General features: G+C 59.3%; 106 protein-coding genes and 4 pseudogenes (2 of these 110 only partly in view). 74 read left to right on the top strand and 36 right to left on the bottom strand.

All coding sequences use genetic code 11. From position 1 onward, the window contains the following. Nucleotides 1–207, top strand: the 3' end of a protein-coding gene (locus tag QO002_RS08405) for a VOC family protein (protein ID WP_307228570.1). The gene continues 267 nt to the left of window position 1, outside the view; the window shows 207 of its 474 coding nt (coding positions 268–474); its start codon lies beyond the left edge, outside the window; its stop codon occupies nucleotides 205–207. A gap of 207 nt (nucleotides 208–414) precedes the next feature. Here QO002_RS08405 and QO002_RS08410 read toward each other — a convergent pair whose 3' ends face one another. Continuing rightward, a complete protein-coding gene (locus QO002_RS08410) occupies nucleotides 415–1380 on the bottom strand; it encodes a VOC family protein (RefSeq protein ID WP_307228572.1) in 966 nt (321 codons plus the stop codon). Between the two features lie 261 nt (nucleotides 1381–1641). Between QO002_RS08410 and QO002_RS08415 the strand changes: the two genes are divergently transcribed. Next, the gene (locus QO002_RS08415) at nucleotides 1642–2064 is read left to right on the top strand and encodes a universal stress protein (protein ID WP_307228573.1); all 423 of its coding nucleotides are present in this window, start codon (nucleotides 1642–1644) and stop codon (nucleotides 2062–2064) included. Nucleotides 2065–2315: 251 nt separating this feature from the next. On the opposite strand, the gene QO002_RS08420 is transcribed toward QO002_RS08415, so the two are convergent. Continuing rightward, nucleotides 2316–2567: a YMGG-like glycine zipper-containing protein gene (locus QO002_RS08420; protein WP_307228576.1), complete on the bottom strand. Its 252-nt coding sequence runs from the start codon at nucleotides 2565–2567 to the stop codon at nucleotides 2316–2318. A gap of 104 nt (nucleotides 2568–2671) precedes the next feature. Beyond that, nucleotides 2672–4054 (bottom strand): SEL1-like repeat protein, encoded by a 1383-nt coding sequence (locus QO002_RS08425; RefSeq protein WP_307228578.1) that lies wholly within the window; start codon nucleotides 4052–4054, stop codon nucleotides 2672–2674. A 239-nt stretch (nucleotides 4055–4293) separates the two neighbouring features. Between QO002_RS08425 and trhA the strand changes: the two genes are divergently transcribed. The 10 genes from trhA to QO002_RS08475 all read left to right on the top strand — a co-directional run bounded on the left by trhA (nucleotide 4294) and on the right by QO002_RS08475 (nucleotide 13008). Further along, nucleotides 4294–4953, top strand: coding sequence for a PAQR family membrane homeostasis protein TrhA (trhA, locus tag QO002_RS08430; protein WP_307233248.1), 660 nt, complete (start codon nucleotides 4294–4296; stop codon nucleotides 4951–4953). 170 nt (nucleotides 4954–5123) lie between these two features. Beyond that, on the top strand, nucleotides 5124–7493 hold the full coding sequence (locus tag QO002_RS08435; RefSeq protein ID WP_307228580.1) for a putative monovalent cation/H+ antiporter subunit A: 2370 nt from the start codon (nucleotides 5124–5126) through the stop codon (nucleotides 7491–7493). Next, the gene (locus tag QO002_RS08440; protein WP_307228582.1) at nucleotides 7490–7918 is read left to right on the top strand and encodes a Na+/H+ antiporter subunit B; all 429 of its coding nucleotides are present in this window, start codon (nucleotides 7490–7492) and stop codon (nucleotides 7916–7918) included. The genes QO002_RS08435 and QO002_RS08440 overlap by 4 nt, the downstream gene beginning before the upstream one ends. Then, nucleotides 7918–8295, top strand: coding sequence for a Na+/H+ antiporter subunit C (locus QO002_RS08445; RefSeq protein ID WP_307233250.1), 378 nt, complete (start codon nucleotides 7918–7920; stop codon nucleotides 8293–8295). The genes QO002_RS08440 and QO002_RS08445 overlap by 1 nt, the downstream gene beginning before the upstream one ends. A gap of 6 nt (nucleotides 8296–8301) precedes the next feature. Beyond that, nucleotides 8302–9861, top strand: coding sequence for a Na+/H+ antiporter subunit D (locus QO002_RS08450; protein WP_307228584.1), 1560 nt, complete (start codon nucleotides 8302–8304; stop codon nucleotides 9859–9861). Continuing rightward, entirely contained in the window at nucleotides 9858–10334 is a 477-nt protein-coding gene (locus QO002_RS08455; RefSeq protein ID WP_307228586.1) for a Na+/H+ antiporter subunit E, read from the top strand. The genes QO002_RS08450 and QO002_RS08455 overlap by 4 nt, the downstream gene beginning before the upstream one ends. Beyond that, nucleotides 10331–10717: a cation:proton antiporter gene (locus QO002_RS08460; RefSeq protein WP_307228588.1), complete on the top strand. Its 387-nt coding sequence runs from the start codon at nucleotides 10331–10333 to the stop codon at nucleotides 10715–10717. The genes QO002_RS08455 and QO002_RS08460 overlap by 4 nt, the downstream gene beginning before the upstream one ends. Then, nucleotides 10717–11094: a monovalent cation/H(+) antiporter subunit G gene (mnhG, locus tag QO002_RS08465; RefSeq protein ID WP_370878467.1), complete on the top strand. Its 378-nt coding sequence runs from the start codon at nucleotides 10717–10719 to the stop codon at nucleotides 11092–11094. The genes QO002_RS08460 and mnhG overlap by 1 nt, the downstream gene beginning before the upstream one ends. 506 nt (nucleotides 11095–11600) lie before the next feature. Then, nucleotides 11601–12032, top strand: a complete 432-nt coding sequence (locus tag QO002_RS08470; RefSeq protein ID WP_307228590.1) for a Ros/MucR family transcriptional regulator — start codon at nucleotides 11601–11603, stop codon at nucleotides 12030–12032. Between the two features lie 475 nt (nucleotides 12033–12507). Next, a complete protein-coding gene (locus QO002_RS08475; protein ID WP_307228592.1) occupies nucleotides 12508–13008 on the top strand; it encodes a helix-turn-helix domain-containing protein in 501 nt (166 codons plus the stop codon). Here QO002_RS08475 and QO002_RS08480 read toward each other — a convergent pair. The 3 genes from QO002_RS08480 to QO002_RS08490 form a co-directional block, all read right to left on the bottom strand. Then, nucleotides 12950–14158, bottom strand: a complete 1209-nt coding sequence (locus QO002_RS08480) for an IS701 family transposase (protein WP_307228595.1) — start codon at nucleotides 14156–14158, stop codon at nucleotides 12950–12952. The genes QO002_RS08475 and QO002_RS08480 overlap by 59 nt on opposite strands. 178 nt (nucleotides 14159–14336) lie before the next feature. Then, nucleotides 14337–14795 (bottom strand): SufE family protein, encoded by a 459-nt coding sequence (locus tag QO002_RS08485; protein WP_307228597.1) that lies wholly within the window; start codon nucleotides 14793–14795, stop codon nucleotides 14337–14339. Nucleotides 14796–14900: 105 nt separating this feature from the next. Next, nucleotides 14901–15389: a DUF5330 domain-containing protein gene (locus QO002_RS08490; RefSeq protein WP_307228600.1), complete on the bottom strand. Its 489-nt coding sequence runs from the start codon at nucleotides 15387–15389 to the stop codon at nucleotides 14901–14903. A gap of 551 nt (nucleotides 15390–15940) precedes the next feature. Here QO002_RS08490 and QO002_RS08495 point away from each other — a divergent pair. From QO002_RS08495 to QO002_RS08505, 3 genes are all read left to right on the top strand, one after another. After that, nucleotides 15941–17569, top strand: a complete 1629-nt coding sequence (locus QO002_RS08495) for a sensor histidine kinase (RefSeq protein ID WP_307228602.1) — start codon at nucleotides 15941–15943, stop codon at nucleotides 17567–17569. Then, nucleotides 17541–18557 (top strand): peptidoglycan-binding domain-containing protein, encoded by a 1017-nt coding sequence (locus QO002_RS08500; protein ID WP_307228604.1) that lies wholly within the window; start codon nucleotides 17541–17543, stop codon nucleotides 18555–18557. The genes QO002_RS08495 and QO002_RS08500 overlap by 29 nt, the downstream gene beginning before the upstream one ends. An 87-nt stretch (nucleotides 18558–18644) precedes the next feature. Further along, nucleotides 18645–18995, top strand: a complete 351-nt coding sequence (locus tag QO002_RS08505; protein WP_307228606.1) for a DUF1491 family protein — start codon at nucleotides 18645–18647, stop codon at nucleotides 18993–18995. 6 nt (nucleotides 18996–19001) lie between these two features. Here the strand turns inward: QO002_RS08505 and QO002_RS08510 are convergent, their stop codons facing one another. Next, complete coding sequence (locus QO002_RS08510; RefSeq protein ID WP_307228608.1) at nucleotides 19002–20009, bottom strand: DUF2336 domain-containing protein; 1008 nt, start codon at nucleotides 20007–20009, stop codon at nucleotides 19002–19004. Between the two features lie 385 nt (nucleotides 20010–20394). Further along, on the bottom strand, nucleotides 20395–21189 hold the full coding sequence (locus QO002_RS08515) for an SH3 domain-containing protein (protein ID WP_307233254.1): 795 nt from the start codon (nucleotides 21187–21189) through the stop codon (nucleotides 20395–20397). A gap of 319 nt (nucleotides 21190–21508) precedes the next feature. Between QO002_RS08515 and QO002_RS08520 the strand changes: the two genes are divergently transcribed. After that, on the top strand, nucleotides 21509–21799 hold the full coding sequence (locus QO002_RS08520) for a hypothetical protein (RefSeq protein WP_307228610.1): 291 nt from the start codon (nucleotides 21509–21511) through the stop codon (nucleotides 21797–21799). A gap of 522 nt (nucleotides 21800–22321) precedes the next feature. Beyond that, entirely contained in the window at nucleotides 22322–22498 is a 177-nt protein-coding gene (locus QO002_RS08525; protein ID WP_307228612.1) for a hypothetical protein, read from the top strand. A 123-nt stretch (nucleotides 22499–22621) separates the two neighbouring features. On the opposite strand, the gene QO002_RS08530 is transcribed toward QO002_RS08525, so the two are convergent. From QO002_RS08530 to QO002_RS08540, 3 genes are read right to left on the bottom strand one after another with little or no spacing between them, the layout of a single operon-like run. Continuing rightward, nucleotides 22622–23167: a DUF1254 domain-containing protein gene (locus QO002_RS08530; protein ID WP_307228614.1), complete on the bottom strand. Its 546-nt coding sequence runs from the start codon at nucleotides 23165–23167 to the stop codon at nucleotides 22622–22624. Next, nucleotides 23160–23747: a DUF1214 domain-containing protein gene (locus QO002_RS08535; protein WP_307228617.1), complete on the bottom strand. Its 588-nt coding sequence runs from the start codon at nucleotides 23745–23747 to the stop codon at nucleotides 23160–23162. Before QO002_RS08535 ends, QO002_RS08530 begins: the two co-directional genes overlap by 8 nt. Before the next feature lie 36 nt (nucleotides 23748–23783). Then, complete coding sequence (locus tag QO002_RS08540) at nucleotides 23784–25988, bottom strand: transglycosylase domain-containing protein (protein ID WP_307228620.1); 2205 nt, start codon at nucleotides 25986–25988, stop codon at nucleotides 23784–23786. A gap of 159 nt (nucleotides 25989–26147) precedes the next feature. Between QO002_RS08540 and QO002_RS08545 the strand changes: the two genes are divergently transcribed. Beyond that, nucleotides 26148–26636, top strand: a complete 489-nt coding sequence (locus QO002_RS08545; RefSeq protein ID WP_307233256.1) for a YcgN family cysteine cluster protein — start codon at nucleotides 26148–26150, stop codon at nucleotides 26634–26636. Nucleotides 26637–26649: 13 nt separating this feature from the next. On the opposite strand, the gene QO002_RS08550 is transcribed toward QO002_RS08545, so the two are convergent. After that, nucleotides 26650–26979, bottom strand: coding sequence for an MmcQ/YjbR family DNA-binding protein (locus QO002_RS08550; RefSeq protein WP_307228622.1), 330 nt, complete (start codon nucleotides 26977–26979; stop codon nucleotides 26650–26652). 210 nt (nucleotides 26980–27189) lie between these two features. On the opposite strand from QO002_RS08550, the gene QO002_RS08555 reads away from it, so the two are divergent. Together QO002_RS08555 and QO002_RS08560 are read left to right on the top strand one after the other, a co-directional pair. Next, nucleotides 27190–27834, top strand: a complete 645-nt coding sequence (locus QO002_RS08555) for a hypothetical protein (protein ID WP_307228624.1) — start codon at nucleotides 27190–27192, stop codon at nucleotides 27832–27834. Nucleotides 27835–28185: 351 nt separating this feature from the next. Next, complete coding sequence (locus tag QO002_RS08560) at nucleotides 28186–29394, top strand: DNA-packaging protein (RefSeq protein WP_307233258.1); 1209 nt, start codon at nucleotides 28186–28188, stop codon at nucleotides 29392–29394. A 193-nt stretch (nucleotides 29395–29587) separates the two neighbouring features. On the opposite strand, the gene QO002_RS08565 is transcribed toward QO002_RS08560, so the two are convergent. Continuing rightward, nucleotides 29588–29710, bottom strand: coding sequence for a hypothetical protein (locus QO002_RS08565; RefSeq protein WP_307228626.1), 123 nt, complete (start codon nucleotides 29708–29710; stop codon nucleotides 29588–29590). Nucleotides 29711–29817: 107 nt separating this feature from the next. Further along, nucleotides 29818–29967 (bottom strand): hypothetical protein, encoded by a 150-nt coding sequence (locus tag QO002_RS08570; protein WP_307228628.1) that lies wholly within the window; start codon nucleotides 29965–29967, stop codon nucleotides 29818–29820. 497 nt (nucleotides 29968–30464) lie between these two features. Between QO002_RS08570 and QO002_RS08575 the strand changes: the two genes are divergently transcribed. From QO002_RS08575 to QO002_RS08720, 28 genes and pseudogenes are all read left to right on the top strand, one after another. Next, a complete protein-coding gene (locus tag QO002_RS08575) occupies nucleotides 30465–31604 on the top strand; it encodes a phage portal protein (RefSeq protein WP_370878468.1) in 1140 nt (379 codons plus the stop codon). A gap of 461 nt (nucleotides 31605–32065) precedes the next feature. Beyond that, the gene (locus QO002_RS08580; RefSeq protein WP_307228630.1) at nucleotides 32066–32389 is read left to right on the top strand and encodes a DUF6107 family protein; all 324 of its coding nucleotides are present in this window, start codon (nucleotides 32066–32068) and stop codon (nucleotides 32387–32389) included. A gap of 95 nt (nucleotides 32390–32484) precedes the next feature. Next, entirely contained in the window at nucleotides 32485–33057 is a 573-nt protein-coding gene (locus QO002_RS08585; protein WP_307228632.1) for an HK97 family phage prohead protease, read from the top strand. Continuing rightward, the gene (locus QO002_RS08590; RefSeq protein ID WP_307228634.1) at nucleotides 33054–34316 is read left to right on the top strand and encodes a phage major capsid protein; all 1263 of its coding nucleotides are present in this window, start codon (nucleotides 33054–33056) and stop codon (nucleotides 34314–34316) included. The genes QO002_RS08585 and QO002_RS08590 overlap by 4 nt, the downstream gene beginning before the upstream one ends. A gap of 137 nt (nucleotides 34317–34453) precedes the next feature. Continuing rightward, nucleotides 34454–35023: a head-tail connector protein gene (locus tag QO002_RS08595; RefSeq protein ID WP_307228636.1), complete on the top strand. Its 570-nt coding sequence runs from the start codon at nucleotides 34454–34456 to the stop codon at nucleotides 35021–35023. A 32-nt stretch (nucleotides 35024–35055) separates the two neighbouring features. After that, complete coding sequence (locus tag QO002_RS08600; RefSeq protein WP_307228638.1) at nucleotides 35056–35361, top strand: phage head closure protein; 306 nt, start codon at nucleotides 35056–35058, stop codon at nucleotides 35359–35361. Beyond that, complete coding sequence (locus tag QO002_RS08605) at nucleotides 35358–35762, top strand: DUF3168 domain-containing protein (RefSeq protein WP_307228640.1); 405 nt, start codon at nucleotides 35358–35360, stop codon at nucleotides 35760–35762. The genes QO002_RS08600 and QO002_RS08605 overlap by 4 nt, the downstream gene beginning before the upstream one ends. A gap of 27 nt (nucleotides 35763–35789) precedes the next feature. Then, a pseudogene (locus QO002_RS08610) lies at nucleotides 35790–36196 on the top strand (phage major tail protein, TP901-1 family). After that, nucleotides 36196–36546 carry a gene transfer agent family protein gene (locus QO002_RS08615; protein WP_307228642.1) on the top strand — a complete coding sequence of 117 codons (351 nt, stop codon included), beginning with the start codon at nucleotides 36196–36198 and terminating at the stop codon, nucleotides 36544–36546. The pseudogene QO002_RS08610 and the gene QO002_RS08615 overlap by 1 nt, the downstream one beginning before the upstream one ends. Next, nucleotides 36543–36779, top strand: a complete 237-nt coding sequence (locus tag QO002_RS08620) for a rcc01693 family protein (protein WP_307228644.1) — start codon at nucleotides 36543–36545, stop codon at nucleotides 36777–36779. The genes QO002_RS08615 and QO002_RS08620 overlap by 4 nt, the downstream gene beginning before the upstream one ends. Beyond that, nucleotides 36769–37302 carry a phage tail tape measure protein gene (locus QO002_RS08625; protein WP_307228646.1) on the top strand — a complete coding sequence of 178 codons (534 nt, stop codon included), beginning with the start codon at nucleotides 36769–36771 and terminating at the stop codon, nucleotides 37300–37302. The genes QO002_RS08620 and QO002_RS08625 overlap by 11 nt, the downstream gene beginning before the upstream one ends. 121 nt (nucleotides 37303–37423) lie before the next feature. Further along, nucleotides 37424–38064 (top strand): annotated as a pseudogene (locus tag QO002_RS08630) (phage distal tail protein, Rcc01695 family). Further along, on the top strand, nucleotides 38061–38951 hold the full coding sequence (locus QO002_RS08635) for a phage/gene transfer agent baseplate hub protein (protein WP_307228649.1): 891 nt from the start codon (nucleotides 38061–38063) through the stop codon (nucleotides 38949–38951). Before QO002_RS08630 ends, QO002_RS08635 begins: the two are co-directional and overlap by 4 nt. Before the next feature lie 118 nt (nucleotides 38952–39069). Next, nucleotides 39070–39486, top strand: coding sequence for an NlpC/P60 family protein (locus tag QO002_RS08640; RefSeq protein WP_307228651.1), 417 nt, complete (start codon nucleotides 39070–39072; stop codon nucleotides 39484–39486). Between the two features lie 5 nt (nucleotides 39487–39491). Then, nucleotides 39492–43308, top strand: a pseudogene (locus QO002_RS31115) (baseplate multidomain protein megatron). A 24-nt stretch (nucleotides 43309–43332) separates the two neighbouring features. Further along, nucleotides 43333–43539 (top strand): hypothetical protein, encoded by a 207-nt coding sequence (locus QO002_RS08660; RefSeq protein WP_307228658.1) that lies wholly within the window; start codon nucleotides 43333–43335, stop codon nucleotides 43537–43539. Between the two features lie 140 nt (nucleotides 43540–43679). Next, a complete protein-coding gene (locus QO002_RS08665; RefSeq protein ID WP_307228660.1) occupies nucleotides 43680–43931 on the top strand; it encodes a hypothetical protein in 252 nt (83 codons plus the stop codon). A gap of 142 nt (nucleotides 43932–44073) precedes the next feature. After that, a complete protein-coding gene (locus QO002_RS08670; protein ID WP_307228662.1) occupies nucleotides 44074–44769 on the top strand; it encodes a response regulator transcription factor in 696 nt (231 codons plus the stop codon). Nucleotides 44770–45046: 277 nt separating this feature from the next. After that, entirely contained in the window at nucleotides 45047–46435 is a 1389-nt protein-coding gene (locus QO002_RS08675; protein WP_307233262.1) for a sensor histidine kinase, read from the top strand. Nucleotides 46436–46658: 223 nt separating this feature from the next. Continuing rightward, the gene (locus QO002_RS08680) at nucleotides 46659–47096 is read left to right on the top strand and encodes an RT0821/Lpp0805 family surface protein (RefSeq protein ID WP_370878469.1); all 438 of its coding nucleotides are present in this window, start codon (nucleotides 46659–46661) and stop codon (nucleotides 47094–47096) included. A gap of 93 nt (nucleotides 47097–47189) precedes the next feature. Continuing rightward, a complete protein-coding gene (gene ccmI / locus QO002_RS08685) occupies nucleotides 47190–48335 on the top strand; it encodes a c-type cytochrome biogenesis protein CcmI (protein WP_307228664.1) in 1146 nt (381 codons plus the stop codon). Further along, nucleotides 48332–48784: a cytochrome c maturation protein CcmE gene (ccmE, locus tag QO002_RS08690; protein WP_307228666.1), complete on the top strand. Its 453-nt coding sequence runs from the start codon at nucleotides 48332–48334 to the stop codon at nucleotides 48782–48784. The genes ccmI and ccmE overlap by 4 nt, the downstream gene beginning before the upstream one ends. Then, on the top strand, nucleotides 48781–50769 hold the full coding sequence (locus QO002_RS08695; RefSeq protein WP_307228668.1) for a heme lyase CcmF/NrfE family subunit: 1989 nt from the start codon (nucleotides 48781–48783) through the stop codon (nucleotides 50767–50769). Before ccmE ends, QO002_RS08695 begins: the two co-directional genes overlap by 4 nt. Beyond that, complete coding sequence (locus tag QO002_RS08700; RefSeq protein WP_307228670.1) at nucleotides 50766–51230, top strand: cytochrome c-type biogenesis protein; 465 nt, start codon at nucleotides 50766–50768, stop codon at nucleotides 51228–51230. Before QO002_RS08695 ends, QO002_RS08700 begins: the two co-directional genes overlap by 4 nt. Nucleotides 51231–51373: 143 nt before the next feature. Then, nucleotides 51374–52936 (top strand): Do family serine endopeptidase, encoded by a 1563-nt coding sequence (locus tag QO002_RS08705; protein WP_307228672.1) that lies wholly within the window; start codon nucleotides 51374–51376, stop codon nucleotides 52934–52936. A 126-nt stretch (nucleotides 52937–53062) separates the two neighbouring features. Next, entirely contained in the window at nucleotides 53063–53764 is a 702-nt protein-coding gene (locus tag QO002_RS08710; RefSeq protein ID WP_307228674.1) for a response regulator transcription factor, read from the top strand. After that, a complete protein-coding gene (locus tag QO002_RS08715; RefSeq protein WP_307228677.1) occupies nucleotides 53761–55167 on the top strand; it encodes an ATP-binding protein in 1407 nt (468 codons plus the stop codon). Before QO002_RS08710 ends, QO002_RS08715 begins: the two co-directional genes overlap by 4 nt. A gap of 112 nt (nucleotides 55168–55279) precedes the next feature. Then, the gene (locus tag QO002_RS08720; RefSeq protein ID WP_307228679.1) at nucleotides 55280–58237 is read left to right on the top strand and encodes a bifunctional [glutamine synthetase] adenylyltransferase/[glutamine synthetase]-adenylyl-L-tyrosine phosphorylase; all 2958 of its coding nucleotides are present in this window, start codon (nucleotides 55280–55282) and stop codon (nucleotides 58235–58237) included. A 3-nt stretch (nucleotides 58238–58240) separates the two neighbouring features. Here QO002_RS08720 and QO002_RS08725 read toward each other — a convergent pair whose 3' ends face one another. Continuing rightward, nucleotides 58241–60568: a PAS domain-containing sensor histidine kinase gene (locus QO002_RS08725; RefSeq protein WP_307228681.1), complete on the bottom strand. Its 2328-nt coding sequence runs from the start codon at nucleotides 60566–60568 to the stop codon at nucleotides 58241–58243. 281 nt (nucleotides 60569–60849) lie between these two features. Continuing rightward, complete coding sequence (pepN, locus tag QO002_RS08730; protein WP_307228683.1) at nucleotides 60850–63498, bottom strand: aminopeptidase N; 2649 nt, start codon at nucleotides 63496–63498, stop codon at nucleotides 60850–60852. Nucleotides 63499–63903: 405 nt separating this feature from the next. On the opposite strand from pepN, the gene QO002_RS08735 reads away from it, so the two are divergent. Beyond that, nucleotides 63904–64842, top strand: a complete 939-nt coding sequence (locus tag QO002_RS08735) for a DMT family transporter (RefSeq protein WP_307233266.1) — start codon at nucleotides 63904–63906, stop codon at nucleotides 64840–64842. Nucleotides 64843–64848: 6 nt separating this feature from the next. On the opposite strand, the gene QO002_RS08740 is transcribed toward QO002_RS08735, so the two are convergent. The 5 genes from QO002_RS08740 to QO002_RS08760 all read right to left on the bottom strand — a co-directional run bounded on the left by QO002_RS08740 (nucleotide 64849) and on the right by QO002_RS08760 (nucleotide 69161). After that, nucleotides 64849–66114 (bottom strand): MFS transporter, encoded by a 1266-nt coding sequence (locus QO002_RS08740; RefSeq protein WP_307228685.1) that lies wholly within the window; start codon nucleotides 66112–66114, stop codon nucleotides 64849–64851. A gap of 211 nt (nucleotides 66115–66325) precedes the next feature. Next, nucleotides 66326–66472 carry a hypothetical protein gene (locus tag QO002_RS08745; protein ID WP_307228687.1) on the bottom strand — a complete coding sequence of 49 codons (147 nt, stop codon included), beginning with the start codon at nucleotides 66470–66472 and terminating at the stop codon, nucleotides 66326–66328. A gap of 57 nt (nucleotides 66473–66529) precedes the next feature. Beyond that, on the bottom strand, nucleotides 66530–66706 hold the full coding sequence (locus QO002_RS08750) for a hypothetical protein (protein WP_307228689.1): 177 nt from the start codon (nucleotides 66704–66706) through the stop codon (nucleotides 66530–66532). Nucleotides 66707–66876: 170 nt separating this feature from the next. After that, entirely contained in the window at nucleotides 66877–67776 is a 900-nt protein-coding gene (locus tag QO002_RS08755) for a uracil-DNA glycosylase (RefSeq protein ID WP_307228691.1), read from the bottom strand. An 86-nt stretch (nucleotides 67777–67862) separates the two neighbouring features. Then, nucleotides 67863–69161 carry an Hsp70 family protein gene (locus QO002_RS08760; RefSeq protein WP_307228693.1) on the bottom strand — a complete coding sequence of 433 codons (1299 nt, stop codon included), beginning with the start codon at nucleotides 69159–69161 and terminating at the stop codon, nucleotides 67863–67865. Between the two features lie 388 nt (nucleotides 69162–69549). On the opposite strand from QO002_RS08760, the gene QO002_RS08765 reads away from it, so the two are divergent. Further along, entirely contained in the window at nucleotides 69550–71211 is a 1662-nt protein-coding gene (locus QO002_RS08765; protein WP_307228695.1) for an electron transfer flavoprotein-ubiquinone oxidoreductase, read from the top strand. A 52-nt stretch (nucleotides 71212–71263) separates the two neighbouring features. On the opposite strand, the gene QO002_RS08770 is transcribed toward QO002_RS08765, so the two are convergent. From QO002_RS08770 to QO002_RS08780, 3 genes are all read right to left on the bottom strand, one after another. Further along, nucleotides 71264–71629 carry a type II toxin-antitoxin system VapC family toxin gene (locus QO002_RS08770; protein ID WP_307228697.1) on the bottom strand — a complete coding sequence of 122 codons (366 nt, stop codon included), beginning with the start codon at nucleotides 71627–71629 and terminating at the stop codon, nucleotides 71264–71266. Further along, on the bottom strand, nucleotides 71626–71859 hold the full coding sequence (locus QO002_RS08775) for a type II toxin-antitoxin system VapB family antitoxin (protein ID WP_307228700.1): 234 nt from the start codon (nucleotides 71857–71859) through the stop codon (nucleotides 71626–71628). The genes QO002_RS08770 and QO002_RS08775 overlap by 4 nt, the downstream gene beginning before the upstream one ends. 226 nt (nucleotides 71860–72085) lie before the next feature. Continuing rightward, complete coding sequence (locus tag QO002_RS08780; protein WP_307228702.1) at nucleotides 72086–72526, bottom strand: DoxX family protein; 441 nt, start codon at nucleotides 72524–72526, stop codon at nucleotides 72086–72088. Nucleotides 72527–72868: 342 nt separating this feature from the next. Here QO002_RS08780 and QO002_RS08785 point away from each other — a divergent pair, with 342 nt between their 5' ends. Further along, entirely contained in the window at nucleotides 72869–73774 is a 906-nt protein-coding gene (locus QO002_RS08785) for a diacylglycerol/lipid kinase family protein (protein ID WP_307228704.1), read from the top strand. Nucleotides 73775–73779: 5 nt separating this feature from the next. Here QO002_RS08785 and QO002_RS08790 read toward each other — a convergent pair whose 3' ends face one another. Both QO002_RS08790 and QO002_RS08795 read right to left on the bottom strand, forming a co-directional pair. Continuing rightward, complete coding sequence (locus tag QO002_RS08790) at nucleotides 73780–75297, bottom strand: glycosyltransferase family 39 protein (RefSeq protein ID WP_307228707.1); 1518 nt, start codon at nucleotides 75295–75297, stop codon at nucleotides 73780–73782. Next, complete coding sequence (locus QO002_RS08795; RefSeq protein WP_307228709.1) at nucleotides 75294–76310, bottom strand: glycosyltransferase family 2 protein; 1017 nt, start codon at nucleotides 76308–76310, stop codon at nucleotides 75294–75296. Before QO002_RS08795 ends, QO002_RS08790 begins: the two co-directional genes overlap by 4 nt. A 157-nt stretch (nucleotides 76311–76467) precedes the next feature. Here QO002_RS08795 and QO002_RS08800 point away from each other — a divergent pair, with 157 nt between their 5' ends. Continuing rightward, a complete protein-coding gene (locus QO002_RS08800; RefSeq protein WP_307228711.1) occupies nucleotides 76468–77463 on the top strand; it encodes a lysylphosphatidylglycerol synthase domain-containing protein in 996 nt (331 codons plus the stop codon). 22 nt (nucleotides 77464–77485) lie between these two features. Here the strand turns inward: QO002_RS08800 and QO002_RS08805 are convergent, their stop codons facing one another. Continuing rightward, the gene (locus tag QO002_RS08805) at nucleotides 77486–78988 is read right to left on the bottom strand and encodes an AMP nucleosidase (protein WP_307228713.1); all 1503 of its coding nucleotides are present in this window, start codon (nucleotides 78986–78988) and stop codon (nucleotides 77486–77488) included. Between the two features lie 651 nt (nucleotides 78989–79639). On the opposite strand from QO002_RS08805, the gene QO002_RS08810 reads away from it, so the two are divergent. Both QO002_RS08810 and QO002_RS08815 read left to right on the top strand, forming a co-directional pair. Beyond that, on the top strand, nucleotides 79640–80677 hold the full coding sequence (locus QO002_RS08810; RefSeq protein WP_307228715.1) for a porin: 1038 nt from the start codon (nucleotides 79640–79642) through the stop codon (nucleotides 80675–80677). A gap of 181 nt (nucleotides 80678–80858) precedes the next feature. Next, nucleotides 80859–81800 (top strand): tyrosine-type recombinase/integrase, encoded by a 942-nt coding sequence (locus QO002_RS08815; RefSeq protein WP_307228717.1) that lies wholly within the window; start codon nucleotides 80859–80861, stop codon nucleotides 81798–81800. A 109-nt stretch (nucleotides 81801–81909) separates the two neighbouring features. Here the strand turns inward: QO002_RS08815 and QO002_RS08820 are convergent, their stop codons facing one another. Further along, entirely contained in the window at nucleotides 81910–82170 is a 261-nt protein-coding gene (locus tag QO002_RS08820; RefSeq protein ID WP_307228719.1) for a hypothetical protein, read from the bottom strand. A 345-nt stretch (nucleotides 82171–82515) separates the two neighbouring features. Between QO002_RS08820 and QO002_RS08825 the strand changes: the two genes are divergently transcribed. Together QO002_RS08825 and QO002_RS08830 are read left to right on the top strand one after the other, a co-directional pair. After that, nucleotides 82516–83079, top strand: a complete 564-nt coding sequence (locus QO002_RS08825; RefSeq protein ID WP_307228721.1) for a recombinase family protein — start codon at nucleotides 82516–82518, stop codon at nucleotides 83077–83079. A gap of 2038 nt (nucleotides 83080–85117) precedes the next feature. Continuing rightward, nucleotides 85118–87583: a hypothetical protein gene (locus QO002_RS08830; protein WP_307228723.1), complete on the top strand. Its 2466-nt coding sequence runs from the start codon at nucleotides 85118–85120 to the stop codon at nucleotides 87581–87583. A gap of 260 nt (nucleotides 87584–87843) precedes the next feature. On the opposite strand, the gene QO002_RS08835 is transcribed toward QO002_RS08830, so the two are convergent. Together QO002_RS08835 and QO002_RS08840 are read right to left on the bottom strand one after the other, a co-directional pair. Next, nucleotides 87844–88371, bottom strand: coding sequence for a hypothetical protein (locus QO002_RS08835; RefSeq protein ID WP_307228725.1), 528 nt, complete (start codon nucleotides 88369–88371; stop codon nucleotides 87844–87846). A 5-nt stretch (nucleotides 88372–88376) separates the two neighbouring features. Beyond that, nucleotides 88377–88703, bottom strand: coding sequence for a hypothetical protein (locus tag QO002_RS08840; RefSeq protein WP_307228727.1), 327 nt, complete (start codon nucleotides 88701–88703; stop codon nucleotides 88377–88379). A 96-nt stretch (nucleotides 88704–88799) separates the two neighbouring features. Between QO002_RS08840 and QO002_RS08845 the strand changes: the two genes are divergently transcribed. The 3 genes and pseudogenes from QO002_RS08845 to QO002_RS08855 all read left to right on the top strand — a co-directional run bounded on the left by QO002_RS08845 (nucleotide 88800) and on the right by QO002_RS08855 (nucleotide 91607). Further along, the gene (locus QO002_RS08845; RefSeq protein ID WP_307228729.1) at nucleotides 88800–89114 is read left to right on the top strand and encodes a sunset domain-containing protein; all 315 of its coding nucleotides are present in this window, start codon (nucleotides 88800–88802) and stop codon (nucleotides 89112–89114) included. A 335-nt stretch (nucleotides 89115–89449) separates the two neighbouring features. After that, the gene (locus QO002_RS08850) at nucleotides 89450–89782 is read left to right on the top strand and encodes a hypothetical protein (RefSeq protein WP_307228731.1); all 333 of its coding nucleotides are present in this window, start codon (nucleotides 89450–89452) and stop codon (nucleotides 89780–89782) included. Between the two features lie 791 nt (nucleotides 89783–90573). After that, nucleotides 90574–91607: pseudogene (locus tag QO002_RS08855) on the top strand (porin). Between the two features lie 127 nt (nucleotides 91608–91734). On the opposite strand, the gene QO002_RS08860 reads toward QO002_RS08855, so the two are convergent. Both QO002_RS08860 and QO002_RS08865 read right to left on the bottom strand, forming a co-directional pair. Next, nucleotides 91735–92628: an alpha/beta fold hydrolase gene (locus tag QO002_RS08860; RefSeq protein ID WP_307228733.1), complete on the bottom strand. Its 894-nt coding sequence runs from the start codon at nucleotides 92626–92628 to the stop codon at nucleotides 91735–91737. Between the two features lie 159 nt (nucleotides 92629–92787). Beyond that, on the bottom strand, nucleotides 92788–94866 hold the full coding sequence (locus tag QO002_RS08865) for a lytic transglycosylase domain-containing protein (protein WP_307233268.1): 2079 nt from the start codon (nucleotides 94864–94866) through the stop codon (nucleotides 92788–92790). A gap of 334 nt (nucleotides 94867–95200) precedes the next feature. Between QO002_RS08865 and dapA the strand changes: the two genes are divergently transcribed. Both dapA and smpB read left to right on the top strand, forming a co-directional pair. Then, nucleotides 95201–96085, top strand: a complete 885-nt coding sequence (gene dapA, locus QO002_RS08870) for a 4-hydroxy-tetrahydrodipicolinate synthase (RefSeq protein ID WP_307228735.1) — start codon at nucleotides 95201–95203, stop codon at nucleotides 96083–96085. Next, nucleotides 96085–96561 (top strand): SsrA-binding protein SmpB, encoded by a 477-nt coding sequence (gene smpB / locus QO002_RS08875; RefSeq protein ID WP_307228737.1) that lies wholly within the window; start codon nucleotides 96085–96087, stop codon nucleotides 96559–96561. Before dapA ends, smpB begins: the two co-directional genes overlap by 1 nt. 199 nt (nucleotides 96562–96760) lie before the next feature. Here smpB and QO002_RS08880 read toward each other — a convergent pair whose 3' ends face one another. Both QO002_RS08880 and QO002_RS08885 read right to left on the bottom strand, forming a co-directional pair. Next, nucleotides 96761–97345 (bottom strand): LabA-like NYN domain-containing protein, encoded by a 585-nt coding sequence (locus tag QO002_RS08880; RefSeq protein WP_307228739.1) that lies wholly within the window; start codon nucleotides 97343–97345, stop codon nucleotides 96761–96763. Between the two features lie 428 nt (nucleotides 97346–97773). Then, entirely contained in the window at nucleotides 97774–97941 is a 168-nt protein-coding gene (locus QO002_RS08885) for a hypothetical protein (RefSeq protein WP_307228741.1), read from the bottom strand. A gap of 137 nt (nucleotides 97942–98078) precedes the next feature. Between QO002_RS08885 and rpoZ the strand changes: the two genes are divergently transcribed. From rpoZ to QO002_RS08950, 13 genes are all read left to right on the top strand, one after another. Then, nucleotides 98079–98489, top strand: a complete 411-nt coding sequence (gene rpoZ, locus QO002_RS08890; RefSeq protein WP_307228743.1) for a DNA-directed RNA polymerase subunit omega — start codon at nucleotides 98079–98081, stop codon at nucleotides 98487–98489. Between the two features lie 162 nt (nucleotides 98490–98651). Continuing rightward, nucleotides 98652–100868: a RelA/SpoT family protein gene (locus QO002_RS08895; protein ID WP_307228745.1), complete on the top strand. Its 2217-nt coding sequence runs from the start codon at nucleotides 98652–98654 to the stop codon at nucleotides 100866–100868. 218 nt (nucleotides 100869–101086) lie between these two features. Continuing rightward, the gene (locus QO002_RS08900; RefSeq protein ID WP_307228747.1) at nucleotides 101087–101239 is read left to right on the top strand and encodes a DUF3563 domain-containing protein; all 153 of its coding nucleotides are present in this window, start codon (nucleotides 101087–101089) and stop codon (nucleotides 101237–101239) included. A gap of 234 nt (nucleotides 101240–101473) precedes the next feature. Then, entirely contained in the window at nucleotides 101474–102052 is a 579-nt protein-coding gene (locus QO002_RS08905) for a DUF2062 domain-containing protein (RefSeq protein WP_307228749.1), read from the top strand. Between the two features lie 62 nt (nucleotides 102053–102114). Continuing rightward, nucleotides 102115–102534: a holo-ACP synthase gene (acpS, locus tag QO002_RS08910; RefSeq protein WP_307228751.1), complete on the top strand. Its 420-nt coding sequence runs from the start codon at nucleotides 102115–102117 to the stop codon at nucleotides 102532–102534. 165 nt (nucleotides 102535–102699) lie between these two features. Further along, nucleotides 102700–103443, top strand: a complete 744-nt coding sequence (gene lepB, locus QO002_RS08915; protein ID WP_307228753.1) for a signal peptidase I — start codon at nucleotides 102700–102702, stop codon at nucleotides 103441–103443. Further along, on the top strand, nucleotides 103440–104153 hold the full coding sequence (gene rnc / locus QO002_RS08920; RefSeq protein WP_307228755.1) for a ribonuclease III: 714 nt from the start codon (nucleotides 103440–103442) through the stop codon (nucleotides 104151–104153). The genes lepB and rnc overlap by 4 nt, the downstream gene beginning before the upstream one ends. 137 nt (nucleotides 104154–104290) lie before the next feature. Next, entirely contained in the window at nucleotides 104291–105226 is a 936-nt protein-coding gene (era, locus tag QO002_RS08925; RefSeq protein WP_307233270.1) for a GTPase Era, read from the top strand. A 131-nt stretch (nucleotides 105227–105357) separates the two neighbouring features. Continuing rightward, a complete protein-coding gene (locus QO002_RS08930) occupies nucleotides 105358–106359 on the top strand; it encodes a glutathione S-transferase family protein (RefSeq protein WP_307228758.1) in 1002 nt (333 codons plus the stop codon). A gap of 130 nt (nucleotides 106360–106489) precedes the next feature. Then, nucleotides 106490–108829 (top strand): Tex family protein, encoded by a 2340-nt coding sequence (locus QO002_RS08935; RefSeq protein WP_307228760.1) that lies wholly within the window; start codon nucleotides 106490–106492, stop codon nucleotides 108827–108829. Nucleotides 108830–109015: 186 nt separating this feature from the next. Continuing rightward, complete coding sequence (locus QO002_RS08940) at nucleotides 109016–110473, top strand: lipopolysaccharide biosynthesis protein (RefSeq protein WP_307228762.1); 1458 nt, start codon at nucleotides 109016–109018, stop codon at nucleotides 110471–110473. Then, nucleotides 110470–111657 carry a glycosyltransferase family 4 protein gene (locus tag QO002_RS08945; RefSeq protein ID WP_307228764.1) on the top strand — a complete coding sequence of 396 codons (1188 nt, stop codon included), beginning with the start codon at nucleotides 110470–110472 and terminating at the stop codon, nucleotides 111655–111657. The genes QO002_RS08940 and QO002_RS08945 overlap by 4 nt, the downstream gene beginning before the upstream one ends. Next, nucleotides 111654–112880, top strand: a complete 1227-nt coding sequence (locus QO002_RS08950) for a glycosyltransferase (RefSeq protein WP_307228766.1) — start codon at nucleotides 111654–111656, stop codon at nucleotides 112878–112880. Before QO002_RS08945 ends, QO002_RS08950 begins: the two co-directional genes overlap by 4 nt. Before the next feature lie 63 nt (nucleotides 112881–112943). Here the strand turns inward: QO002_RS08950 and QO002_RS08955 are convergent, their stop codons facing one another. Both QO002_RS08955 and QO002_RS08960 read right to left on the bottom strand, forming a co-directional pair. Beyond that, on the bottom strand, nucleotides 112944–113600 hold the full coding sequence (locus tag QO002_RS08955; protein ID WP_307228769.1) for a hypothetical protein: 657 nt from the start codon (nucleotides 113598–113600) through the stop codon (nucleotides 112944–112946). Nucleotide 113601: 1 nt separating this feature from the next. After that, nucleotides 113602–114639, bottom strand: the 3' portion of a protein-coding gene (locus QO002_RS08960; protein ID WP_307228771.1) for an endo-1,4-beta-xylanase. It continues 153 nt past the right edge of the window; the window shows 1038 of its 1191 coding nt (coding positions 154–1191); its start codon lies off the right edge, out of view — the gene reads right to left on this strand; its stop codon occupies nucleotides 113602–113604.

The following is a 114639-nucleotide window of genomic DNA, read 5'->3' on the forward strand; positions in this document are numbered from 1 at the left end:
TGGGATGCGCTGCTTGATGGCGGCGAGGCGGTGCAGTGTGGCTGGATCAAGGATCGCTGGGGCGTCAACTGGCAGATCATACCGAAGGTGCTGAACGAAGCGATCGGCAGCAGCGATCGCGCCGCTGCCCAGCGGGCTTTCCAGGCGATGATGACCATGGTCAAGATCGATGCAGCGGCTATCGAAAAGGCGCTTCGTGGAGAATGACCGAGCTTCAGCGCGGCTATGCTCCGCGCCAACGACCCTGCAGCGATGAGACGGCATGAGTGATGAAGGCCCGGATATTGCGGGTCTCGGTCTGACGGTCGCTATAGCAGGCTTGGAAATCGAAGGGGCAGAGCCAGTTGTCACGCCGGGCTCGCCTCGATCCGTGTTACGAAAGAGCGGGGGATGCCACCCGCTTCAGCCAAACCCTCAAGCCTCCAGCTTCAACCCGATCCCCCAGGGATCGACCAGTGAATACCCTTCACCCGAGCGAGTCACCGGAATTTCCAGCTTCTCCAGCGCTGCCAATGCCGACTGCAGCTTCACCGGATCGTTGAACCGGATCGTGTAATCCGACAATCCCGTCATGTTGGCCTGACGCTTCGGGGCGCCGCGGGAGTTCCAGATGTTGGCGCCGATATGGTGATGATATTTGCCCGAGGAGAAGAAGCTTGCGCCGGGATAGGTCGCCATCAGGTCGAGGCCTAAGACGTCACGGAAGAAGCTGTTGGCTTCCGGTATGTTGGAGACCTGCAGGTGGATGTGGCCGATGGCTGTCCCGTCGGCCATGCCATCCCATTTGTCCTTCGGCGCCTCGTCGTAGATCGCCTGCAGGTCGAGCGGCAGCGTCGCCATCTTGACCATGCCGTCCTGCAGATACTCCCATTCCGCGCGCGGTCGGTCGCGGTAGACCTCGATGCCGTTGCCCTCGGGGTCGCCGAGATAGATGGCCTCACTCACCAGATGGTCGGAAGCGCCCTGCAACGGCACATTGTTGTGGGCGATATGGGCAAGCCAGCGGCCAAGCTCCGTGCGATCCGGCATCAGGAAGGCGGTGTGAAAGAGGCCGGGTGCATTGCGCGGGGCAATGGCGGCGTCGCCTTCGGTGGTCAACGTCAACAGCGGATGGCCGTCGACGCCCAGCACTTCACCGGATGCCGTCTTCTCGACCGGCTTCAGGCCCATGATCTGCTGATACCACGAAGAAATCATCGGCAGGTCGCGCACGATCAGATGCGAATGATCGACAAAGGCGGGCATTTGGATCGCATGGGTGGGTGCGGGGGTCGGCTCGGTCATGGCTGTGCTTTCTGCGCTTGCATTCGTCGTGATACCTGTTGCTGCGATGGCCGCGGCGGAGGCCTTCAGGAAATCGCGTCTGTCGAGATCTGTCATCGGCTTGTCCCTCTGTCGGTTCGAATATGGCCTTACGGCCAGATCGGCGAAAGCCGCGATATTGGAGATTGATTGTTCTCTCTTTGAAGACGATGGTTCACGATCATAACCGCTTGTTCCGGTTGCAAAGAGGGTCCTATAGTTGGGTTGACCTGCATCAATGCAGGCAGGCAACTTCCCGCCTAGAAGGGAAGGGCGAGGGCGTCGTCGTCCCCGCCTGTCGGGACTTGGTATAAACTGCGGCAAGCAAAGGAGAGTTTGATGTATTCCAAGATCGTCGTGCCGATTGCCATGGACCAGCTGGAACACGGAGAAGCCGTTATCGAGCGCGCAAAATCACTGCTCGATACGGGCGGCGAAATCATTCTTCTGAATGTGGTGGAAGATCTGAACGCATATGCGCAAGGCTATATGATTGTCGATTTTCCGCTGGAGGTAATCGACGCCTCGCGCGAGCACGCCCAGAAGACGCTGAACGAGCTGAAGGAAAAGCATGGCGTGACCGGCCGCACCGAAATCCGCATCGGCGGCGCTGCCGGGGTGATCAACGCTTTCGCAGAAGATGAGGAAGCCGATCTGGTGATCATCGCCTCGCACCGGCCGGGCATGATCGATTATTTCATCGGTTCGACGGCGAGCCGCGTGGCCAGCCATTGCAAATGCGCCGTGTTGATCGATCGGTAATAGCGTGGTGGAGTTGGTCGCGACCTCGCCACTTCCTCCGCCAGATCTGCCGACATCTGCCGTTCAGGGGATTCGGTCAGCTTCTGTGCCCGGGTAGGCTGTGACCTCGCAACCGTCTTGGCCTGAAACCAAGCACAAGAAAGGGCCAGGATCGGCCGTCAGCAGGCCGATCCTGGCCACCCGACAGCGTGCGAGGTCTCACTCCCGGCAGGGTGAGGCCTCGTCCTTTCCGAATGATGAGGTTGTGATCGCTAGCAGCGCGCCTCATAGCGGCGTCCATTGCGATCACGATAGACGCAATAGCCAGCGTGCTCCCTGGAGTGGCCGATCAGGCTGCCTACCACGCCGCCGGCCACAGCGCCGATAGCCGCCCCGCCCCAGCTATTGCTGGCAATGCCGCCAATGATCGCGCCCGAGCCTGCCCCGATCGCGGCGCCTCGCTCCGTCTGTGTGCAGGCTGTGAGGGTCGTAATCATTGCAATCAAAACAACAAGCTTTCTCATGATCTGATCCCTTTGCATTCACGTGATGACGGTGCAGCATCTACGCAATGCGCGCGATTGTCGAGAGTGCAGGGGGACGTGATGCGGCAATCGCCGCAGCCCCCTCAATCCAGCCGCACCCCATAAATCTTGTCGATCGCCTCCTGCGTTCGGGGACCGAAACCGCCATCGATCGGTCCGCTATAGATCAATTGATCGCGCAGGCGTCGCTGCAATGCCTTGCGGAAGCCGAGTGACCAGTTGCCGCTGTTGTCGCGCATCTGGTCGCGGCTGAAGCTGGTCCCGGCGCGCAGCGCCTTTTCCATCCACTCGGCCGCCTCGACGGCATCAGGGTCGATGCCAAGGCCCTTGTCGTAGAAATTGGCGATGTTGTTGAAGGCGATGGAATCGCCGCCAGCGGCTGCGCGGCGATAATAGGCGATTGCTTGGGCGTAATCCTGTTTTTCGCCTTCGCCGGTCTCATAGGCAAAGCCGATATTGGTGAGCGCCGTTGCGCTGCCGGCGTCCACCGCGCGGCGATAGAGCGCCATGCCTTTGGCGACATCCTTCTCCACGCCGAGGCCCGAATAATACATGTAGCCGAGACCGTTGATCGCATCGGCATTGTCGTTTTTCTCCGCTGTCTCGTACCATTTCAGCGCGCCGGGCAGGTCGGCGGGGCCGCCGATGCCGTTCAGCATGAAATTTGCGATATTGGCCATGCCGACGATGTTGCCGGCTTCGGCTGCCCGCAGATACCAGCGCCGCGCTTCGGGGATATCGCGCGGTACCTGATTGCTGGTTTCGAGCAGGAAGCCGGCATCGTTCATGGCGCGGGCATTGCCGCTATCTGCCGCCCGGCGATACCATTCCAGCGCCGCCGTATCGTCCTCGGCCAAACCACGGCCGGAATCGTAGAAATAGGCGACGTTGAACATGGCCCAGGCGTTGTTGCGGCTGGCGGCCTCCTGATACCAGTGGAAGGCTTGTTTCTCGTCCTGATCGACACCTTCGCCGGTATCATAGGCATAGGCGACGGCCGCAAAGGCGGCCGGGTAGCCGCGATCGGCAGCCTTGCGATAGAGGGCGAGCGCACCGGCATAATCTTTCATCTTCTCCTTGGCGCGGCCGTATTGATAGGTGAAGCGCAGGGTGTTGGACTTCAGCCTGTGGGACTGCTCGCAGGCGGCAAGGGCCGCGGGGCCATCGAGATTGACGAATTCGACCGGATCGATCGCAACCACGCGGTCGTGATCCAGCGGATCGGCCGCCAGCGCGTCACAGGGGTCGGCGCCGACCCGCACGATGCGCGGCGTCAGCGGCTTGATCTTGCTGATCGAGCTTTGATCGCGCCTGTTTGCCGGGGGCGGCGCCGAAACGGCCGGAGCGCTGTGGGCGCCGGGATCCGACTGGGCTGCGACCGGGCTAATCTGCAGCGCAATGCCCGCGACAAGTCCCATCAGCATGCTTCCCTGTTTCGTCGACTGCTTTCCCGCGTCAGCTTTCATGATGTTCCGTGCCCGGCCCGCCATACTCTTGTTGTACCATTGTGTTGAAAAGCAGCGACCGTGCAAGTCACCGGGGAAACAGCCGGCTGCGTGTCGGGCATCCGCAACCGTTTCGTCATGTTTCAATTCTTGATGCGCTGCGACATCGATGGTGCTGTTTCGGTAACCTTCTCTGTGGCAAATTGAGCAGTGAAACAGTCCCGGGATATATTCCCGGGGGAAGGATGATGGGGGCCGATGTGCAGATACCGGGCGTGAAATGGAACTACGACAAGTCGGAGCTGATTGCCGACGGCGTCGTCCATGGCGTCGGTCTGGTTTTTGCGCTGATCGGCGTTACCGCGTTGATCTTCTATGCGACCGTCTGGGCTTCGGCCGGACAGCTTGCCGCTGCCTGGATTTATGGGGCAGGGCTGGTGGCGACGCTGTCCATCTCCTTCATGTACAATCTCTGGCCGGTGACGAACACCAAGTTCTGGCTGCGTCGCTTCGATCATTCCTCGATCTTCATCCTGATCGCTGCGACCTATACGCCCTTCCTGCAACGCGGCTGGGCAGATCCCTTCCTGTTCGGCATGCTGATCTTCATCTGGTCGATCGCGGCGGCCGGTGTTTTCATCAAATGCGTCTATCCGGGACGGTTCGATCGGTTGGCGATCCTGCTCTATCTCGCCATGGGCTGGAGCGGGGTTTTTGCAGCGGAACCTCTGCTGACGCAACTGAGCGTCACCACCATGACGTTGATCCTTATCGGCGGCATCATCTATTCGCTCGGCGTGATCTTCCATGTCTGGGAAAAGCTGCGGTATCAAAATGCGATCTGGCACGGCTTCGTCGTCACCGCTGCTGCCGTTCACTACGGCGCGGTCGTTACCTGCATCAGCAGCGGTGCCATCTGAAATACGCTTTCTTGGGAAAGCCGCCGGTTTTCCTTGAACTCCCGGTCACCCTATCCTATCCCCTAGTGAACACATGTGGTCTTCTTCGCAGACCGCATTGATGAATACGTTGCGGACCGTATCCACGAGGAGGGTGCGTCCACAGCCGGGGAGAGGAAAACTTCGGACGCATGCACGCCGAGCGCCTGACCTTGTTTGTTCTGTTGTCGCCGTTCCTGGCGGCGGTCGCAGCACCTTTTGCCGCGCGGATTCTTGGGCATCGGGCGGCATGGCTGCTGGCATTGGTGCCGGCAGGTATTTTCGTCCACTTCTTCCGTTTTTCAGCGGCTATTGCTGACGGCAGCGCCGTCACCGGCGGCTATGACTGGATCCCGTCACTTTCCATTCGTTTTTCCTGGTTGATCGACGGGCTGTCGCTGAGCTTCGCCTTGCTGATCTCCGGCATCGGCACGCTGATCGTTCTTTATGCCGGCGGCTACCTGAAAGGCCATCCGCAACAGGGCCGCTTCTTCTCCTACATCTTCCTATTCATGGGCTCGATGCTGGGCGTCGTCGTTTCCGATGGGCTGTTCACGCTGTTCGTCTTCTGGGAGTTGACCTCGATCACCTCCTTCCTGCTCATCGGCTTCGACCATCAGCGCACGGCCGCGCGCCGCGCTGCCTTCCAGGCGCTGGTTGTCACCGGCGGCGGGGGATTGAGCCTGCTGGCCGGTCTTCTGCTTCTCTGGAACATCAGCGGCGTGTCCGATCTGTCCGGGCTTCTCGCCGCGGGCGACACGATCCGGGCGAGTGCGCTTTATCCGGTCGCGCTGATCCTTGTTCTCGGCGGTGCGTTTACGAAATCGGCGCAGTTTCCGTTCCATTTCTGGCTTCCCAACGCCATGGAGGCGCCGACGCCGGTGTCGGCCTACCTGCACTCTGCGACGATGGTGAAGGCCGGTGTCTATCTCCTGATGCGGCTTTCGCCGGTCATGGGCGGCACTGTCATGTGGGAGACGATCCTGCCGGTCTTCGGCGGCGTCACGCTGCTGTTCGGCGCGCTGCTTGCCATCCGCCATGTCGATCTGAAGATGATGCTCGCCTATACGACCATGGCCTCGCTCGGACTTCTCGTCATGCTGACGGGCTTTGGAACCGAGCGGGCGATCGATGCGGCGGTGCTCTATCTCGTCGCCCACGCGCTGTTCAAGGGCGCTCTCTTCATGGTGAGCGGCATCATCGACCATGAGACCGGCACGCGCGATCTGACCAAGCTCGGCGGCCTGCGCCGCGCCATGCCGCTGACGTTCCTGATCGCCATGACCGCCGCGCTGTCCATGGGCGGATTTACACCTTTCCTGGGCTTCATCGCGAAGGAAGAGATCTACGCGGCGTTGACGGGTGGCGATGTCGCTTTGCTTGCGGCGTGCATCGTCGCGATTGCCGGCAATGCCCTGATGTTCGCCGCCGGCTTCGCCGTTGCTCTGACGCCTTTCATTGGAGCGCCGGCCGAGACGCCGAAGCATCCACATGAAGCGCCTGTTCTGCTGTGGCTCGGGCCTGCTGTCATGGCGCTTGGCGGCCTGCTGGCGGCAGTTTTCGCAACGCCGTTCCATGCGGTGATCTCATCGCCAATGGCCTCCGTCGTTGCGGGCGAGGCGCATGTGATCGACCTGCTGCCGTTTCCCCATTGGAGCCTGCCGCTCCTTCTCTCCATCGTAACGGGCTTGCTGGGCATCGGCGTCTATCTCGGGCTTTCCCGAGGACGCGAGGCGGTGGCTGCTCTGTTGGGCGTCATTGGCTGGGGGCCTGATCGGGCTTTCGATCAGGCGATATCCGGCCTTGTGCGGCTTGCCGTTTCGGTCACCCGCCGCTTGCAGCCGGGCCGGCTCGATACCTACATGACCGTGACCTTCGTTCTGCTGGCGTTCGTGCTTCTCGCTCCCCCGGTTTTCTACGGCGAATTTGCCCGCGCGCCGGTCTTCCCGTCCGATATCCCGCTGCACGAGCTTACCATCCTGCTGCTGGCAGCGATCGGCCTGCCGGCGGTGGTGCTGGCGAAGAACCGGCTGACGGCGATCGTTTCGCTCGGCATCCAGGGTTTCTCCGTGGCGATGATCTTCCTGTTTTACGGGGCACCAGATCTCGCCTTCACCCAGTTCATGATTGAGACGCTCTCGGTCGTCATCCTGACGCTGGTGATGACGCGGCTGAGGCTCTCGCCCTCCGACAAGCGCCCGCTCGCCCAGGTGCTGCCCGATGCGGCGATCGCCCTTGCCTGCGGCCTCGGCATCACGCTGTTCCTGATGAAGGTAACGGAAACGCCGTTCGATTCGTCGCTGTCTGATTTCTTCGAGCGCTTCTCCAAGCCGCTCGCCCATGGCGGCAATATCGTCAACGTCATCATCGTCGATTTCCGCGGCACCGACACGCTGGGCGAAATTGCTGTCGTGATGATCGCTGCCCTTTCCATCCTGTCGCTGGTCCGCCTTCGGGCCGGTGCGCTGCGCCAGCCGGGTGATCCGGCCGAACTGGCGTCTGTCGAAGGAGGCCGCCGATGAACTCGGTCATCCTGCGCACCGTCGCGCCTGTGCTGGTGAGCCTCATGGTGCTGTTTTCCATCTTCGTTCTGTTGCGGGGGCATAATGCGCCGGGCGGCGGCTTCATCGGCGGGCTGATCGCGGTTGCGGCCCTTTCGATCTATGGCATCACCTTCGGCGTCGGAGCGGTGCGCAAGGCACTTCATGTCCACCCGATGGTGATTGCCGCAGCGGGATTGCTCATCGCCACGCTTTCGGGCCTCGTCTCCGCACTCTTCGGGGCTCCCTTCATGACTGGCCTCTGGGTGACCCCCGTCATTCTCGGCACGGAAATTCCCCTTGCCACCGTCATGAGCTTCGATGTCGGCGTCTATCTGGTGGTCGTCGGCGCGATCGGCGCTGTGGCGCTGTCGCTGGAAGAAGAAAATGAGGAGGACGAGGCATGATGGAACCTGTTCTCGCCATCCTGACCGGCCTGTTCTTCGCTTTTGCGGTCTATCTCCTGCTGTCGAAGTTCATCATCCGCATGCTGATCGGCGTCGCGATCCTCGGCAATGCCGTCAACCTCCTGATCTTCACCAATGGCCGGCTTCTGCGCGAGGTGCCGCCGGTGCTCCAGCCCGGGCTCGACGTGCCGGCGAGCACTGTCGCCAACCCGCTGCCGCAGGCGCTGATCCTGACGGCGATCGTCATTTCATTTTCCTTCTTTGCCTTCCTGCTGGTGCTGTCATGGCGCGCCTACAAGGGGCTCGGCACCGACAACACGGACCGCATGCGCATCACTGAACCGCAAGAACCCGTCTTGCCGCCGGAAGGGTATTGAGACGGCATGGCTTCACCTGCATCCCCAATCGACCTCTCTCTGGCTGTTGTGACGGAAGCCCCCGACGCGGCCGACTGGCTCGTCGTTCTGCCGGTGGCGCTCTGCATCGGGACCGGCGCTCTCTTGACGATGCTTCGCAGCCGGCCCGCCTTGCAAGGTATAATCGCGCTTGCAACGCTCGGCATTCTCGTTCTCGTCAACGCCGGTCTGATCGCCCATGTCTCGGCATCCGGACCGGTAACGATGATGATGGGCCGCTGGCTGCCGCCGTTCGGCATCGCCTTCACCGTCGATATGATGGGTGCGCTGTTCTCGCTGACCGCCTCTGTCGTTGCCTTTGCCTGCGCGCTTTATTCGCTCGGTGATATCAACGAGAAGGGACGCCGCCACGGGTTCTATCCGTTCCTGCTGCTGCTGATGGCCGGCGTTTCCGGCGCTTTCCTCGCGGGCGATATCTTCAACCTCTATGTCTGGTTCGAGGTGCTGCTGATCTCGTCCTTCGGCCTGCTGGTCATCGGTTCCGAGCACCGCCAGATCGACGGCGCGGTGAAATACGGCTTCCTCAACCTCGTCGCCACCACCTTGTTCCTGATCGCCACCGGCTATCTCTACGGCATCTTCGGCACGCTCAACATGGCTGATATCGTCCGCAAGGTGCCCACCTTGCCGGACAGCGCGCCGCTGATGACGCTTGTTGCGCTCTATCTCTTCGCCTTCGGGATGAAGGCAGCGGCCTTTCCGGTGAATTTCTGGCTGCCGGCCTCCTATCACACGCCGCGCATCGTCGTTTCGGCGCTGTTTGCAGGCTTGCTCACCAAGGTCGGGGTCTATGCGCTGCTGCGCACCGGCGTCATGCTGTTTCCGGCGGAGCGCGAGAGCTTGTCCACGGTGATTGCCGTCGTTGCCGCCTTCACCATGCTGACCGGCGCACTGGGCGCGCTGGCGCAGGCCGATATGCGCAGGCTGCTCGGTTATCTCGTCATCTCCGGCATCGGCGCCATGCTGGTCGGGCTCTCGCTGTCGGGAGCCGACGGCGTGGCCGGAACGATCGTCTACGGCGTGCATTCCATGCTTGTCATGAGTGCGCTCTATCTGGCGATCGGTCTTTCCGGGCGGCATGCCGGCAGCTTTGCAATCGCCGAGGCAGGCGGCCTCTGGCAGCGTCACCTGCCGCTCTCGGCGCTGACGCTCATCCTGTTCTTCTCCGTCTCCGGCCTGCCGCCATTCTCGGGTTTCTGGCCGAAGCTGATGCTGGTCAAGGCGGCGCTCGCCCAAGGTGCCGGCTGGCTTGCCGCCGCGCTGCTCGTCAGCGGCTTCCTCACTACCATTGCCACCGGCCGCTTCTTCCTCATCGCCTATTGGCGCCCGACGGGCGAGAGAGCAGTCGGAACAGGGGAAACGGTGTCTCCAGCGGCATTGCTTCCCGTCGCAGCTCTTACGCTCGCCAGCATCCTGGTCGGTCTCTACCCCGAGCCGCTGATTGCGGCGGCGAAGACGGCAGCCGAGGGGTTGACTGCGCCATCAACCTATATCCAGTCCGTCTTCGGCGCGGAGGTGAAGCCATGAGGCGTGTCGGTCTCGTCCTCTTCCTGACGGTCGCCTGGATGGCCATCACCGGCAGCATGACGGTTGCGAACGTGCTGCTCGGCCTCGTGGTCGCGGTGCTTTCGCTCTGGATTGCCCGCGCCCATGTCAGCGAGGCCAAGCTGAAGGTGAGGCCTCTAGCGGCCCTGCTTCTGGCGGCGCTGTTCATCAAGGAACTGGCGATGTCGGCCTACCGAGTCGCCGTGCAGGTGCTGACGCCGCGGCTGGTTTTGAAGCCCGGCATCTTCGCCTTTCCGCTGACGGTGACCAGGGATTTCGAGATTACGCTGCTTGCCAACCTGATCACGCTGACGCCGGGAACGCTGTCCGTCGATGTCTCACGGGACCGGCGGCTTCTCTATGTCCATGCGCTCGATTGCTCCGACCCTGTCGCCCTGAAGCGCGATATTGCAGGCGGTTTCGAGCGCCGTATCCGGGAGGCCTTTCCGCTATGACACCGGATGCGATCCTTGATGCCGCAACCTTCGTGGCACTCCTCTTTCTTTCCGCCAGTCTGCTGATCACCACGGTGCGTATCATCCGTGGGCCCACATTGCCGGACCGGATCGTCGGTCTCGACATGCTGGTTGGCATCGCCATCGGCATGATCGCCGCCATCGCCATCCGCACGGATGTCAATCTCTATGTCGATATCGCCATCGCGCTTGGCCTTGTCGGCTTCCTGGCGACGGTGGCCTTCGCCCGTTTCGTGCTGGCGCAGGGGATTTCACCGGAGGAGGAGCCGGTGAAGCCGCATGCCAGCGCCAAGAGCCTTGTTGCCTCGCGCAAGGGGGCAGGGCACCAGCAACGCACGAACAAGCGCAAGGGGAGGCGCTGATGCAGCCCGGTTTCGATACGGCGGTTCTCGACATGGCGCTCGCCATCCTGCTCTCGCTGCTTGTGGTTGTCGGCGGCCTGTTCGCGCTGCTGGCGTCGCTCGGCGTCCTGCGTTTTCCCGATCTCTATACCCGCATGCATGCCGCATCAAAGGCGGGCACGGTTGGATCGAGCCTGCTGCTGATTGCCGCCGGCATTCACGCAGGCGATCTTGCCACGTTGCTCAGGGCGTTGGCGGGCGTCGTCTTCCTGTTGATGACCGCGCCAGTTGCCGCCCATCTGCTGGCCAAGGCCGCGCACCAGTCCGGCCATCGGCTCGATCGTTCGTCCGTCATGGACGCGCTGTCGCGTGACGCGGAAAAATCCCATCGGTCCTGATTCTTCGCGTTTTGCGGGAAAAAAATCCAATTGGAAGTAACGCGTCGAGTGTATTTGCGTGCGAAATCATATGAGCATGAGACGGTTATTGCGTCAGACATGTTGAGAAACAATTTACCGTTTTTTTGAGGAAATAACTGTTGTGCCTTAGAGGGGTCACAATTCAAGATGAGTAGCGAAAAAGGCGCACAAAATATTATTGGACTTTTACTGGATCAGTGTTAATCGAGTAATGGCAAAGTGTCATTGGTCATATTACTTGAGACTGAAATTCCATTAGGGGTTGAGAAGCTCCCATTGCTTTGAGATGTCGATGTGGCCGGCGTCTTGGTAATTGGGGCTTTGAACCGGAATGATGTTCTTGTGTTGCCCGCGCGGCGTGCGAAAGCGCGTTCGCGTTCTTGTGCAACGTGGTCTGCCCGACTGTGGCGCTTTCGAAACAATAAGAACTGGTGGTCGCGATAAACCCGTTGCGGCCCGACTGAATCCGATAGGAGAAGAAAAACATGACGGATAACCAGACTGGCGTAGCGCATGATCTGCTCGTCGAACTCACGGCGGAAATCGTTGCGGCTTATGTCAGCAATCACGTCGTTCCCGTTGCCGAACTGCCGACCCTGATCGGTGATGTGCATGCAGCCTTGAACAATACCGGCACCCCGGCCCCCGTTGTCGTTGCTGTCGAAAAGCCGAAGCCGGCCGTTTCCGTCCGCAAGTCCGTTCAGGACGACCAGATCACATGTCTTGAATGCGGCGGCAACTTCAAGTCGTTGAAGCGCCACCTGATGACCCATCACAGCCTGTCGCCGGAAGATTACCGCGAAAAGTGGGAACTGCCGGTCGATTACCCGATGGTTGCTCCGGCCTATGCCGAAGCCCGTTCGCGCCTTGCCAAGGAAATGGGCCTCGGCCAACGCCGCAAGCGCGGCGCCAAGTAAGCTCCAAGCTGCTTTTCAGATCGATCAGATTCTGATCATCGAGGGATGGCTTGCGCCATTGACGTCAAGGCGCTCATCCTCCTGATCCCGCAGTATGCCAGCTCTCCAGTCTTCGCGTCTGATGGCGCCAAGACTGGAGCAGGTCGCACAAAAGTGCGCAGCGGTTTTGTGAAAACGACATGCGTAAAATCAAAAACTTGCTGCGCCGGAAGCGAATTTGAAAGATCGACCCCGCTTTGGTCGATTGACAGGCGGCTGACGATCCGCCCCGCCGTATTCCCTCATGAAATTTCCCCGCCGAACAGAGATTTTGTATTCTTATCTTTTTTAAGATGAGGAAAAAATACCTATATTGAATCAATCAATAAGGCGAAAAACCTAATAAAACAAAGATTTTCGTTTCTTCGTCGGCTTCAATCCTCCCCGTTTATGCCCTAGGGTGTATGAAATAATTCCTATTCAAGAGGAGTTTGTCATGCGCCTTTTCTCTCTGGAATCCCCGCAGCCTCCGATACCCAATTGGGTCGACCAAGGGCCATCTGCGTCGCAACGGCCTTTTCTGACGCGCCACGCTCTGGAGCTCAAGTCGCACGCTTTGCCGGACGCAGCACTATCGCCCGTGGATGCCGGTTCACTTTCGCCCGTGCCGGTGAGCGTGCACATGCGCTGCCGTATCGTGCGGCAGTTAACGGCGGAGATGGTGATGCTGGTGTCCGAACGGGTGCAATTGCGCCGGGATCGTCGCCGTGCCTCCTGCCATATTCGCCAGATCGCCATGTATATCTGCCACGTCGTGCTGCAGCTTTCGCTGACCGATATCGGCATCGCCTTCGGGCGTGACCGCACGACTGTGGGCCACGCCTGCAATGTTGTCGAGGACCGCCGGGACGACAAGGCCTATGACGAATTCCTCGCGGCTATCGAGCGAGTGGTTGTCTCCGTCTTCGGTGCTGTGGGGGGCTGCGACAATGCGTGAGGCGGGGCAGGGCGAACAGCGGGAATTGCCGCGTCTTCTGTCGGCGGTTGCCAGGGCGGCGAAACAGGGCGCGGTCGGCATCGGCCGCGAACGTTACCTCGATTTGCCAGCGCCGAACGAAGTAGGCAATGATCTGAGCTGGTTCGAGATCGGTATTGGTGCTCATGAACGCCTGCGGTTCGCGGCGGCCTGAGGGGTCTCGGACCAACACCCAGCGAATTAGCTTTGGCGGCGTTCCTCGCCGGTACCATAACCCGGTGGAAGAGGTAATATCGAGGCTCTTGTTCGTTTCTCGTCCGTACCAGCTTGAGGCGGTAATGCGCTGCCACACGGTTTTGGGATGGTGCAGGATCGTCTTCAGTTTGGGCTGTGGCATGCCCTTTTGTGCAGGCCTCCCAAGCGTGTGTTCGTGCCGTTGGTCTGGTGGAGCAAACAGACTTGCATCCAGGCGCAAGCGTGTGATGAGGATGGCTTTGTGGGGAAGAGCCGCAGCCAGGGTGTGAACCGCAAAACTGCTGTCTCCGACAAAGATGATGTCGCGACCAGGTAGCCATCGGCAGAGCTGCAGCACGCCCTGCCTTGCCCAATCCGTCAGCAGTTTATGCTTTCGTCCCCTTTTCTTATCGTAGCGCTCCGAGGGGCATAACAGCGTCAAGACTGGCAGGGCCTTGATGCATTTGGCCCATGGGACTGGGGCAAGAACCATGAAGCTCAGCCAGCGCAAGCCGCTGGCTTTGACGAAGTGACCGTGACTGGAGCGCACCGGATCGCGATAGATGCCGCGGGCGGCAATCTTTGGTCCCCATCGGCGTTCGATGGTGTCGTCCATGCCGATAATGACAGGGCCAGCAGGTACGAGGCGGGCGACAACAACCGATAGCAGCCGCGAAGCCAGTGTGCGCGGGTTCCAACGCGCGCGATTAAGCAGCTGATGGTAGAGGGAAAAATTGCCGGCCTCGGCGCGGCCGGTGATCCGCAAACACGACGATACTGTTCGTTTGCCTGGAGACAGGATCGCGCCCATCACCAGGACCAGCAGATGCTCCCAGCTGGGTGCCGTGAACCAGGGACGAAACGACGACAGCCACTGGTGAAGGATGTGCGGAACAGGATCACTCGACCCGACGCAGTTCTCATTATGATCGGTCATCCATCGGTTCGAATCCGCTCAGACGAAACAGGCAAGGCAAAGAGACTGCGACAAATTGATTCACCCAGTACAGATGATCGAAATGCGTGCGCTGGTATGCACCATAAGCCGGCCGGACGCAGCCTGTCAGCGCCGCCAACCAACTCAAATTCCCAAAGAATTTTGTACAAAGTCGAACTCAGTCCCGTGCCACCCGGAGGGCAGCTTCGTCCTTGATGCGCTTGACCATCGATCTCAGGCCGTTGGCGCGCTGCGCCGTCAGGTATTCGATCAGGCCCATGCGGCCGAACAGGTCGAGCGCGTCTATGCCGGCGATGTCGGAGGCGCGTTTTCCTGAAAAGATCGAGAGCACGATGGCGACAAGGCCGCGCACGATATGGGCATCCGATTCGCCCTCGAAGGTCATGAGCGGATCTTCTGAAGCTTCGTCGGCGCGGGTCACGAGCCATACCTGACTGGCGCAGCCCTGGACCTTGTTATCGGCCGTGCGGTCGCTTTCGGGCATTTCCGGCAGCTTGCGGCCAAGCTCCATGACATAGCTCATCCGATCCTGCCAATCGTCCAGAAAGGCGCAGTTATCGATGATCTCGGCGAGGGGCGTGAGGCCGGTGGTGTTCTTCTGATCCATGCGCCTCATATAGGCGATCAACGGCGTGATGAGAACACAAAAAGAAAAAGCCGTGGGGGGTGGGCGTTCCTCACGGCGGCCGTAAAATCCGGCGTTCAGGCAGTTCGAAAGAATTTAGCCAGCAGGCTGTGCCCTGGGCTCGATGCGCTTTTCGGGGACCGGGATGCGCATGAAAGGCGCGTCCGCTGCTTCGGCTTCCGTAGTCGCGGCATCCGCGGCGGGATCAATGGTGACGTATTTCGCAGGGGCGGCTTCAATCGGGTTTTCGGTGATGACCTTGGCCACCGGATCGGTGATCGTGCCGGTCATCACGGCATCGCCCGGCTCCGCAAATTGGGTATCGAGGAACTGATAGGCGATGCGGGCGCCTTCGCGGGCTCGGTGGCCAAGGGCCACGAAGGTTTCGGCACCTTTCTCGCAGACATCCGGCTTCTGCACACAGATTGCCGAAATGTAGGTGAAAGCCTCGGTCGCTGCCGAGACGGTATCGCCGACATTGACCTTCGGTCCGTTTTCAAGCGTCTTCGTGCTCGTCGTATCGAGAAACGGTAGAAGCACCAGCACCAGCGAGAACCAGAACGTTCCCTTGATCAGAAACCACATCGTCTTGCCCATCCTCTGTGAGTGGCGGCGGGCGGCGTCCGGTCTTTGCCGGACTTGTCGGTCCGCTGCCTCTTGATCCCACATTACGGATCGGTTCGAAACAGGGCTTTGCAAAAACCGGTCGCATTTGCACCGTCTTTTCTTAAAATTTGAAAGAGTGGCATTTGAACGGCATTTTCATCGCATTTTACCGATCGGCGTTAAGCAACATGGCAGACCCCGCGCGCCAAGTGCCGTAAATGCGGGGATCCCAAATCGGGACACCTGCCACAAAGGTTAACGACCGAAAGAAAGACAACTAAAATCCGGTGCTTACGCGCCATTAACCACAAAAGACAAAGCCCCTTCGATTTGTCCCGGAATGGCACTTTCGGGGCTTTTGCGCGGTCTCCTGCAGCTTGGATTTATTCTTTCATTAAGTCGCCGGTGCGACATTCGAACGGTCGACGGCACTGCCTGAAAGATCCCTGAAAGGAGATCGAGACAGCGCCGGCCCCACCAATAACGCGCCCATGACGGGTGCTCAATAAAACGATTTTACAGGGTCGAAAGTGAGCGTATTGCGTAACATAGCCGGCAAGATGGCGTCCCGCGTGGACGACGTCGCGCGCCTCTGGCTGCCGCCGCGTATTGCCGGCGAGCCGGCGAGGGATCGCGAGTTTGCCGTCATCCGCAGCATTGCCGCGTCCGCTCTGGTTGCCTTCCCCGCTGTTCCGCTCGCACTCTGCGCCATGCTTCCCGCCTCCCTGGCCCTGCCTGTCGGCGCGGGCCTCGTAACATCTGCAGCACTTCTGGCGTCCGTCGGCGCCGTCTCCTATCTGCGAGGTCAATCCGCACTGATGGTGCAGGCTGCCGTTCCCGAGGTGAGCGCCGTAGCGCAGGGCGCTTGTTACGACTTCTTTGCGGGCCTCGTGACCGTCCACGATATTCGCGGCACGGTAACGGCCGTTCACGGTCGCGATGCTGCGGCCTATCTGACCTGGATGCGCGACCCGGCCGGCCGCGGTTTCCTCGATCAGATCCACGTGTCTGATCGTCTTCTCTTCCTGACGGCGATCGACACGCTGCGGCAGGGCAACGGACAGGCAGTGGTGGAAATCCGCTTCGAACGTCCGAGCCTTTCGGCCGAGGGTGATCAGTTCGTACACATGCGCTGTGAAATGACCGCTATTTTCGCGGGCGAGAGCAGCGATGCGGCCCTGTCGTCGATCCTCGTTCAATCCTTCGACATCTCGGACGAAGCGCGGTTGCGCGAAGAGGCTGCGCACAAGGCAGCGCTGGCCGAGTCGGCAAACGACGCCAAGTCACGCTTCCTTGCAGCCGTCAGCCACGAACTGCGCACGCCGCTTAATGCCATCCTCGGTTTTTCCGACATCCTGTCCGGCGAGTATTTCGGCAAGCTCGAAAACGACCGTCAGCGGGAATACGTCAAGCTGATCAACCAGTCCGGCTCCCATCTCCTGTCGGTGGTCAACACCATGCTGGACATGAGCAAGATCGAGGCGGGCCGCTACGAACTGATACCGGAACTTTTCCCGATCGCCGACGCCGTCAAGGCTTGCGAGGGCATGCTGGCGTTGCAGGCGCGTGAAAAGGGCGTGCAGCTGACCAGCCGGCTGATGCGGGGCATCGGCGACGTCAACGCCGACGAGCGGGCCATTCATCAGATCCTCATCAACCTCGTTGGCAACGCCATCAAGTTCACCGACGCGGGCGGGCTGGTGACGATCGACGCGGACACGACACACGACACGCTGAGGCTCGTAGTCAGCGATACCGGCATCGGCATCGCCCACAACAAGCTTGCCCTGATCGGCCAGCCGTTCGTCCAAGTGCAGAACGATTATACCCGCAAGTACGAGGGAACGGGGCTTGGTCTTTCGTTGGTCAAGGGACTGGTGGCGCTCCACGGCGGCAGCTTTGAAATTGCAAGCCGCGCCGGCGAAGGCACCGTCGTCACCGTGACGATCCCGCTTGATGGATCGGGCATTGTCACCGGCGAGCAGGCGACGCTGGATCGCGTCGCTGCGACCGGCACGATGGTCGAGTTTCCGCCACGGCTGAAGGATCGGGTGGAAACACGCGAGATACTGGATCTGGATAAAACCCATGGTGCGACAAGCGCCGCAAGAAGCAGCGAGGGGCCGCAGCATGGCGCCACAAAAGCGAAAACAGCCTGACAAGAAACGAAAAACGAAATCGCGCGCACCGTCTCTTGCGATGCGCGGTCTCCGTATTGTCGGAAGCGGTCTGGCGCTTGGCGGGCGGCTGGCTGCACGAAATCCGGGTCCCGTCGGCGGAGCGGCCGCGTTTTTCGTGGTTTTCTCCTTCGTGGCGGCCAATGCGCTATGGTATCAGCCGGGAGCTCATCCATCACCGTTCCTGCGCACGCGGTTACCTTTGACATCTCCCGATCCGTCGCGTCTCACGACAGGTGAGACGAGCCTCGATCCGAAGACGGTGACGACATTCGTCATCAAACGGGAGGGTGAAGCCGAGGCCGCCGCCGAAGCGTCGCCGGATGCCGCAACGCCGACGCAGTCCGTACCCCAGCAGGCGGCGGCGGAGAGACCGCAGCCGTCCCCACAGGCGGATGTCGATAGCGTTGCCTCGATCATTGCCGGCTCGGCCCCCGAGGTCGATGCCGCACAGAACCCGAAGCTGATCGCCTCGGTTCAGGAGGAACTGGTGCGTCGCGGCTTCTATGATGGCCAGGCCGACGGCAAGATGGGTCCGAAGACTGTAGCCGCCATTCAAGTCTTCGAACGACAGGCCGGACGCCCGGTGACCGGTGCCGCAAGCGAGCAGCTTCTCGCCAGCCTCCGCAGCGCCCGCAAGACGGTTGTCGCAGCCAAGCCCGATTCACGCCCCTATGAAACTGTGAAGGCGGAAAAGGGCGAACTCGATCCCGTCGCCGCCGCCATCCGGCAGGCGAACATCGATCCGCAGTATATTCCCAAGGCCGACATCCCGGCCTCCAGCGAACTGGTCATGAATATCCAGCGCGGACTGGTCAACCTCGCCTATGCCGATGTAACCGTCGATGGCGTGGCTGGTGACCAGACGCGGGAAGCCATCCGTCACTTCGAAAAACACTATCGCCTGCCGCCAACCGGCGAACCGAGCGAAACGGTGTTGCGCAAGATGAAGGATATCGGCGCACTTTGAAGCCGGCTTGCTTGTGGTGCGGGGCCGATCCGCGTCTGACGCACGGTGTCCATTTGCGCTGGACGGGGACTGCGTGTATCAGCGGGCATGCGGCTTACCTCTGAAATATTTGTTTCTGCCCTCATCCGTCGGGTGTTTTCCGCCGGCGGCTACGCTGCCGTCCTGCGCAAGGGGTCGAGCGAGGCCGGGGCGATCTTTATCCGGCAACGGACGCGACTGGGTGCCGAGAGCCTTTATGCACCGGCGCCCCAGAGCTTTTTCGTCGAAGAGGGACGGGCCGACGATCGTCTTTTCGAGTTGCGGGTGCAGGCTGACGATATGCTGCAGATCGACGGCGCGATCGAGCGCGAGGTGCGCTTCGATCCCGACTGCTGGGTCGTGGAACTCGAGGTAGACGAAATCGGCGATCTGCTGCCATTTGCCCGGCAGGATCGCTGAAGGACTCTATCGCCGGGCGCTCTGGCGATCGATGCGCTGGCTGCGTTGTGAACCGACATTGACCGGTTTCTGGGCTCGCGGGTCGGCGGGTCGTTCCGGGGCAAGATATGGTTGATGTTGGGCGTCGTCGTCATTCTCGCGGTCAACTGCGAGCCAGCCGAGGAGGCGCTCCCTGCACAGATCGGGTACAAGCGTGGACATCAGCATGTCGCCGCGCGTTGTCCCGCCCAGGCGCTGATCGAGATCGGGGTAGAAGGCGTGCAGCACGACACGCAGATCCGCATCCGGCATGCCGAGTGCGCGCAACGTCATGGAAAGCTGCAGCCCGGAAACGTCGAGCAGCATGCGCTCTGCCAGATCGGAGCTGGAATTCAGGGCCGTTGCAAGCGTCGAGGCGAAGAGGTTGATTTCACCGAGCCGGGCGAACCGGACCAGCAGCGCCTCATTAAGCGCATCGAGCGGTTCGACGGTGATCCGAGGGGGCGCTTGCGGTCGCGGCTGGGTCTTTCGCGCCAGCGCCTTGATTTCGTTCCGGAGCTTTTCTTCGCGGATGAGGGTTGTCTCCGCTTCCTGGGAGACCGGCTGCTGCTGCGGGGCTATTTCAGCTGGTGGCTCGACCGCGGCAGGTTCGTCGCTGGCGAGAGGAACATGTGGCATGGCCGCAGCCGACTGGCGGCGATCAACAAGGGCATCAACCAGCCTGACGGAGAGATTATCGCGCCGCGCGATGGCCGTCGCGTGTGCCGTGCTCTGGTTCTGGACGATCTGCAGCAGGACCGCATCATCGATGGTCGGTGCGCGGGTCAGGAAGATCGCCGCAATACCGATCGGGGCGCTACCGATCTGGAGGGCGACGGTGGCGGGCACATGGGGGCAGCGGGACAGGGCGGCCGCAGCCTGCCGGCGAGCCTCGTCGCTCGATGTTTCGAAAAGCGGATGAAAAAGCTCGGCGAACTGATGCAGGTCGGATTTGCGGGGATGACGCAGGCTTTCGAAGCTGGTGACGGTGGCCAATAGAACAATGTCTTTGCGCCGTCCGACTCCAGGACTCTCCAATTCGCGAAACCGCTCCGACACGAACACACCCACTCTTACGCAACACCACAAATCCGGCAGGGCCGGATGCGCAACGACGAGGGTTCTGGATATCCGATGGAGGATCGGTAGGCAGTCTTCCCGCATGGTTGCCGCACAAACCCACGCTACGTCGTCATGGTTAATATCCGGTTTACTGTTAGGGCAGTTGTGTCGTTTCGCGACGATCTGTTTGTGGAGGAGACTTTCAAATATCCCCGGGGGGGTATCGGTGAAACCGACCACATATCAAAAGGAAAATACATGAAGGGCGGCCAGGGCCGCCCTTCAAACTTTCAATGCTTTTGGCGAATGCGTCATACAATCACGGGCAATTTTCCTGGCCAGGAGCGCAACGACGGCGACCATCATGGCCTCCACCAAAGGGGTTGAGAATACTGTCCAGGGTCTCCTGCTTTATGCGGTCGTCTTCACGCTGCCGGTTGTCATCGCGATTGCGATCGCGGTCCTTGTTGCGATCACGATCCTTGTTGCGATCACGATCTCGGGATTGTTCCCGGTCTTGTTCTCGCGGCCGATCTCGCGCTTGCTCGCGGTCTCGCTCGCGCTGTCTGTCTCGGGCCTGCTCCTGATCTTGCTCGCGCTGTCGGTCTCTTGCCTGCTGTTCGCGTTCACGTTCACGGTCCCATGCCTGTTCACGGTCCCTGTTGTTGCGATCCCGGTCCCTGTCGCGACCAAATTGGTCTTGATTACGGTCTCGGTTTCGGTCGCGATCGTAACGATCAGGGCCGCGGTCCCAGCGGTCTCGTTCGCGATAGAAGGGGCGGTCCTGGTAGTAGCGATCCCAATAGTTTCCGACCGAGAAAGTCACGGCAGGAATGCCGAGGGGGCGGTAATAGCGGGGTTCCAGATAGACGCGGTTCTGCTGGTAGACGGTCTGGACGTATCGCCCGGCGACCCAGCCTCGGCCATTGTAGAAGGAAACGTCGCACCACGGCAGATCGGCCAGGCAGCCATGGATTTCGATGGGTGCGCCTGCGGGGATGACGGTCACGGCAGGGTAGGCTGTGCTTGGTCCGGAGCGCATGTTGACGTTCGCCGTTGCATAGCCCTCGGCTGCCTCTGCAAGACCGGGGCTCAAGCCCGCCACGAGCGTCATGGCTCCTAAGAGTATTTTCTTCACTGAATTTCTCCGAATGTATTTTCTTGGGTGGTTCCAGTCATCCCTCATCGATCCTTGTTTCCTTGAGATCGACACGTCGCAACGAAGTTCTTGTTTTTGTGTTTTTTTTGAGATCGCACCTTCGGTTTTTGGACTTTGCGTGCGACCGGCGGATTGATAACGTCGAATGGCTTTCTTCGTTCCAGGGCGGCCGGATTTCGCCGATCCCGCACTGGAACCAAATTCGTTCACGTCGCGTTTTAGAGCGGAGAACATCCGGTCCAATCAGCCGGTCCAATCACAAGGAGCTTTCATCATGGTCGAAAAGAAATTCGCTGCAGTTCCCAATGAAGCCAAGGTCGAGGCCGATATCGACGCGACGGTGGCGCGCGCCGAACTCGATAGCCAGATCGCAGATCTGCGCGCTGAAATCGCACGCCTGACGGACTCGATTTCCGCGATCGGGAGCGGCGCGAAGGCCGTGGCTCAGTCTGAAGTCGAAGTTCTTGTCGAGAGAGCACGTGAAAGAGTGCGTGAAGAGCCCGTGACTACGCTTCTGGCCGTGGCAGGTTTTTCTTTCGTGCTCGGTCTTCTGGCCCGTCGTTGATTACGATTTCGTGATCTACGCTGTTCCATCCGGAACAGCGTAGATCCGAAAGTTGGATATACTGGCGCTCACATACGCGTTAATCTGTTGGCTCGTTCGTGACATTCGGGTCGCGATCGGTGGGCAGATCGGTGGTGAAAGTTACTGCATAATTCCTTAAATCGGAATCGGTTTAAGGGGGGAATTGTGCGGGTGGTATAAGGTGCTACAGCGAAACTTGGTGCGTCGTATATGACACACCGCGCTGTGGTGTATGTGGGGTTGCCTATCGCTAATCCTAGGGTTTTGACCGTTAATGCGCTGTTAACTATCGTATGGCTCAATCATGGCGCAGGTGAAACAGAACGCTGGATGACCTCGGTGGCCCGTTTGTGGGTGGCATGACAATCCGGAATGGTCCGGGAAAAGGAGCAGACACGAGAAAGACGCAGATGGTCCGGAAGGATTGTGCGTTGGCCCTTACGGGGGCAGGGTGAAATTTGTACGGTAGTTCATCCGTCTCAATTCCCTATGGAGATGAGAATGGCAGACATCATACGCATTGAGGAGCGCCTTCCGCGCTTTGCGCGAAGGATGCCCACGGATGTAGCGACCAAGGCCGAAATCCTTCTGTTCACGGGCATTCGCTACGAGCGGCTGGATAAGACGGAAACAGTTGAACTCGATTCGCCCGTTAAAACCGGCGGCAAGAAACACTGACAAGACCCCAAAAGCCGAGATTCGGCTTTTCGGCAATGGGCAACGTCTTTCAATAACATCGATCTCTGCTTCGCAGAGCAGGTCAGCGTTATACTTGACGTGCGTTCTGTCCACGGAGTTCCGCTAGCGTCGCAATGGCTCGCAGCTGGATTCTGACAGGAAATTTCTCGCAATTTCCTCGTAGCTTGTCGTCGGCGCGAGCGCGCGCAAAACGGCGTAGCCATCTTCCCCCGCCATCTCGACCATAATCGACTGCGCCAGGTTCTCGCTGGGCGTCTTGCGCAGTTCCACAAGCTGGATCGGTGTTGCCATGACCAAATCCAGATTGCCGTTTACGGCGGTCTGGTCGTTCATCGAGAAAACCTCATTGGAATTCTCGTCATAGATCACCAAGAACCAGAGAGGCACACGGCCTCGCGCGACGAAGCGGGCCGGACCGCCGCTGACGGAGAAGGCGCAGACGGCGACGCGCAGATAAGGATCATCATTGGAGAGGCCCGTCTGTCCGGGATCGTTCGAGAGGGCAAAGAAACTGTCCATCTCGAAAAGCCCGAGGACGCGGCTATAGGCGTCCTTTCCGGTAAATTGCGGCAGCGCCAGAATGATGACGATATGAAGCAGGGCGGCGCCCACAAGGCCGGCAACGACCGCAAACAAAACCCTATACATTGCCGCACCCCGTCTTGACGACCTTCGGCATAGCCAGATCGATCACACCGGAAGAGCCGGCCGCGGGAGTGTCCAGCAGCGTCAGGACCATTTTGAACGCGCCGATGCGCGGGACGGCCAGCCAGTTGTCCGGCCGAGCCACGGGCGATACGTGGATGATGAAGGAAGTGTCCCGTTTGCGAAGGACCGTCCATGCGTTGATGGCGCCGGGCAAGTCGGCGCTCGGCCGCAAGGGGATATCCCCTGTTGTTGCCGTGTAGAGCGTCCAGAAGCGCGCCGGCGGGGTCGTGCCCACAATATCGTAGGAGCAGGCGGTGGTCAGCGTGTCGCCATTGTCATCCTTGGCAGCCGTGAACTGCAAGCCTTCCGCGCCGCCATAGAGCAGTTTTCCCGCCCGCGCGCGGTGTGCCTTCGCGTAAGGGTCGGTATCCGCCGTCTGGGCATTCGGAAAGGCAACCCACGGGCCGAGCGCAATCGCCCCGAAGCCGATCGTCGCCTTCAACGCCGAGACGGCGGAAAGGATACCGACACCGAAGGTGATCGAAAGGGCGAGGGCGACGAGGAGAGGAATGCGGAACACGAGATTTACCGGATGAGGGGTCGAAGGGCGAGGCGCTCAGTTGCTTGCGGCATCGACAGGCTCCGTGCTGGCGTTTTGGATGGTCGGGCGCATTTCAATCTCCGCGACCTTTCCGGTGGCCGACGCCTTGAGCGGGGGAGCCGTGTCGAATTTTTCGCCCAGCGATTTCAGGAGGCGGGTGACCTCGGCCGAGAGTGAGCGGGGACGTATGAGCGGCGGCAGCGCGTTTTCATCCGGCTTGGCATTGGCGGCAACCGGCTTTTCCGCCTTGGGATCGGGCAGCGGGTTTTCGATGCCGGGGATGGCGCGGTGTTCGATGCCTTGCTCGGCGTAATCCATCAGGCGTTTGAAGGCCATGGCGGGCAGCGAGCCGCCTGTCATGTTGTTGGTCGATGTATAGTCGTCGTTCCCGAACCAGACGGCGGTGGTGTAGTCGCCGGTGAAGCCGACGAACCACGCATCACGGTAAGCCTGGGTGGTGCCGGTCTTGCCGCCCATGACGATGCCGTGATCGAGGGCGGCCTTGCGCGCGGTGCCTATGATCGGGATCTGGGTCAGCATGTAGTTCATCGAGGCATTGGCCTGTTCGGTCAGCACCCGCTTGGCGGGCGGAGCGTCGCGGCCGAAATCGTAGAGAATATCGCCGTCATAATTCAGGATCTGGCTGATGCCGTGGCGGCGTGACTGCATGCCACCCGCCGGGAAGACGGCATAGGCCGTGGCCTGATCGAGGACCGTGACCTCGGACGTACCGAGCGGCATGGTCTTGTCGGTACGGATGGGCGTCTCGACGCCCATCTTCTTGGCCGTTGCGGCGATGATTTCCGTGCCGAGTTCCTCCTTGGCGAGGCGTACGGGAACGGTGTTGATCGACTTGGCAATCGCGGTCAGAAGCGTGATGCGGCCGGCATAGCTACGGCCGTAGTTCTGCGGCGACCAGCCACGCCAGGTGATCGGCGCATCGCTGATCAGCGAATCCGGCTTGAACCCCTTCTCCATCGCAGCGGAGTAAGTGTAGACCTTGAAGGAGGAGCCCGGCTGGCGCAACGCCTTGGTCGCGCGGTTAAACTGGCTTTCGCCATAATCCCGGCCACCAACCATGGCGCGCACACCGCCACCGTTTTCGACCATGACCATGGCACCCTGCTTGACCTTGTAGCTTTCGCCATATTGCCGGAGGCTGGATTCCAGAGACTCTTCGGCTGCCTGCTGCAGGCCCATGTCGATGGTGGTGCGCACGATCAGCGAATGCTGGGCGAACGGAGCGGCGATGCGCTGGACTTCGTCAAAGGCCCAATCGAGGAAGAAATCGGGCGCGCGAACCTGGGCGCGATCGACCACCGTTGCCGGATTGAGGCGGGCGGCGATCACCTGGCCCTCGGTCATCAGGCCGCCCTGGACGAGATTGGTCAGAACTTCGTTGGCGCGGGCGCGGGCGGCGGGCAGGTTGACGTGCGGGGCATAGCGGGCCGGGGCCTTGAACAGGCCCGCGAGCATGGCGCTTTCGGCCAGATTGATATCGGTGATGTTCTTGCCGAAATAGAACTGGGAGGCTGCGGCTGCGCCAAACGTGCCGCCGCCCATATAGGCGCGGTCGAGATAGAGCCGCAGGATTTCCTTTTTCGACAGGTTGCATTCCAGCCAGACGGCGAGGAAGGCTTCCTTGATCTTGCGCTCGATGGTGCGTTCGTTCGACAGGAACAGGTTCTTCGCAAGCTGCTGGGTGAGTGTCGAGCCGCCCTGGACGACACCGCCGGCCTGGGCGTTGATGGTCATGGCGCGGGCGAGGCCTAAGAAATCAATGCCGTAGTGATCGAAGAAGCGCCGGTCTTCGGTGGCGAGCACGGCCTTGATCAGCGTATCCGGCAATTCGTCGATGGGCACCGAATCCTCGTGGATGATGCCGCGGTGGCCGATCTCGTTGCCGTAGCGATCAAGGAAAGTGACCGCGAAATCGCTTTGCGCCCGCCAGTTGCCCGTGGTCTCGTCGAAGGCGGGAAGAGCGAGCGCCAGGAGCAGCACGGAGCCGACCGTGCCCCAGGTCATGCCTTCGCCGAGGATTTCGAACAGCACCTTCTTCCATCCGCGCGTGCGAAAACGGCGGAAGAAGATGGTGATGTCTTCCCACCAGACGGCGAGGCGGAAGCCGGCATTCCACACCGTCGAATCGATCCAGGAATCGATGCGCAGCAGGATATGGCGCTTCTTGCGAGGGGCTTCCTCCGGGATTTCTTCCTGCACGGTCTGAACGTCCTGATCGCTTCAAGTCACGGGCATTCACGCCCTGATATTTGCACGGCGCGGGTTTCCAATCTACGCCGGTATCGGTAAACAGCCTTAAAAAACCGGCAATCTTTTGTAGACTGTCGGCTGAATTCCTCAAAAAGAAGATTGATGATGATGGGGGCCGAGCCCTTCTGGAAAACGAAATCGCTTGCCGAGATGTCAGCCACGGAGTGGGAAAGCCTCTGTGACGGCTGCGGGCTCTGTTGTCTCAACAAGCTGGAAGACTGGGACACCGGCGAAATCGCCTGGACCAATATCGGCTGCACGCTGCTCGACGGCGAGAGCTGTCGCTGTCGAGACTACCCGAACCGGCAAGCGACCGTGCCGGACTGTCTGCAGTTGACGCCGGAGATGGTGGCCGAGCTTTCCTGGCTGCCGCCGACCTGCGGCTACCGGCTCGTTCGCGACGGACACGATCTTTACTGGTGGCATCCGCTGGTTTCCGGTGATCCGGATACGGTGCATGTAGCCGGGATTTCGGCGCGCGGGCGGACTGTCAGCGAGGATGATGTCGATATTGATGACTATGAGGAATATCTGGTGGAGTGGCCGTTGACGGTGGGTGAGGAGAGCCGGGCGAGGGGGCCGGCGGAGAAGGCTTGAGGGCAGGGCATCTTCACGCTTCCACTTGCTGCAGGTCCCGTGGCGCGACGTTGCGCCAGGCGGTTTCCATCACACTGCCGATGATGTCTTCCTCGGCATCGGTGAAATAGACGGAGGTCCAGCCTTTTATGCCCCAGCCGCCCGGGGCGGCGTTGCAGAGGCCGGGTTCGGTTTCCAGGAGGAAACGCTGCTGGTCAGGCGTGAACTTGAAGACGGCGCGGCCGGGTTCGGGCAGGCTCATGAAGATGCGCTTGCCGACGCGGAAATCGCGTTTGCCGAAATGGGCGCTTTCAATCGCCCCGGGCAGGCTCAAGGCCCGCCTTTCCAGATCTTCCGTTCTCATATTAGCAGGGTAACATGGATCGCCATCTGTGCAACGAAAAGAAAATTTCCCTAATTAGGAAAATAATCCTTGACGCCGTAACGGTGCTTTGATAGGGTTATGGCACAGTCGGAAAAGTGCGGGTGAGGCCGGAAGCGTCGAAGGATGCGCCGGCCTTTTGTGTTTCTGCGGCGGGGCCTGGGTTCCCGAAGATTTTCAAGGACATCGGTGATGACTACTGATCTGGAATTCGATCCGGACGTCTTCGGCTATTGGCCGGCGGCGCCGGTCTATGATGGCGTGTGCGAAGACCGCTGGGAGTGGCTGGCTGACGTGGCCGGGCAGGTTGTGCTCGATACCAAGGCGCAGAGCGCGGGTTCCTCGCTCGATGAGCTGCAGGACATGCTGAACGGCATGACCAAGGAGCTGAAGCAGCAGCTGCAGCAGTTTCAGACGCTGCGGCAGGCGGCGAATGCGGCGCTTTCGGAAAATGGCGGCGAGATCGACCGCAAGGTGGTGCAGGCGGATGCCAAGGCGAGCCTCGAGGCGATGTCGCTTCTGATCCGGACGCTCGAAAAGATCGACAGCCTGCAAAGGACCATCGCCCATGACCGACGAGTTGAAGCCGAGGGGGCCGACGAAAGCCTCGATGCGCTCGTTGCTGAATTCGACACCCGTGTCGAGCAGCGGGCGGGAGAGCTTGCCCGGCTGCGGTGGAAAGGGGCTGGCAGCGGTGCTGCTGACGGAAGAGGTGACGTCGGACCGGATGGAAAGCCGCCCGATGCTGCTGAAGGCCAAGGCGGTGATGCAGAAGGCCAGGGAGATGGCCGCGCAGCACAGGAGTGGGATGGAGACGATCAACGCGCAGTTGGGTGAGTCGGTTAAGGCGGGGCGGGTTCTGGGCGAGCGGCTGGTTCTCTCTTCTCCCCAGCGGGGAGAAGATGCCCGAAGGGCAGATGAGGGGGACTTTGCCGCATATTCCGAGCCAGCCGCCGCCTCATCCGGCCCTTCGGACCACCTTCTCCCCACTGGGGAGAAGAGGGAGCAAGACGCGGATGCCGTTGTCTGCGAGACGAGCGTTTCTGTGGTGGGAGACGATAAAGGCTGCCTGACCGGTGTTGGAGACAGTGGCGCGGTAGATAATGCAGACGGCAGAAGCCATTCGACGCAAATGACGAGCGCCTCAAGGAGGGCAAGCTCTACCGGCGTGTTCTCTCCGACTGGCGCCTGAGCGGGCGGCTGGAGCAGAGGGCGCCGGATGGCGACTGGCGGGTGTGGCTGCTGATGGGCGGGCGCGGGTCGGGCAAGACGCGGGCCGGCGCCGAATGGGTGCACGGACTGGCGACAATGCCGGGCTTGCGGCCGGGCTTGCGGATTGCGCTGGTGGCGGAAACGCTGGGCGATGCGCGCGAGGTGATGATTGACGGAATTTCCGGGATTTGCCGGATTGCGCGGCGCAACCGGCCGGATTTTGAGGCCTCGCGGAAACGTCTGGTCTGGCCGAACGGAACGGTGGCGCAGATATTTTCCTCCGAGGACCCGGAAAGCCTGCGCGGGCCGCAATTCGACTATGCCTGGGCGGACGAGGTGGGAAAATGGCGTCATCCGCAGGAGACGTTCGACATGCTGCAGTTCGGTCTGCGGTTGGGTGCCGATCCGCGGCTCCTGATTACGACGACGCCGCGACCCTTGCCGCTTTTGAAGGCGCTGATGGCCGAGCCGACGACGGCGACTCGGCGTATTCGTACACTCGACAATGCTGACAATCTCGCGCCGGGGTTTCTTGAGGCGATGGCCGGGCGCTATGGCGGCACGCGGCTTGGCCGGCAGGAGCTGGACGGCGAAATGATCGCCGACCGGGACGATGCACTCTGGTCGCGCGCGGCGATAGAAGCATTGACGATACGCGGGGCGCTTGGCGAGGCCGGGCCGTTGCAACGGATCGTCGTGGCAGTCGATCCACCTGCGGGGATCGGAGCCATGTCCTGCTGCGGCATTGTCGTGGCGGGGCTTGACCGGACGGGGCGGGCGGTGGTGCTTGCCGATTGTTCCATCGAAGGGGCGAGCCCGGCTGGCTGGGGTGCCGCCGTGGTGCGCGCCTATCGCCGGTTCGATGCGGACCGGGTGGTGGTCGAGGTGAACCAGGGAGGCGAGATGGTTTCGGCGGTGCTGAAGGGGATCGACGCGGGATTGCCGGTCAGCGCTGTCCGGGCGACGCGGGGCAAGTGGCTGCGGGCGGAACCGATCGCAGCGCTCTATGAGCAGGGGCGGGTGGTGCACGCAGGTGCTTTTGCGGCTTTGGTCGATCAGATGTGCGATTTCGGGCCGGACGGGCTGTCGAACGGACGCTCGCCCGACAGGCTGGACGCGCTGGTCTGGGCGCTGACGGCGCTGATGCTGGAAGGAAACGGCGAGCCGCGGGTGCGGCGGATTTGATACGAAGGATCGAGCGCGGCCGTAGGGTTCTTCCCCTTCTCCCCAGCAGGGGAGAAGTGCCGAGTGTAGGAAGACGATGAAGGGAATACTCCGCGAACTGAGAGACGCCGGCCCCCTCATCCGGCCCTGCGGGCCACCTTCTCCCCGATGGGGAGAAGAGGGAGCCAGCGGCTCGTCTGCGGGCAAGCTCTTATTATTCGGCGGGTTGTTTGCGAGCGGGCTTTTCTTCGACGGCGCCTTCACGGATCTGTCGCCATTCGTTTTCGAAGCGGTCGAACAGTTCTCGGGATATGGTCCAGGAGACAGGTTTGGACATGGCGATACTCCCTGGTTTTTTGATGAATCCTTACGTGGCCACAAATGGACCGGGCAAAAAACGTATCGGGACGGAAATGGTTCCCGTCCGATGCGTCTTCCGTTGGGTCAACGCTTGTCGGGGGTGGAGAAGGCGGATTTCGGCGCTTCAGCCGAGCCGGCGCGCATCTGTCGCCATTCGCTTTCGAAGCGGTCAACGAGGTGTTGGGGCATGGTGGCGGCGGTGTTTTCCGACTGGGTTTTGCCAGTGTTCTGCATGCAGCATCTCCTCCAAGAGAAACAATGTCATATTGCTGCAACGTTCCTCTCACATCTCGAATCCGAAGTAAATCAGGGCATTAAACAGTTTAAACGATTGAAATTGATTAAATCGATTAGAACACTTCGCATGGTTAAGGTGGGAGCGGGAGTATCCACAGAAGGGTTGTTGGGTTTAGGAGCAATATCCCGGTCTCTATCACTTCGCTGTATCTCCACCTCAAAAAGGCATCATACAAGCGAGCGATATACCCCTCCTTTGACAGGGCTGTCCGGCGAGAGGTGTTCCTGGTCGCGAAAACATGCGGGTGGGCTACACGGTTTGTACTGAGGCCCGGTCTGCCTCTTCTCCCTAGTGGGGGGAAGGTGGCACGCAGCGCCGCATGAGGGAGCGGCTTGCTCCGAATTTGCGGCAAACCTCATCGTAGGCTCGCATGCGCTCGGCACTTTTCCACGCTGGAGAGAAGTGGACGTTTGAATTGAAGGAAGGATCGGCGATGAAAAATCCGTTGCGGGCGATATTCCGGCGGACTGAGGTGGTGCGCGAGATGAAGGCTGCCGGGTTCGTGGCGGTGGCGCATGAGGCGGCGGCGCATTGGACGGGGCGGTCCTACCGGGCCTTGTCGGAGCAGGGATATCAGCGCAATCCGGTTGCCTATCGGGCGGTGAGGATGATCGCCGAGGCGTCAGCGGCAGTGCCGTTGCTGCTTTACGATGGCGATGAGGAGATTGCGGATCATCCGGCGCTTTCGTTGCTGGCGCGGCCGAACGGGCAGATGGCGGGGGCGGATTTTCTGGAGGCGCTTTACGGGCACCTGCTGCTGTCCGGCAATGCCTATGTCGAGGCGGCGAGGATCGGGGCAGAACCGCGGGAGCTGCATCTGCTGCGGCCGGATCGAGTGCGGATTCTGGAAGATCGCGACGGGTGGCCGGAAGCCTATGAGTATCGGATCGGCAGTCGTGCCCGGCGGTTTCCGGCGGGGCCGGGCGGGCTTCTGCACCTGAAGCTGTTTCATCCGCTGGATGATCATCTGGGCTTTCCGCCGCTGGCGGCGGCGCAGATGGCGCTCGATCTTTCCAATGCGGCGGCGACCTGGAACAAGGCGCTGCTCGACAATTCGGCCCGGCCTTCCGGCGCGCTGGTCTACCAGCCGAAGGAAGGGGGCAATCTTTCGGCCGACCAGTATGACCGGCTGAAGAGCGAGCTGGAGGAGGGATACTCCGGCACGACGCGGGCGGGACGGCCGCTGCTGCTCGAAGGCGGGCTCGACTGGAAGGCGATGGGGCTTTCGCCGAAGGACATGGATTTCGTCGAGGCGAAGAATGGGGGGGCGCGTGATATCGCGCTCGCCTTCGGCGTGCCGCCGATGCTGATCGGCATTCCCGGCGACAACACCTATGCCAATTATCAGGAGGCCAATCGGGCCTTTTATCGGCTGACGGTCTTGCCGCTGATTTTGCGGACGGCGGCGGCGCTTTCGGGGTGGCTGTCCGATCTCTATGGCGAGGGGGTGGCGTTGCGGCCGGACCTGGACCAGGTGGCGGGGCTGACGGGCGAACGCAACGAGGTCTGGGCGCGGCTGAAGGATGCCGAGTTTCTGAGCGACGAGGAGAAGCGGCGGGCTGTGGGATATTGAGGGAATGCCGAGATTGCGGAGGGTTTACCCCCTCTGTCGGCTCCGCCGACATCTCCCACTCAAGGGGGGAGATTGTTCTTTTTCCTTGAAGGGGAGATGTCCGGAGGGACAGAGGGGGAATGCCGCAAATGCGGAGTTTGCCGCACCAGATAGTCGCTGATCGTGTTGCGCGCTCAGCACTTCTCCCCGATCGTGGAGAGGGAAGTTGCAGCGGCTCTTCTACTCCATAAAATCAGATGGTTAGCCCGGTATTGTGACTCAAGTCACCACCCAGCGGAATCAATCTGTGAAGGGCTTGAATCAAGTTGCGAGCGGATCGGCGCAAGGGATTCCAAAGATTCAGGAAAACGGATGGCTCACGCTGCGGCATGACCTTGCGAAAGGGGCAGCGGGCGAGTGGCCCTGGCGCTTGGCGTCGTGGGACCGGCTATGCGTTCATTCTAGGCGAGGAGGCTTAACAAATGGCTGACATCGGCAATGATCCCGGCCTGTGGGCCGCCAATGCGCTGGGCGCCGCGGCAGGTGCTGCGGTGTCGCTGGTCTATATGCTGCCACGCAGCAAGCAGGAGGCGGTGTCGCGGTTTTTTACCGGCATGGCGTGCGGACTGATCTTCGGAGCGCCGACGGGCGTGTGGATCGTCGGGTGGCTCGGCATCGACGGGCGACTTTCCGGGAGCGAGATTCTTTTGAGCGGCTCGGCGGCGGCAAGCCTTTGTGCCTGGTGGGTGCTGGGCGCGACCTCGCGGATTGCGGCGCGGTTCGGCAAGGGCGAGCGTCGCTGGTGAACTCACTGCCATATGGCACCACATCTCCCCGCAAGGGGTGAAGTTACCTCGGCGCCGGGCGACAGCGCGGCGCATTTCCAAATATGGAGAGAGCAATGACAACCGACGGCCTTCCGGTCTGGCGGACGAAGAAGTTTGCCAGTTTGAACAATGCCGGCGTCACCGGCGAAGGGCGGTTTTCCGGCTATGCCAGCATCTTCAGCGAGGTCGATCTCGGCAAGGATGCGATCGAACCGGGAGCTTTCGCGCAGTCGCTGATACGGCGTGGGGCAGGGGGCGTACGCATGTTGTTTCAGCATGACCCGGCCGAACCGCTCGGGACCTGGAAGACCATCCGCGAGGATGCGCGCGGGCTCTATGTCGAGGGGCTTCTGGCAGCCGGCGTGGAGCGGGCGCGCGAAGTGCACCAGCTGATGAAGAACGGAGCGCTCGACGGTCTTTCGATCGGCTTCCAGACAGTGAAGGCGCGCACCGACAAGGGGGGCGTCAGGCGCATTCTGGAGGCGGATCTCTGGGAGATCTCGATCGTGACCTTTCCGATGCTGCCGTCTGCCCGCGTCTCGAACGTGAAGAATGCGCGGTGGTTCCGCGACACGGAAACGGAGCTCGTGCGCAGCGTGCGCCGGGCTGCCCGAATGATGAAAACCCAAGGAAGGATATGCCGATGACAGAGATAGCGACGAGCCCCCTGACCGTGGCGCCGGAAACCAAGCATGTGCCCGACACGATGGCGGCGGCCTTCGAGGACTTCATGGGCGCCTTCGAGGCGTTCAAGGATACCAATGACCGCAGGCTTTCGGAAATCGAGGGCAAGCTGACCGCCGATGTCGTGACCCGCGAGAAGATGGACCGCATCTCGCGCACCATGGACGAGCAGAAGCGGGCGATGGACCAGATGGTGCTGAAGAGGGCACGTCCGGCGCTTGGCCGCGACGATGCGCTGTCGCCGAAGGCGGAGGAGCACAAGGCGGCGTTCGAGAGCTATATGCGCCGTGGTGACGAACATGCGCTCAGGGCACTGGAGGCGAAGGCGTTTTCGATCGGCTCTGCCAGCGACGGCGGTTATCTCGTGCCGAACGAGACGGACAGCGAAATCGGTCGCAGGCTTTCGGTGCTATCGCCGATCCGGTCTCTGGCGACCGTGCGGCAGGTTTCGGGTGCTGTGCTGAAGAAGCCCTTTGCGCTTGCCGGCATGGCGACGGGTTGGGTGGCGGAGACGGCGGCGCGGCCGCAGACCACGACGCCGCAGCTGGCCGAACTCTCGTTTCCGACCATGGAGCTCTATGCCATGCCGGCGGCGACGGCGGCGCTGCTCGACGATGCGGCGGTCGATATCGAAAGCTGGATTGCGTCCGAGGTCGACATCGCCTTTGGGGAGCAGGAGGGGACTGCCTTCGTTTCCGGCGATGGCACCAACAAGCCGAAGGGGTTCCTGTCCTACACCAATGTTGCCGAGAGCAGCTGGAGCTGGGGTAATATCGGCTATGTCGCGACGGGGGCGGCAGCTGGCTTCAAGGCATCCGGGCCATCCGACACGCTGGTCGATACGATCTATACGCTGAAGGCGGGGCACCGGCAGAACGCGACCTTCGTGATGAACCGCAAGACACAGGCCGAGATCCGCAAGTTCAAGGATGCTGACGGCAATTATCTCTGGCGGCCGCCGGCAACGGCGGGGCAGCAGGCTTCACTGATGGGCTTCCCGATCGCCGAGGCCGAGGACATGCCGGATATCGCTGCAAACAGCTTCTCGATCGCCTTCGGCAATTTCGCGGCCGGCTATCTCGTGGTGGACCGGACAGGCGTGCGGGTGCTGCGCGATCCCTATTTGGCCAAGCCCTATGTGCTGTTCTACACGACCAAGCGCGTCGGCGGCGGGGTGCAGAATTTCGAGGCGATCAAGCTGGTGAAGTTTGCGACCTCTTGATCTTTTCCCGAAAGGCCCTTCTTTAGGAGGATCGAATGTAATCGGCTGCTGACCCTCCCTGTCGGCGGCCGCTTGGCGGACGCGGCCTCCCTCCCGCCGCGTCCGCCCTTCCTGTTCGATAGCGCGGAGAATTCCCCATGACCATTGCCGAACTGACGCCGCCTGTGGGCGAGACGCTGACCCTTGCCGAGGTGAAGGCGCATCTGCGCCTCGACGGCAACACCGAAGACACCCTGCTTTCGGAGCTGATTTCCAGCGCCCGCCAACATCTGGAGCGCGAAACGGGGCTGGTGCTGATGGCGACCACCTTTCGCCTCTATCTCGACGACTGGCCGGACGGGCCGGTGATTCAGATTGCGAGACACCCGCTTCAAACGATTGATGCCATTACGCTTTACGACGAGGCGGGCGATCCGTTCGAGGCCGATACCACCGGCATGGTGCTGGATGGGCGAGCGCATCCGGCCCGGCTGGTTCTGCCGCGGCGGGTGCGGCCAGGCCAGGCGCTGAACGGCATCGAGATCGATTTTACCGCCGGTTTCGGGGCAAGCGGCGCGGATGTGCCGGACACGCTGAAGCGGGCGATGCTGCTGCATATTGCCTTGCTCTACGAGTTTCGCGGGGCGGTTTCGCCGAAGGACCAGCCGGCGGCGGTGCCGGCCGGGTATGAGAGGCTGATCGCGCCCTTTCGTCGGCGAGGGCTTTGACGATGGTGCGCGGGTACTTTGACCCCGGAGTTTTGAGTGCGCGGCTTGATCTTGAACGGCTGGTCGCAACGCCGGATGGGCAGGGTGGCGAGGTGAAAAGCTTCGAACAGATCGGCGCAGTGTGGGCGCGGGTTGAGCCATTGGCGGCGGTAACGACGGATAGCGGCGGGGTGCAGCAGGTGACGGTGACGCATGAGATCCTCGTGCGGCATCGCGGCGATCTTGTTTCCGGCATGCGGTTTGCCAAGGGCTTGCGGCGCTTCCTGGTGCAGACAGTGCATGATCCGGATGAAGACGGGCGATACCTGATCTGCCGGTGCACGGAGGAAGGACAATGAGTGCGAGCGCGGCGCTGCAGAAGGCCATTTACCTGAGGCTGCAGGGGGATGCGGCGCTTGTTGCGCTCGTGGGCGCGGACGGGGTGCGTGATCGTGTCGTAACGGGTGCGCAGCGGCCTTTCGTTCAAATAGCCTCCCTGGAGAGCAGGGATGCTTCGACGGCGAGTGAAACGGGCGAGGAGCATCTGGTCACACTGGAGGTGCGCACCGGTGAAGGCGGCAATCGGGAGGCGCAGGTGATCGCGAGCCGGGTTCGGTCGCTGCTGGATGATACTGCACTGGAGCTCGACGGGTTTGTGCTCGTTGGAATTGCCCATCGGCGCACGCGGATAGGTCGCGACGCCAATGCCAAGGGACATTTGGCAGAAATGGTGTTTCGGGCGGTGACGGAGCCGGAGTGACGGCGTTCTCATGAAAGGACAAGGCGGATGGTGGCTCAGAAGGGCAAGGATCTTCTGTTGAAGATCGACAATGGCGGGACTTACGCGACGGTGGCGGGGCTGCGGTCGAAGCGGATTGCATTCAATGCCGAGACGGTCGATGGCACGGATGCGGAATCGGCGGGTCGTTGGCGCGAGTTGCTGGGTGGAACGGGTATCCAGCGGGCTTCGGTTTCGGGGGCGGGGATATTCAAGGACCAGGCTTCCGATGCGCTGGTGCGAACCGCGTTCTTCGGGGCTGTCGTGCAGAACTGGCAGATCGTCATTCCCGATTTGGCACCGTGACCGGGGCGTTTCAGGTAACGGCGCTGGAATATTCCGGTCAATACAATGGTGAGGTTCTGTTCGAGATCGCGCTGGAATCTGCTGGCGCGCTAACCTTTACGGCACTTTGATGGGGACCGGGACTTTAGGCCGGGCGAACCGGCGGCGGGGCGAGATCGAAGCCGTCATCAATGGCGAGCGGCGGATACTTTGCCTGACGCTCGGCAGTCTGGCGGAGCTGGAAACGGCTTTTGCAGCCGATAATCTGATGGACTTGGCCGGCCGGTTTGCCGAGGGGCGGCTGAAGGCGGCGGATATGATCCGTATCCTTGGTGCGGGCCTGCGCGGTGGCGGCAATCTGATCGATGACGAAGATGTGGCCGATATGAGCGTTGATGGTGGGCTGGCGGCCATGGCGGGGCTGACCGGCGCGTTGCTCTCGGCGACCTTTGCGGGCGAGGAACAACCGGCAAACCCTTGAGAGCCGCAGGTGGGGTTGCGCCTGTTTCCGCATCGGCCTTCCCCTGGGAAGCGGTGATGGAAGCGGGGTTTTCCCGTCTGCGGCTTTCTTCCGAACATTTCTGGCGGATGACGCCGCGGGAGCTTGTGGCGGCGCTTGGCGGGCCGAGACGCGGCGCGTCGATCGATCGAGCAGCGTTTGAGGCGTTGCGGCAGGCGTTTCCTGACAGAGAGGACACCCGTGATGGCAAATGACCAATTCGATTTTTCCGGAGCGCGGGAAGAGGCCGATGGGCTTTCGGATGTTCTGGCGGAACTGGAGCAGCGGTCGCGGTCCTTTGGCTCGGCGCTGACGGGGGCGCTGACCTCGGCGGTCAGGGGCGGCAAGGGGCTGGAGGACATCCTGCGCAGTGCGGGGCTGCGGCTGACGGAGATCGCGCTTTCGGCGGGCATCAAGCCGCTGGAGGGGGCGATCGGCAGTCTGATCTCCGGCGTTTCCGGCGGGGTGAAGGCTTTTGCTGATGGCGGCGTGGTTTCGGCGCCGACCTATTTTCCGATGGCAGGCGGTACCGGCCTGATGGGCGAGGCGGGGTCGGAGGCGATCCTGCCGCTGAGGCGCGGAGCGGACGGGGCGCTGGGTGTTGCGGCTCAGGGTGGTGGGGCGATGAATGTCGTCTTCAATGTCAGTGCAACGGATGTCGAAAGCTTCCGCCGGTCGGAGGGACAGATCGCCGCTTTGCTGACGCGCACGGTGCGGCGCGGCCAACGTGGATTGTGAGCTTCTGGCGGTAAGGGATTCCACGGATTCGCGTTTTTGATGCGCGCCAATCTTGCGCTTTTACATGAGCTTGAAGGCGCCTGTTCCTTTTCGACAACTTTGAAACGACAGGGATAACCACATGGTCACGGGATTTCATGAAGTGGCGTTTCCGCTGCAACTGGCGCTCGGCACAAGCGGCGGGCCGGTGCGGCGCACGGATATCGTCAGTTTGTCCAACGGGCGCGAGAACCGCAACAGCCGATGGCGCGATGCGCGGCGGCATTACGATGCCGGATCGGGGGTGAAATCCGTGGCCGATCTCTACCGGGTGCTTGAATTCTTCGAGGCGCGGGCGGGACAGCTGAACGGGTTCCGGTTTCGCGATCCGGTCGATTTTCAGTCCTGCGGGCCGATCGCAACGGTGAGCGCTGCCGACCAGGCGATCGGTACGGGCAATGGGTGACGGCAACGTTCCAGCTTTGCAAGGTCTATGCCGATGCCGGAGGAACGACAACGCGGATGATTGAGAAGCCGGTGGCGGGGAGCGTGGTTCTGACGGTTGGCGGGGCGGCGGCGCCTCCTGCCGATTTCACACTGGATGCGGTGACGGGAAAGGTGACGTTTCTGCCGGGGAAGATACCGGCTGGCGGCGCGGTCGTGCGCGCCGGGTTTCGCTTCGAGGTGCCGGTACGCTTCGATACCGACCGGATCGAGATCGACCTGGCGCAGTTCCAGGCCGGGCGCATTCCGTCCATTCCTCTGGTGGAGATCAAGCCATGAGAACAGTTCCTGCCGGCCTTGCGGCGCATCTGGAAGGCGATGCGACGACGGTTTGTCATTGTTGGCGCGTGACGCGGCGTGACGGGGTTGTCGCGGGCTTTACCGAGCACGATCGTGATCTCGTAGTTTCGGGAACGCTTTACCTCGCGGCGAGCGGATTTGCGGCGGCCGATAGCGAGGCGGCCAGCGGACTTTCGGTCGATGCGGGCGAGGTGACGGGTGGTTTTTCGGGCGATGCGATCGGCGAGGCGGATGTTCTGGCGGGGCGCTATGACGGGGCGAAGGTCGAGACCTTTCTCGTCAACTGGCAGGCGCCGGAACAACACATCCTGTTGCGCGTCGAGGAGATCGGCGAGGTGGTGAGGGCCGGCGGTGCCTTCCGTGCGGAACTGCGGCGGATGACGCATCGGCTGGGGCAGGTGCAGGGGCGGGTCTATAGCCGTCGGTGCGATGCGACGCTCGGGGATGGCCGGTGCGGGGTCGATCTCGACAGCCCGGCTTATCGTGTGGAAGGGGCGGTGTCGGCTGTGCTCGGCGAGACGCGGTTGGTGGTTTCGGGGCTTGAGGGATTTGTGCCGGGGCAGTGCCGGTATGGGACGCTGACATTCCTGAGTGGGGGCAACGTTGGGATGGTCTCGGATATCGACGATCATCGGCGAGATGGCGGGGCGGTGACGGTTTCGCTGTGGCTGCCGCCGGCTTTGCCGATCGTGGTCGGGGATACGTTCGTGGCGACGGTGGGGTGCGACAAGAGCTTTGCCACCTGTCGGGCACGGTTTTCGAACGGGCTCAATTTTCGCGGCTTTCCGCATATGCCCGGCGGCGACTTTGCCTTCGGCTATGCGGATGGGGATACGGTTCATGACGGGCGGCCGCTTTATGAATGAGGGGGGCGGGGCCGCAAGCCCGGAACCAGTCGGCCCCGTCATCCGGCCCTTCGGGCCACCTTTTCCCCGCGGGGGAGAAGAGAGAGCAAGCGGCCCGGACTGTGATGTTGGGCGTGAGGTGATCGAGGCGGCGCAGCGCTGGATCGGGACGCCGTATCGGCATCAGGCGAGCGCCCGGGGGATCGGCTGCGATTGTCTGGGGCTGGTGCGCGGGGTGTGGCGGGATCTTTATGGCGACGAGCCGGAGATGCCGCCGCCCTATCAGCCCGACTGGGCGGAGCGGGGCGGCGAGGAGCGGCTGATGGCGGCGGCGTTGCGGCATTTCGGGGCGGCGGTGCCGGTGAGCGAAATGCGGGTGGGGGATCTGCTGCTGTTTCGGTGGCGGGCGGAGATGCCGGCGAAACATGCGGGCATCCTCGCCGATGGTGGGCGGTTTATCCACGCTTATGAGCAGGCCGCCGTGATCGAATCCGCGCTCGTGCCTTCGTGGCGGTGGCGGATTGCGGCGGTGTTTCGGTTTCCGGAGAAGGGATAGAATCCATGGCGACGATCCTTCTGCAGGCGGCGGGCGCGGCTCTTGGCAGTGTTTTCGGAACAGTCGGGGCCGTGCTGGGGCGGGCGGCCGGGGCCTTAGCAGGGTCGGCAATCGACCGGGCGCTGATTGGTGGTGGCACGGTTTCGAGGGCGCGGCTTTCGGATGCGCGGATTCCGGGGGCGGAGGAAGGCACGGCGATTACCCGCGCCTATGGCACGGTGCGGATCGGTGGCACGCTGATCTGGGCGACTCGGTTCGAAGAGGAAGTCAGGAGCGAGCGGCAGGGCGGCAAGGCGAGCGGACCGCGGGTCGAGACGTTTCGCTACTTCGCCAATTTTGCGCTCGGCATCTGCGAAGGTGAGATTGCCGGTATCAGGCGGGTCTGGGCGGATGGGCGGGAGCTTGATCTCACCACCGTTGAAATGCGGGTCTATCGTGGGGCGGACATGCAGGCACCCGATCCGCTGATCGAGGCGAAGCAGGGGACGGGCAAGGCGCCGGCTTTTCGCGGGCTTGCCTATGCAGTGTTCGAGCGACTGCCGATCGATGGCTTCGGCAATCGTATTCCTGTGATCCAGTTCGAGGTCTTGAGGCCGGTCGGGCAGCTGGAGAAAGACATCCGGGCGGTGACGATCATTCCCGGTGCCAGTGAGCATGGGTATGACCCCCATGTCGTCACCGTGAAGACGGGAGCGGGGAAAAGCCGACGGATCAACCGCAATGTCTTTCACGCGGCGAGCGACTGGCAGGCTTCGCTTGATGAACTGCAGGCGCTGTGTCCGGCGCTGGAGCGGGTGGCGCTGGTGGTTTCATGGTTCGGAACGGATTTGCGGGCCGGAGACTGCAGGATCATGCCGGGAGTCGAGACGGCGGTGCGGCAGAATGAGAGCCGGGTCTGGTCGGTGAATGGCATCGATCGCGCGCATGCACTGTTGGTGAGCAGCGATGGCGGCGGGCCGGCCTATGGCGGCACGCCGAGTGATGCGAGCGTCTTCGCGGCGATTGCGGACCTGAAGGCGCGGGGGGCTGAAGGTCTATCTCTATCCCTTCGTGATGATGGATATTGCCGATGGCAATGTTTTGCCGAACCCGTATGGCGGGATCGGGCAGCCGGCCTATCCATGGCGGGGCGCATTACCAGCCATCCTGCGATTGGCGAGCCGGGAACGGCGGACAGGACCGCAGCGGCGCGCAGCCAAATTGATGATTTCTGCGGGACGGCTGAGGCGGCAGATTTTACGGTTTCGGGGACTATCATCTCAGGCGGTACGGACGAGGGATATCGGCGGTTGGTGCTGCATTATGGGTTGCTGGCCGAGGCAGCAGGCGGGGTTGATGGGTTTATCATCGGCTCTGAATTGCGGGGGCTGACGCAGCTGCGTGATGATGAGGGGCGGTTTCCGTTTGTTGAGCAACTGGTGGCGCTGGCTGCCGATGTCAAGGCAGTCGTCGGGGCGGGAACGAAGATTACCTATGCGGCCGACTGGAGCGAGTATTTCGGCTACCACCCGGCGGATGGGTCCGGCGAGGTGCACTATAATCTCGATCCGCTCTGGGCCTCGGCCGACATTGATGCGGTGGGGATCGACAACTACATGCCGGTTTCGGACTGGCGTGATGGGGACCTTTGGAACGGTAATCCGGATGGATGCATGGCGTCGATGCTGCGGCGATGCAGGGGATGATTACGGGTGGCGAGGGGTTCGACTGGTTTTATCAGGACGAGACCGATCGCAGGGCGCGGGTGCGCACGCCGATCACCGACGGGCTGGCGGGCAAGCCCTGGGTTTATCGTTACAAGGATCTGGAAAGCTGGTGGGGTAATGTTCATCACGACCGGATCGGCGGTATCGAGTTGACGGGCTCGACGGCTTGGGTGCCTGGATCGAAGCCGATCTGGTTTACGGAGGTGGGCTGTCCGGCGATCGACAAGGGCGGCAACCAGCCGAATGTGTTCGTCGATCCGAAATCGTCGGAGAATGCGGTTCCGTATTTTTCCAATGGCGGGCGCTCGGATGTCGTGCAACGGCGGTTTCTGGAGGCGCATCATGCGCATTGGGCGGAGGCTGATGGTCCGGTCGATCCGGATCATTTGTTCGTGTGGACCTGGGATGCGCGGCCAATGCCGGCTTTTCCGGAAAATACCGATCTCTGGGCGGATGGGGATAACTGGCAGAAGGGACACTGGCTGAACGGGCGGCTCGGGGCGGCGGGTGCGGGGGATGTGATCCGCGCCGTTCTGGCGGACCATGGTTTTGCGGATGCGGATACGTCAGGGGTGACCGGCGATGTCACGGGGTATGTGCAGGCGGAGCAGGCTTCGGCGCGGGATGTGCTGGAGCCGCTGATGCAGGCGCTGTCGATCGATGCGGTGGAGGATGGTGGGACGCCGCGGTTTCGATCGCGGCTGAAGCTGGCGGCAAAGACGAGTATGATCGATGTGCTGGCCGAGGATGGGGATGCAGCGCCCTATGAGGAGACGCGGAGGCATGGCAGCGATTTTGCCGGGGAGGCCTTGATCGATTTCTTCGATGCGACGGCGGACTATGGGCGGGCAACAGTGCGGTCACGACGAGCCGGGGTGGCGAGCGAGCGGGTACTCAGGCTTTCGCCACCGGCGGTGTTGCATGAGGGCATGGCGGCGGGGGCCGTGGAGGACGTGCTGAAGGACCATCAGGCGGCGCGGCGGCATGTACGGTTTAGTCTCTCGCCTGCGGCGTCGGCGCTTGAGCCGGGCGATGTCGTTGGCTTCGAGGATGGGCCGGAGGGACGGTTCATCATCGAGCGGATAGAAGACGGGAAAATGCGTCGCGTCGAGGCGCGGGCGTTTCAGCCATCTGGGAACGGTGGGGCAGTGGTGCCTCCGACGCTGGATTGCGTCCTTCGCGGTTGGCCTCGGATGCATTCTCACCGGTGGTGATGCTGATGGACCTTCCGCAATACGACGGGGCGGCGAGTTTCGCACGGGCGGCGGTTTTCGCGCGGCCCTGGCGGCCGGCGATGCTGTCGTCTTCTGCGACGACGGACGGGTATAGGTTGCGGCAGCGCTTCGACCGGCCGGCGAAGACCGGCATGCTGACTGCGGCGTTAGCGCCGGGTGTCGCCGGTCGTTTCGACTGGTCGCAGGCGCTGCTGGTGAACCTCGATTTCGGCGGTTTGTCTTCGGCGTCGCGGATTGCCGTGTTGAACGGGCAGAACCGGCTGGCTGTGCAGGCGGCGAATGGGGTCTGGGAAGTCATCGGTTTTCTGGAGGCCGAGGAGGTTGCGGCCGGGCAATGGCGGCTTTCGGGCTTGTTGCGCGGATTGCATGGCACGGGCGACGCCATGGCCGCGGGGAGCGGAACGGGTGCCGTTGCTGTCGTGCTGGACGAGGCGGTGAAGTCGATCGGGCTGGGGGCTGACGAAACCGGGCGATTGCTCAATTTTATCGTGGAAGCGGCGGGAGAAACTGCGGTCGGTCCCTTTGCTTTCTCCGGTGGCATCAGGGCGGCGACCCCGGTCGCGCCGGTTCACCTGACAGCCGAGAGATTGACGGGCGGCGATATCCGGCTGAGCTGGATCCGTTGCGCGCGGCGCGATGCCGATCACTGGCTGGATGGCGACATCGCGCTCGACGAGGCCGAGGAGCGCTATCGCATCGACATTCTCGACGGGGAGACTGTCAAGCGAGCCTCGGAAAGTCCCACGACCTCCTTCATTTATACCGCGGCCGATGAGACGACGGACTTTGGCGGACCGCTGAGCACGATCTCGATTCGTGTCCGCCAGCTTGGGGCCAAGGTGGGGCTTGGGGTGCCGGCACGAGCAGTGTTGGCCTTATGACACAGAAAGAAAAAAGGAGATTGCATGGTTGAGTTGAAAGGGTGGTATCAGTCGATGACGGTCTGGGGAGCGCTGGTTGCCGTTCTCGCCTCCTGCGCGCATCTGGCGGGGATTGAGATCGGCACGCAGGATCAGCGGCAATTCGTTGATGCATTGACCACGATTGCGGCGGCGGGCGGCGGGCTGGTTGCAATCTATGGCCGGATATCTGCAAGCAAAAGGCTGCGTTGATGTCATTTGAAGCGCTGTGATCGTGCCTTTGGACTTGCTGGCGGCATAGGTGAAGCCTTTGTAACCCGACATTCATTTGCCATTCAGACAGTATGGTCTATTAAAAAACGGAAGAAACGTCAGTCCTCGAAAGTGCGTTCATGTCCTCACCATTGATCATAGCAACGCTTGCCGCGGGTCTCTCCGGATTCTCGCCGCCTGCAGTTGATCTGCCATCGATGGTTGTCACGGTCGATGGGGATTGCAGCGCGGCCGCAGCGCAGGTGGTTGCCGATACCGGCGGTGAACTCCTGTCGGCCCAGCCCACCTCGGACGGCAAATGCGTCGTCACCGTGCTCATTCCCGGAAATGGTGGCCGTCCGAAAAAGGTGACGGTGCGCGTGCCCATGTAATACCTTATTCCGCCGGCAATGCTGGCTGGGGCTTGCATAATCCTGAGCGAGCGATGGAATAGGCAGCTCCTGATTCTGCTTTGCTGCACGGATATGGTTGCAGCGGGGGGATAGGGGCGAGGAACAGAGGAAAAATTCGTTCATGCGCATTCTCGTGGTCGAAGACGACGTCAATCTCAACCGACAGCTCGCGGAAGCGCTGAAGGAAGCCGGCTATGTCGTCGATCAGGCGTATGACGGTGAAGAGGGGCATTATCTCGGCGAAGGCGAGCCCTATGACGCCGTAATCCTCGATATCGGCCTACCGGAGATGGACGGCATTACCGTTCTGGAAAAATGGCGCGGTGCCGGCAAGGTCATGCCGGTGCTGATCCTGACGGCGCGCGATCGCTGGAGCGACAAGGTTTCGGGGATCGATGCCGGGGCCGATGACTATGTGGCCAAGCCCTTCCATGTCGAGGAGGTGCTGGCCCGTATCCGCGCACTGATCCGGCGTGCGGCAGGTCATGCGAGCTCCGAGATCGTCTGTGGACCCGTCAGGCTCGATACCAAGGCTTCGAAGGCGACGGTAGACGGGGTTCAGCTGAAGCTGACGTCCCACGAATTCCGCCTTCTCTCTTACCTCATGCACCATATGGGCCAGGCCGTGTCACGCACGGAGCTGGTCGAGCACATGTACGATCAGGATTTCGACCGTGATTCCAATACGATCGAGGTTTTCGTCGGACGCCTGCGCAAGAAGATCGGTAACGACCTGATCGAAACTGTGCGTGGGCTCGGTTATCGCATGCAGCCGCCGGGCGCCGGCGCGTTGGCAGACAAGAGCGCCAAGTCCTGATCGGAGCCGATATGCGAGGCGGTGGGGATATCAGGTTTCGGACGGTGCCTTCGGATGGTTTTACCCCCCTCTGTCACTTCGTGACATACCCCCCTCAAGGGGGAAGATGGGGAGCGAGAGGCGGCCTCGTGTCGATCTCCCCCCTTGAGGGGGAGATGCCCGACAGGGCAGAGGGGGGTATTGTGCGGCCCAACCAGCCCGCCCCCTCATTCAGCGCTGCCCGCCACATACTCCCCGCCGGGGAGAAGAGGGAGCAAACCGGGTGTGACCGGATATGCTGAAACCGCAATCGCTGACGGCGCGCGTTCTTCTCGTTTCGACCATCTGGGCCGTCGCTGCTCTGGTCGTAATCGGCGTGGTCATCTCCACCCTCTATCGGCAGGGATCCGAGCGCGGCTTTCAAGATCTTTTGCGCGCGCAGCTTTACAACGTTATCAACTCGGTGGTCGTCAACGACAAATCCGTCCTGGCGGGCAGTCCGCAGCTGGGCGACCTGCGGTTCTCGCAACCCCAGACAGGTTGGTACTGGATCGTCGAGCCAATCGGTGAGTTCGATACGCCGACGCTGATGTCGACATCGCTGGGCAACGGCAAATTGCCGATCCCTAGTGTGGACGAAGTGCCGTTCGACATTCGCTATGAACGCTTTTATACGACGACGGATTCGTTCGGCAATTCGGTGGAGGTGGCGGAAACGGAAGTCGTTCTCGATATCCAGGGACATACGGCCCGCTTTCGCGTTGCGGGCAATCGCGATGTTTTGGAAAGCGATATCAACGACTTCAACCGCAATCTTTATCTTGCCTTGTCCATCTTCGGTTTCGGTGGTCTCGGCATGAATGCGCTGGCAATCCTGTTCGGGTTACGACCTCTTGACCAGGCACGACGTTCGCTGGAAAAAATCCGGGCCGGCGAAAGTGAGCGGCTCGACGGCGATTTTCCGCGCGAAATTCAGCCGCTGGCAAGCGAGGTCAATGCTCTGATTGAGAGCAACCGGCGGATCATCGAGCGAGCGCGCATGCAGGTCGGCAATCTCGCCCATTCGCTGAAGACGCCGATCGCGGTGTTGATCAATGAGGCGCGGGTGCTGGAAGCGCCGCATGGCGATCTCGTCAGGAATCAAGCTGATGCCATGCAGATGCAGGTGCAATCCTATCTGAACCGTGCCCGTATTGCGGCCCAGAGGGAAAGCGTGCTGGCGCGTACCGAGGTTGAGCCTGCGCTGGAGCGGCTCGTCAGGGTCATGCGACGGCTTCATCCCGACAAGAACTTCGAATTTTCCGTATCTGCACCCGGGTTGATGCTGGCGATGGAACAGCAGGACGTTGAGGAAACGATTGGTAACCTGCTGGACAACGCCGCCCGCTATGCTGGCGCACAGGTCCATATCATCGCGCAGCCGGCTCCGGAAAACGTGCATGGCAGCGATCCCGGTCGGCGGCACTGGGTCACGATCGATGTTGAGGATGACGGGCCGGGGCTTGAGCCGGAACAGATCGCCATTGCCATCAAGCGGGGCAAGCGGCTTGATGAAAGCAAACCGGGAACCGGGCTCGGCCTGTCTATCGTCAAGGAAATTGCCGGTGAGTATCACGGCAAGCTCGGGCTCTCTCGTGCGGAAATCGGTGGCCTGAGAGCGCAGCTCATTTTACCGGGCGTAAGCTGAGCTTTATTCACCCGCACTGCAAAACAAACGTGACTTTTTTGACAGGGTTGTCTGCAAAATAAGCAAAAGCTTGTGCGAATACGGCACCCCCAAGGATCAAAGGTTGCCTGCCTGCTGAGCAAATGCAAAAAAGACGGGAGTCACGGAGTCGTGCTTTGGCCCAGAAGAGTGGAAGCGCGATGATGAACACGACGCAAACGCGAGAGCTGGATAGTCCCGCATCATGAACCAGAACGTCTGCTTGACCCTTTCCGCGACCGCAAGAGCAGGTGTTGTGCTTGCGGGCTGCGCATTGCTGCTCGGCAGCTGCGCATCGACTGGGGCAGTGGGCAGCACGCAGGTCGCTGCCGGGTCAGCATCCTATATCGCCGCCCTCGGCGGCGGCATCGTCGGGCACGAGAGCAACCTTTCCTTGAGCAAGGCCGATCGCCAGCGCGCGCTTGAGGCCGAGTATCGCGCGCTTGAGGCGGCGCCGGGCGGTCAACCTGTCGTGTGGCAGGGCTCGGGCGTCAGTGGTTCGGTCGTGGCGACAGCCCCCTATCAGGTTGGTTCCCAGAACTGCCGCCAGTACAGCCACACAGTCTCGGTCAAAGGGCAGGACAATGTTGCGCGTGGCGTGGCCTGCCGCAACGGCGATGGCAGCTGGACGCCTCTTACCTGACGATTACGTCCTCTTGCGGCGAAACGCCTCAAATTTCGACCAGAACTGGTTTTCCAGTTGGAAAGCCGGGGTGCGCATAGTAATTGATCGCACATGCTGTTCTGGATCCTCGTTCCCATCCTGACGGCGGCTGTCGCCGCCGTTCTGCTTCTGCCGCTGATGCGGGCGGATGCGCGCACCGAAATTCCGCAATCCCACGATGTCGAGGTCTATCGCGACCAGCTGGCCGAGCTGAAGCGTGACACGGCCAATGGTCTGATTTCCGGAGACGAAGCCGAGTTTGCACGCGCTGAAGTGGCGCGGCGGTTGCTCGTGGCAAGCGATGCCGTCAAGATGGCTGCACCTGTTGCCAGGCGCCGGGCAAACCGGATTGCACAGGCTGCAGTTATCGTCTTTCTGCCGCTAACGGGGCTCTGTCTTTACTTGGCGACGGGGCGTCCGGACATGCCGGATGCGCCGCTCGCCGCTCGCCTTGCCAACCCCGGCGACGATATCAACATTCTGGTTGCCAAGGCTGAGCAGCATCTTGTCAAGAACCCCGAAGACGGGGCGGGATGGGACCTGCTGGCGCCGATCTACTTTCGGGAAGGCCGGGTGGAAGACGCAGGCGCGGCATATCAGAATGCGATCCGGATTCTTGGGCCCACTCCAGCCCGGCTGGGCGGCTATGCCGAGAGCCTGATTGCACTTTCGGGTGGGTTGGTGACTGTCGATGCCCAAGCGGCATTGAAGCAGTCTCTGGCGATCGAGCCGGATGACCCGCGCTCCGAATATTATCTGGCGCTGGGTCTGAAGCAGCAGGGCAAGACCGAGGAAGCCCGCAACGCTTTTGAAGCGCTCGTGCGCTCGTCACCGGCCGAAGCGCCTTGGTTGCCACTCGTCAACAGCCATCTGGCAGAATTGCAAGGCGCTGCAGTGATGGGGGAGCGTGCGCAGAGCGCACCCGGCAATCCGACGCAAGCGGATGTTGCTGCTGCCCAGACGATGAGCGGTTCCGATCGCAACGCGATGATCGAGGGCATGGTCTCCAATCTTGCTGAAAAGCTGGAGCAGGACCCCAATAATTTCGAAGGCTGGATGCGGATCATTCGTTCCTACACCGTGCTCGACCGAAAGGCTGATGCGAGCGAGGCATTGCGCCGCGGACTTGCGGTGTTTCCTGCGGAAAGCCAGGAGGGGCGCGGCCTGCTGGCGCTTGCCCGCGAACTCGGCCTTTCCGCCGACAAGGATGTGAAATGACCCGGAAGCAGAAGAGACTGGCAGTTATTTGCGGCGGTGTCGGTTTCATCCTGGCAGCCGTGCTGCTCGTGATGTTCGCCTTCAGCCAGTCGGTGGCCTATTTCTATGTGCCGGGCGATCTTGAGAAGACCACGCTTGCACCTGGAACGCGCATTCGCCTGGGGGGGCTGGTGGAAGACGGCTCTGTCAAACGTGGCGAGGGTACGACGATCAGCTTTGTGGTTACCGACACGATCAGCACTGTACCCGTAAGTTATACCGGAATTCTGCCGGACCTTTTCCGCGAAGGCCAGGGGGTCGTGGCGGAAGGTGCTTTTGATGCCGGTGGCAAGCTCTTTGTTGCTGATACCGTTCTTGCCAAGCATGATGAGACCTACATGCCGAAGGACGTGGCCGACAGGTTGAAGGCCCAGGGCGTTTCGCTCGGCGGCAAGGAGACGATCCGATGATTATCGAGTTCGGTCATTATGCGCTGGTACTGGCGCTTGCGACCTCGATCCTGCAGTCGCTGCTGCCTGTTATCGGCGCCTGGCGGGGCGAGCGGTCACTGATGCAGAGTGGCACGACCGCTGCAATCACAAGCTTTGCACTGGTGGCGCTTTCCTTTGCGGTTTTGACCTATGCGCATGTGACGTCCGATTTCTCGGTGGCGAACGTGTGGGAGAACTCCCACTCGATGATCCCGCTGCTCTATAAATATTCGGGTGTCTGGGGGAACCACGAAGGCTCGATGCTGCTCTGGCTGCTGATCCTGACGTTGTTCTCCGCGCTTGTGGCGGTCTTTGGCCGCAATCTGCCGGATACGTTGCGGGCAAATGTGCTCGGCGTGCAGGCCTGGATTGCCACCGCCTTCAGTTTGTTCATCCTGTTGACCTCGAACCCATTTAACCGGCTGATGCCGGCGCCGGGCGAAGGCCGCGATCTCAATCCGGTCCTCCAGGATGTGGGTCTCGCGATCCATCCGCCACTGCTTTATCTCGGCTATGTCGGGTTTTCGGTTTGTTTTTCCTTTGCGGTGGCCGCGCTGATCGACGGCCGGATTGACGCGGCATGGGCGCGCTGGGTGAGGCCCTGGACGCTGGCCGCCTGGACATTTCTGACAGCCGGTATCGCCATGGGGTCCTACTGGGCTTACTACGAACTCGGTTGGGGTGGCTGGTGGTTCTGGGATCCGGTCGAAAACGCATCCTTCATGCCGTGGCTTGCGGGCACGGCATTGCTTCACTCGGCGCTGGTGATGGAAAAGCGGGAGGCCTTGAAGATATGGACGGTGCTTCTGGCGATCCTGACCTTCTCCCTGTCGCTGCTTGGAACGTTCCTTGTGCGATCCGGGGTGCTGACCTCGGTCCACGCGTTTGCCAATGATCCGACCCGCGGCATTTTCATCCTCGTCATTCTCGTGCTCTTTATCGGTGGTGCGCTCTCGCTGTTTGCTTTCAGGGCTGTGCGGCTCAAAGCGGGTGGCCTGTTTGCTCCGATTTCGAGAGAAGGGGCGTTGGTCTATAACAATCTCATCCTGACGACAGCGGCGGCAACGGTTCTCACCGGAACGCTCTATCCACTGGCGCTGGAGGCATTGACCGGCGCCAAGATTTCGGTCGGACCGCCGTTCTTCAACATGACTTTCGGGTTGCTGATGCTGCCGCTGCTGCTGGCGGTTCCATTTGGACCCTTGCTTGCCTGGAAGCGCGGCGATTTGCTTGGAGCGGCACAGCGGCTCTTTGCGGCAATCGGGCTTGGGCTGGCGGTTGCTCTCGGTGTGTTCTATGCGCGCTATGGCGGGCCGGTGATGGCGGCTGCCGGTATCGGCTTGGGCATTTATCTGATTGCGGGTTCTCTGACCGATCTGGTTTTGCGTGCCGGGATCGGGAGGTTGCCATTGGCAACTGCGTGGGCGCGGCTGAAGGGCCTGCCGCGTTCCTCCTTCGGAACAACGCTTGCCCACGCCGGCGTTGGCGTCACGCTGATAGGGATCGTGGCGGTCACTGCCTACGAGACGGAGACGATCGTCGAGATGAAGCCGGGCACGACGGTCGAGGCGGGCGGTTTTACGCTGCGTTTTGACGGAATGCGCGAAGGCAACGGGCCGAACTTCACGGAAGAGTCCGCGCATTTCGACATCCTGAGCGGCGGTGTCGTGGTGAGCGACTTCTGGTCCTCCAAGCGCATCTACACGGCACGTCGCATGCCGACGACGGAGGCGGGTATCCGCACCTTCGGCACCAGTCAACTCTATGTTTCGCTCGGCGATCCCGCGCCCGATGGTGCGATGGTGATACGCATCTGGTGGAAGCCGTTTATCCTCTGCATCTGGGGTGGGGCAGTGCTGATGATGATTGGTGGAGCTATTTCACTCAGCGATAGGCGCCTCCGCGTTGGGGTGCCGAAGAAGGCGAAGCCGCAACCGAAACTTGTCCTGGAGCCGGCCGAATGATGCGTCGGTCTATCCTTGCCCTGATCGTCCTTCTGTTGGCGGCGCCGGCATTTGCCGTCAATCCGGATGAGGTGATGAAGGACCCGGCGCTCGAGGCGCGCGCCCGCGCGCTTTCCGGCCAACTGCGCTGCATGGTTTGCCAGAACCAGTCGATTGACGATTCCAATGCCGAGCTCGCCAAAGATCTGAGAGTACTCGTGCGGGAGCGCATTGCCGGTGGCGATAGTGACGAGCAGGTGATCGCCTATGTCGTGTCCCGCTACGGCGAATTCGTCCTTCTGAAGCCACGCTTTGAAACCAAGACGCTTGTTCTTTGGGGAACGCCCGTGGCCTTGCTGGTTATCGGCGCCATCGCAATGGCTCTTGCCGCGCGTCGCAGGACCGGAAAGATAACCGGAACCGCGCTGACTTCCGATGAAAAGGCGCGTCTCGACGCGTTGCTCAAGGACGAAACCACCTGATATCGCGGATTATTTTTCGCCCGTTCGAACATTACCAAAAATTCATTCGGCGGACACGCATCGGTAAGGTGGCTGCGCCTATTTCTTATCTCAACGATCGCTTTCCCCTCGCGATCTGTTCCAGAAGAGAAAAGGCAAATTCGATGTTCAAGCCCTCGCGCCCCTCCCTGAAAACCGTGTTGAAGACATCGACCGTGGCCGGTCTTGCGGCGGTCATGCTGTCGACGGGTATCCCCGCTGCCATCACCCATTCCTTTGCCGCTCCGGTCAAGGTTGAAGCCCCGCAGGTTCCGAGCTTTGCCGACGTAGTCGACGCCGTTTCGCCGGCCGTCGTTTCGGTTCGTGTCCAGTCGCGCGCCAATCCTGTTTCCGACGACGCGTCCAACGGCTTCAGCTTCGACTTCGGCGGTCCCGGCTTTGATGAACTGCCGGACGATCATCCGCTGAAGCGTTTCTTCCGTGAATTCGGTGGCCCGAACGGTGGTGGCGATCGCCACGCTGAGCGTGACCGTCCGCATCTCGGCAAGCCCGGCCCCGGCCGCCTGCGTCCGACCTCGCAGGGCTCCGGCTTCTTCATCACCGAAGATGGCTACCTCGTTACCAACAATCACGTCGTTTCCGACGGTTCTGCGTTTACGGTCGTTCTCAACGACGGTACAGAGCTTGATGCCAAGCTAATCGGCAAGGACAGCCGCACCGATCTGGCCGTGCTGAAGGTCGATGACAAGCGCAAGTTCACCTACGTAAACTGGGCTGACGACAGCAAGGTTCGCGTTGGCGACTGGGTCGTTGCCGTCGGCAATCCTTTCGGTCTTGGCGGTACGGTGACGTCGGGCATCGTTTCGGCTCGCGGCCGTGATATCGGCTCCGGCCCATACGACGACTACCTGCAGGTTGATGCGGCCGTGAACCGTGGTAACTCGGGCGGCCCGACCTTCAACCTCTCTGGCGAAGTTGTCGGCATCAACACCGCGATCTTCTCGCCTTCCGGCGGCAATGTCGGTATCGCCTTCGCGATCCCGGCCTCGGTTGCCAAGGATGTCGTTGCCGACCTGATGAAGGATGGCTCGGTCTCGCGCGGCTGGCTCGGCGTGCAGATCCAGCCGGTCAACAAGGACATCGCCGACTCGCTCGGTCTGGCAGAGGCCAGCGGGGCGCTTGTCGTCGAACCCCAGGCCGGATCGCCCGGTGAAAAGGCTGGCATCAAGAAGGGTGACGTCGTCACCGCCGTCAATGGCGATCCGATCAAGGGTCCGCGCGAGCTTGCCCGCAAGATCGCGACGATGCGTCCCGGAACAACCGTCGATGTCGCCCTGTGGCGTGACGGCAAGTCGATCAGCGTCAAGCTGGAAATCGGCACCCTGCCGGCCGACACTCAGGAAGCCGCAGCCGATCCGGAACAGCAGCAGGAAGATCAGGCACCCGCCAGCGAGAAGGCACTCGCCGACCTCGGTGTAACTGTTGCCCCCTCCGATGACGGCAATGGTGTCACGATCGCCTCTGTCGATCCGGACTCGGACGCCAGCGATCGCGGCCTGAAGGAAGGCGAGAAGATCGTCTCGGTCAACAACCAGGAGGTCAAGTCGGCTGACGACATCCTCAAGGTGATCGAGGCCGCCAAGAAGGACGGTCGCAGCAAGGCGCTGTTCCAGATCGAGGCGGACAACGCCAGCCGCTTCGTCGCCCTGCCGATCGACCAGGGCTGAGGCGCGCAGCTCTAAAGCGTATCGCGCCGCGAGACCGAAAGGTTTCGCGGCGCCTTTCGTTTCGCCGATAACCTCGCTGTCAAAGGCGCAGGCAAAGCCGGTTGTGAAAGGTGAGGGTCCGGGACTATGGTCACCCGTATGAAGATTCTGATTATCGAAGACGATCTCGAAGCCGCCGCCTATCTTGCCAAAGCCTTTCGCGAGGCCGGTATCGTATCGGACCACGCCAGTGATGGCGAAAGCGGGCTGTTCATGGCCAGTGAAAATGCCTACGACGTGCTGGTGATCGACCGCATGCTGCCGCGACGCGACGGGCTGTCGGTGATTTCCGAACTGCGGCGCAAGGGTATCCATACACCGGTTCTCATCCTCTCAGCACTCGGCCAAGTCGATGACCGTGTCACCGGTCTTCGCGCGGGCGGCGATGACTATCTTCCGAAACCTTACTCGTTCAACGAATTGCTGGCGCGCGTCGAGGTCCTCGGTCGCCGCAAGGGCGCGCCGGAACAGGATATGGTCTATCGGGTCGGCGATCTCGAGCTCGACCGGCTGTCCCATACCGTTCGCCGGCAAGGCAAGGAGATCGTTCTACAGCCGCGTGAATTCCGGTTGCTCGAATATCTGATGAAGAATTCGGGGCAGGTGGTTACGCGCACCATGCTTCTGGAGAATGTCTGGGACTATCATTTCGATCCTCAGACCAACGTCATCGACGTGCACGTATCGCGGCTGCGCTCCAAGATTGAGAAGGATTTCGATGCGCCGCTGCTGCGCACCGTGCGCGGGGCGGGCTACATGATCAAGGATGAGGCGCGAGCTGACGGATGAGCCGGCTGCGCGTTCTTTTCCGCACGACAGCAGTTCGCCTTTCGGCGGTCTATCTCATCCTGTTTTCTCTCTGTGCCGCTTTTCTGGTCATCTACGTGACGGCGATGTCGCAGCGTCTGCTTGAGCAGCAGACGCGCGATGCCGTGAACGCTGAAGTGGAGCAGATCGAGACGATCTACAACAGGGCCGGCGTCAATGGCCTGTTGCGCACGCTTGAACGTCGCGCCCGCCAGCCCGGGGCTAATCTCTACGTGATCGCCGGGCCGACCGGCGAAATCCTCGCCGGCAACGTCGCCTCGCTCGAGCCCGGATTGCTCGATCACGAGGGGTGGACGGGCCAGGCGTTTCGCTATCAACGCTACACCGACGAAAGCCGGAAGGAGGCGCATGTGGCGCTCGCCCATGTCCTTGTGCTGGACAACGGCTTGCGTGTTCTGGTCGGGCGAGACTTGCAGGAGCCGGAAAAATTCCGTGTTCTCGTCCGACAGGCGCTCATGGTGGCGCTCGGCATCATGGGCATCGGCGCTCTCATCATCTGGTTTGCCATCGGCCGCAATGCCCTGAAGCGGATAGACCGGATGTCGGACGCCAGCACCCGCATCATGGCCGGCGATCTTTCGCAGCGTTTGCCGATGAGCGGTTCCGGTGACGAGTTCGACCGGCTTTCGGAATCGCTGAATGCCATGTTGGGACGCATCGAGAAGCTCAATGAGGGGCTGCGTCAGGTCTCCGACAACATTGCCCACGACCTGAAGACGCCATTGACCCGGCTACGCAACAAGGCAGAGGCCGCACTTGCCCACAAGACGACCGCCAATGGCTACCGGACATCGCTGGAAGAAATCATTGGGGAATCCGACCAGCTCATTCGCACGTTCAATGCGCTGTTGATGATCTCGCGTGTCGAAGCGGGTGGTGCTGCGGCGGAAATGAGCGATATCGATCTTGCAACCATCGTCGCGGACTGCGTCGAGCTCTATGAGCCGGTGGCGGAGGAGCAGGCGTTGCGGCTGATCGCGGAGGTTCCGGGGCCGCTGCATGTCAGTGGTAACCGGGAACTAATCGGTCAGGCACTCGGCAATCTCATCGACAATGCCATCAAATATGCCGAGGGCGCCGAAGATCCGGAAATTCGGGTCTCACTTGCACGGCGCGGCGAATTCGCAGTCATCGCGGTTGCGGACCATGGGCCGGGTGTACCCGCTGGCAAACGCGAGGATGTCGTTGCACGTTTCGTGCGTCTGGACGACAGCCGTTCGAAACCAGGAACCGGGCTCGGACTGTCTCTCGTCGAGGCTGTGATGGAGATGCATCACGGTTCCCTTGAGCTCAGCGATACGACACCGGAGAGCCAGACTCCTGGGCTTACAGTCGCAATGGTATTTCCGGCAGGGGCAGACTGAACGCAGATGCGATCGAGGACGAGAGTGTGGCTTTGTCCGGCAGAATGGTTCCATTTAACAATGAAGCGCTCTAGCCTGCTCACGCTGGAATCGATTTCTGGCGGGAGGAAATATGACAAAGACCGATACTCGGCGGCTAGGAGATATCCAGGCTTCTCCTATTCGGCCGGCAAGCCAGACGGAGATGCGCTCCGTCCTTTCCGATCTCAAGGATATGGGAAAGAGCGAACCTACGATTGCGGCGCTGGTCGCTGTGGAAACGCCGGTCCGGGATTTTGTGGTGGCGGCGTTCTCGCTCTCACCTTTTCTGCGCGACATGGCCGTTGCCCGCCCGGCCATGCTGGCGGAGGTTCTCGAACAGACGTTGACGGACTATCTCGACAAACGCATCGGCGTTGCCCGCAATGCCTGGCGCGGCGGCGAGGCCGGCATTGCTCTGTCGGATGCCGAAATCATGACGCGGCTCAGGATCGCCAAGCGTGAGGTGGCCTTCGCTGTGGCACTCGCCGATCTTAGTCGCCTGTTTGATGCGCGCGAAACAACCCGTTGGCTGAGTGATTTTGCCGGTGCTGCCGTGTCAGCGACGGTCGATCATCTGCTGTTGAGCGCGAGCGACGCGGGAAAATTGCATGTCTTGGACAAGGACCTGCCGAGCAACGATTCCGGGGTGGTCGTTCTCGGCATGGGAAAGCTCGGGGCGTTCGAGCTGAACTATTCTTCCGATATCGACCTCGTCGTTTTCTACGAGCCGGATGCAGCGCTTATTCGCGATCCCGCGGATGCACCGGAAACATTCGGCCGCTTGCTGCGCCGGTTGATCAGGATTTTGCAGGAACGCACGGGTGACGGTTATGTGTTTCGTACCGACCTGCGCCTGCGGCCTGATCCCGGTGCGACGCCGCTCGCCATTCCAGTGGAAGCCGCGATGCTCTACTACGAGGGCCGTGGACAGAATTGGGAACGGGCGGCCTTCATCAAGGCGAGGCCGGTTGCCGGTGACCTGAAGGCGGGCGAGAATTTCCTGCGTGAACTGACGCCCTTCGTTTTCCGCAAATATCTTGATTACGCGGCGATTGCAGACATCCACTCGATCAAGCGCCAGATCCATGCGCACAAGGGCCATGGCGAGATTGCGGTGAAGGGCCACAATATCAAGCTCGGCCGAGGCGGTATTCGCGAGATCGAGTTTTTCGTCCAGACACAGCAGCTGATTGCCGGCGGCCGCATGCCGGACCTCAGATTGCGCGCTACGGAACCGATGCTGGCCGGGCTTGCCAAGGCCAACTGGATCGACACGGAAACCGCCGAAGAACTGACCGCCGCCTACTGGTTTCTGCGGGACGTCGAGCATCGCATTCAGATGGTGCGCGACGAGCAGACCCATATTCTGCCGACGACTGAAGCGGACCTGAAACGCATCGCCTACATGATGGGCTTTGCCGATGGTGCCGCTTTCTCGAATGCGCTCTCGAAAGTCCTGAAGACTGTCGAGCGACGCTATTCCCAGCTGTTCGAACAGGAAGCGCACTTGTCCGGTGAGGCCGGCAATCTCGTTTTCACCGGACAGAAGGACGATCCCGATACTTTGGAAACCTTGAAGTCACTCGGTTTCGAGCGGCCGCAGGACATTTCCCGCACGATACGCACCTGGCATTACGGCCGATATCGCGCCACCCAGTCGGTCGAGGCGCGCGAGCGGCTGACGGAGCTGACGCCGGAACTGTTGCGGGTTTTCGGCCAGAACAAGCGCGCCGACGAGGCGCTTTTGCGCTTCGACCAGTTCATCTCAGGACTGCCGGCCGGCATTCAGCTCTTTTCCCTGCTCGGCAACAATCCGGGGCTGCTTTCGCTAATCGTCAACATCATGTCAACGGCGCCTCGACTGGCCGACATCATCGCCGGCAGGCCGCATGTCTTCGACGGCATGCTCGATCCGCGACTTCTCGCCGAGCTGCCGACACGCGCCTATCTTGCCGAGCGGATCGAGGGATTCGTGTCAGGTGCGCGCCACTACGAGGATATTCTCGATCGCCTGCGCATTATCGCGGCCGAACAGCGCTTTCTGATCGGCATCCGGCTTTTGACCGGTGCCATTACCGGCGCACAGGCTGGCCATGCCTTTACCGATCTCGCCGACCTGATCATTGCTGCAGCTCTCGACGCTGTTTTGGCCGAGGTTCAGGTTGTTCACGGCACCTTGGCCGGCGGCCGGGTCGCGGTCATTGGCATGGGCAAACTTGGCAGCCACGAGCTGACAGCAGGGTCGGATGTTGATCTGATCCTGCTCTATGACTACGCTCAGGATACGCTGGAATCCGATGGCGCCAAGCCACTCGATGCCGTGCGCTATTTCACCCGGATTACCCAGCGGTTGATCGCGGCACTTTCCGCGCCGACTGCCGAAGGTGTTCTCTACGAAGTGGACATGCGCCTGCGCCCTTCCGGCAACAAGGGGCCGGTGGCGACGCGGATCAATGCATTTGCAAAATATCAGCGCACCGAGGCATGGACCTGGGAACACATGGCGTTGACACGGGCGCGGCCGCTTTGCGGCGATCAGAGCCTGATCATGGAAGCCGAGGCAATATTCGGCGAAGTATTGGGCCAGAAGCGCGATGTCTCAAAGGTGACGGCGGATGTTGCCGAGATGCGCGGTCTCATAGACAAGGAAAAGCCGCCGAGCGATCTGTGGGATTTCAAGCTTATCCCGGGCGGGCTGGTCGATATCGAATTCATCGCGCAATATCTCGCCCTGATCGCGCCGGCGAAGGACCTCCCGCCGCCGCCAGCTGGAGCATCCACCTTCGACGTCTTGAAAGTGCTTGGGCCGACGTTGATGGAGCCTGCAGCCCTGGATACGGTTCTGGAAGCTCTGTCGCTTTTTACCGAGCTGTCGCAGATGGTGCGTCTGTGCATCGAGGGTGATTTCGAACTGAAGGATGCGCCATCAGGCCTCGTCGATCTGCTTTGCCGGGCAGCGGATACACCGGATGCCAAGGTGCTGGAAGCGGATATCCGCCGGCTTTCGAAGGCCGTTCGGCGGATTTTCCAGGGTATCGTGAAAGTCTGACTTTTATACGCAGTTGGGAATACGTACGCAGATGATCGTACCGACATTCTCTTGCGAGTAGATCTTCATCGCCCCACCGTGCAGCAGCGTCAACGAGCGAGAGATCGCAAGTCCGAGGCCCGACCCGCCCTTGCTCTTGGCATATTGGCTCTGCACCTGCTCGAAGGGCTGGCCGATCTTCTGTAGTGCCGCGCGGGGGATGCCGATGCCGGTATCGGCAATCGTAAGCGTAACGGCACCGGCGACCTTCTTGGCCCGCAGCGAAATCCTTCCGCCTTCGTTGGTAAACTTCACTGCATTGGACAGGAGGTTCAAAAGCACCTGCTTCATCGCCCGCCGATCCGCGATCATGGTGAGACCGGAGGAAATTTGCTGATCGACACAGATATTCTTCTGCTCCGCGGGGATTGTCGTCAGGCGCAATGTCTCTTCGATCAATGGGCCAAGATCGATGGTCTCGCGGTTGATCTGCAGGTGGCCAGCCTCGATCTTCGACATATCGAGGATATCGCTGATGACGTTCAGAAGATGCTTGCCGCTGTCATGGATGTCGCGTGAATATTCGTCGTATTTTTCCGAACCGAGCGGCCCGAACATCTGGTTCTGCAGGATTTCTGAGAATCCGAGGATTGCGTTGAGTGGCGTGCGAAGTTCGTGCGACATGTTGGCGAGGAATTCGGATTTCGCCCGGTTCGCACCTTCGGCACGTTCCTTTTCCGCCTGATAGTTGGCGTTGGCCACGGAAAGTTCAGCCTTTTGTCTTTCCAGCGTGATACGCGATGCGGAAAGATCGCCGATCGTCGCCATCAGTCGGCGCTCGGATTCGCGCAGCCGCACCTGATGGCGTTTGAGGAGCGTGATGTCCGTTCCGACCGACACGAGGCCGCCGTCACGGGTGCGTCGTTCGTTGATCTGCAGCCAGCGCTGGTCGGCAAGCTGAACCTCGGAGGTCTGCGAATGGTTGGAGTGATCCGGATCGGCAATGCGACGCTCGATGATCGGGCGTGCTGCTGCGCTCATCACGGTGATGCGGTCGGTGCCAGGCACCAATACCTCGTCGGGCAGGGCATAGGCCTGCTGGTAATGGGTGTTGCACATAACCAGGCGGTCGTGCTTGTCCCATAGCACGAAGGCTTCGGACGTGCACTCGATCGCGACGGCCAGTCGCTGGTCGGCTTCGGCATAACGCTGTGCGAGCCGATGCTGCTCGGTGACGTCCATGGCGATACCGATCAGGTGGATGCGACCTGACGTGGTGCGGATCACCTGGGCGCGGGCGCGCAGCCAGACGTAGTGACCCGCCGCGTGGCGCATGCGAAAGACCTGATCGATCTGCGGCGTGTCACCTTTGGCGATGGCGCGCGCCACCTTGTAGATGCCATTGTCATCCGGGTGCATCAGGCGAGCAGCGTCGCCGAAGGAGAGCACGCTTGTGTGCGGGGCCATGCCCAGCATCTCATACATGGAACGCGACCAGAAGAGGCGCCGGTTCGGCAGATCGAAATCCCAGAGGCCACAACGGCCACGCGACAACGCCGTTTCGACGCGAAGATTGGATTCGGCGAAAATCTGATCCGCATCGCGGGCGCGTTTGGCCTGGATGTAGTAGGCGTAAAGGATCACGAGCAGGATGGCGGAGATGCCGGCAAACAGCGTGACGTTCAACGACACTTCGTCGCGCCAGAGCTTTTCGATCGGCGCTGTCGGGGTGGCGACGAGCAGGGTTCCCGTGGTGCCCGGAACCTGCACGAGGGCAACGACATGGGCAGCACCTCCGATCATCGTCTTCAAAACGGTCGAGCGTTCGCCGAAATATTGAAAGGCAGCGACTTCCGGTGCAATGGTGGAGAGGGGGAGGCCGGTATAGCCGGAGCCGGAGGCTGAACTCGCAAAGATCCGGCCATCTGCCCGCACAGTCAGGATGAATGCGTCCTTTGCCAGAACATCCGGGGCAATGCGGGCGGCAAGACGCTGCTCGACATCCGACCGGCGCGCCTCATTGAAGAGGGCCGCTGCACCTTCTTCAAGGCTGGCGCTCGCCGCGACAGCGGCCAGCAGAGTACCCTGGCGAACGCTTTCCTCCATTCGGGAATATTCGACCATGATGCCGTTTGCGCGCGACATGGCCACGACAAGCAGGAAGGCGATGATCAGGATGGGGATGGAGCGCTTGAGAAGCGGCTCGGCGCGAGCAAGGCGCAGAGCGGCAGGCTCGGTGAAGATCCGCGCGTGCTGGATGATCTCCTTTTCCAGCGCCAGAAAGCCCGGAAATTTGGGTCGCAGCCGCCCTTCGGCCGCGCGTCCCCGCTGCGCTTCCGCCATCTTTGTCAATCTGTAAACCCTCGTTTGATTCGCCGCGCCGCTCGCCCGAATCTGACTCAATGAATCAATTGTGATTCGCCTTGTCCAGAGGAAATCGTAAAACTTTATTAACCATTTATAATCATTGGAAAATGGTAGATGAATGTGCTTGCGCTTCGATCGAGGCGTCCTGCGGAGCAAAAAAGAGCTTTATTATCAAATTCTTATAAGAAAACCTTCAAACCGCCCAATTGGACGGTTTGAAGTATGACGAGTGACTAATATCTTGTCGCGGATAGGCAATTTCCGCGTCAGCCCTTGAGCATGCGCTCGACGATATCGCTGACGTCGGCGGACAGCTTCGAAGCACCGGCAATGTCACGAAGCGCGTTGCGTGCATGGTCGGCGCGTTGAGACTCGAGTGAGCGCCAGGACCGCATCGACGTGAGGATACGTGCAGCGAGTTGCGGGTTCTTCGGATCCATCGCCAGAATGTTCTTTGCCAGGAACCGATAGCCTTCGCCGTCGGGCCGGTTGAAGCCTGTAGGATTGGCGAAGGCATAGGTGCCGAGCAGAGAGCGGACGCGGTTCGGATTGGACGCGTTGAAAAGGGGATCGTCCATGAGCGCCTTGACACGCTGCAGGGCGCCGTCCCCGGGAATGGTCGCCTGAATGCCGAACCACTTGTCGATGACAAGCGCGTTGTCTTCAAAGCGGATCTTGAACTCGTCCAGCGCCTCCGTCGTGCTGACATCATGCGGAAAGCGATGTGCAAGAATGGTCAATGCCTGGCTGAGATCCGTCATGTTGTTGGCGTCACGGAAGGCCTTGATCGCCCGTTCTGCCTGATTCTCGGCATAGACGAGATAGGAGAGGGCGCTGTTGCGCAAAGCACGGCGTCCGGCGCTTGCCGCGTCCGGGCTGAAGGAGCCGCTTACGGCCATGTTCTCGACAAGCCGCGCGAAGACGTCGCGACCTGCTTTTGCGATTGCCGTCATGACCTGCTGGCGGCCGGAATGGATGGCGTCGGGATCGTTGTTGCTGCCGATTTCGCGGGCGATATCCGCTTCGCTCGGAAGTGCCAGCACCTGGGCGCGGAAAGCCGGCTCCAGCGTCTCGTCCGCTGCGGCGGCAAGCAAGGTTTCCACCTGGGAAGGATCGACACTTGCAGGCTCCCCCTTGCGGGCGCTTTCGGTTGCAGCAACGAGGTTCGGGGTTGCAAGATCGTTGAGGGCCTGCCAGCGGGCGAACAGATCACTTTCGTGACGTGCGATGTGGGCACGGTCAGTAGCCGACTGTTCGAAGTGCAGGTTGATCGGCGTCGAGAAACCCCGATTGAACGAGACCACAGGACGCGAGGAAATGCCTTCGAAGACCACGGTCTGCTTGCGCTCGACGAGGTGAAGGACGTCGCCGGTCACTTCGCCGCCCGCAACGGATGTCGCGGTAGCCTCGCTGCCATTCGGCAGCAGCAGGCCAAAGCGCAGCGGGATGTGCATCGGCTCCTTGTCCGGCTGGCCAGGGGTAGCAGGCACCATCTGCTCCAGCGCCATCGTCAGGCTCTGCTTTGCTGTGTCGTATTCGACCGAGACGCTGACGAGGGGGGTGCCGGCCTGATGGTACCAGAGCGCGAATTGCGTAAGATTGCGGCCGCTTGCGTCTTCGAAGCAGCGCACGAAATCCTCAATCGTCACGGCCTGCCCATCATGGCGGACGAAATAGAGGTCCATGCCCTTCTTGAAGAGATCGGCGCCGAGTAGCGTCGCGATCATACGCGTAACTTCGCTGCCTTTTTCGTAGACTGTGGTTGTGTAGAAGTTATTGATTTCGCGATATTTTGTCGGACGAACCGGATGTGCCAGCGGCCCGGCATCTTCCGGAAACTGCTCCGATTTCAGGTGCCTGACTTCGGCGATACGCTTGACGGCGCGCGAGCGCATGTCGGCGGAGAATTCGTGGTCGCGATAGACCGTCAGGCCTTCCTTGAGGCAGAGCTGGAACCAGTCGCGGCAGGTGATGCGGTTACCGGTCCAGTTGTGGAAATACTCGTGCGCGATGATGGCTTCGATGTTGGCATAGTCGGCGTCGGTCGCCGTCTCCGAGTCGGCCAGCACGTATTTGTCGTTGAAAACGTTGAGCCCCTTGTTTTCCATAGCGCCCATGTTGAAGTCGGAAACGGCGACGATCATGAAGATATCGAGATCATATTCACGGCCGAAGACGTCTTCGTCCCATTTCATCGAGCGCTTCAACGCGTCCATCGCATAGGCGGCACGCGGCTCCTTGCCGTGTTCGACATAGATTTTCAACGCGATGTCGCGGCCGGACATGGTGGTGAACGTGTCTTCGACCACGCCGAGATCCCCGGCAACGAGCGCAAAGAGATAGCTCGGCTTCGGATGCGGATCGAACCAGGCGGCGAAGTGCCGGCCATCCCCCATGCCTGCGCCGCCCAGGAAATTGCCGTTTGAAAGCAGGAGCGGCGCCGTTGCCTTCTCGGCGATGATGTTGACGGTATAAACCGCCAGCACATCCGGACGGTCCGGGAAATAGGTAATGCGGCGGAAGCCCTCGGCCTCGCACTGGGTGCAGTAGATGTTCTTGGTCCGGTAAAGCCCCATCAGTGTCGTATTGGCTTCCGGGTTGATTTCGGTCGTGATCGTGATCTCGAAAGGCGCTGATGCCGGCAGGTTTCGAATTGTCAGGCTGCTTTCAGCGGCATCGTAGTGGGCGGGCTCTATCGTTTCCTGGTCGAGCAGCAGCCCGGTCATCTTGAGTTCGTCGCCATCCAGGACGAGGGGAGCGTTGACGTCCACATTTTCCCGGCGGTGGAAGATAAGCCGGGCTTCGACTTTTGTTTCCGTGGGATCGAGTTCGAAGGTTAGGTCCACGCGCTCCAGGATGAAATCGGTCGGCTGATAGTTTTCGAGATGAATGATTTCGCCGGTATCTGTGCGCATCGTATGTTCCGTGTTGGTCTGCCCCGCTTCAGTTGCGCGGCGACGCCTCGATCTTCATTGTCGGGTACCGGTAAACCGGCCATCCTTCGTACCATCCGCAAGGCAGTCCTATCCGATCGTGACTTGCGGTCTCTAGGAGACTTACGAAATTCGCCCTAACAATACTTAAATCCGTGGATCATTTCGGGACACTTACGGGAAATTCACGGATCACCCTGCTGGCAAAGGTAGGGGATTGAACCGCAGGCATCAAATATTTCCGATCAATATCACGAGAATTGATCCATTTATGGTCCGGAAATGAGTAGGATCGTGGCGCGCTTCATGGATTCGACCGTTTTGCGCATCACCCCGAATATGGAGCCAACGCTCCGTTCCAGCCTAGTTAAGTTCGAGCCTGTCTTCATGCATGGCGAATATCCCCACCCTTTGAAGGGTATCTCCCTCAAGGTTTTTTCCGTCGTCGTTTTTGTCGCGATGTCGACGCTTATCAAAGCGGCGGGAAACAACATCGCCACGGGCCAGATCACCTTCTACCGATCTGCATTCGCGATGGTGCCAATCCTCGCCTATCTGGCTTTTACCGGGCATCTGCGCACCGCCTTCCATACGAAGGATATTTTCGGCCACCTGATGCGCGGCTTCATCGGTATCGTCTCTATGAGCTTCGGGTTTTACGGTCTGGTACACCTGCCTTTGCCCGAAGCAATCGCTATCGGTTATGCAATGCCACTGCTGGCCGTGGTGTTCGCAGCCGTGTTCCTGAAGGAAACGGTGCGGATCTATCGCTGGACAGCGGTGCTGGTCGGCCTTGTCGGCGTGGTGATCATCACCTGGCCCCGCCTTACTCTGCTCGATCAGGGCGGGCTCGGAACCGGCGAGGCACTTGGTGCGCTTGCGGTGCTTGCATCCGCCACCCTCGGCGCCGTAGCCATGGTGCTGGTGCGCAAGCTACTGGCGCGCGAGAAGACCCATACGATCGTGCTTTATTTCTCGCTCTCGGCTTCCTGTTTCTCGCTGCTGACCCTGCCGCTGGGTTGGGAACCCATGCCTTTGAGCTCCTTCCTGCTGTTGATGATGGCAGGCTTTTGCGGCGGCATCGCACAGCTTCTGCTGACGCAAAGCTACCGCTATGCCGATATGTCGACTATCGCACCTTTCGAATACACCTCGATCCTGCTCGGCATCATCATCGGCTATTTTCTGTTCGACGACGTACCGACGCGCACCATGCTGGTTGGCACGGCAATCGTCATCAGCGCGGGCATCTTCATCATCTGGCGGGAACACAAGCTCGGCCTCGAGCGGCGCGGCGCGCGCAAGCACATCACGCCACAGGGCTGACGTAAATCAGGCCGGACGGCCCGAAGTCTCATTGTCCGCGTTGATGGCCTGGTTCATGGCGTTGACGGCTTCGGTGCCGGGTGTCGGGACCGTGTTGGCCTGAAAGTCTGTCTTCCCCACAAGGCCGTCCTTTGCGTTGCGCTTGGCAATACGCCAGGCGGCATAGGCGCCGTAGGCGGCAAAATAAATAGCGAGAACGACAAAAAGGGATGCAGGCCCAAAACGGTCCATTACCGGGCCGACCATCAGCGGCCCCGAGATTGTTCCGATGCCGTAGGTGATCATCATGCCCGAGGAAACCTCGACATACTCGTTCGGGCGGGCGAGGTCGTTCGCATGGGCGACATTGAGCGCATAGATCGGGAAAAGAACCGAGCCGACAAAGGCCGCGATGATGTAGAGCGTGATAGGCGATGCATTGACGGCAAAGACCATGGCAAGGCAGGACCCAACGCCGGCGATGCCGCAGCCGACCATGACGATGCGCCGGTCCATACGGTCGGAGGCGCGGCCGATCGGGATTTGGGAAATCGAGCTGCCGAAGAGGAGGGCGGCGAGCAACGTCGCACCTTCCGCGGTCGAAAGCCCGATCTTTTGGGTGAAGACGCCACCGAGATTGAGCCACGCCCCCGCCATGGCGCCGGCAAGGAACGCGCCGACGATAGCCACCGGCGAGCGGCGAAACAGGCCGGCGAGATCGAAGCGGGCCTGTGCCGGCGGGGCTGGCATCGTCTGGGACGATAGGGCGGTTGGCAAAAGCGCCAGTGAAAACAGCACACCGCAGAGAATGAACAGTGAGGTGTTTGTCGGGTCGCCGAGCGGTACGAGATACTGCCCGCCAATGGTTCCGACCATCGTGGTGATCAGGTACACCGAAAACAGCATGCCACGGTTTTCGTTGGTGACCTGTTCGTTCAGCCAGCTTTCGATGACCAGGTAGCTGCCGGCGATGGCAAAACCGGAAATCGCACGAAAGAAGATCCAGGCCCGCCAGTCGATGACGAGCCCGCAAAGCAGGATAGCGATGCTCAAAAGCGTGATCAGCGCGGCGAACACCCGCACATGCCCCACGCGCAGCACGAATTTCGGCGTAACGATGCAGGATAGCGTGAAGCCCAGCGTATAGCCCGTGGCGATGAAGGACACCGTCATCGTCGACCAGCCTTCCGCCACGGACCGAACCGGCAGCACATAGCTTGCAAGACCGAACCCGACCATCATCAGCAACGTGGACAGCATCAGGCTCGAAACGGAGAAAAGGCTGCCAAGCATGAAGGCTCCAGAGCGCTCCGACGGTCAATTTTGATCATGTCGGGGGAATGCAGACGACAGAGGGGCACAAGGCATTGGCCCCTCGCAGGTGCGAACGAGTGTCGCTCTAATCAATTCCGCAGACGCTGTCGATTGCGACAGGCCTTGGCGCAAAGATTTTAAACAGTTCGGGGGAGTAAGGCATTGCCCGCGAATGCAGGCGGCCTCGATCTCAGCGCGGCAGCAGCGCGCTCTGGGCGAGACGCTCGGTCGTCTGGCGGCTGGGTTCGATGCTCAGCCGTGTGTATTCGCGCGACGCGCGCACTGCAGTTGCGATGTCATGGACGCCGGAGATGAATGCGAGGATCGAGTTCGACATGACAGGCTTTCCAAGTTCAAGGCTTCACCTGCCGCGGTGTTTGCGGCAAGCTGATATTCAGCGCTGGATGAATTCGGCGTATATCTGGGCAGGGCGTGTGATGCGGCCGAAACCGGAAGCCGTCATCTGTTCGTTGGCGGCCGAGCCGAAGCTGTTGAACGGTGTGCGCAGCGCGGTGCCGGCGTGGCGGAGCGTCTCAAAGCTGCTGTGCAGAGGACGAAGACGGGCGGTCATGACTTAAAATTCCTTATCGTATCCCCCCGTACATTTATATTGCATTGCAGCATCGTTTGCGCAATCGGGGCCGCCGCGTTGCTGCTATGCGCAATCCGCATGGCTTTCTTCATTTTATGTTCATAAATTAGACAGGCGATCGTAACGGGGGCTTAACCACGAAAACAGGTTCAGTCACGTAACTCTGCCTTGAACGCGAGCAGATCCTGCCAGGCCAGCCGTTTGCTGGCAGGAGCCGACAGTAAATCCTGGGGATGAAGGGTGGCAAGCGCCCTCAGTCGCATCCCTGCAACGTCGAGATCGCGCCATTCTCCGCGCATGTGATGGATCGTGTCCGTGCTGCCGAAGAAGAACCGGGCCGTGAAGTTGCCGAGAATCAAAAGATGTTTCGGTTCGGCAAGGGCAATCTGGCGCTCGATAAACGGGCGGCAGATTTCGCTTTCACGTTGCGAGGGAACGCGATTTCCAGGCGGGCGCCACGGGATGACGTTCGACAGCAGTGCCGTGGCGCGATCAAGGCCGATGGCCGCGAGCATGCGCTCCAGCATCTGACCCTGTTTGCCGGAAAAGGGCAGTCCGTCACGGTCGTCGTCGGCATTCGGCATGGGGCCGATCACCATCACGCCGGTCGCGGGGTTGCCATCGGCAAAGACGAGATTTTTGGCGCTGTTGCGCAGGTTGCAACCGGAAAATCCGTCCATTGCCGTTTTCAACTCGGCGAGGGATCGCGCGCTTTCGGCAGCAAAGCGGGCTTCGGAAACCGCCTGCTCGTGCGGAATAGCGGCAACGGGCGTTGCCGGGACCGGCGTTGATGGAGCAGGGGCGGCGCGCTGATCGTTGCGAGGGGCGGCACGCTCGGCCTCGCGTTGAGGACGGGGCTGCGTCTCCGATCGCGTGCCATGCTGAACTGGTGGCGCCTGCCTGCTTGCGCCACGCGCGGCGCGTGCTGCGGAAAATTCGGCAAACCGGTCGATCGGATCGTCTTCCAGCAGCCATTCAACGCCCGCTTCCGCATGGAAATGCAGAAGGGCGGCAAGTTCGGCAGGGCTCATCTGATCGATGGAGATCATGACTGATCTTTACAGAAGCCGGTGCCGGCAGGGAAGGGACAATCCCGCGAAGATACCTTATCCATCGGCTCCTGACAGTGCAGAATTCACGCCGCCATCGCCGTCCAGCGATCGATGTCGTCACGCTCGCCGATCAGCGCCAGACCGTGCGCGATTGACAGAAGCTCGCCGCCGCTTTCGATGTCGCCCTTGTCGAAACGATTCTCGAACAGGCGGCGGACGGCAGGCACGAAGGACGTGCCTCCGGTGAGGAACACCTTGTCAATATCGGCCGGCTTCGTGCCGGTTGTCGTGAACACCTCGTCCAGAGCAGTTTCGATGCGCTCGATATCCGGCGCGATCCAGTCTTCGAAATCGGAGCGGCGGATCGTGCGACGGCTTTCCTCGCCGAGCGGCGCGAAATGAAATTCGGTTTCCTCTTCGCTCGAAAGCCGCATCTTGGCGGCGGAGATCGCCTGGTAGAGCGGGTAGCCTTCATCATGGTCGACCAGATCGATGAAGCGCTCCAGCTTTTCCGGCTCGACCGCCGAGCGCACCAATTGTTTGAGGTCGGCAAAATCCTTCAGCGTCTTGAAGATCGAGAGCTGGTTCCAGCGGCCGAAATTGGCGTAGTAGCTGGTTGGAACATCGAGAAGCTTGTCGAAGCTGCGGAACTGGCTGCCCTTGCCGATCAGCGGCGAGATTACATTGTCGATAATACGAAAATCGAAATGATCACCTGCGACGCCAATGCCGGAATGGCCAATGGGAACGGCTGTCAGATGACCGGCACGGCTCTCGAAGCGGATGATCGAGTAGTCGGTGGTGCCGCCGCCGAAGTCGGCAACCAGCACGGTCGCGTCCCGCTTCAAACTCTGGGCGAAATAGAAGGCCGCCGCCACGGGTTCGTAGACGAAGTGGATTTCGGGAAAATCGAAGGTCGAAAGCGCCTTGTTGTAACGCTCCAGCGCCAGGCCTTCATCGGGATTGCTGCCGGCAAAACGTACGGGACGGCCGACGACGAGGCGCTTGTAATCGCCCTCCCAGCCGTTGCCGGCATAGTCGGCGATGCGGCTGACGAAGGCGCGCATCAGATCCTCGAAACCATGACGCTTGGCAAAGATCAACGTGCCCTGGAAGAGTGGGCTGGCAGCAAAGGTCTTGATCGATTGCAGAAAGCGAGCTTCGCCGGGATTGTCGATGAATTCACGAATCGCCGCCTGTCCCGCCTCGATTTTCACCGCGGAGGCGCCAAGCTTTGCATGCTTGGTAAACGAAAGCGCCGTGCGCATCGTGTCGCCGGTGCCGGCTGCGCTGGTGAATTTCAGAGACTGGGTTGTTTCTCCCTGGGAGGCAGCCAGTACGGAATTTGTCGTTCCGAAATCGAAGCCTAGCGCTTTGGTCATGTTGTCTCTCCTAAACGCGCCGGCCCGAATGCGCGGGACGGCGTGGCTCGGCGCTGGTTCGCATCCGTCTTGGGGTCGGACGACCGGCTGCCTTGAGCATTCATAATGAAATGGGAATGATCCCTCGCAGCATGCCGCGATGCGCTTTCGCGCGGATTGAGGCGGGCTCGTCGCACAGGCTTGGGACAAAAGCAAGGCAGAACGGCCTCATGAATTTTGACGTTTACGTACAAGTCATATGAATCTGCCGCCGAGTGCATCATGTCATGCGCAAATGCGGGGGGTGGCTGTCGCATCCCGGCTCGACAAGAAGGGTCGTATTTGCCATGACGGATAGGAAATGGGAACAGACCGGATAAGTCCGGCAATACCGACTGGAGACGAGGAAATGACCGAGGCGCTTGAGCTTCCCGAACGCGAAAGCATGGAATTCGACGTTGTGATCGTCGGTGCCGGGCCTGCGGGGTTGTCTGCGGCGATCCGATTGAAGCAGGTCAATCCGGAACTCTCGGTCGTCGTGCTCGAAAAGGGCGCCGAAGTCGGCGCGCATATTCTTTCCGGGGCCGTCGTCGATCCGATCGGCATCGACCGCCTGCTGCCCGGCTGGCGCGAGGAGGCTGACCATCCGTTCAAGACCGAAGTGACGGACGACCAGTTCCTGCTGCTCGGCCCCGCCGGCTCGATCCGCCTGCCGAACTTCGCCATGCCGCCGTTGATGAACAATCATGGCAACTACATCGTCTCGCTGGGCAACGTCTGTCGCTGGCTCGCCACCAAGGCGGAGGAGCTTGGCGTCGAGATTTATCCGGGCTTTGCCGCCGCTGAGGTGCTTTACAATGACCGGGGCGCCGTCATCGGCGTCGCCACCGGCGACATGGGCATCGAGAAGAACGGCGAGCCTGGCCCGAACTTCGCCCGCGGCATGGAACTGCTCGGCAAGTACACGCTGATATCAGAGGGCGTGCGCGGCTCGATAGCCAAGCAGTTGATCGCAAAGTATGAGCTTTCCAAGGACCGCGAGCCGCAGAAGTTCGGTATCGGCATCAAGGAACTCTGGCAGGTCAAGCCCGAGAACCACAAACAGGGTCTGGTGCAGCATTCCTTCGGCTGGCCGCTCGGCATGAAGACCGGTGGTGGCTCGTTCCTCTATCACCTCGAAGACAATCTGGTTGCCGTCGGTTTCGTTGTGCACCTGAACTACAAGAACCCCTACCTCTATCCGTTCGAGGAATTCCAGCGCTTCAAGACGCATCCGGCAATTCGCGGCACCTTCGAGGGCGGCAAGCGCATCTCCTACGGCGCCCGCGCCATCACCGAGGGCGGCTACCAGTCGGTGCCGAAGCTGTCGTTCCCCGGCGGCGCGCTGATCGGCTGTTCCGCCGGTTTCGTCAACGTGCCCCGCATCAAGGGCAGCCACAATGCCGTGCTGTCTGGCATGCTGGCAGCAGACCGGATCGCGGCCGCAATCGAGGCTGGTCGCGCCAATGACGAAGTTATCGAGATCGAGAACGACTGGCGCTCAAGCGACATCGGCAAGGATCTGAAGCGGGTGCGCAACGTCAAGCCGCTATGGTCGCGCTTCGGCACGGCGATAGGCGTGGCGCTCGGCGGTCTCGACATGTGGATCAACCAGATTTTCGGGACTTCGCCCTTCACACTGAAGCATGGCAAGACGGATGCCGCCTCGCTGGAACCGGCGTCCAGGCACAAGAAGATAGACTACCCGAAGCCGGATGGCGTTCTCACCTTCGATCGCCTGTCGTCAGTGTTCCTGTCCAACACCAACCACGAGGAAGACCAGCCGGTCCATCTCAAGGTGAAGGACATGGAGCTGCAGAAGCGCTCCGAACATGACATCTTTGCCGGTCCCTCGACCCGCTACTGTCCGGCCGGCGTCTATGAATGGGTGGAAAAAGACGGCGAGGAGATCTTCGTCATCAACGCCCAGAACTGCGTGCACTGCAAGACCTGCGACATCAAGGACCCCAACCAGAACATCAACTGGGTGCCTCCGCAGGGTGGCGAGGGGCCGGTCTATCCGAATATGTGATGGGTGGGCCTATTGCCAGACCCGCTTGCGGAACGACCCTGCAGAGAAAATGCTACTCGGCGTAACCGATGCCAAGCTCATCGGCGATCCGTGAGAGCCGCTTGTCGCGGCTCCAAAGCTTCCCGTCTGGCATCAATTTTGTAGACGCCAGCAAATGGGCGTCCACATAACCGATGCCGCTTCCTTGCAGGGCATGTTGCTTGATAAGCCACAAAACCTCCTGATCGCTGGCGACCTTGACCTGGGGTAACTCGGCAAGTGAACGAAGAATGATATCATAACGCGGCATGGAGCCGAGGGCCAACTCGCCAATGACGAAGGAATGAGTGGCAATCTGGTTGCGCTCAAGAAGAGGCTTGAGTTGCTGCTCTTGTTGTCGAAGGTGATCTATCCATACTGAGGTGTCGAGCAGGATCACTCGCTCTCGCCTCCGGTCGATCCGGCCCAGCTCCCGTCAACATTCCATCGCCGCCGAGAGGGGGCTTGAATCTCCGGGGCGCTTCCTCCTAACGCGAAGAGCCGTCGAGCGGCCTCATTCTGGATCAGCCGTCTCAGGGCTTCCTTCAGGAGAGCCGAGCGTTCCTTGATACCCGTCACTTCCTCCGCCCGGGCCATCAAATCATCATCCAGGTTCACGGTCGTCCGCATGTGAAAACTCCTTTTGCATCAAAAGTAGCATCAAATGAGGCTTTTTTCAACGCAAAGGCTGTCCTGATAGCTTGGCTCCAAGCCCTTTGTGTGTGTGCATTTCGGACCGACCCACCGCAGTTGCCTGATCCCACCGAAAAGAGGAGATGACGCCACCAGGGAAAAACTGGTGGCATTTTTGCGTTCGAATGAAGGTTGATGCGAAACCTCTGGCAGCGCCGGGTTATCAAACCTTGGCGAAGACGCGCGCGTCCGGGGTGGTTGCCTGCGGTTCCAATGCAGATTTCCAGGCAACGACCATCAGCGCGCCGATGACAGTGATGTGCTCCATCACGACATAGAATTCGACTGTCTTGATCGGTTCATCCATCAACCAGAAGGTATGGGCAATCGGGATCGTCAGCGCGGTAAAAACGGCCAGCGCACCCGCGCCGAGCCAGGTCCAGCGATTTGCGATGATCAGGGCCGAACCGCCGATCTGCGTTATGATGACGGCTATGTTGAAGAGAAGTGCCGGCTCGAGGCCGAAATATGCCATCTCAGAGACCCCGGCATTAAAGTCGATCAGCTTTGCCAGACCACTGGCCCAGAACATGTAGGTAAGAACAGTGCGTGCAAAGTAGCCGAAGGCGGCGCTGCTGGTCACTGATTGAATGAAGGAAGGCATGTCTTTTCTCCGATTGTGGTGATGACGTCTGCCCTTGCAGCCGAAGCGACCCGCTCGCCGCATCCGGTTGCAAGGGCAACGCGGCGTCATCGACTTGGGAGGAGGAGCCTCAGTGTGCCGCGTTGAAATCATTTCTAGCGGGTGCCCTTTCTGCAGCGCGTTCCCGCGGTAACACGGCATTCATGGCACCCCAGAGGCGTCACATGTACATGATAAGTCATGTGGTCGGCCGTATCCTTGCGCGGCCGTTCGTCAACATGCTCAGACGCGATATTTTTCAGCGCCTGCTGAAATTTCGCAACGCGGTCCCATATCTGCACTGCAGCAACGAGGGCATGCGACATGAAGATGAAGGCCGTTTTTAACCGCGATGGCGGTACGTTCCGAACGACCGACATGGACGCGTATTGCAGGAAGGTGGAGGAGGTCTTTCAGGCGGCGGGCCACGATGTCGATATTGCTGCTGTCTCCGGGAGCGAAATGAATGAAGTGCTGGAAAAAGCCGCCCGCCGTGATGATCTGGATGCGATCATCGCCGGGGGTGGTGATGGCACGATCTCGGCAGCCGCCGCCGTTGCCTGGAAAAATGGCATGCCGCTTGGCATCGTGCCGGCAGGGACGATGAACCTCTTCGCACGCAGTTTGAAATTGCCTCTTGATATCTGGAAGGTGCTCGACGTACTCGCGTCAGGGCACGTTATCGATGCGGACATCGGCAGTGCCGACGGGCGCGCCTTCGTTCACCAGTTTTCAACGGGGCTGCACGCCCGCATGGTGCGCTTGCGCGACAGCTATACGTTTGCGTCGCGCCCCGGCAAGATTCTGGCCAGCACGCGCGCGGCTGTCGGGGTGATCTTCAACCCGCCGGAATTCGAAGTCGATATCCATATCGATGGAAAAGAGGAGCGCAGGCGAATCTCCGCCATCTCCGTATCGAACAACCACTTCGGTCGCGACACGCTGATGTATGCCGATAGCGTAACCGGGGGGCATCTCGGATTCTACACCGCTCCACCCTTGAAACCGGCGGGCGTTGCCAGGCTCGCTATCGATATCCTCCGCGGCAAGTTTCGAGAAAGCGCTGTTATCACGGAAACGAGCGGTCAGGCTGTCGATCTGCACTTTCCCAAGACCTCTGGCCGAATCAACGGCGTCATCGACGGCGAGCTTCTGCCGATCGGTAGGGATGTTGCGCTAAGGATTCATCCCGGCGAGCTCAAGCTTCTCGTTGGGGCTGATGTCAGCTGAAGCGCTTATCCGCTTGCCTTGGGATAGACCCATGCGTAGCCGAAGTCATAGCGATCTCCGTCGGTACCACGCACATAGGGACCGAAGATGTAGGGAATGGAAATCTTTTTGGGCTCGATATCGCTGCGCACGACAGCGAAGCGACGTTGTGCGGCTTCCATCAGCTCTGACGGAACCGAGACGTCGTCATTCTTTTCGGCTCGCCAAATCAAAAGCCCGGGACGGCCTGTTGTCCAGGTGACCTCCGGTTCATAGCCCCGATGGCGTGCCGACTGAACGGGAACGGACGGGAGTTGAAAACGCAGGTTACCCGCCAGATGGTCGTCCTCTGCAATGATGATCGATGGTATCGCCTGGGCTGAAACCGTCGTGATCAATGCCGCATAAGGCACGTTCAGTTTCTTGTAGACGCCGGTCACAGGTGCAAACGTTACGCGTCCATAAAGAACCGCGGGCACGGCGAGCATAATGCCAGCAGCAATCGTGATCATGCCACGAAACGCCCTTTTCGGCTCCAGCCCGGCGGCTTCGGCTTTCAGGCAGAGATAGAGCGGCAATGGCAGAAGCATGGGGGCGAGCCATCGGTCCTTTATGTGTTCCGCACCACCGAAAACGATCATGAGGATGACGGCCGCCAGACAGAACAGGATCGTGCGTTCGATCAGTCGTGTCCAGATATTGCCGGCCTTAAACGCCGACAGCATGGCTTTTCCGAACAGGCCGAGAAAGATCAGTGCGGTCAGGGCCGAAAATCCGAGAACCGCCAGCAAGAGCGAAAGGCCTCCATCGAGGGCTTCCAGAAGGTCGCTGTCATTATCGCTCTCCGTCATCTTGCCGAGCGTGCTTTCGGTGGCACTCCGCAGGTTGTCGAGGATCCAAAAGCCATGTGGCAGAATAACGATCGCAGCAACGATGATCGTCAGAACGAGGCGCCGGTCGAAGACGAAACGGCGAAGATCCGGATCGCAGAGCATGGCAAGAAGTGCTGCAGCCGGGACCAGCACGAAATTGTATTTGCTGATCGCGCCAATTCCGATCGCCAAACCCGTCAAGGCATAGAACGCCGCGGTTGGCCGCTGGATGGTGCTGACCAGCATGTAGAAAAACAGGCTCGACGAAAAAATCACCGCTACCGTATGGGCAAGATCGCGCTGCGCCTCGAAGGAAATCTGCGGAATCGTCAGCAATCCGAGAGCCGCGATGACTGCAAGGCGTTTGTCGGAAAGAAGCTTGAAAGCCGTCAGCCCGTAGAAGAAATAGCTCAGGAAAAGAACCAGGTTCTTCACAATGCTCAGCGTCGCGACACTGGTTCCGAAGATTGAGAAGATACCCTGCTGAAGCCAGTTGTAGAAAGGTGGTTGCGGGCCGTAGCCCAACGCCAGCCACTGGGACAGAAACACCTGTTCGGCCTCATCGAGCTCCAGCGAATGCGGCAGGAAAAGGCGCACGATGACATTGAGGAGGAAGTAGCCAGCGATCAGCAGAAACACGGCGGTTGGCCGCCGTGTAAGCAGTCCAATCATGCTCCGTCTCCAGGCCGCGCTTCCTGCCTGACGATATAACCCGTCGCGCCCGGTCCGCCGAGATGACTGCGTGTGATCAGCTCCGCGACAATGCCTGTGGTGATCAACTGAACGGATGACAGGAACAGCATCACACCCACCAAAAGCAGCGGACGCGCGCCGATGCTTTCACCGAACACGAACTTCTCGATGCCGAGGTAGGCGAGAATCAGCATGCTGAGCGCGCCGGCTGCGAAGCCGATCGTGCCGAAAAAGTGCCCCGGGCGCTGCTTGAAACGCATGAAAAACAGCACGGATAACAGATCGAGGAGCACGCGAACCGTGCGTGAAATACCGTATTTTGACTGGCCAAACTGTCGAGCGTGGTGATTGACAACGATTTCGCCGATCCGGGAGCTGGGGACCACGCTTGCCACCCAGGCCGGAATGAAGCGGTGCATATCGCCGAGAATGCGGACCTGCTTGATGATCGAGGCGCGGTAGATCTTCAGGCTGCAGCCGTAGTCGTGAAGATGAACGCCGGTTGTCGCGCCGATCAGTGAGTTTGCGCACCAGGATGGAATCTTTCGCAGAACAAGACCGTCCTGACGGCTCTTGCGCCAGCCGCTGAGGAGATCCAGATCGCGCTCCTCCAGCGCTTCGATCATCATCGGAATATCCATTGGATCGTTCTGAAGATCGCCGTCGAGAGTGGCGATCAGACGACCGCGAGCATGGTCGAAGCCCGCCTGAAGGCCGGCGGACTGGCCGAAATTGCGCTGGAACTCGACAAGGCGCAAGTCGATCGCGTAATCGGTTGCGGACTTGCGCGCATTGACGACGGTTGCGTCCGTGCTGCCGTCGTCGACCAGAATCAGTTCCCAGGGCTTATCGAAATCAGCAAGCGCAGCCACAATCCGCGCAATAAGCGGAGCGACACTTTCTTCCTCATTGAAGACCGGGACGACGATCGAAAGCTCGATGCCGTTATCCACAGTGTTTTCGGTGGGGAGGGGAAATGCGGAATGCTGCACGGCGGATGACCTTCAAGAAACGGTACGACTGGACTGTGGATTTCGTAGATCGCCGGGTCGCTTTCCAACCGATAAGGCGCACAAAAGCGACTTTTGCACGATATGGACGCGCGGCGCCTTAGTGCTATACACCCCGCATTCGACAAACAACCCTAATATGAAGGCTCTGCCGATGAATTTACCGGACACGCAGGCGAAGGACGGTAGCCGAGGGCAACCTTCCGAACTGCGCAGGTACATGGCACCCGTATCGGCCGCCTGCGTGGTCGCATACGCGGCCTTTGTGCAATGGTTCTGGGGTTGGGATACGATCTTTGCCGCGTGGCACGACATTGGATTGGGCACCTGCGCTGCTGCGATCGGGCTGTTTTGCGCGACCTATCTGGTCCGTTGTTATCGGATCAGCGATTACTTTCCGACAGAGACCGGCGGGCGGTTCCTGGCCCTGTTTCGGGTGGTGCAGATTCACAACCTCCTCAATATCATGGTGCCTTTCCGCGTCGGCGAGGTCAGCTTTCCGGTCCTGATGCGTTCTGAGTTCGGCGTGACGTTAACTCGCGGGACGGCGGCGCTTCTGGTGATGCGGCTGCTTGATCTGCATGCTCTTCTTGCCGCGGCTGGTGTCGGCTTTCTCCTGGTAACCGGGCAGCGAGGACTGGTTTGGGCGCTTTGGGCTCTCTTCCTGATCTCACCGGTCCTTGTTCTCTGGTCGCGCGCGCCGCTTGTGAAATTTTTGCACCGAAGCCTGCCAGGGAAACTCCATCGCGTGATCGAACAAATAGAGCAGGGATTGCCACGAGATCATGCTGCCCTTTTGCGTGCATGGCTGATGACGTGCCTGAACTGGGGAACAAAAATCGCTGTCTTTGTGTGGATACTGAACCGGATGGGGGTCCAGCCGCTTCCTGCCGCCCTTGGTGGTGCCATCGGCGGAGAGCTTTCCTCGGTTCTGCCGTTTCACGCGCCGGCAGGGGTCGGAACCTATCCGGCCGGGATCGTCGCCGGTTCCCTGTTTCTGGGCGCCTCGACCACATCCGAAGCCATGGAAATTCTCGCGCGCGCCAGCATCAACGCGCATCTCATGATCATTGTATCAGCACTCGTGGCGGCAGGGTTGGCAAGTCTCTACCGGCCGCGCAGCAACAAGGCGTGAAGACGGCGCCGCGTCACGTTCCTTATTGAAAGGCAGTTTCGAAGAAGCTTCTGAGCTTGCGCGAATGGAGTGTCTCGACCGGCATGGCCGCCAGTTTTTGCAGTGCCAGAATGCCGATCTGCAGATGCTGGCTGACCTGCGTCTTGTAAAATGCCGTCGCCATGCCCGGCAGCTTCAGCTCGCCATGCAGCGGCTTGTCCGAAACGCAGAGCAGGGTGCCGTAGGGAACGCGAAAACGAAAGCCGTTCGCGGCGACGGTGGCCGATTCCATATCGAGCGCGATGGCTCGTGACTGTGAGAGCCGTTTTACGGGGCCACGCTGGTCACGCAGTTCCCAGTTGCGGTTGTCGATGGTGGCCACAGTGCCCGTACGCATGATACGCTTCAGGTCGTAACCTTCGTAGCCGGTGACCTCGGCGACCGCGTCCTGCATGGCCACCTGGACTTCAGCCAAAGCGGGAATCGGCACCCAGACGGGCAGGTCGTCGTCGAGCACGTGATCTTCGCGCACATAGGCATGGGCAAGCACGTAGTCGCCGAGCATCTGGCTGTTGCGCAAACCGGCGCAATGCCCAAGCATCAGCCAGGCATGGGGTCTGAGCACAGCAATATGGTCTGTGATCGTCTTGGCGTTGGAGGGACCAACGCCGATATTGACGACGGTGATGCCGCCATGGCCCTTCTTCTTGAGATGATAGGCAGGCATCTGCGGCAGCCGCGTCAGCGTCAGATCCGAGTCGGGCGTATCCGAGCCCGCTTGGGTGATGATATTGCCCGGCTCGACAAAGGCCGTGTAACCATCGCCGCCATCCGCCATCAGCTTGCGTGCCCAGGCACAGAACTCGTCGATATAGAATTGATAGTTCGTAAACAGGACAAAGTTCTGGAAATGGGTGGCGCTGGTTGCCGTGTAGTGGCTGAGCCGCGCTAGCGAGTAGTCGATGCGCTGGGCGGTGAAGGGGGCGAGCGGCGAGGGTTCTCCCGGCCCCGGCTCGTAGGAGCCATTGGCAATTTCGTCGTCCGTCGTGGTCAGGTCCGGTGCATCGAACAGGTCGCGCAGCGGCACGTCTATATTCTCTGCAAGCGAAGCCTCGACATAGGCACCCTCACCGAAGGCAAAATGCAATGGAATCGGTGTCGCCGATTCCGAAACAGTCACGCCGATGCCATGGCTGCGAATGAGCAGCCCCAATTGCTCCTTGAGATAGTGGCGAAACAGCTTCGGCCGCGTCACTGTTGTCGTATAGACGCCGGGCGCGCTGACATAACCATAGGAAAGTCTCGAATCGACCCGGCTGAAGCTGCTGGTTTCGATGCTGACCTGTGGATAGCAGGCACGGTATCGCGCTGTTGCCAGCCCCGTTCGTCCCAGATTCGTAAAGGCATCGACCAGAAAGGTCGTGTTGCGCTCGTAGAGCGCCGTCAGCGCATCGACCGCAGCCAAGGGGTCGTCGAAGGTTCGCGGTTCAAAAGCGTCCGGAGTGATGACGGGGAGGGCGGAAGGGGAGTGGATTCGCGTGTTCATGCGTCATTATAGATCGCGTCTTCTGACAAGCAAACGACAACATCGACAGAGCCGTGGCGCGTCGTCGTCCCCCTTTTGAAACTGCTTTGCGTGAGCTCGATCCAGCGCCGCGGATAAAGTGTCCGTATGAGGCCTATATATAATGCCGGGCGACCGTTGGTCCGAGAAAACTGGCCCGCCCGGATTTTCGAGCAGTGATTCTGCGAATCTCTTCATCAGGCGCGCGCATGATTCTCGATCCTGTTGACGAGGCGAGCGCCAATTGCGGTCTGGTTCGCTTCGTCGGCAGGCGCATGAATCAGTGTTCAAGGCCCTGTCTTGCCTCCATTCTGCCTCGTTCTGACACGAACTGCGGCAGCGGTGATGATGCTAAGCCACGAAGGATAAAGGATTTTCTTAAGACCTTGTTAAGAACTTGTCCTCGCTTGAGGCGATTTTGTGTCGTTTCAGCAACAGCGATGGGGGAAGGCGGGATCAAACAGCATCAACAGGCAAGATGGTGATTGCGCCAACCGGCCGGTCTTGTATTTTCAACTTCGGAAGCGAGGGCGGTTGATCGTCCGACTTTCTAAATGTTGGGGATGGGGCAGGGAACGCTGTCCTTCAGCAAAATACCCAGACCCGTTTGAAACTTTTGACTGGAGGTCAGAAATGAACATCAAGAGCCTTCTTCTCGGCTCCGCTGCTGCTCTCGCAGCAGTATCCGGCGCACACGCTGCCGACGCTATCGTCGCTGCTGAGCCCGAGCCCATGGAATACGTTCGCGTTTGCGACGCTTTCGGCACCGGCTACTTCTACATCCCGGGCACCGAAACCTGCCTGAGCATCAGCGGTTACGTTCGTACCCAGGTTGAATTCGGCGATGTTGGCGAGAACAGCTGGGGTTCCTACACCCGCGGTTACCTGACTGTTGCTGCTAAGAACGATACCGAATTCGGCACGCTCTCCAGCTACATCAACCTTCAGGCTGATACCGGTCACTCGATCAATCAGAGCTCGATCGAAGGTAGCGGCGGCGGTGTTATCCTCGACGGCGCATGGATCGAAATCGCTGGCTTCAAGATCGGTAACTTCTACAACTGGTGGGACGATTTCGGTATCGCAGGCGAAACCGACTCGACCGGTGGTAACCTCTTCAATTCCGTTCAGTACACCTACGATGCTGGCTCGTTCCAGATCGGTGCTTCGGTTGAAGATCTTGAGCCGAATGAAATCGAGCAGTTCGGTCACGATGATGGCGTCGGTATCTCGGCACTGGTTCGTGGCACCATCGGCGGTGTTGACGCTCTCTTGATTGGTTCTTACGACTTCGACGTCGATGAAGCTGCTTTCAAGTCTCGCTTTACTGCAACTTTCGGTCCGGGTAGCTTCCAGATTGCTGGCATCTACGCCACCAATCCGAATGCTTACTGGAGCACTTCTGAGTGGTCGGTTGCTGCCTCGTACGAAATCAAGGCAACTGACAAGTTCACCATCACCCCCGGCGCTCAGTACTTCGGTAGCCTTCGTAACGGCACCGACAGCTTCGGCGGCAGGGATGGCTGGGCAGCTGGTCTGACAGCTGGTTACCAGATCACTGATGGTCTGCGTACGCTCGCAACGGTCAACTACAAGGAATTCGACAGCGATAACGACGATATCGATACCGACTCGGTTACCGGTTTCATCCGTCTTCAGCGCGACTTCTAATCTGATCATCTGATCAGTTTGATAGCCCGCAACCTTCGAAAGAGGGCTGCGGGTTGTTGCGTTTCGGTAACTGTTTGCCTCGCATGTGCATAGGAAAGTTGCGTCTATATGCAGATTGGGGTTGAAACTGTTGCAGTTGTAAGCCTGTTTCCTAGTGCCACATCGCGGCAACGGGGAACCGATGCGTTCAAAGACGACTTCAGCCGAAAAGGAATTGCAGCAAACAGCCGCATTGTCAGGCTATTCGCTCAACTACAACTTTTCGCTCGGAGGTCCACTGAAGCCGGTGGAGACGCATAGCCTTCGGTCTCTCTTGGGTAAATACGGTGACCTATTGTGGGAACCGGGATCGCACAAGTACAACGTAACAGCATTCATCCACGAACTTCACGAGTTGCATCTTTGTGCGGAATTTACAGGATTTTCCGACGAGATGTATGACCGGCTATTGGGCCTTCTGCGCAAACGCGGCAACAGCAACGCTACCATCAATCGCAAGATGGCAGCGCTAAGCAAATTGCTGCGTAAGGCGTTTAAGATGGGCGATATCCACAGTCTGCCTGAGTTTAGGCGACAAAAAGAAAAAGCCGGACGAATTCGCTTCCTCGAATATGACGAGGAGGATCGTCTGTTTGCGGCAATCGCTTCCCGAAACGAAGCGTATGCCAGACTATGCGTCTTTTTAGTCGATACCGGTGCTCGTCTGGGCGAAGCTATATCGCTGCACTGGGGCGATATCCATAACAACCGCGTGACTTTCTGGGTCACGAAATCGGGACGAAGCAGATCGGTCCCCTTGACGGGGAGGGCGGCTGACGCTGTGTCTACGAAATCGGCCTCCACCGGTCCCTTTGTTGGCATCGACCAGCAGCAATTTAGGTCAGTCTGGAATGCTTCAAAGCTTGACGTGGGTCTAGCTGACGACGCGGATGTAGTACCGCATGTTCTTCGCCACACCTGTGCCTCACGTCTCGTCCGAGGGGGTATTGATATTCGGCGAGTTCAGATGTGGTTGGGGCATCAAACCCTTCAAATGACCATGCGGTACGCGCACCTTGCGTCGCATGACCTAGATATGTGCGTTCCTATCCTTGAGCGAGCTTCGCAATCTAAGACGACCTGAGGCTCCGAACGGAGGCGATCCGTTTTCGCCAACACAAGGGGAAAATTCAATATCGAGTTTATGAACGAGCCAGCCATTAACTTCGGTTGGTCGGCATTCTTTCAAGGGCTCAGTATTTGGACAAATTCCAATCAACGGTCCAATCGAAGCGTTCTCCCGGATAACCCAACAGAACAGATAAATCCCAAACCACGTCCTCGTCATTTCCCGGTCGCTTTGTCAGTCGGCTCCAAGCGAAATATGCCTGCGTTGGCTCTCCGTCTTCATTGAACGGAAGCACCTCAAGTTTCGTGGTGACCTCATCCGCGTGGCTGCGATCGACATGAACGATAATGTTTTGCCGAAATCGACCGAATCCGTTTGATTTCAAATTGGCTCTCCTATGAGTGGCTTGCCTCGTTGGTATAGATGCCACTGTACGGGTGCGCGCGCAAATATTGGGCACCTGCAAAGTGCAGCCGTTGAATCCGCTCAGGTGGCGCCGTTTGTCATTGTCGATGAATTTAGCCGCCCCCTTAACCGACCCGCACTCAGGCGGATGCTCGGCATCGTCAGCCTGGGAAAGGTAGCGATCGCGGAGGCGTATCCATTCATCCAGAAAGCGGCCCGATGCCTCAAAAAGTATACACAACGCGACTGTCTCACGCGTGGCAATTGACGTGTCTCAATTTATGGTCCACAAAGAAGAATAGAAACCTCTAAGAAATTGTGAGACATGGCACTGATTGGATATATCCGCGTTTCGTCTGTTGGGCAGTCATTGGAAGTGCAGCGAGATAAGATGATTGCCGCTGGTGTCGAGCCTGATCACATTTACGAAGAAAAGCGGTCCGGCTTGGATAGCGATAGACCAGTATTGAAGGAAGCACTGCGATTTGCTCGTAAGGGCGATGTTTTCTTTGTCAGCCGCGTAGATCGTTTGGCAAGATCGACGAACGATCTTCATCGCATCATTCATGAGCTGAAGGAGAAGGGCGTTGGCTTCAGATGCATCGATCAAGCCGAAATCGACACGACCACTAACAACGGCATGCTGATGTTCGGCATCTTGTCTGCAATTGCTCAATTCGAGACTGGACTCCGGGCTGAACGCCAAATGGACGGCATCGCGAAGGCAAGGGCAGTTGGCACGAAGTTCGGCAGGAAGGCAAAGGCTACGGAAGACGTGACCCTTGGCATACGTAAGATGCGGGACAAAGGGATGTTGATCAGAGAAATCATGCAGAAAACCGGACTAAGCAAGGCGACTGTTTACCGAGCCTTGGGATCAGCCGAATAGGCATTCGCCATCGACGGCACCAGGAGCATCGCCACAGCACCGGCGCATAAAATCCGTTTGAACATGGGTTTCTCTTTTCAGATGACGATTCACCGATACTGATTATGGCGCATCATTCGATGCGCTGGCTGGAAGTATCGTCCCCGTTTTTCACAGGGTACGGGGGATAACTGGGATATATCACCGAGCTAAGTCGCGAATTTTTGACCGTCGACTGCGGAATCGCTAGATTAGGTTGTGCTTCGGCGGATCGAAGCAACCGGTGCTTCTCACTTCAGAAAAGCACCGGGTACTTTGTCAACTCAACGAAACGAAAGTTCGTCATGTTGTTGGAGTGTGAGACTGTAGCAGTCCCTCCCTTAGCAAGAGCGAGGTTACAGTCTTCACCCTTCAACGACAAGGCGCAACTTGTTGTAAAAGGGCAATACAGACCATGAAACGTAAGTCTCCTCCGGTCACGCATGAAATGGCGGCACGCATCAAATGGCTTCTTCAAACTCAAATGATGCAGCACGACATCGCTGCAAAGTTCGGAATCAACCCCGGGCGCGTGAGTGAGATCAACACAGGGAAACGCTTCAAACACGTTTCCCCGTCAGCGGGAGCGTAGGCATGGTGAAGAAACAGTCCTCTTCGCCCGTCTCGACTCTCGCGTCGAAAATATTATCGGGTGCCAAAAAGCCCACCGCAAGCGATGCAAGACGGTTGGCTGGTTCGGTGCTTTCCCAAGACGAGAAGCCCGGCAATAAACCAAAGAAGTAGCAGCAAGCCCACCGGTGAAAATCGGTGGGCTCAATCAGTGCTGTGTATGTCGCTTGCTGTGTCTCCCGAATTCATGTTCGAAGATCACCATGCGGTGGAGCTGATTTCTGCTGGAGAGCGCGAGACGCCGATCGAAGACTTGGCATTGCTTTGCGCATGTTGCCACCGACTAATACATCGTCTCGTGAGTGTGCGGCGAGCAGGGGTGACTATGGATCAGGCGCGGAAGATATTGAAGTCCGACATCCAAAGCTACGGTCAGCGTTAAGACGCCACTGGTTTTTCAATCGTTGTGGTCCGTAGTGCTTGATAAAGAGCTTTGAATGACGAGCGCCATGTAATGTTGTTACATTGCCTAAAAGTATAGCAAACGCTATATTGTGGCTATTTGTTACGGAACTGAAACGATTAACAGGGTTCGCGGCGCTCAACAGGGCAGGGCGCGGATAATGTGGTGTGGCGCGGAAGGTAACGGAACGGACCTATTGAACCACGGTGGCGATACTGAAGAGTATGGCAGCACCTAAACTGTTCGGTATGGATCGCTATGGACCCAATGGCGGTTCCCTTCGGTCACCCGTCGCTGCGCTCCGTGAACTGGATTTGATAAGTCTCTTCGCTGGTGTTGCTGGCGTCGTTGCCGGGGCGACTCAAGTCTAATCAGTCGGAAAGAAATGATACCCCATGGTTATCCTATGAATTCTTATGAACCTTATGATTCTTGAATCCAAAATTTAGAACTTTTTGGCAAATATAAGCTATAATATATCTTAGCTATCTTTAGCCAAATTCTTTAAAATTTCTAGTGACCTATGGATTCCATAGGATTCAATGAGGTGTCATTTCTTTCCGACTGATGGTCTTGAGTCGACGACCGCCACGGAAGCCAGGACACACAGCCAAGCAATCCCATCAAATCCTGTTAATGGAGCGAAGCGACAGATCGAGCCGAAGGTGAGATCACCTGCCGTCCATATCAATATCATTCAAGCACGATACAAATAACGCAGCATGCCCGTATCGATTATTGACTTATGTTGCCGCTTTTGATATAGTTTGTTATCCCAAAAAGAGAATGTACTGCGTAAATCTGCATATTCCGCGATTTATGGAGTCTTGTTGTATTGTTGCAACAATATATTTGGGTGCAATTCACTAAATATATTCATCAGTACAAAGTCCGGCACGACTTGTTTTCTGATAGGTCGTTAGCGGAAGGCTTTGTACTCGATACCTCAAATAGACAAAGAAAAAGTCATTAAAGGTCGATGAGTTCATGCCGGACTTTTCATCGACCTTTTTCTTTTGTCTAAGTTTTTATGAGGTATTACTTTTGTCACCAACTCTCGATATTGAAACCAATCTCAATCTTCACGAAAATATTAAGCTGTCCAACGAGGTTGTCTATTACAGTGACGGTCCTGTCGGTTCTCGCAAAACCAGCAGTATGTACCGCTTTGTAGCTGCCTGCCCGGATGCGCGATTTACGATTGGCACTTCCACCAATTCGATGACGGAGGATATTGCAGCCGGGTTCGATGCTCTTGGCGTTTCTTGTATGCCTATCCATCGTAACAATAAGAGTGGACAGGGGACTGCTGTTCGCTACCGCGAAGCGCTCAAGTCAGGCACTCGGTTGGTAAGCGTCAACTACGAGGTTGCCTTAAAGCTCCAACTCGACAAGCTTGACCGTCAATTGCTGGCTGACCCAAACCTTTTTCCCGGTGATGATTACAGCAAAATCGATTTGATCGTTGATGAGATCATGACGGTGTACAAGCGATTTACGCTGACCGGCATGATGCTTTCCCGCACGTGGGTTGACACGAACTTCAAAATTATCAACACGAAAAACCCGGCTTATTATGAACTTCAGCCGAATGACGCGGGAATGATCCAGTGGCGCACCGGCTGTCTCGAAGAACAGCAGCCGCTATCCAAACAGCAGAGCGCCATTCTCGATCACGCGATTAATCCGCGTTTCCGCGTGGCTATCGCTGTCACAGAATATGAAGACCTGATGAAAAGAAAGCGCCTCAGTCTTTCATTTTATGTGACCGTCTGTCCCAGCGTTCTTCGCCAGTATCGCACCGCTACGATTATCGGCGCAAACTTCAAAAAAAGCATGCTCTACAAAATGTGGAAGGATGAAGTTAATTTCCAGCCGCATCCGTACATCGCAGCGAAGTATCATGACTTTTCGCACAAGCACGAAGCCAAGGTGAAGTTCAACCATTACTATTTCTGTGAGCCGACCTTTTCGAAGTCGCGACTTGAGATAATCGGTAATGCCAATGCCAATGAAAAGGCTGCCTTAGCGGTTCACAAAATCCTCTTTGAAAAGCCAGAGGAGACGCCTTACATTTTTGCCGTCAACAATGCAAAAGAAGGTGAACCAAAGCATCCGTGGATTACTGAAACGGGCAACGGCTTTGCAGAGCGCATTAGCCCCAATCCGCGAGGCATGAACGCTTTCAAAGACAGGCATGCTTCTGTCTATTTTGCGGCTGTTAACTTTAGCAACATCGACACTGCCTATCTGTATGCGGCACATAACATCACGCCTTCTGAAGCGCGTGAGGCGATGACCTATGAGAACATTAGCCAGTTTCATGGGCGCACGGCGGTTCGTGAATACGATGATACTGGTGACCTTTATTTTTTCTCGCCAGATCGGGACAGCGCTTATGCAATGCAAGCAGAGTTCGGCGGTGAAGAGCCTATCTTTATTGACCTTGGTTTTGAAGAGTTCCGCTTAGAGGAAAAGGAAAAGGAGAAGGCGGATTACAATGCCAATCGCAATACTAAGCGTGAGGATGAACGTTGGTCCAATGAAGATACGAAGCAATATGACGGATTCACTGTTGGTCTTTGGGAAAAGCGCGGTGACTCGTTTCCTACATTTCACGAAAACTTGGCGTGGCACGATATCCTTAATGTGATCCATGAACAGTCGAAGCAAAAAAGATCAAAGATGGCTCTTCCGATGATTCGCGAAGGCTTTTTTAGAGACCACAATAACCATCTGCGCTCGGGCAACATTGAAAGCACAAAAATGCTTCAGATGGACGTGGATGGCAGCGACGTTTCACCAGAGGATTTCTCAAGATTTTTGGCTGATGATCTTGGTCTTACACATGTAATCTACAATTCGATTAGCTCCACTGAAGCTTGCCCGCGTTTTCATTTTCTGATCCCGCTTGATAAGCCAGTCAATCGCAGTGTTAACAAGCGGCTTTTTTTGACGGTCGCTGAACGCATCAAGCAGCAGTACAAAGATATTCGGTTTGACTTGGAGGTTGGTCGAGACTCAATCAACACCGCCATCTATCTCGCATGCCTGCCGAAAAAAGCAGGCGGTGAAATACTAATAGCCAGCGAAGTTGCTTTTCTGGATGTGGATGCGTGGTTGGCGCGTCGTCAGATAACTACGGCACCTGAATTCGCCACGACACTGAAGCCAAAAACACCTACCAAACGCAAGCGCATTGATGCCCCGACAATTGACCATGTAGGCGCGATGCAAATCATTAGTGAAATCGCGCTGGAGCATGCAAAACCGGGCAATTATGACAGTGCGTTTAAAACGGCGGGACAAGCGCTGGTCTATGATCACAAAATGGAGCGCGAACCTGCAATCCAAGCGCTGGCGTCCACGTTGCACCTTTTTCCTGGCAAAGACCGCAATTCGCCACAACGGCTTGTCAATAGCCTGATGTCTGCACAAGGGTATCGAGGTTGACTCATCCGGCTACCCTGAACATAGTGAGAACATCTATAGCGATGTTCTCACTATGCAGCCAGTCAACGAAGCCATCATCGATCTAATTCGCCATATCGACACACAGGAGGCCATCAGTCTGTTCGATGTCGGTGTGCCGCTGTAGGACAGGGATATGACCAGCACGCGATTGCGAACGCGCTGTGCCGGCTTCAGAGCGATGGAGTGATTGAGTTGATCGACGGGAACCGGCTTAGAGTGGTGAAGGGGCTGTCGCGGGATTAATCAATACGCTGGCATTTCCCAACGGAGACTGCTGGCGTGTCTGTGTTCAGTTCATTGTCCATATAGCCACCATCGAACATGACTTGCATCTTCAGTGTCTCGAAATCAAAGCTATATTTCCATTGCGAGAAGAAACATTCCGCATAGCCGTTCGCTGTCGAAATGTTGTTCCTTTCATCTGCTGGAGCCATCACGTTGAAACAGGGATAGGCTGTTCCCGTTCCGCTGAAGGTTTTTACGGTGATGTTGTAAATCCGAGCGTTCCAACCCGTAAATTGCTTCGTGCTTTGTTGTCCAGTGTCGATCACATTTACAATATACGCGCTGTCTTCGACGTTGAACGTTGCTGAAATCCATTTGCCAGCGGTTTCGTCAAAATGAATGCCAGCCTGAGCCGTCATCTTGCAGAGATAGTTTCCTGCATAGTCCTTCGTAAGCGGAAGGTCTTCCGCGTTCGACATTATCGGCAGCAGAAACAAAACCAAGGCGGCTCGCAAAGTCTTCCTAATCATTCCCTTATACATCACCTTTACTGCCTAACCAGTTCACTCGCCGCCTCTCGGATCGTCTTTAGCGGGTTTTGGGTGCAGTAATTCATCATCCATACGTCGATGGCATCCCCATCTGCGCCTTTCAACATATCCGTCCGTTCCGTGGAAACTTCAGCCTGCATTTGATTGATAGCGGTAGTAAAGCCGCCTACCCATTGCAGTGCGAACTTCCTCAAATTGTCATCGCGGACGTATTTGCCGCACGATGAATTGCCGACTCCACGTATTGCGAATTCTTGACCCGCGTTCGCCATCGTCGGCAAGACCAGCAATGAGAATATTGCCACGCAAACGATACGTTTCATTCAGTTGCTTCCCCCATGCTGCATCAATTTTAACGATTGTTTAAAACGACTATAAATCCCCGTCTGCTATCTAAGCGCGAAAACGGGGAATAGTCGATGCGCCATCGCCAGTTTCAGAAAAAACCAAACCGCCAGTCTTTCATCAGCGAAGCACCGGGCATCGTTCTTGGCGTAGTGGCGTTGGGGATAGCTGGCTATTACAGCGTTGGCGATCTGTTCTCTTCCGTCGCTGCAATGACTCAAGGTTGTGAAATCAAAGGCAATATTTCAATTAATAGTGGTGAGAAGATATTTCATACACCCGGGCAGGAGGACTACGACCAAACCCGGATCAGCCCTGAATATGGCGAGCGGTGGTTTTGCTCTGAGGCGGAAGCACGCGCTGCCGGTTGGCGTAAAGCCGGTAGATAGATGGTAGGCGTTTAATGGGCTCTAACGTGCTGAGGACCATTCGCCAAGTCTGGAAATTGTCTTCCAACTTCGATCGAATTTATGCGGCTTTGCGCGGTAGTGGCTCCGCTCTTGGTGCTGGCAAAAGCCATTGAGCGCATCAGATTGGGCATGCCCGTCTGGAACGGTCTATGGGTATTTTTCCCATTCCTCGTGGGGTTTCTGTATGCCTCCGCGTTTGCGGTCCTTTTCACTTCATATCGGAAAGGCAGAAAAAAGGCGGAAGCCCGGGCGCCTGGTTTCCATGAGATGAGTGACTAGCGGCGGTTGGAACCGCGTTGAAATGTGAGAACTAGATGAAGATAGAAACTGTAGTCGGTTTGGCGTTTGGCGTTTTATGCGCCGTTCTCGGGGTTGTCTTCCGCCCGTTCTGGCTATCGCCCGTTGGACCGTATGTGTTCCTGCTATTCATTTGGATCACAACGTCATTGGCGATGGGGTGGGGCGGCAAAGGCAAACCATACTCGTTTCGCTTTGGCGTCGCGTGCGGAACGGGGTTGGTAATCACCTTCGCAATAACAATGTTTGTGAACCTCTATGTCAGCGTCGCCGTGTTCTGTGCGCTGTTATGGATCGGTATAAAATCGAAGTTCTTTTTGCGTCGAAGTGATGAATTGAAGCGAGCATAGCCCCGTTCGCGATAGTCGGCATCGAGCGCGTTGGCTCAACGGGTGGCAAGGCCCGGATGTGGCGTCCAGAACCTTGCCGATGCTCGTGTTTCCAATTGCGAGCGGGGTGGAGGTAGCGTAGGGGCGGCAAAAGAAAAGACCCATAGAGGGCAGGCGGAACTGAAGGCGGTGACGAAACCGGTCAGGTATCGGGGTTATGTTCTTCTGGGGCATAATGCCAAATAAAAAGGGCCTTCGCGCCGCCGCCACGAAAGCCCCTGTCGGTGTGCTAAAGATTTTATACAGCCCCAACACAGAGAGCGTAGACGCGCTAGCCCATATTGGCTAGTCCTTTCTGCATTGTGACAAGCTCTTGAGAGAATTTTATTAGTGGGGCTATAGCGCGCCAAATTGACATGGATAGTGTTCTTCTATCGTTCCGCCATTGTTTCGCATAATATTAGTTTTCGCTACAATTTGTTATAGTGGGGGAATGTAGACGCCAACTAGTCATCGAATGGTTCTTTGCAATGTACTAGCCCGTTTAGGGCGCAATATCTCTGTCATATTGACCGTTCATTTGCATATCGAACTAGTTCTCAATTTTTAGCCTGTTGAGATCGGGTGTTTTCGCGCTCGTCCTAGGCTCCAAGGCACCGCCACAATGCGCCAACGGGCCGGTCTTGTATTTTCAACTTCGGAAGCGAGGGCGGTTGATCGTCCGACTTTCTAAATGTTGGGGATGGGGCAGGGAACGCTGTCCTTCAGCAAAATACCCAGACCCGTTTGAAACTTTTGACTGGAGGTCAGAAATGAACATCAAGAGCCTTCTTCTCGGCTCCGCTGCTGCTCTCGCAGCAGTATCCGGCGCACACGCTGCCGACGCTATCGTCGCTGCTGAGCCCGAGCCCATGGAATACGTTCGCGTTTGCGACGCTTTCGGCACCGGCTACTTCTACATCCCGGGCACCGAAACCTGCCTGAGCATCAGCGGTTACGTTCGTACCCAGGTTGAATTCGGCGATGTTGGCGAGAACAGCTGGGGTTCCTACACCCGCGGTTACCTGACTGTTGCTGCTAAGAACGATACCGAATTCGGCACGCTCTCCAGCTACATCAACCTTCAGGCTGACACCGGTCACTCGATCGATCAGAGCTCGATCAACGGCAGCGGCGGCGGCGTCATCCTCGACGGCGCATGGATCGAAATCGCTGGCTTCAAGATCGGTAACTTCTACAACTGGTGGGACGATTTCGGTATCGCAGGCGAAACCGACTCGACCGGTGGTAACCTCTTCAACTCCGTTCAGTACACCTACGATGCTGGTTCGTTCCAGATCGGCGCTTCGGTTGAAGATCTTGAGCCGAATGAAATCGAGCAGTTCGGTCACGATGATGGCGTCGGTATCTCGGCACTGGTTCGTGGCACCATCGGCGGTGTTGACGCTCTCTTGATCGGTTCTTACGACTTCGACGTCGATGAAGCTGCTTTCAAATCTCGCTTTACTGCAACTTTCGGTCCGGGTAGCTTCCAGATTGCTGGCATCTACGCCACCAATCCGAATGCTTACTGGAGCACTTCTGAGTGGTCGGTTGCTGCCTCGTACGAAATCAAGGCAACTGACAAGTTCACTATCACCCCCGGCGCTCAGTACTTCGGTAGCGTTCGTAATAGCGTCACAGCTTCGGCGGCGACGACGCTTGGGCAGTTGGTCTGACCGCTGGCTACCAGATCACTGATGGTTTGCGCACGCTCGCTACGGTCAACTACAACAAGGTCGAAGCCGATGATATCGACAACGACGACTCCATCACTGGTTTCGTCCGTCTGCAGCGCGACTTCTAATCTGATCTGACTTTTGTCAGGGAAGAGAAAACCCGGCCGAAAGGCCGGGCTTTTTGTTTGATGGGGAGCAAGGTGGCGCTGTATCTCGCGGCGGTCAGCGCTATTGGCTTAGACAGCTCACAGAATCTCAGGTAAGGGCATCCAAAAATCGCTCTATTGTTTGCGCCGGCTCATCAAGATGCAGGAGGGGCGCGTGACCCTGACCTTTTGCGAGCACTGCCGTCGCATTCGGATGCCGCACGATCATTTCCGCGAGTGTCTCTCCGGAGAGTATTGTTGATCTCTCGCCGCGAATAACAAGCAGCGGAACGGCAGTCAGCTTCTCAAAAAGCGGCCACATGTCTGGCAGTGACGTTTCGGCATTCAGGTTCTTCAGCGCATCGGCGAGGGCAGGGTCGTAATCAGCGATGATTTCTCTACCGTCGTGACGGTAAATTGCATAGGCCATCGCCTCCCAGTTCTCTTCCGACAAAACTGGAAACGCGTCGCCGTGAAGGTGCTTAAGATTCTGGACCGCGTCCTTCCATTCAAGAAAGCGAGTGGGTGAAGAAAGATAATCGCGGATATGCAGCAGGCCGGCATGCTCGATGACTGGCCCGATGTCATTGAGAATAACGCTGTTCAGGAGCGCCGGATTGGTCGCAGCAAGCAGGTGAAGGATCAAGCCGCCGCGGGAGGTTCCGATGAAATTGGCCTTCGCGATGCCCAAAGCTTCGCAAACTTTAACAACATCCTGCGCTTCAATGGGAAGCTGGTAGTGGCTGCTATCTGGATCCCAATCAGACTTGCCTCGCCCGCGATAGTCCAAGGCGATAACTTGGCGTGGCTGGAACTTTCGCATCGATAGATGAACCGCCAGCTCGTGAAAATCGCGGCTGTTGCGGCTCAAGCCGGCAAGGCAAACGATCGGCAATCGCGTCTGACCACGAAGGTTGCTACCGTATTCCCGTACATAGATGGATATGCCATCTGTTGCACCTACGAAATGCTCGACAAAATCCGGCTTGCTTGCTTCTGCCATTACGATGCTCCGTTCGATCTCAGCAATGATGCTCACATCAGCGGAAATTGAAACAGGCTTTTGCGTCCCGAATGGATGGAATAGGGCGATCGGCTTTTGAGGAGCGAAACACCTTGCCGCGCCGCATATTTGCGACGTTTCGGATAGATATGCGGCAGATTATCCCTGGCGGCCCATTCGCAGGTCGCTGACGATATCGGCTTTCTGACCGAGACGGGTCTTGTAGACCTGATAGTTTTCCATCACGCGCTGGACGTAGCCCCGGGTTTCAGCGAAGGGAATGCGCTCTATCCAGTCGACAACCTCGTCGATTGGCTTTCCGCGCGGATCGCCGTAGCGATTGAGCCATTCGGGAACCCGCTTTGGCCCGGCATTATAGGCGATGAAGGTCAGGATGTAAGAGCCGCCGAAATCATTGATTTGTTCGCCGAGGTAGTGGGCGCCGAGCGTCGCATTGTAGGCGGCGTCGGTTGTAAGGCGGTCACTGGAAAAGGCAAGACCGTGGCGTCCGGCCACGCCTTTTGCCGTTCCCGGCAGAATTTGGAGGAGGCCACGCGCATTGGCTGGCGAAACGGCTGCGGAATTGAATGCGCTTTCCTGTCTGGCGATCGCATAGGCCAGTGCCTTGCCGGCGCCCGCAATGTTGGCAGTTGAGGGAATGACACCGATCGGGAAGGCGAGGGCGGCTACGTCGAGGCCGCGCCCGAAGGCGAGCTTGCCGATCTGCAGCGAGAGCTGATGACCCCGTGTCTTTTCGGCGCGTGATGCGAGGATTGCAAGCTCTCCGGGGCTGGTGAGTTCGTCGGCCAGTGCGCGATAAAGATTGTCCGCGCGCCAGCCATGTCCGGCAGCTTCCAACCGGGCAATGGCCTGGACGGCCTCGCGATTTTCAAAGGCAACGCGGTCACTCGGCGTCGGCGTCGGGTAGGCGACGTTGAGGGCGTCGGTGCCCAGGCGCGCGGCGGCAAGCTGCCCATAAAAGGTGCCGGACAGCTTGGCTGCCTCGGCGAAATACGCATGCGAAGAACCTCCAGCGCCCGCTTCAGCGGCACGACCCAGCCAGTAATAGGCGCGCGAAACCGAAATGGGGCGGTTTGAAACGGCAAGGATACGACGAAAATGGCCTTCTGCCGTCTTGGCGTCGTTCAGCGCGCGAAGCGCATACCAACCAGCGTGGAATTCGGCATCAACGACATCCGAAGCTTCGCTGGCCGAATGGTTGGCTGCGACCTGATAGGCGCCTTTGAAATCGCCTTTGTCGAGAAGCCCCCGGCTGACGATGCGCTGTTCAACCCACCATTCGCCGGGATCAACAAGTGCCGCTGCGTCTTTGGGCGCGTAGGCAAGCAGTTTTGCCGCCTCGGCGTATTTTTCCTGCTTTCGCAGCAGCTCGATGCGGATGAACAGATAAGCCGGATCTTTCGCCCAGGATGGATCGACGGCTGCGACGAGCGCCGGTGCGCTCGCCGTGTTCTTCGCCGCAGCGGCCCACGCGCGATACAGCGACTGCGCCTTGCCGAGATCGCTGAAACGGGCGGCCTGTTCCAACCGTCCGCGATAAAGCAGCATCTTCATGCGGCCGCGATGCTCATCTACCGTCAGAAGATCCGAAAACTCCGAAATGACCTTGTCTTCAGTGTCCTTGTCGAGTCGTTCCGTTGTCCAGAGCGTTTCGAGAAGCTTGGCTGCCGCACTCCTGTTTCCCGTCTGCACCAGGGCGCGCGCCAGCACGATGGAGCCGTCCGTCGTTTCCGGCTGGCTGTTGCCGAAGGCCGCGATGACGTCGGAAGCTGGAGGGTTTTCGCGCAAGAGTGCCCGCTCGGAATTGGCACGCAACGCCCCAAGCCCCGGCCAGCCTTTCAATTCCTGCTGCGCGGCGGCGATTTCGTGGGATGGCACACCCTTCTGGTTGGAGAGCGCAATCGCCCAGCTGAGAATATGGCGGTCAAGCGTTCCGTTGGGCATGGTGTTACGTACTTCGATTGCCCTTGCGGCATTCTTGTTCGAAAGTGCGTCGAGCCCGTCTTTCAGGCTGGAGTTGACAGGAATATTTGACGTCGCGGCAGCGATCGAGCTGGTTATGTCTGCCCGGGCAGGGGCAAAATCGGTTTTTACAGCGATATCGGGACGTGCTTTGGGAAGCGGCGTTTTTCCGTCGAAGGCTAAGGCTTGTCCGATCGGAAGAAGCCCGGCCACAAGAATGCTCGATGCGTAGAGCATCGGCATGGTCAGCCGCAAAGAACCGTAGATGCGCATGAAGAGCCCCGTAATGCCCTGCAATCCTTCTTCATTTGGCGACGCAAATGTTAACGAATAGTTACCAGTTTTCCTAGAATTCGACTGATATCCCCTGAACCAGCCAGTTTCACCCTTGAAGCTACAAAGTGGAGCCGTATGTCTGTGTCGCGACACGTTTGCCAGCTGCTTCAGTTGGATATGCGACGTCCGAATGCCGCATAGATGCTTGCCGCAGGCATCTCACATGATTATGGTGCGCCAGTTTTCTAACCATGAAATACGGCCAAAGCGTGGGTTGGTTGTCTCACAACCCGGGCGCCGTCAGGAGTCGTGCATGTTCAAGGGATCCATTCCCGCTCTCGTTACCCCGTTTATGGCCACTGGAGCCGTCGATGAGGAAAGCTTCGTTGCCCATGTGGAATGGCAGATCGCGGAAGGTAGCCACGGCCTCGTGCCCGTTGGCACGACCGGGGAATCGCCGACGCTTTCGCATGCCGAGCACAAACGGGTGGTGGAACTCTGCATCAAGACGGCGGCGGGTCGCGTTCCGGTCATCGCCGGTGCCGGCTCCAACAACACGACCGAAGCTGTCGAGCTTGCGCAGCACGCTGAAAAGGCTGGTGCAGACGCGATTCTGGTTGTCACGCCCTATTACAACAAGCCGACCCAGAAGGGGCTCTATGCCCATTATGCCGCCATTGCCGAAAGCGTAAAGCTGCCAATCGTGATCTACAACATCCCCGGCCGCTCGGTCGTGGATATGAGCGTGGAAACGATGGCGGCGTTGCATAGCGCCTATCCGTCGATCCTGGGCGTCAAGGATGCGACCGGTAAGATCGAGCGCGTCTCCGAACAGCGCCTGGCTTGTGGTCCTCAGTTCGTTCAGCTGTCCGGCGAAGACGCGACGGCCCTTGGCTTCAACGCCCATGGTGGCGTCGGTTGCATTTCCGTGACGGCAAACGTTGCTCCTCGTCTTTGCGCCGAATTCCAAGAAGCGACACTTGCCGGAGATTATGTCAAGGCACTGGAATATCAGGACAAGTTGATGCCGTTGCACAAGGCGATCTTCATGGAGCCGGGTCTCTGTGGAGTGAAATACGGCCTTAACAAGCTGCGCGGCATGAGCCGTACCGTGCGTTCTCCGCTTCTGCCGACGCTGGAGCCGGCAACGGAGGCAGCGATGGATGCAGCACTTCGCCATGCGGGGCTGATGAACTGATGGCACCCAAAGGCAGCCAGCGCGTGATCAAGAAAATTGTGGCGGAGAACCGGAAGGCCCGCTTCAATTACGAGATCATCGATACCTACGAAGCCGGCATGGTCTTGACCGGCACGGAGGTCAAATCTCTGCGCGAAGGCAAAGCTAACATCGCCGAATCCTATGCCTCTGATGAGGGCGGCGAGATCTGGTTGATCAACTCGTATTTGCCTGAATATCTTCAGGCAAACCGCTTCAACCATGAACCGCGCCGCCGTCGAAAGCTGCTTTTGTCAAAACGTGAGGTCAACCGGCTTCGGGGGGCGATCAATCGCGACGGCATGACCCTCATTCCCCTCAAGATCTATTTCAACGATCAGGGCAGGGCGAAACTGGAACTTGCTCTCGGCAAGGGCAAGAAGCTGCATGACAAGCGCGAAAGCGAAAAAGAGCGCGACTGGAATCGCCAGAAGAGCCGCTTGTTGAAAGAGCACTGAGAAATCTTCCGCAGACCACCACGTGTTCGCTGCGGACAAGCTGGCCCGTCAGAAAGTCTTGCCGCTTTGGATATCCAGTGTGCCATCCCATCATCTTGGCAGGGTTGGCTTGAAAGCGTGCAGGTGCAGGCTTTCGAAACACACTCACTGAAGAGTCATACCGCCCCGGTGTGCCGGAGCGGTATGACACAGCAAAAATTCATGCGTCCGGTTCGTTGCCGACGCCGATTGGCTCAGGAAGTCTTGACGGACGTTCGGACGGATCTCGGCCGACTTCCGCTTTCAGCGTGACAAGCTCGATGAAATGATCGGCCTGTCGGCGAAGGTCGTCTGCAATCATCGGCGGCTGCGTCGACATCGTGGAAACCACGGAAACCTTGCGCCCCTTGCGCTGCAGCGCTTCGACGAGTGTCGTGAAATCGCCGTCGCCGGAGAAAATCACCAGATGATCCACAGTCTCCGCCTGCTCCATCGCGTCGATGGCCAGCTCGATATCCATGTTGCCCTTGATCTTGCGGCGACCGAGCGAATCCGTGAATTCCTTGGCGGGCTTCGTCACAACCTTGTAACCGTTGTAGTCTAGCCAATCGATCAATGGGCGGATGGAGGAATACTCCTGGTCCTCGATCAGCGCAGTATAATAGTAGGCGCGAAGAAGATATCCGCGCTTCTGGAAAGCTTTTAGAAGCTTACGATAGTCAATGTCGAAGCCCAGGCTTTTCGACGCCGCATATAAATTTGCACCGTCAATAAAAAGCGCGATTTTCTCGCGTGGATCGAACATCTCAATATTCCTTTTGTTGCCTCAATGTCCTTTAATTCAATCTGACCGAGCAAAAAGCGACGTCCGAAGCAGAGAATGTCTTAACATTAAGAGATTTTTTGGGTTCATGAACCGGGTTCGAATGTTCGCCTTAAACCAATGCAATTCTCGGCGAAAGTGCGAGTTTTCGCAGGATTTTTCCAATAAAGGGATTAATGAGGCATTTTTTAGTAATTTTTCCCCCGCAAACATATTCCGTAAGCATAAAATAGCTATGCCCCCGGTCGGCCGTTTTCTCCCCGCATTTCAGCAACTCTCCCCCTGACCCATATTCAATCATCATTCCTGTAGAAGTCAAAGGATATCAGCAACTTCTGTTTGACCAAGGGCTTCACATAGGTGCCCATCCGCGTGGCTAGAGGAAGAGCAATTCTCTTGCGTTTGCACCTTTAGAATGTCTCAAAATGGTCTGTAGCCTGCCATTCAGGCAGGGATGTTTCATTTTGGAATACCTCTTTAGGCGCATGGGAAATGGGTGCAATCCCCGCAAAGGCGGATATCTTTTGCCTTGCAGCAGGAAAAACTTGAATTTGCCCGCTTTTGATTGTATCGGGCAAGCTACTTCCGGAAATTGGAGCCATGCGTACCGTCAGCCGACGGCTGGACGCGGGTTCCGATGTTGTCAATCGGCACGGCGAGGCAGTCCCTCCGAAGGGTGAACGCAGCCTTGCTCCCAAGACCAAAAGGACAGGCCATGGCCCGCGTCACTGTTGAAGATTGCATCGACAAAGTCGATAACCGTTTCGAGCTCGTGCTTCTGGCCAGCCACCGCGCCCGCCTGATCTCGCAGGGTGCCGCTATCACCATCGACCGCGACAACGACAAGAACCCTGTCGTTGCTCTTCGCGAAATTGCCGATGAGACGCTGTCGCCGGGCGATCTCAAGGAAGACCTCATCCATTCGCTGCAGAAGCATGTTGAAGTCGATGAGCCCGAGCCCGATCCGGCCTCGCTCATCGTCAACGAAGCGGCTGCTGTTTTTGCTGACCAGTCCGGGGAAGACGATGACCAGCCGGAAGTCGTGACCTTCGACCGCATGTCGGAAGAAGAGTTGCTGGCCGGCATCGAAGGCCTCGTTCCGCCGGAAAAGAGCGACGACTACTAAGGTCGGGCAAGACGCGTTTCGATGTGTCCTGTCATCGGCGATATCAGCGGTTCCCGCATATCCGCCATTTGACGCAAGCAGCTGACTTTGCAAAGCGGTGCGCCACTCCTATGATTGGCGCACTTTCTGTTTTTGAAAGCGTTCTGCGGGAGCCGTTCAGGAATGATGCGCCAATACGAGCTCGTTGAGCGCGTTCAGAAGTACAAACCCGACGTCAATGAGGCCCTGCTGAACAAGGCCTATGTCTATGCCATGCAGAAGCATGGACAGCAAAAGCGCGCCAGCGGCGATCCCTACATCTCCCATCCTCTCGAAGTCGCGGCAATCCTGACCGATATGCATCTCGACGAGTCGACCATTGCTGTCGCTCTGCTCCATGACACGATCGAGGATACGACGGCCACGCGCGCGGAAATCGACGAGCTTTTCGGCGAGGATATCGGTGCGCTGGTCGAGGGACTGACGAAGATCAAGAAGCTTGATCTTGTGACCAAGAAGGCCAAGCAGGCCGAAAATTTGCGCAAGCTGCTCCTGGCGATTTCCGACGATGTTCGGGTGTTGCTCGTCAAACTCGCCGACCGTCTTCACAACATGCGCACTCTCGACCACATGTCGGCGGAAAAGCGCGCCCGGATTTCCGAAGAGACGATGGAAATCTATGCGCCGCTCGCCGGCCGCATGGGTATGCAGGACATGCGCGAGGAGCTGGAAAACCTCTCCTTCCGCCATATCAATCCGGAGGCCTTCGAAACAGTTACCCGGCGGCTCGAGGAGCTCTCGACCCGCAATGAGGGGCTGATCAAGAAGATCGAGGACGAGCTCGGCGAGTTGCTGAAGGTCAAGGGATTGACCGATCCCGTCGTCAAGGGGCGCCAGAAGAAGCCCTATTCGGTCTTCAAGAAGATGCAGTCGAAGTCATTGTCCTTCGAGCAGCTTTCGGATGTCTGGGGTTTCCGCATTATCGTTGAGGATATTCCTGCCTGCTACCGCGCGCTCGGCATCGTCCATACGCGCTGGCGGGTCGTACCCGGGCGCTTCAAGGACTACATCTCGACGCCGAAGCAGAACGACTATCAGTCGATCCACACCACGATCGTCGGTCCTTCCCGGCAGCGTATCGAACTGCAGATCCGCACGCGATGGATGCACGAGATCGCGGAATACGGTATTGCCGCCCACACGCTCTACAAGGACGGCACCGAGCCGGCAAGCGACGTAAAGCTCTCGCCGGGTTCCAACGCCTATTCCTGGCTGCGTCGGACGATCGAATCGCTGGCTGAGGGCGACAACCCGGAAGAGTTCCTGGAGCACACGAAGCTCGAGCTTTTTCAGGATCAGGTCTTCTGTTTCACGCCGAAAGGTCAGCTCATTGCCCTTCCGCGCGGCGCCACGCCGATCGATTTCGCCTATGCCGTCCACACCAATATCGGCGATACCTGCGTCGGTGCCAAGATCAATGGCCGTATCATGCCACTGGTCACAAGACTTTCGAACGGCGATGAAGTCGAGATCGTCCGTTCCGGTATCCAGGTGCCGCCGGCGGCCTGGGAAGAAATCGTCGTCACCGGCAAGGCGCGCTCGGCCATTCGCCGGGCAACGCGTGCCGCTATCCGCAAGCAGTATTCCGGCCTCGGCTACCGCATTCTGGAGCGGACTTTCGAGCGTGCCGGCAAGTCTTTCACCCGCGACGGCCTGAAGCCAGTCCTTCATCGGCTTGGCCAGAAGGATGTGGAAGACGCGATTGCGTCCGTCGGGCGAGGCGAACTTTCGTCACTCGATGTCCTGCGGGCGGTTCACCCCGATCACCAGGACGAACGCGTCACCGTCAAGCCCGTCGATCAGGGCTGGTTCAATATGCGCAGTGCCGCCGGCATGGTCTTCAAGCTGCCGGAGCGTCCGAAGGATATGTTCGAAGAGGCCGCAGGACCGGATGCCTTGCCCATTCGCGGACTTTCGGGCGATGCGCAGGTCCATTTCAGCGCATCCGGCGCTGTGCCCGGCGACCGTATCGTCGGCATCATGGAAAAGGACAGGGGGATCACGATCTATCCGATCCAGTCGCCGAGCCTGCAGAAGTTCGACGAGGAATCGGAACGCTGGATCGATGTGCGCTGGGATCTTGACGAGGCCAACAACACCCGCTTCATGGCCCGCATCCAGATCAACGCCCTGAACGAGCCGGGTACGCTTGCCGAGATTGCCCAGGCAATCGCGACCAGCGATATCAATATCCGGGGGCTCAGCATGGGCCGGGTTGCCGCCGATTTCAGCGAGTTCCAGATCGACGTGGAAGTCTGGGACCTGCGTCAGTTGAACCATCTCCTGACCCAGATGCGCGATCTTCCAACGGTGTCGACCGTCAAGCGTGTCTTTGAATAATCTGTTCGAAAGCAGATGACCGAGCCACCTGCCGGCCTGGCGATTTTGAGAGGGTTTTGCCTGGTGTCAGAGCAATTGCTTCCTAAATAGGCTTATATTGCCGATACGCTAGGCTGCCCATGCGTTATGCGCATGGCTGCTGACTGTAACCGGCGCTGGTAGAAAAGCAGTCGCTCACCTATCTTCATGCTCGGGAGGTAAACGAAAAGAGGTTTACCATGTTCAAGCAACTGAAGAAGTTCACCAGCGCTCTGCGCGCTCCGTCCACCGAAGATCGCGAACTCACCTATCTCAATGGTTCTGTCGATCGCATCGATCTTGAATACCGCCAGCGCCAGGTCGATTGTGGCCTTTTCCGTCGCGGTTTCTAAGCAAGTCGTCCGCTTCGGCTGCCTGCGGTGCAGGCGGCCAGCAGCTATGCACAAATTGAGTGACTTCCGGTTGGTATTTGCATGATTTTTTCAGATGCCGATCGCAGACCGGGAAAGAACTGAATATCTTCGCCCGCGTCGGTTGATGCGCGGAGGAAATATCGCGCCGAATTAACCGTGATCTGTCGCTGATGGCATTGTGCCTGGCTGCAATCTTCGTCTATCAAGCATCTCATGTTGTTCCGTCGCAGAAAACCGGCCACCTTTGCCGGTAAGGTCCGTGCGTTCCTGTGGCCGCGAAAGGGTTTTTCGCGTGGCCTGCGGTATATGACGCTGCGGGTTCTGCGACTGTCTTCGACGCCCCACTGTATCGCCGTGGGGGTTGCTGCCGGCGCTGCATCTTCCGCCACGCCTTTCGTCGGATTACACATCCTCATTGCCGTTGCGCTTGCCTATATGCTTTCCGGCAACCTGATTGCCGCAGCGCTTGCGACGGCAATTGCCAATCCCGTGACCATTCCCTTCATTCTTGCCGCGACCTACGAAGCAGGCGTCGTGGTGCTCGGCCGCAGTTCGCACCAGATGCTATCCGGCGGCGAAATTTTCGATATGCTTGAGAACCTGGAGTTCTCGCATCTGTGGACGCCTGTGCTGAAGCCGATGCTCGTCGGCGCAATCCCGCTTTCGATGACGAGTGCCGTGGTTTTCTATGGCCTCGCCTATGCTGCGGCACGTCTGTTTCAGCAAAGACGCGAGATGCGGCGTCTTACGCGGGTGGCATCGCTTTCTGTGTCGAAGAAGCATGAGGCGTGACGTTTCAATCCGCAATCGAAGCGGCCACAGGCTTTTCGATTGCCCATGATCTGTGAGCTGGAATGATTATTGGTATTGGAAGCGATCTGATCGATATCCGCCGCATTGCGGGATCCATCGATCGTTTCGGTGAACGTTTTACGCATCGCTGTTTCACCGACATCGAAATCCGAAAGTCGGAAGGCCGCAAGAACCGGGCGGAATCCTATGCCAAGCGGTTTGCCGCCAAGGAGGCATGCTCCAAGGCCCTCGGCACCGGCCTGTCGGCCGGCGTCTTCTGGAAGGATATGGGCGTCGTCAATCTGCCGGGTGGAAAACCGACCATGGTGCTGACTGGAGGCGCCGCAGAGCGGCTCTCCGGGATGCTGCCCGAAGGCCATCGCGCTGTCATCCACCTGACCATTACCGACGATTTTCCCTTGGCCCAGGCCTTCGTGATAATCGAGGCGCTGCCCGTTGCTCCGGCATCAGGAAACGTTTAGAGCATGTCTCAAACAACGATCGCGCTCGCGGGTCGTATTATTTGGAAAAATCACGCTGGATTGAACATCTTTCCGGCTGATTTTAAGTGAAAACACCGGCTGAATTTCGCGAGCCTCAATCCTATCTTAAGGACGACGCGAGAGCAGCACACAAGGAAAAACGGCGTGGCAGAGAAGATTGAAAAAAGCCAGGGTGGTGTGTGGGAAAACGTCAAGGTCATCATTCAGGCGCTTCTGCTTGCCGTGGTGATCCGTACCGTTTTCTTCCAGCCCTTTACCATTCCCTCGGGCTCGATGATGCCGACGCTGCTCGTTGGTGACTATATCTTCGTCAACAAGTTCGCCTACGGCTATTCGAAATATTCGCTGCCGTTCTCGCCGGATCTCTTCGAAGGCCGCATCTTCGCAAGCGAGCCGAAGCGCGGCGACGTCGTCGTCTTTCGCTTCCCGCCGAACCCCGACATCGACTACATCAAGCGCCTGATCGGCCTGCCCGGTGATCGCATCCAGGTGCGCGACAGCATTCTCTATGTCAACGACAAGGCTGTCGAGCGTGCGCCGGACGGCGTCTTCCGCGCCGACGACCAGTATGACACCGGGGCTGACGTACCGGTCTACCGCGAAACGCTCGATAACGGCGTGAACTTCGACACGCTCGACCAGTTCCCTGACAGCCGTGGCGATAACACCCGCGAGTTCATCGTGCCGGAAGGCCACTATTTCATGATGGGCGACAATCGCGACAATTCTGCCGACAGCCGCTTTGATGTCGGCTTCGTTCCGGCGGAAAACCTTGTCGGTCGCGCCAGCATGATCTTCTTCTCGCTTGGCAACGACACCTCTTTCCGTGAAATCTGGAAGTGGCCGACCAATCTCCGCTACGACCGTCTGTTCAAGAGCGTAAAATGATCCGGAAGTCGCTGAACGCGGAGAACCGGCAAAAGCTCGAGGCTGCGATCGGCTACCACTTCGTCCAGCAGGAGCGGCTGGACCGGGCGCTGACCCATGCCAGCGCTCGCAATGCCAAGGGCTCGAATTATGAGCGCCTGGAATTTCTGGGCGATCGCGTTCTCGGGCTCTGCATTGCCGAGCATCTGTTTCAGACGTTTCGTGATGCAGCTGAAGGCGAGCTTTCCGTGCGCCTCAACCAGCTCGTCAGTGCTGAAAGCTGCGCAGTCGTAGCCGATGCGCTTGAGCTGCATCTTTTTATCCGCACCGGTGCCGACGTGAAGCGGGTCACCGGAAAACACATGCTCAACATCCGCGCCGATGTGGTAGAATCGCTCATTGCCGCGATCTATCTCGATGGCGGAATGGAGGCTGCACGCGGTTTCGTGCTTCGCCACTGGGGAACGCGGGCAAGCCGCGCCGATGGTGCGCGGCGTGATGCCAAGACAGAATTGCAGGAATGGGCGCATGCGAAATTCGGCGTGGCGCCGAGCTACCGCGTTGACGACCGCTCAGGCCCGGATCATGATCCGCGTTTCACGGTGACGGTCGAGGTTGCTGGCACAGCGCCCGAGACTGGGACCGACCGCTCCAAGCGCGCCGCAGAGCAGGTTGCTGCGACGAAGGTGCTGGAGCGGGAAGGCGTCTGGAAATCGACCGACCTCGGCTGAGAGCGCGCGCGTTCGCGTAAGAGGCAAGAATACGGAAATCAAGAAGCGGAATCGTTCCAACCTTAAAGGTTGCTACCCGCAAAACACTGAACACATGCCGGACGGGATGTCCGCTGCTTATGGATTTGACCGACACCATGACCGAAGAGATCAACGAGACCGCCGAGACCGAAGCTGCTGCAACCCGTTCGGGCTTCGTTGCCCTGATCGGCGCGACCAACGCCGGCAAGTCGACGCTGGTCAATCGCCTCGTTGGCGCCAAGGTCTCGATCGTCAGCCACAAGGTGCAGACCACCCGCGCCATCGTGCGCGGCATCGCCATCCACGACAACGCCCAGATCGTCTTCATGGATACCCCCGGCATCTTCAAGCCGCGCCGTCGGCTGGATCGTGCCATGGTCACGACCGCCTGGGGCGGCGCCAAGGATGCCGACGTCATCATGCTCCTGATCGACAGCGAACGTGGCCTGAAGGGCGATGCCGAGACCATTCTCCAAGGCCTGAAGGAAGTGCCGCAGCGCAAGATCCTGGTGCTCAACAAGATCGACCAGGTCTCGCGCGAGGAGTTATTAAAGCTTGCCGCGGCGGCCAATGAGTTCGTCACCTTCGACCGCACCTTCATGATCTCGGCTCTCACCGGTTCCGGCTGCGAAGACGTGATGGACTATCTTGCCGCCGACCTGCCGGAAGGCCCGTGGTACTATCCGGAAGACCAGATTTCGGATCTGCCGATGCGCCAGCTCGCAGCCGAAATCACCCGCGAAAAGCTCTTCCTACGCCTGCATCAGGAGCTTCCCTATTCCTCTCACGTCGAGACGGAAAAGTGGGAAGAACGCAAGGATGGCTCGGTACGCATCGAGCAGGTCATCTATGTCGAACGCGACAGCCAGAAGAAGATCGCGCTGGGTCGCAACGGCGAGGCGATCAAGGCGATCTCGATGGCCTCTCGCAAGGAGCTTGCCGAAATTCTCGAACAGCCTGTTCATCTATTCCTGTTCGTCAAGGTTCGCGAAAACTGGGGCGATGACCCCGAGCGTTTCCGCGAGATGGGGCTCGAATTCCCGCGCGGATAAGCCGGAAGCCCGTCGTACCGCAATCGTCGAACAGTCTGTCCTGAACCTGCCGTCTTGCGGCCTATGTCTCTCCGTGAGAGGTCATGAGCATGCGGCGCGGCGGTGCCGCGTCTTGATGCAGGGAGTGACGAATGCCGCAGCTGGTCGATGGAAAGTGGGAAAAGGGCGATGTCGCCGCAAGCGAAATGAAGGGCGGGGCCTTTCACCGCGAGCCGACGAGCTTCAGGAACTGGATCACGCCAGATGGATCGCCAGCGCCGGAGGGTCAAGCGGGTTTGCCGGCGGAAGCCGGGCGTTACAAGCTGTTCGTTTCCTATCTCTGCCCCTGGGCGTCGCGCACGCTGATGATGCGCAAGCTGAAGGGTCTGGAGGAGATCGTCTGCCTTTCCGTTTCCGAACCCGAACTCGGCGAAAACGGCTGGACCTATACCGAGCCACAGGATGCCGGCCCCCGTGTCGGCAAGGTCCGTTATCAGTACGAGCTCTATGCCGCTTCCGATCCGCATTACACCGGCAAGGTCTCCGTTCCCGTTCTCTGGGACCTCAAGGAAGGCCGGATCGTCAACAACGAATCCGCCGACATCCTTGGTATCCTTAACACTGCTTTCGATCGCTTGACCGGCAACGACCTCGATTTCTATCCCGCGTCGTTGCGCCCGAAGATCGACCGCTGGAACGCGCCGATCTACGACAAGGTCAACAACGGTGTCTACCGCGCGGGTTTTGCTAAGACACAAGGTTCCTATGAGGCGGCCGTCACGGATGTCTTCGAGATGCTGGATACGCTGGAAGTGCATCTCGGCGAAAACCGCTATGTCGCCGGATCGCATTTCACGGAAGCGGACATTCGCCTGTTCGTAACACTGATCCGCTTTGACGCCGCCTATAACGGTGTCTTCAAATGCAATATCCGGCGACTGGAAGACTACCCGAACCTCTCGTCCTATCTCCGTGAAATCTACCAGTGGCCCGGCATCGCTGAGACGGTGAAGATCGATCAGATCAAGCGCGGTTATTACTCGATCGCCCATGTGAACCCGACCATGATCGTTCCGGTTGGTCCGATCCTCGATTTCAATCGTCCCCATGATCGGGGTCGGCTGAAGGGGGAGGGCGTATTCCACAAGGGCTAACTGCCAACTGGTTAAACACCCAATCCCGCATCGATCTGTGGACGTAACGGCAGGGCCTTCACGCCCTCACTTGGCCTTGATGCTCTGTGCATCTATGGTCCGCCGCAACTGCCTCATCTGACGGGATACCATGACCAGCTCTGCCAAAACTGCTTCCGCAATGCCGATCGCCATCATCATTGCACGTGAGGTCAATGCCGCGCCGGCCCAGGTGATCGCCGCCGTCGAATTGCTTGATGAAGGCGCGACGGTTCCCTTCATCGCCCGCTACCGCAAGGAAGTGACCGGCGGGCTTGATGACACGCAGCTCCGCACACTTGCCGAACGGCTGGTCTACCTGCGCGAGTTGGAGGCTCGTCGCACCGCCATCCTCGATTCGATCCGCAGCCAGGACAAGCTGACCAACGAGCTGGTGGCCAAGATTGCCGCCGTCACCACCAAGGCAGAGCTTGAAGATATCTATCTGCCCTATAAGCCCAAGCGCCGCACCAAGGCGGAGATTGCCCGCGAGCGCGGCCTCGGCCCGCTTGCCGAAGCCATTATGGCTGATCGGACCGTTACGCCGGCCAAGCGGGCGGAAGCATTCCTGACTGCTGATGTCGTCGATGTGAAGACAGCACTCGAAGGTGCGCGCGACATCATAGCCGAAGGCTTTGCTGAAAATGCCGATCTGCTCGGCCGTCTGCGTACCCACATGCGGGGCGCCTCGTTGCTGCGCGCCCGCGTTGTCGACGGCAAGCAGGAGGCCGGCGCCAAGTTTTCAGATTATTTCGACCACTCCGAACGGTGGGCAACCGTGCCGGGCCACCGCGCGCTCGCCATGTTGCGCGGCTGGAACGAGGAAGTGCTGTCCGTCGATATCGTCGTCGATCAGGACGACACGTCTCCGGTAAAGCCGGTCGAGCGTACGATGGCCGCTGCCTACACTGTCGGCGGGACGCTGCCGGGCGATCAGTGGCTGATGGAGGTGATCGGCTGGACATGGCGCGTGAAGCTTTCCATGTCGCTGTCGCTCGACCTGATGCGCGAGCTTCGAGAGCGGGCGGAAGAGGAAGCGATCCACGTCTTCGCACGCAACCTGAAGGACTTGCTGCTCGCCGCCCCAGCCGGCTCGCGCGCCACCATGGGCCTCGATCCTGGTATCCGCACCGGCGTCAAGGTCGCCATCGTCGATGGCACCGGCAAACTGCTGGAAACCACCACCGTCTATCCGTTCCCACCGAAGAACGATATCCGCGGCACCCAAGCCGAACTTGCCAGCCTCGTGCGCAAGCACAAGGTCGAGTTGATCGCCATCGGCAACGGCACCGGCAGCCGCGAGACCGAACGCCTCGTTGCCGATATGCTGGCCCAGCTGCCGACGCCGAAGCCGACCAAGGTCATCGTTTCGGAAGCCGGCGCCTCGGTCTATTCCGCATCGCAGACCGCCGCCGACGAATTCCCCGGCCTTGACGTGTCGCTGCGCGGCGCCGTCTCGATCGCTCGCCGCCTGCAGGATCCGCTCGCCGAACTGGTCAAGATCGATCCGAAGTCGATCGGCGTTGGCCAGTATCAGCATGACGTCGATCAGGGCCGTCTCAGCCGCTCGCTCGATGCCGTCGTCGAAGACGCTGTGAATGCGGTCGGCGTCGATCTCAATACGGCCTCCGCGCCGTTGCTGGCCCGTGTCTCCGGACTCGGCAAGTCCTCAGCGGAAGCCATCGTCGCCCATCGCGATGCGACCGGCCCGTTCGAAAGCCGCAAGGAGCTGATGAAGGTTCCGCGCCTCGGTGCCCGGACATTCGAACAATGCGCCGGCTTCCTGCGCATCCCCAATGGCAAGGAGCCGCTGGATGCATCCTCGGTGCACCCGGAAGCCTATGGTGTCGCTAAGAAGATCGTCGCCGCCTGCGGTCGCGACCTGCGCGCCATCATGGGCGACAGCTCCGTGCTGAAGGCGCTCGATCCGCGCGTCTTCGTCGATGAGCGCTTCGGCCTGCCGACGGTGAAGGACATTCTCGCTGAAATGGAAAAGCCCGGCCGCGATCCACGCCCGAGCTTCAAGACCGCGACCTTTGCCGACGGCATCGATGACATCAAGGATCTGAAGCCCGGTATGCTTCTGGAAGGCACGGTGACCAACGTCGCCGCCTTTGGCGCCTTTGTCGATATCGGCGTGCATCAGGATGGCCTTGTGCACGTCTCCCAACTCGCAGATCGCTTCGTCAAGGACCCGCATGAGGTGGTGAAGGCCGGCGATGTCGTGCAGGTGCGGGTGACTGAAGTTGACGTACCCCGCAAGCGCATCGGGTTGACCATGCGCAAGGATGGTGGCGCTGAGTCAGGTGTCCGCATGCCAGCCACCGACGCACGCAACGTGAAGCCGCAGCAGGGGCGTCCATCGTCGACCAAGCCTTCCCAGACGAAACCCCAGCCTCCCACGCAAGGCGCATTTGGCGCTGCACTCGCCGAGGCGATGAAGCGGAAGTAAGCGCAGTCGAGGGCGGCGGCGGCCGCCCTTTCGTACTCGCTATGCTCTAAAGTGGAACCGGATATTCCCGCTTGCCAGAAAAGCGACAAATCTCCACGGTCCGCGTGAAAACGGTGCGAGACAAATCGTCAGGGTTGTGGTTTTTTCATAAAAACGTCCTGTAACCCTGACCTGAAGCGTTCCCGCATGCTCCTGAGGCAGACGCAGCTTTATTTGCCGGCACAAATCGGAGCGCCGCTGGTACAGCTGGCCTCCGTTGTCGTTTGGGCGCATATCCTGCCGCCCGGTGAGCTCGGCAAGCTCGTGCTCGTCATTGCCTTGCAGGATATTCTCTTCGCGCTTCTCTTCGTCTGGTGGTCGCATTTCATGCTGCGGTTCCTGCCCGGCATCGCTCTCGCAGGCGAGAGTGAGAGCTTTCGGAAGACTGAAATTGCCGTAGTCACCTCCGCTACGCTGTTGCAATTTGTCATCGTGACGATCATTGGCTTCCTGTATTTCCCCGGTGTTTCCCTTCTCTTCCATGTCGCCGTTGGCATCTTCGTCAGCCTTAGGGCATTGGGCACCTATTGCGGGGAACGGGCGCGGGCCGAGGAGAGGATACTGTGCTATACGCTCATGCAGGCGGTTCTCCCGGCGATCGGGCTTGGTCTATCGGTTGTCCTTTCCGGCATTGCGGGTGGCCGCGCGGAGGTCGTCCTGCTTGCTGTTGCTGCCCCTTTGGTTGCCGCTCCCTGGATTGTCTCTGTCCGTCCTGATTTCACGGGGATTGGCCGGTTCGACCGGGATATCCTGCGGCAGGCCTTTGCCTTTGGTTTGCCTGCAATGCTCGCAGCCACTCTCGCGGCGGCGGCCCTGAACATGCCGCGGTTTCTGGTTGATCAGTCACTCGGCCATGCGGCGGCGGGCACCTTCTCTGTCGCCTTCGGCCTCGGTATCCGGGTCTCAACTTTTGCCGTCATGCTGGTGACCGCCGGCGCCTATCCGCTCGCGGTGCGGCGAACCGAAACGGAGGGAGTGCAAGCCGGCATGCAGCAACTGTCCACGAATATGGTGCTGGTATGGGCGGTTGCCACACGCATGGCTTTTGGTTTGGTGGGAATAAGCGGATCGGTTGTTCCGCTCGTGCTGCCGGAAGCAATGCAGGCGGCCGCGCGCACCATTCTGCCGCTGGCGGCCATCGCCGGACTGTTTCGTTATCTGCGCGCCCATACGACGGATCAGGTCTTTCTGATTGCATCCAAGCCTCGACCGATTGCCATCATCGCTGCCCTCGAACTCGTCCTGACAGCATTGTTCACCGCGCTTGGTGTTTTGCGCTTCGGTCTGGTTGGAGCCGCCATTGGGCCTCTCGTTGCGACAGGCATCAGCGCAACAGTAAGCGCCACATGGGCGATGCGGGGTTGCGAGTTCAGGTTCCCCTTTGCCGCCATAGGCAGGATCGCTCTTGCCGCGATTGCGATGCTCGCCATTCTGCTGTCAATGGAGGGTGCGGTGTCCTTCGCCGGGCTCGCCCTGCACATTGCCATCGGCATGACCAGCTATCTGCTGGCTATCGCCCTTCTATTCCCCCAACTGATGTTGAGTGCAATCCGGCAGGGCTGGCCGAAGGGCGCCGGTCGTCTCGGTGCAGACGGTCGCTCATGAAAATCCTGATCCTCTCCAGTGAGTTTTATCCCTTCCGTGGCGGTATCGGCACCTATGCGATGGAGATGGCAAAAGCGGCGAGCGAGGCGGGCCATGAGGTGACAGTCGTTGCTGCCGATTACGGCGGGGCGGAAGACCAAAACTTCCCCTTCCGCATCCTGCGTTATCCGGGCGGTCAGCACCGCATGCGGGATATCCCCAAGAAGATTGCCCTCGTCCTGAGGCTTGCGCGAGAAGAACCGAATTTCGACATTGTCCACGCCGCCGACTGGCCGTTTTATCTTCCCCTCGCGCTCTCGCGCTATCGCGGTCGGTCACGCTGTATCCTTGCCTTTCACGGCACGGAAGTCACCTTCCTCCAGCACCCGAAGCGCGCTCTTCCGCTTGCAATGCTGCGATTCTGGAATGGCTGGGCGGATTATGTCGCCAACAGCACCGATACGGCTGAACGCCTTCGCGCCGCCTTTGGCTTGACGCAAGAGACGGTCCGTATCGCAAGGCTTGGCGTCGGTCGCGCATGGTTGTCAGGCCGCCGTTCTCGGCAGGAAGCAAGGCAGACGCTCGCCATTCCGCCACAGCGCTTTCTGATCGCGTCGCTCGGCCGCGTCGTACCGCGCAAGGGCTATGACCTGCTTGCCGAGGCGCTGGCACAGCTGCCGCCGGAAATAGCTGCCGACATCGAGTGGCAGATCATCGGCCCGTTTATCCGTATGGCCTATGCAGACCGGCTCAAGGTCGCAACGGCTCGACTCGCGTGCCGCACGATCATCACAGGTGAATTGCCGTGGGAGGAGGTTGCACTCCGGCTTTCGGCAGCCGATCTCTTCTGTCTGCCGGGCCAGAGGCTCGAAGGGGGTGGGGTCGAAGGGTTCGGTCTTGTCTATCTCGAAGCGGGAGCGTTGGGCCTGCCTTCGCTTGCAACCGACATCGGCGGTATTTCCGATGCAATAGATCATGGCGAGGGCGGTTTGCTCGTTCCGCCGAACGATCCTGCCGCGCTTGCAGGCGCAATCCTGGAACTCTATCGGAACCCCGCCGAACGGGCACGCCTCGCTGCCGGTGCCTTGCGCCGAGCTCAAGCCTCAAGCTGGGGGAAGGCAGCTGCAGAAACGTATGGATATGACTCAGCCATTCCGGGCGAACGTGATCCGGAGATCATGCCAATGCACGAAGCGTTACCATGAGCGCTCCCGATCAGTCCGCGCCTCCCGACATGAAGCACCCCCGACGCGAGACCGTGGTCTTCGTCATCAATTCCCTGACCGGTGGCGGAGCCGAGCGGGTGATGAGTACACTTCTGCAATCCTCACGTCGCTGGGCCAATCGCTACGATCTGCATCTCATGCTGCTCGACCGGGAACCGGATGCCTATACGCTTCCTCCATGGATAACGTTGCACCGGCTGGACAGCCGCTTCTCGTTGTTGCGGGCGTTATGGTTCTGCCTGCCGCTTTTCCGCAGCTTAAGGCCCGTCGTCTGCCTGAGCTTCCTCACGCGCGCCAACCTCGTCACAACAGCAGCAGCCCGCCTCCTGGGGTTTCGAGCCATCATCAGCGAGCGCGTCAATCCCTCCAGTCATCATCGCCGCACTCTTGGCGGCAAACTTGCCCGCTTCGCTACGCGATTGGTCTATCCGCTTGCCGATCACGTGATCTGCCCGTCTGCCGGCGTCATGCGGGATCTCGTGGAGAATTTTGCAGCTAAGCCGGCGAAAACATCCGTTATCGCCAATCCGATCGATATCAATGGCATCACACAGCAGGCAGCGGTGCCCTCCGCGGTGGTCCATCCGTCGCCCTATATCGTCACGGTCGGCCGCCTTGTCGAAAACAAAAATATCGAGCTGTTGCTGGCGGCATTGAAGAGGGCGCGGACGACGCTTGATCTTATCATTATCGGTGAGGGCCCCTTACGAGGAGAGCTGGAGCAGCAGGTGTTGTTCACGGATCTCGGCGGGCGTGTGCATTTTACCGGCTTCCTCGAAAATCCCTATCCTCTCGTCAAGGCTGCACGCTTGTTCGTGTTGCCGTCCAACGCGGAGGGCTTTCCCAATGCGTTGCTGGAGGCGATGGCTCTCGGCGTTCCAGTTGTCGCGACCAATTGCCGTTCGGGTCCCTCGGAAATCCTGGACGATCGCGAAGCGCCGATCATCGAGCAACCCTACGAAGGGCGCTACGGCATGCTGGTTCCGGTCGGAGATGAAAAAGCCCTGGCTGGAGCCATCGACGCGATGACCCAAAGCACGACCCATGCCGCCTATAGTTCGGCGGCCGTATCGGGAGCCGCGCGTTTCGCGGCACTGCCTGTGGTCGAACGCTATTGGGAAATCATAGAGACCGAGATGCGGAAATCCGTTGGGCACCAACAGGAAAATTCCCGCCCGATAACGCGGCGGGAGTCTCCGTAGGTCGGCACGGGTCGATTTATGTCCGTCGCAGCATCAGGACAGTCCCGTCGGAGCCAGTCGAGGCTACCATCGCCGGTGCGTTGGCAGGCAGGCTGCCGTAACTCTGCGTGGCTTCGAGATAGCGCCAGGCATTGGCGCCTGCGATCTCGTTGCCATCATTGCTGAGCACATAACCGAGAATGGCGCCGCCAGCGCGACCACTGTGGGTAGTGTCCCGCTCGCCTTGTTGAGGGCGGCAAGCCAGTATTGCCCCGGCACCAGCGACCAGGAAACCGTGATTGTCTTCAGGCTTGCACTACCGGAGAGATCGACCGTGCCAGCCTCCGCAAACAGCGTGCCCGGCATTTCGGTGAAAGCGTCCGAGCGATAAAGCCCGAGGCGCATTTCAGCGCCAGTCTGTCCGGTGACCAGCCACAGCGCGATGCGGTCGATGGTGACGCGACGGTGGATCAGAAGCGGCATCATCGTCAGCTTGTTTGCCGCCACCTGTCCGTCGTTGACGGCATAGATATGGGCCGGTGGACGATAGTAGCCGGTCGGCCAGGCCGGAGCGGGGGCAAGCCGCATCCACTGAGCGGCGCCGGATGCAACGCTGATTGCCCTCCACATCTGGCCGGTCAGCGTGTTGTACCATTCGGAGCCGGGTGCGTAGCCTTCCGTCGTGTCGTTGGCAGCGGAAGGGTCGGTCGATGCTGCGATATTGTCCTTGATTGTGGTCATGTCACAAATCCTCGAAAGCGGCGCGAAGCGCGCGGTAAAGCGGTTTGGGTTGAAGATCGGCGTTGAAGGGATGGGGCCTTTCGCCGTCTTCCGCATCGGGAGGAACCCAGGGAGAGATGCGATCCGAAAGCCCCCAGCAGAGCGCGGGCTGCTCCTTGACGAAGGGCAGGGCGATATCGAGGTAGCGCTTGACGATATCGGCGGCGCGCCGGTCGTAGGCATCGCTCGTATAGGCGGATGGCGGCAGCGTATCTTCCAGGGAACCGGCCTTGTAGCCGGTGCGGATATCCAGTTCGCCGATCATGATCTTGAGGCCGAGCGCTGCCACGCCTGCCAGGAACGTGCGCAGTTTCACCGGATCGAAACCGAGACGGATGGTCAGGTGTGCCTGGGTGTTCAGCCCATAGATCGGCGCCCCGGCGGCAAGTTGGCTCTCCAGCATGGCCAGGATATTGGCCGTATGCGTCTCGTGATAACCGTCGGTGATCTGTTCGCTATGGTCGTGGCAGAGGAAAAGTGGTGTCTGCGGCCAGAGCAGGCGAGCTTTCTGAAACGCATAAGTGATGTAGCCGGGTCCACCGGCCGCCTGATACCAGGTGTTGGGCCGATACCCGCCCGTCGAGGTTTCGGTCGCATCCATGATCTCGTTGACCACGTCGATATTGACGGCAAGCTGTGACCACCAGCGGCTGGCAACGGCCTCGAAATGGGCGTCTATCTTCTGGCGCCAGTTTGCCGACGTAACCGTCGTCGTGTTGACCCATGCCATGTCGCGCACCGCGTAGAGAAGCTGATGGATGCGGAACCGCTTTCCGTCCGCCACCGCACGCGCGGCAAAACCATCGGCGGCAGAGAAGGTGAAGACACCCTCGACATACTGGATACGTGACGGCTGCATGTCGGTGTCGGCGACATAGATCGCAGCCTCGCGTTTAAGCAACGCGGCATAATCCGGATTGGCCGCAAGCTTGTCTGCCGGCGGCAGGGCCGTCCCGAACAGGATGCCTTTTGCTGCGGCGACATTGCGTAGCACTGCCTC

This window comes from Pararhizobium capsulatum DSM 1112 (genome assembly GCF_030814475.1).
GTDB classification, from domain to species: Bacteria; Pseudomonadota; Alphaproteobacteria; order Rhizobiales; family Rhizobiaceae; genus Pararhizobium; species Pararhizobium capsulatum.

Excerpts from the sequence above, each read along its gene's own strand:
- QO002_RS08410 (WP_307228572.1), bottom strand. The coding sequence starts at position 1,380 with ATGACAGATCTCGACAGACGCGATTTCCTGAAGGCCTCCGCCGCGGCC.
- QO002_RS08415 (WP_307228573.1), top strand. The coding sequence starts at position 1,642 with ATGTATTCCAAGATCGTCGTGCCGATTGCCATGGACCAGCTGGAACAC.
- QO002_RS08420 (WP_307228576.1), bottom strand. The coding sequence starts at position 2,567 with ATGAGAAAGCTTGTTGTTTTGATTGCAATGATTACGACCCTCACAGCC.
- QO002_RS08425 (WP_307228578.1), bottom strand. The coding sequence starts at position 4,054 with ATGAAAGCTGACGCGGGAAAGCAGTCGACGAAACAGGGAAGCATGCTG.
- QO002_RS08435 (WP_307228580.1), top strand. The coding sequence starts at position 5,124 with ATGCACGCCGAGCGCCTGACCTTGTTTGTTCTGTTGTCGCCGTTCCTG.
- QO002_RS08440 (WP_307228582.1), top strand. The coding sequence starts at position 7,490 with ATGAACTCGGTCATCCTGCGCACCGTCGCGCCTGTGCTGGTGAGCCTC.
- QO002_RS08445 (WP_307233250.1), top strand. The coding sequence starts at position 7,918 with ATGGAACCTGTTCTCGCCATCCTGACCGGCCTGTTCTTCGCTTTTGCG.
- QO002_RS08450 (WP_307228584.1), top strand. The coding sequence starts at position 8,302 with ATGGCTTCACCTGCATCCCCAATCGACCTCTCTCTGGCTGTTGTGACG.
- QO002_RS08455 (WP_307228586.1), top strand. The coding sequence starts at position 9,858 with ATGAGGCGTGTCGGTCTCGTCCTCTTCCTGACGGTCGCCTGGATGGCC.
- QO002_RS08460 (WP_307228588.1), top strand. The coding sequence starts at position 10,331 with ATGACACCGGATGCGATCCTTGATGCCGCAACCTTCGTGGCACTCCTC.
- mnhG (WP_370878467.1), top strand. The coding sequence starts at position 10,717 with ATGCAGCCCGGTTTCGATACGGCGGTTCTCGACATGGCGCTCGCCATC.
- QO002_RS08470 (WP_307228590.1), top strand. The coding sequence starts at position 11,601 with ATGACGGATAACCAGACTGGCGTAGCGCATGATCTGCTCGTCGAACTC.
- QO002_RS08475 (WP_307228592.1), top strand. The coding sequence starts at position 12,508 with ATGCGCCTTTTCTCTCTGGAATCCCCGCAGCCTCCGATACCCAATTGG.
- QO002_RS08480 (WP_307228595.1), bottom strand. The coding sequence starts at position 14,158 with ATGACCGATCATAATGAGAACTGCGTCGGGTCGAGTGATCCTGTTCCG.
- QO002_RS08485 (WP_307228597.1), bottom strand. The coding sequence starts at position 14,795 with ATGAGGCGCATGGATCAGAAGAACACCACCGGCCTCACGCCCCTCGCC.
- QO002_RS08490 (WP_307228600.1), bottom strand. The coding sequence starts at position 15,389 with ATGTGGTTTCTGATCAAGGGAACGTTCTGGTTCTCGCTGGTGCTGGTG.
- QO002_RS08500 (WP_307228604.1), top strand. The coding sequence starts at position 17,541 with ATGGCGCCACAAAAGCGAAAACAGCCTGACAAGAAACGAAAAACGAAA.
- QO002_RS08505 (WP_307228606.1), top strand. The coding sequence starts at position 18,645 with ATGCGGCTTACCTCTGAAATATTTGTTTCTGCCCTCATCCGTCGGGTG.
- QO002_RS08515 (WP_307233254.1), bottom strand. The coding sequence starts at position 21,189 with ATGACGCTCGTGGCGGGCTTGAGCCCCGGTCTTGCAGAGGCAGCCGAG.
- QO002_RS08520 (WP_307228610.1), top strand. The coding sequence starts at position 21,509 with ATGGTCGAAAAGAAATTCGCTGCAGTTCCCAATGAAGCCAAGGTCGAG.
- QO002_RS08525 (WP_307228612.1), top strand. The coding sequence starts at position 22,322 with ATGGCAGACATCATACGCATTGAGGAGCGCCTTCCGCGCTTTGCGCGA.
- QO002_RS08530 (WP_307228614.1), bottom strand. The coding sequence starts at position 23,167 with ATGTATAGGGTTTTGTTTGCGGTCGTTGCCGGCCTTGTGGGCGCCGCC.
- QO002_RS08545 (WP_307233256.1), top strand. The coding sequence starts at position 26,148 with ATGGGGGCCGAGCCCTTCTGGAAAACGAAATCGCTTGCCGAGATGTCA.
- QO002_RS08550 (WP_307228622.1), bottom strand. The coding sequence starts at position 26,979 with ATGAGAACGGAAGATCTGGAAAGGCGGGCCTTGAGCCTGCCCGGGGCG.
- QO002_RS08555 (WP_307228624.1), top strand. The coding sequence starts at position 27,190 with ATGACTACTGATCTGGAATTCGATCCGGACGTCTTCGGCTATTGGCCG.
- QO002_RS08565 (WP_307228626.1), bottom strand. The coding sequence starts at position 29,710 with ATGTCCAAACCTGTCTCCTGGACCATATCCCGAGAACTGTTCGACCGC.
- QO002_RS08570 (WP_307228628.1), bottom strand. The coding sequence starts at position 29,967 with ATGCAGAACACTGGCAAAACCCAGTCGGAAAACACCGCCGCCACCATG.
- QO002_RS08575 (WP_370878468.1), top strand. The coding sequence starts at position 30,465 with ATGAAAAATCCGTTGCGGGCGATATTCCGGCGGACTGAGGTGGTGCGC.
- QO002_RS08580 (WP_307228630.1), top strand. The coding sequence starts at position 32,066 with ATGGCTGACATCGGCAATGATCCCGGCCTGTGGGCCGCCAATGCGCTG.
- QO002_RS08585 (WP_307228632.1), top strand. The coding sequence starts at position 32,485 with ATGACAACCGACGGCCTTCCGGTCTGGCGGACGAAGAAGTTTGCCAGT.
- QO002_RS08590 (WP_307228634.1), top strand. The coding sequence starts at position 33,054 with ATGACAGAGATAGCGACGAGCCCCCTGACCGTGGCGCCGGAAACCAAG.
- QO002_RS08595 (WP_307228636.1), top strand. The coding sequence starts at position 34,454 with ATGACCATTGCCGAACTGACGCCGCCTGTGGGCGAGACGCTGACCCTT.
- QO002_RS08605 (WP_307228640.1), top strand. The coding sequence starts at position 35,358 with ATGAGTGCGAGCGCGGCGCTGCAGAAGGCCATTTACCTGAGGCTGCAG.
- QO002_RS08615 (WP_307228642.1), top strand. The coding sequence starts at position 36,196 with ATGGGGACCGGGACTTTAGGCCGGGCGAACCGGCGGCGGGGCGAGATC.
- QO002_RS08625 (WP_307228646.1), top strand. The coding sequence starts at position 36,769 with ATGGCAAATGACCAATTCGATTTTTCCGGAGCGCGGGAAGAGGCCGAT.
- QO002_RS08635 (WP_307228649.1), top strand. The coding sequence starts at position 38,061 with ATGAGAACAGTTCCTGCCGGCCTTGCGGCGCATCTGGAAGGCGATGCG.
- QO002_RS08660 (WP_307228658.1), top strand. The coding sequence starts at position 43,333 with ATGGTTGAGTTGAAAGGGTGGTATCAGTCGATGACGGTCTGGGGAGCG.
- QO002_RS08665 (WP_307228660.1), top strand. The coding sequence starts at position 43,680 with ATGTCCTCACCATTGATCATAGCAACGCTTGCCGCGGGTCTCTCCGGA.
- QO002_RS08670 (WP_307228662.1), top strand. The coding sequence starts at position 44,074 with ATGCGCATTCTCGTGGTCGAAGACGACGTCAATCTCAACCGACAGCTC.
- QO002_RS08680 (WP_370878469.1), top strand. The coding sequence starts at position 46,659 with ATGAACCAGAACGTCTGCTTGACCCTTTCCGCGACCGCAAGAGCAGGT.
- ccmI (WP_307228664.1), top strand. The coding sequence starts at position 47,190 with ATGCTGTTCTGGATCCTCGTTCCCATCCTGACGGCGGCTGTCGCCGCC.
- ccmE (WP_307228666.1), top strand. The coding sequence starts at position 48,332 with ATGACCCGGAAGCAGAAGAGACTGGCAGTTATTTGCGGCGGTGTCGGT.
- QO002_RS08695 (WP_307228668.1), top strand. The coding sequence starts at position 48,781 with ATGATTATCGAGTTCGGTCATTATGCGCTGGTACTGGCGCTTGCGACC.
- QO002_RS08700 (WP_307228670.1), top strand. The coding sequence starts at position 50,766 with ATGATGCGTCGGTCTATCCTTGCCCTGATCGTCCTTCTGTTGGCGGCG.
- QO002_RS08705 (WP_307228672.1), top strand. The coding sequence starts at position 51,374 with ATGTTCAAGCCCTCGCGCCCCTCCCTGAAAACCGTGTTGAAGACATCG.
- QO002_RS08710 (WP_307228674.1), top strand. The coding sequence starts at position 53,063 with ATGGTCACCCGTATGAAGATTCTGATTATCGAAGACGATCTCGAAGCC.
- QO002_RS08715 (WP_307228677.1), top strand. The coding sequence starts at position 53,761 with ATGAGCCGGCTGCGCGTTCTTTTCCGCACGACAGCAGTTCGCCTTTCG.
- QO002_RS08720 (WP_307228679.1), top strand. The coding sequence starts at position 55,280 with ATGACAAAGACCGATACTCGGCGGCTAGGAGATATCCAGGCTTCTCCT.
- pepN (WP_307228683.1), bottom strand. The coding sequence starts at position 63,498 with ATGCGCACAGATACCGGCGAAATCATTCATCTCGAAAACTATCAGCCG.
- QO002_RS08735 (WP_307233266.1), top strand. The coding sequence starts at position 63,904 with ATGCATGGCGAATATCCCCACCCTTTGAAGGGTATCTCCCTCAAGGTT.
- QO002_RS08740 (WP_307228685.1), bottom strand. The coding sequence starts at position 66,114 with ATGCTTGGCAGCCTTTTCTCCGTTTCGAGCCTGATGCTGTCCACGTTG.
- QO002_RS08745 (WP_307228687.1), bottom strand. The coding sequence starts at position 66,472 with ATGTCGAACTCGATCCTCGCATTCATCTCCGGCGTCCATGACATCGCA.
- QO002_RS08750 (WP_307228689.1), bottom strand. The coding sequence starts at position 66,706 with ATGACCGCCCGTCTTCGTCCTCTGCACAGCAGCTTTGAGACGCTCCGC.
- QO002_RS08755 (WP_307228691.1), bottom strand. The coding sequence starts at position 67,776 with ATGATCTCCATCGATCAGATGAGCCCTGCCGAACTTGCCGCCCTTCTG.
- QO002_RS08760 (WP_307228693.1), bottom strand. The coding sequence starts at position 69,161 with ATGACCAAAGCGCTAGGCTTCGATTTCGGAACGACAAATTCCGTACTG.
- QO002_RS08765 (WP_307228695.1), top strand. The coding sequence starts at position 69,550 with ATGACCGAGGCGCTTGAGCTTCCCGAACGCGAAAGCATGGAATTCGAC.
- QO002_RS08775 (WP_307228700.1), bottom strand. The coding sequence starts at position 71,859 with ATGCGGACGACCGTGAACCTGGATGATGATTTGATGGCCCGGGCGGAG.
- QO002_RS08780 (WP_307228702.1), bottom strand. The coding sequence starts at position 72,526 with ATGCCTTCCTTCATTCAATCAGTGACCAGCAGCGCCGCCTTCGGCTAC.
- QO002_RS08785 (WP_307228704.1), top strand. The coding sequence starts at position 72,869 with ATGAAGATGAAGGCCGTTTTTAACCGCGATGGCGGTACGTTCCGAACG.
- QO002_RS08790 (WP_307228707.1), bottom strand. The coding sequence starts at position 75,297 with ATGATTGGACTGCTTACACGGCGGCCAACCGCCGTGTTTCTGCTGATC.
- QO002_RS08800 (WP_307228711.1), top strand. The coding sequence starts at position 76,468 with ATGAAGGCTCTGCCGATGAATTTACCGGACACGCAGGCGAAGGACGGT.
- QO002_RS08805 (WP_307228713.1), bottom strand. The coding sequence starts at position 78,988 with ATGAACACGCGAATCCACTCCCCTTCCGCCCTCCCCGTCATCACTCCG.
- QO002_RS08810 (WP_307228715.1), top strand. The coding sequence starts at position 79,640 with ATGAACATCAAGAGCCTTCTTCTCGGCTCCGCTGCTGCTCTCGCAGCA.
- QO002_RS08815 (WP_307228717.1), top strand. The coding sequence starts at position 80,859 with ATGCGTTCAAAGACGACTTCAGCCGAAAAGGAATTGCAGCAAACAGCC.
- QO002_RS08825 (WP_307228721.1), top strand. The coding sequence starts at position 82,516 with ATGGCACTGATTGGATATATCCGCGTTTCGTCTGTTGGGCAGTCATTG.
- QO002_RS08830 (WP_307228723.1), top strand. The coding sequence starts at position 85,118 with ATGCCGGACTTTTCATCGACCTTTTTCTTTTGTCTAAGTTTTTATGAG.
- QO002_RS08835 (WP_307228725.1), bottom strand. The coding sequence starts at position 88,371 with ATGTATAAGGGAATGATTAGGAAGACTTTGCGAGCCGCCTTGGTTTTG.
- QO002_RS08840 (WP_307228727.1), bottom strand. The coding sequence starts at position 88,703 with ATGAAACGTATCGTTTGCGTGGCAATATTCTCATTGCTGGTCTTGCCG.
- QO002_RS08845 (WP_307228729.1), top strand. The coding sequence starts at position 88,800 with ATGCGCCATCGCCAGTTTCAGAAAAAACCAAACCGCCAGTCTTTCATC.
- QO002_RS08850 (WP_307228731.1), top strand. The coding sequence starts at position 89,450 with ATGAAGATAGAAACTGTAGTCGGTTTGGCGTTTGGCGTTTTATGCGCC.
- QO002_RS08860 (WP_307228733.1), bottom strand. The coding sequence starts at position 92,628 with ATGGCAGAAGCAAGCAAGCCGGATTTTGTCGAGCATTTCGTAGGTGCA.
- dapA (WP_307228735.1), top strand. The coding sequence starts at position 95,201 with ATGTTCAAGGGATCCATTCCCGCTCTCGTTACCCCGTTTATGGCCACT.
- smpB (WP_307228737.1), top strand. The coding sequence starts at position 96,085 with ATGGCACCCAAAGGCAGCCAGCGCGTGATCAAGAAAATTGTGGCGGAG.
- QO002_RS08880 (WP_307228739.1), bottom strand. The coding sequence starts at position 97,345 with ATGTTCGATCCACGCGAGAAAATCGCGCTTTTTATTGACGGTGCAAAT.
- rpoZ (WP_307228743.1), top strand. The coding sequence starts at position 98,079 with ATGGCCCGCGTCACTGTTGAAGATTGCATCGACAAAGTCGATAACCGT.
- QO002_RS08895 (WP_307228745.1), top strand. The coding sequence starts at position 98,652 with ATGATGCGCCAATACGAGCTCGTTGAGCGCGTTCAGAAGTACAAACCC.
- QO002_RS08900 (WP_307228747.1), top strand. The coding sequence starts at position 101,087 with ATGTTCAAGCAACTGAAGAAGTTCACCAGCGCTCTGCGCGCTCCGTCC.
- QO002_RS08905 (WP_307228749.1), top strand. The coding sequence starts at position 101,474 with ATGTTGTTCCGTCGCAGAAAACCGGCCACCTTTGCCGGTAAGGTCCGT.
- acpS (WP_307228751.1), top strand. The coding sequence starts at position 102,115 with ATGATTATTGGTATTGGAAGCGATCTGATCGATATCCGCCGCATTGCG.
- rnc (WP_307228755.1), top strand. The coding sequence starts at position 103,440 with ATGATCCGGAAGTCGCTGAACGCGGAGAACCGGCAAAAGCTCGAGGCT.
- era (WP_307233270.1), top strand. The coding sequence starts at position 104,291 with ATGACCGAAGAGATCAACGAGACCGCCGAGACCGAAGCTGCTGCAACC.
- QO002_RS08930 (WP_307228758.1), top strand. The coding sequence starts at position 105,358 with ATGCCGCAGCTGGTCGATGGAAAGTGGGAAAAGGGCGATGTCGCCGCA.
- QO002_RS08935 (WP_307228760.1), top strand. The coding sequence starts at position 106,490 with ATGACCAGCTCTGCCAAAACTGCTTCCGCAATGCCGATCGCCATCATC.
- QO002_RS08940 (WP_307228762.1), top strand. The coding sequence starts at position 109,016 with ATGCTCCTGAGGCAGACGCAGCTTTATTTGCCGGCACAAATCGGAGCG.
- QO002_RS08945 (WP_307228764.1), top strand. The coding sequence starts at position 110,470 with ATGAAAATCCTGATCCTCTCCAGTGAGTTTTATCCCTTCCGTGGCGGT.
- QO002_RS08950 (WP_307228766.1), top strand. The coding sequence starts at position 111,654 with ATGAGCGCTCCCGATCAGTCCGCGCCTCCCGACATGAAGCACCCCCGA.
- QO002_RS08955 (WP_307228769.1), bottom strand. The coding sequence starts at position 113,600 with ATGACCACAATCAAGGACAATATCGCAGCATCGACCGACCCTTCCGCT.